Annotated in this window: 90 protein-coding genes and 1 tRNA gene (2 of these 91 cut by a window edge); 34 read left to right on the top strand and 57 right to left on the bottom strand. The window is 39.7% G+C overall.

The features are described from left to right. The 9 genes from BW142_RS00265 to BW142_RS00305 all read right to left on the bottom strand — a co-directional run. Positions 1 to 421: the beginning of a flagellar hook-length control protein FliK gene (locus tag BW142_RS00265; RefSeq protein ID WP_083707532.1), read on the bottom strand. It extends 1676 nt beyond the left edge of the window; 421 of the gene's 2097 nt are visible here — the first part of the coding sequence; the start codon lies at positions 419 to 421; its stop codon lies off the left edge, out of view. A gap of 89 nt (positions 422 to 510) precedes the next feature. Further along, positions 511 to 957 (bottom strand): flagellar export protein FliJ, encoded by a 447-nt coding sequence (gene fliJ, locus BW142_RS00270; RefSeq protein ID WP_010553907.1) that lies wholly within the window; start codon positions 955 to 957, stop codon positions 511 to 513. Continuing rightward, the gene (fliI, locus tag BW142_RS00275) at positions 957 to 2291 is read right to left on the bottom strand and encodes a flagellar protein export ATPase FliI (RefSeq protein ID WP_076923507.1); all 1335 of its coding nucleotides are present in this window, start codon (positions 2289 to 2291) and stop codon (positions 957 to 959) included. The genes fliJ and fliI overlap by 1 nt, the downstream gene beginning before the upstream one ends. 18 nt (positions 2292 to 2309) lie before the next feature. Beyond that, on the bottom strand, positions 2310 to 3116 hold the full coding sequence (gene fliH, locus BW142_RS00280; RefSeq protein ID WP_076923508.1) for a flagellar assembly protein FliH: 807 nt from the start codon (positions 3114 to 3116) through the stop codon (positions 2310 to 2312). Positions 3117 to 3119: 3 nt separating this feature from the next. Beyond that, entirely contained in the window at positions 3120 to 4160 is a 1041-nt protein-coding gene (fliG, locus tag BW142_RS00285; protein WP_007581881.1) for a flagellar motor switch protein FliG, read from the bottom strand. Then, a complete protein-coding gene (gene fliF / locus BW142_RS00290; RefSeq protein ID WP_024606216.1) occupies positions 4153 to 5868 on the bottom strand; it encodes a flagellar basal-body MS-ring/collar protein FliF in 1716 nt (571 codons plus the stop codon). The genes fliG and fliF overlap by 8 nt, the downstream gene beginning before the upstream one ends. A gap of 20 nt (positions 5869 to 5888) precedes the next feature. Further along, positions 5889 to 6221 (bottom strand): flagellar hook-basal body complex protein FliE, encoded by a 333-nt coding sequence (fliE, locus tag BW142_RS00295; protein ID WP_008168784.1) that lies wholly within the window; start codon positions 6219 to 6221, stop codon positions 5889 to 5891. 156 nt (positions 6222 to 6377) lie between these two features. Beyond that, positions 6378 to 7844: a sigma-54 dependent transcriptional regulator gene (locus tag BW142_RS00300; RefSeq protein WP_076923509.1), complete on the bottom strand. Its 1467-nt coding sequence runs from the start codon at positions 7842 to 7844 to the stop codon at positions 6378 to 6380. Beyond that, positions 7841 to 8953, bottom strand: a complete 1113-nt coding sequence (locus BW142_RS00305) for an ATP-binding protein (RefSeq protein WP_008168789.1) — start codon at positions 8951 to 8953, stop codon at positions 7841 to 7843. Before BW142_RS00305 ends, BW142_RS00300 begins: the two co-directional genes overlap by 4 nt. A gap of 132 nt (positions 8954 to 9085) precedes the next feature. On the opposite strand from BW142_RS00305, the gene BW142_RS00310 reads away from it, so the two are divergent. After that, on the top strand, positions 9086 to 9679 hold the full coding sequence (locus BW142_RS00310) for a DNA-3-methyladenine glycosylase I (RefSeq protein WP_076923510.1): 594 nt from the start codon (positions 9086 to 9088) through the stop codon (positions 9677 to 9679). Between the two features lie 337 nt (positions 9680 to 10016). Here the strand turns inward: BW142_RS00310 and BW142_RS00315 are convergent, their stop codons facing one another. Both BW142_RS00315 and BW142_RS00320 read right to left on the bottom strand, forming a co-directional pair. Further along, the gene (locus BW142_RS00315; RefSeq protein WP_076923511.1) at positions 10017 to 11453 is read right to left on the bottom strand and encodes a sigma-54-dependent Fis family transcriptional regulator; all 1437 of its coding nucleotides are present in this window, start codon (positions 11451 to 11453) and stop codon (positions 10017 to 10019) included. A 635-nt stretch (positions 11454 to 12088) separates the two neighbouring features. Further along, the gene (locus tag BW142_RS00320) at positions 12089 to 12877 is read right to left on the bottom strand and encodes an MBL fold metallo-hydrolase (protein ID WP_076923512.1); all 789 of its coding nucleotides are present in this window, start codon (positions 12875 to 12877) and stop codon (positions 12089 to 12091) included. 836 nt (positions 12878 to 13713) lie between these two features. On the opposite strand from BW142_RS00320, the gene pseB reads away from it, so the two are divergent. Genes pseB through BW142_RS00340 form a run of 3 tightly spaced genes read left to right on the top strand, consistent with a single transcriptional unit; the run spans position 13714 to position 17060 of the window. Next, on the top strand, positions 13714 to 14715 hold the full coding sequence (gene pseB, locus BW142_RS00330) for a UDP-N-acetylglucosamine 4,6-dehydratase (inverting) (RefSeq protein ID WP_054203322.1): 1002 nt from the start codon (positions 13714 to 13716) through the stop codon (positions 14713 to 14715). Next, entirely contained in the window at positions 14712 to 15866 is a 1155-nt protein-coding gene (gene pseC, locus BW142_RS00335) for a UDP-4-amino-4,6-dideoxy-N-acetyl-beta-L-altrosamine transaminase (protein ID WP_076923513.1), read from the top strand. The genes pseB and pseC overlap by 4 nt, the downstream gene beginning before the upstream one ends. Positions 15867 to 15923: 57 nt before the next feature. Continuing rightward, on the top strand, positions 15924 to 17060 hold the full coding sequence (locus tag BW142_RS00340; protein ID WP_076923514.1) for a Gfo/Idh/MocA family oxidoreductase: 1137 nt from the start codon (positions 15924 to 15926) through the stop codon (positions 17058 to 17060). A 2-nt stretch (positions 17061 to 17062) separates the two neighbouring features. Here BW142_RS00340 and BW142_RS00345 read toward each other — a convergent pair whose 3' ends face one another. From BW142_RS00345 to pseI, 5 genes are read right to left on the bottom strand one after another with little or no spacing between them, the layout of a single operon-like run. Continuing rightward, entirely contained in the window at positions 17063 to 18589 is a 1527-nt protein-coding gene (locus BW142_RS00345) for a class I adenylate-forming enzyme family protein (RefSeq protein ID WP_076923515.1), read from the bottom strand. Beyond that, positions 18579 to 20162, bottom strand: coding sequence for a hypothetical protein (locus BW142_RS00350; RefSeq protein ID WP_076923516.1), 1584 nt, complete (start codon positions 20160 to 20162; stop codon positions 18579 to 18581). Before BW142_RS00350 ends, BW142_RS00345 begins: the two co-directional genes overlap by 11 nt. 2 nt (positions 20163 to 20164) lie before the next feature. Next, positions 20165 to 20407, bottom strand: a complete 243-nt coding sequence (locus tag BW142_RS00355; RefSeq protein ID WP_076923517.1) for a phosphopantetheine-binding protein — start codon at positions 20405 to 20407, stop codon at positions 20165 to 20167. Beyond that, complete coding sequence (locus tag BW142_RS00360) at positions 20407 to 21495, bottom strand: FkbM family methyltransferase (RefSeq protein WP_076923518.1); 1089 nt, start codon at positions 21493 to 21495, stop codon at positions 20407 to 20409. Before BW142_RS00360 ends, BW142_RS00355 begins: the two co-directional genes overlap by 1 nt. After that, positions 21492 to 22541: a pseudaminic acid synthase gene (pseI, locus tag BW142_RS00365; protein WP_076923519.1), complete on the bottom strand. Its 1050-nt coding sequence runs from the start codon at positions 22539 to 22541 to the stop codon at positions 21492 to 21494. Before pseI ends, BW142_RS00360 begins: the two co-directional genes overlap by 4 nt. A gap of 186 nt (positions 22542 to 22727) precedes the next feature. Between pseI and BW142_RS00370 the strand changes: the two genes are divergently transcribed. The 14 genes from BW142_RS00370 to BW142_RS00435 all read left to right on the top strand — a co-directional run bounded on the left by BW142_RS00370 (position 22728) and on the right by BW142_RS00435 (position 36614). Beyond that, positions 22728 to 23453 (top strand): glycosyltransferase family protein, encoded by a 726-nt coding sequence (locus BW142_RS00370; RefSeq protein WP_076923520.1) that lies wholly within the window; start codon positions 22728 to 22730, stop codon positions 23451 to 23453. 68 nt (positions 23454 to 23521) lie between these two features. Then, positions 23522 to 24469, top strand: coding sequence for an SDR family oxidoreductase (locus BW142_RS00375; protein WP_076923521.1), 948 nt, complete (start codon positions 23522 to 23524; stop codon positions 24467 to 24469). Next, positions 24466 to 25074: an SIS domain-containing protein gene (locus BW142_RS00380; RefSeq protein WP_076923522.1), complete on the top strand. Its 609-nt coding sequence runs from the start codon at positions 24466 to 24468 to the stop codon at positions 25072 to 25074. Before BW142_RS00375 ends, BW142_RS00380 begins: the two co-directional genes overlap by 4 nt. Next, positions 25074 to 26348 (top strand): hypothetical protein, encoded by a 1275-nt coding sequence (locus BW142_RS00385; RefSeq protein WP_076923523.1) that lies wholly within the window; start codon positions 25074 to 25076, stop codon positions 26346 to 26348. The genes BW142_RS00380 and BW142_RS00385 overlap by 1 nt, the downstream gene beginning before the upstream one ends. A 3-nt stretch (positions 26349 to 26351) precedes the next feature. Next, a complete protein-coding gene (locus tag BW142_RS00390; protein WP_076923524.1) occupies positions 26352 to 27347 on the top strand; it encodes a GDP-mannose 4,6-dehydratase in 996 nt (331 codons plus the stop codon). Further along, a complete protein-coding gene (locus BW142_RS00395; protein WP_253188782.1) occupies positions 27325 to 28017 on the top strand; it encodes a class I SAM-dependent methyltransferase in 693 nt (230 codons plus the stop codon). Before BW142_RS00390 ends, BW142_RS00395 begins: the two co-directional genes overlap by 23 nt. After that, positions 28017 to 28973 (top strand): thiamine pyrophosphate-dependent dehydrogenase E1 component subunit alpha, encoded by a 957-nt coding sequence (locus tag BW142_RS00400; RefSeq protein WP_076923525.1) that lies wholly within the window; start codon positions 28017 to 28019, stop codon positions 28971 to 28973. The genes BW142_RS00395 and BW142_RS00400 overlap by 1 nt, the downstream gene beginning before the upstream one ends. Continuing rightward, on the top strand, positions 28963 to 30018 hold the full coding sequence (locus BW142_RS00405; RefSeq protein WP_076923526.1) for a transketolase C-terminal domain-containing protein: 1056 nt from the start codon (positions 28963 to 28965) through the stop codon (positions 30016 to 30018). The genes BW142_RS00400 and BW142_RS00405 overlap by 11 nt, the downstream gene beginning before the upstream one ends. Then, entirely contained in the window at positions 30018 to 30788 is a 771-nt protein-coding gene (locus tag BW142_RS00410; RefSeq protein ID WP_076923527.1) for an SDR family oxidoreductase, read from the top strand. Before BW142_RS00405 ends, BW142_RS00410 begins: the two co-directional genes overlap by 1 nt. After that, positions 30789 to 32567 carry a thiamine pyrophosphate-binding protein gene (locus BW142_RS00415; protein ID WP_076923528.1) on the top strand — a complete coding sequence of 593 codons (1779 nt, stop codon included), beginning with the start codon at positions 30789 to 30791 and terminating at the stop codon, positions 32565 to 32567. Continuing rightward, a complete protein-coding gene (locus BW142_RS00420) occupies positions 32567 to 33415 on the top strand; it encodes an FkbM family methyltransferase (protein WP_076923529.1) in 849 nt (282 codons plus the stop codon). Before BW142_RS00415 ends, BW142_RS00420 begins: the two co-directional genes overlap by 1 nt. Positions 33416 to 33418: 3 nt before the next feature. Beyond that, on the top strand, positions 33419 to 34474 hold the full coding sequence (locus BW142_RS00425; RefSeq protein ID WP_076923530.1) for a zinc-binding dehydrogenase: 1056 nt from the start codon (positions 33419 to 33421) through the stop codon (positions 34472 to 34474). Next, the gene (locus BW142_RS00430; RefSeq protein ID WP_076923531.1) at positions 34471 to 35919 is read left to right on the top strand and encodes a PfkB family carbohydrate kinase; all 1449 of its coding nucleotides are present in this window, start codon (positions 34471 to 34473) and stop codon (positions 35917 to 35919) included. Before BW142_RS00425 ends, BW142_RS00430 begins: the two co-directional genes overlap by 4 nt. Beyond that, entirely contained in the window at positions 35916 to 36614 is a 699-nt protein-coding gene (locus BW142_RS00435) for a nucleotidyltransferase family protein (protein WP_076923532.1), read from the top strand. The genes BW142_RS00430 and BW142_RS00435 overlap by 4 nt, the downstream gene beginning before the upstream one ends. Positions 36615 to 36889: 275 nt before the next feature. Here the strand turns inward: BW142_RS00435 and BW142_RS00440 are convergent, their stop codons facing one another. After that, positions 36890 to 38896, bottom strand: coding sequence for a 6-hydroxymethylpterin diphosphokinase MptE-like protein (locus tag BW142_RS00440; RefSeq protein WP_253188784.1), 2007 nt, complete (start codon positions 38894 to 38896; stop codon positions 36890 to 36892). Between the two features lie 275 nt (positions 38897 to 39171). Between BW142_RS00440 and fliS the strand changes: the two genes are divergently transcribed. Next, complete coding sequence (gene fliS / locus BW142_RS00445; RefSeq protein WP_076923533.1) at positions 39172 to 39573, top strand: flagellar export chaperone FliS; 402 nt, start codon at positions 39172 to 39174, stop codon at positions 39571 to 39573. Positions 39574 to 39580: 7 nt separating this feature from the next. Continuing rightward, a complete protein-coding gene (locus BW142_RS00450; RefSeq protein ID WP_076923534.1) occupies positions 39581 to 39892 on the top strand; it encodes a hypothetical protein in 312 nt (103 codons plus the stop codon). A gap of 113 nt (positions 39893 to 40005) precedes the next feature. On the opposite strand, the gene fliD is transcribed toward BW142_RS00450, so the two are convergent. The 17 genes from fliD to BW142_RS00535 all read right to left on the bottom strand — a co-directional run bounded on the left by fliD (position 40006) and on the right by BW142_RS00535 (position 58481). Beyond that, positions 40006 to 41415, bottom strand: a complete 1410-nt coding sequence (gene fliD, locus BW142_RS00455) for a flagellar filament capping protein FliD (RefSeq protein WP_076923535.1) — start codon at positions 41413 to 41415, stop codon at positions 40006 to 40008. A gap of 60 nt (positions 41416 to 41475) precedes the next feature. Beyond that, the gene (locus tag BW142_RS00460) at positions 41476 to 41892 is read right to left on the bottom strand and encodes a flagellar protein FlaG (RefSeq protein ID WP_143475892.1); all 417 of its coding nucleotides are present in this window, start codon (positions 41890 to 41892) and stop codon (positions 41476 to 41478) included. Positions 41893 to 42049: 157 nt separating this feature from the next. Beyond that, positions 42050 to 43558, bottom strand: coding sequence for a flagellin (locus BW142_RS00465; protein ID WP_216351709.1), 1509 nt, complete (start codon positions 43556 to 43558; stop codon positions 42050 to 42052). A gap of 283 nt (positions 43559 to 43841) precedes the next feature. After that, the gene (locus BW142_RS20900; RefSeq protein ID WP_076923537.1) at positions 43842 to 45317 is read right to left on the bottom strand and encodes a flagellin; all 1476 of its coding nucleotides are present in this window, start codon (positions 45315 to 45317) and stop codon (positions 43842 to 43844) included. A 299-nt stretch (positions 45318 to 45616) separates the two neighbouring features. Continuing rightward, positions 45617 to 46870: a flagellar hook-associated protein FlgL gene (gene flgL, locus BW142_RS00475; protein ID WP_076923538.1), complete on the bottom strand. Its 1254-nt coding sequence runs from the start codon at positions 46868 to 46870 to the stop codon at positions 45617 to 45619. 2 nt (positions 46871 to 46872) lie between these two features. After that, positions 46873 to 48876: a flagellar hook-associated protein FlgK gene (flgK, locus tag BW142_RS00480; protein ID WP_076923539.1), complete on the bottom strand. Its 2004-nt coding sequence runs from the start codon at positions 48874 to 48876 to the stop codon at positions 46873 to 46875. A gap of 1 nt (position 48877) precedes the next feature. Further along, positions 48878 to 49894, bottom strand: a complete 1017-nt coding sequence (flgJ, locus tag BW142_RS00485; protein ID WP_076923540.1) for a flagellar assembly peptidoglycan hydrolase FlgJ — start codon at positions 49892 to 49894, stop codon at positions 48878 to 48880. A 172-nt stretch (positions 49895 to 50066) separates the two neighbouring features. Then, entirely contained in the window at positions 50067 to 51161 is a 1095-nt protein-coding gene (locus tag BW142_RS00490; protein ID WP_076923541.1) for a flagellar basal body P-ring protein FlgI, read from the bottom strand. 11 nt (positions 51162 to 51172) lie between these two features. Continuing rightward, positions 51173 to 51856, bottom strand: coding sequence for a flagellar basal body L-ring protein FlgH (gene flgH / locus BW142_RS00495; RefSeq protein WP_024599232.1), 684 nt, complete (start codon positions 51854 to 51856; stop codon positions 51173 to 51175). Between the two features lie 16 nt (positions 51857 to 51872). After that, positions 51873 to 52661: a flagellar basal-body rod protein FlgG gene (flgG, locus tag BW142_RS00500; protein ID WP_002959420.1), complete on the bottom strand. Its 789-nt coding sequence runs from the start codon at positions 52659 to 52661 to the stop codon at positions 51873 to 51875. A 21-nt stretch (positions 52662 to 52682) separates the two neighbouring features. Then, positions 52683 to 53426 carry a flagellar basal body rod protein FlgF gene (locus BW142_RS00505; protein ID WP_007581863.1) on the bottom strand — a complete coding sequence of 248 codons (744 nt, stop codon included), beginning with the start codon at positions 53424 to 53426 and terminating at the stop codon, positions 52683 to 52685. Positions 53427 to 53583: 157 nt separating this feature from the next. Then, on the bottom strand, positions 53584 to 54954 hold the full coding sequence (gene flgE, locus BW142_RS00510; RefSeq protein WP_007581862.1) for a flagellar hook protein FlgE: 1371 nt from the start codon (positions 54952 to 54954) through the stop codon (positions 53584 to 53586). A 59-nt stretch (positions 54955 to 55013) separates the two neighbouring features. Then, complete coding sequence (locus BW142_RS00515) at positions 55014 to 55694, bottom strand: flagellar hook assembly protein FlgD (protein ID WP_024595787.1); 681 nt, start codon at positions 55692 to 55694, stop codon at positions 55014 to 55016. Between the two features lie 13 nt (positions 55695 to 55707). Further along, entirely contained in the window at positions 55708 to 56139 is a 432-nt protein-coding gene (flgC, locus tag BW142_RS00520; protein ID WP_010553247.1) for a flagellar basal body rod protein FlgC, read from the bottom strand. 5 nt (positions 56140 to 56144) lie between these two features. Beyond that, on the bottom strand, positions 56145 to 56552 hold the full coding sequence (gene flgB / locus BW142_RS00525; protein ID WP_010553246.1) for a flagellar basal body rod protein FlgB: 408 nt from the start codon (positions 56550 to 56552) through the stop codon (positions 56145 to 56147). Positions 56553 to 56697: 145 nt separating this feature from the next. Beyond that, positions 56698 to 57528 carry a protein-glutamate O-methyltransferase CheR gene (locus tag BW142_RS00530; protein WP_024599234.1) on the bottom strand — a complete coding sequence of 277 codons (831 nt, stop codon included), beginning with the start codon at positions 57526 to 57528 and terminating at the stop codon, positions 56698 to 56700. Between the two features lie 20 nt (positions 57529 to 57548). Then, positions 57549 to 58481 carry a chemotaxis protein CheV gene (locus BW142_RS00535; RefSeq protein ID WP_007581858.1) on the bottom strand — a complete coding sequence of 311 codons (933 nt, stop codon included), beginning with the start codon at positions 58479 to 58481 and terminating at the stop codon, positions 57549 to 57551. Between the two features lie 140 nt (positions 58482 to 58621). Here BW142_RS00535 and flgA point away from each other — a divergent pair, with 140 nt between their 5' ends. From flgA to BW142_RS00550, 3 genes are all read left to right on the top strand, one after another. Continuing rightward, entirely contained in the window at positions 58622 to 59329 is a 708-nt protein-coding gene (gene flgA / locus BW142_RS00540) for a flagellar basal body P-ring formation chaperone FlgA (RefSeq protein WP_076923542.1), read from the top strand. Positions 59330 to 59405: 76 nt separating this feature from the next. After that, positions 59406 to 59726, top strand: coding sequence for a flagellar biosynthesis anti-sigma factor FlgM (gene flgM, locus BW142_RS00545; protein WP_007581856.1), 321 nt, complete (start codon positions 59406 to 59408; stop codon positions 59724 to 59726). Beyond that, positions 59719 to 60150, top strand: coding sequence for a flagellar protein FlgN (locus BW142_RS00550; RefSeq protein ID WP_007581855.1), 432 nt, complete (start codon positions 59719 to 59721; stop codon positions 60148 to 60150). The genes flgM and BW142_RS00550 overlap by 8 nt, the downstream gene beginning before the upstream one ends. A gap of 146 nt (positions 60151 to 60296) precedes the next feature. Here BW142_RS00550 and BW142_RS00555 read toward each other — a convergent pair whose 3' ends face one another. After that, positions 60297 to 78821: an Ig-like domain-containing protein gene (locus BW142_RS00555; RefSeq protein WP_076923543.1), complete on the bottom strand. Its 18525-nt coding sequence runs from the start codon at positions 78819 to 78821 to the stop codon at positions 60297 to 60299. A 239-nt stretch (positions 78822 to 79060) separates the two neighbouring features. On the opposite strand from BW142_RS00555, the gene BW142_RS00560 reads away from it, so the two are divergent. From BW142_RS00560 to BW142_RS00575, 4 genes are all read left to right on the top strand, one after another. Beyond that, a complete protein-coding gene (locus tag BW142_RS00560) occupies positions 79061 to 81037 on the top strand; it encodes a TolC family outer membrane protein (protein WP_076923544.1) in 1977 nt (658 codons plus the stop codon). A gap of 282 nt (positions 81038 to 81319) precedes the next feature. Then, on the top strand, positions 81320 to 83458 hold the full coding sequence (locus tag BW142_RS00565; protein WP_076923545.1) for a type I secretion system permease/ATPase: 2139 nt from the start codon (positions 81320 to 81322) through the stop codon (positions 83456 to 83458). Further along, entirely contained in the window at positions 83455 to 84876 is a 1422-nt protein-coding gene (locus BW142_RS00570) for an HlyD family type I secretion periplasmic adaptor subunit (protein WP_076923546.1), read from the top strand. Before BW142_RS00565 ends, BW142_RS00570 begins: the two co-directional genes overlap by 4 nt. A 23-nt stretch (positions 84877 to 84899) precedes the next feature. Beyond that, on the top strand, positions 84900 to 85487 hold the full coding sequence (locus BW142_RS00575) for a response regulator transcription factor (protein ID WP_076923547.1): 588 nt from the start codon (positions 84900 to 84902) through the stop codon (positions 85485 to 85487). 22 nt (positions 85488 to 85509) lie between these two features. Here the strand turns inward: BW142_RS00575 and BW142_RS00580 are convergent, their stop codons facing one another. The 3 genes from BW142_RS00580 to BW142_RS00590 all read right to left on the bottom strand — a co-directional run bounded on the left by BW142_RS00580 (position 85510) and on the right by BW142_RS00590 (position 88764). After that, positions 85510 to 87468: a LapD/MoxY N-terminal periplasmic domain-containing protein gene (locus BW142_RS00580; RefSeq protein WP_076923548.1), complete on the bottom strand. Its 1959-nt coding sequence runs from the start codon at positions 87466 to 87468 to the stop codon at positions 85510 to 85512. Beyond that, a complete protein-coding gene (locus BW142_RS00585; protein WP_024589974.1) occupies positions 87468 to 88175 on the bottom strand; it encodes a transglutaminase-like cysteine peptidase in 708 nt (235 codons plus the stop codon). The genes BW142_RS00580 and BW142_RS00585 overlap by 1 nt, the downstream gene beginning before the upstream one ends. A gap of 130 nt (positions 88176 to 88305) precedes the next feature. After that, positions 88306 to 88764, bottom strand: coding sequence for an LPP20 family lipoprotein (locus BW142_RS00590; RefSeq protein WP_008168853.1), 459 nt, complete (start codon positions 88762 to 88764; stop codon positions 88306 to 88308). 130 nt (positions 88765 to 88894) lie between these two features. On the opposite strand from BW142_RS00590, the gene BW142_RS00595 reads away from it, so the two are divergent. Then, complete coding sequence (locus tag BW142_RS00595) at positions 88895 to 90088, top strand: flagellar assembly protein FlgT (RefSeq protein WP_076923549.1); 1194 nt, start codon at positions 88895 to 88897, stop codon at positions 90086 to 90088. Here BW142_RS00595 and BW142_RS00600 read toward each other — a convergent pair. Next, a complete protein-coding gene (locus tag BW142_RS00600) occupies positions 90085 to 90984 on the bottom strand; it encodes a LysR substrate-binding domain-containing protein (protein ID WP_010553232.1) in 900 nt (299 codons plus the stop codon). The genes BW142_RS00595 and BW142_RS00600 overlap by 4 nt on opposite strands. A 112-nt stretch (positions 90985 to 91096) precedes the next feature. On the opposite strand from BW142_RS00600, the gene BW142_RS00605 reads away from it, so the two are divergent. From BW142_RS00605 to BW142_RS00620, 4 genes are all read left to right on the top strand, one after another. Further along, positions 91097 to 91825 carry a glutathione peroxidase gene (locus tag BW142_RS00605; RefSeq protein ID WP_024598728.1) on the top strand — a complete coding sequence of 243 codons (729 nt, stop codon included), beginning with the start codon at positions 91097 to 91099 and terminating at the stop codon, positions 91823 to 91825. Between the two features lie 82 nt (positions 91826 to 91907). Next, positions 91908 to 93356, top strand: a complete 1449-nt coding sequence (locus BW142_RS00610; RefSeq protein ID WP_024598729.1) for a dihydrolipoyl dehydrogenase — start codon at positions 91908 to 91910, stop codon at positions 93354 to 93356. A gap of 146 nt (positions 93357 to 93502) precedes the next feature. Then, a complete protein-coding gene (locus tag BW142_RS00615) occupies positions 93503 to 94435 on the top strand; it encodes an exopolyphosphatase (protein ID WP_076923550.1) in 933 nt (310 codons plus the stop codon). A 120-nt stretch (positions 94436 to 94555) separates the two neighbouring features. Continuing rightward, the gene (locus BW142_RS00620) at positions 94556 to 95149 is read left to right on the top strand and encodes a DUF4303 domain-containing protein (protein ID WP_024598731.1); all 594 of its coding nucleotides are present in this window, start codon (positions 94556 to 94558) and stop codon (positions 95147 to 95149) included. Between the two features lie 77 nt (positions 95150 to 95226). Here BW142_RS00620 and BW142_RS00625 read toward each other — a convergent pair. The 13 genes from BW142_RS00625 to rppH form a co-directional block, all read right to left on the bottom strand. Beyond that, positions 95227 to 95301: transfer RNA gene (locus BW142_RS00625), tRNA-Arg, on the bottom strand. 72 nt (positions 95302 to 95373) lie between these two features. Then, entirely contained in the window at positions 95374 to 96042 is a 669-nt protein-coding gene (locus BW142_RS00630) for a FlgO family outer membrane protein (RefSeq protein WP_076923551.1), read from the bottom strand. A gap of 7 nt (positions 96043 to 96049) precedes the next feature. Then, a complete protein-coding gene (locus BW142_RS00635) occupies positions 96050 to 96742 on the bottom strand; it encodes a FlgO family outer membrane protein (protein ID WP_024598733.1) in 693 nt (230 codons plus the stop codon). A gap of 13 nt (positions 96743 to 96755) precedes the next feature. Next, positions 96756 to 97349 (bottom strand): FlgO family outer membrane protein, encoded by a 594-nt coding sequence (locus BW142_RS00640; RefSeq protein WP_007583140.1) that lies wholly within the window; start codon positions 97347 to 97349, stop codon positions 96756 to 96758. Positions 97350 to 97397: 48 nt separating this feature from the next. After that, positions 97398 to 97520: a hypothetical protein gene (locus BW142_RS20505; RefSeq protein WP_253188785.1), complete on the bottom strand. Its 123-nt coding sequence runs from the start codon at positions 97518 to 97520 to the stop codon at positions 97398 to 97400. A gap of 41 nt (positions 97521 to 97561) precedes the next feature. Beyond that, the gene (locus tag BW142_RS00645; RefSeq protein WP_076923552.1) at positions 97562 to 97987 is read right to left on the bottom strand and encodes a hypothetical protein; all 426 of its coding nucleotides are present in this window, start codon (positions 97985 to 97987) and stop codon (positions 97562 to 97564) included. 107 nt (positions 97988 to 98094) lie between these two features. Beyond that, complete coding sequence (locus BW142_RS00650; RefSeq protein WP_076923553.1) at positions 98095 to 98778, bottom strand: SPOR domain-containing protein; 684 nt, start codon at positions 98776 to 98778, stop codon at positions 98095 to 98097. Positions 98779 to 99433: 655 nt separating this feature from the next. Continuing rightward, complete coding sequence (gene galU, locus BW142_RS00655; RefSeq protein ID WP_076923554.1) at positions 99434 to 100312, bottom strand: UTP--glucose-1-phosphate uridylyltransferase GalU; 879 nt, start codon at positions 100310 to 100312, stop codon at positions 99434 to 99436. A gap of 23 nt (positions 100313 to 100335) precedes the next feature. Continuing rightward, positions 100336 to 101187, bottom strand: a complete 852-nt coding sequence (locus BW142_RS00660; protein ID WP_076923555.1) for a thymidylate synthase — start codon at positions 101185 to 101187, stop codon at positions 100336 to 100338. A gap of 10 nt (positions 101188 to 101197) precedes the next feature. Next, on the bottom strand, positions 101198 to 102001 hold the full coding sequence (gene lgt, locus BW142_RS00665; RefSeq protein ID WP_024598743.1) for a prolipoprotein diacylglyceryl transferase: 804 nt from the start codon (positions 101999 to 102001) through the stop codon (positions 101198 to 101200). A 13-nt stretch (positions 102002 to 102014) separates the two neighbouring features. Next, positions 102015 to 102824, bottom strand: a complete 810-nt coding sequence (locus BW142_RS00670) for a sulfite exporter TauE/SafE family protein (RefSeq protein WP_024598744.1) — start codon at positions 102822 to 102824, stop codon at positions 102015 to 102017. 90 nt (positions 102825 to 102914) lie between these two features. Next, the gene (gene ptsP / locus BW142_RS00675) at positions 102915 to 105179 is read right to left on the bottom strand and encodes a phosphoenolpyruvate--protein phosphotransferase (protein ID WP_076923556.1); all 2265 of its coding nucleotides are present in this window, start codon (positions 105177 to 105179) and stop codon (positions 102915 to 102917) included. A gap of 30 nt (positions 105180 to 105209) precedes the next feature. Beyond that, complete coding sequence (rppH, locus tag BW142_RS00680; protein WP_002958704.1) at positions 105210 to 105728, bottom strand: RNA pyrophosphohydrolase; 519 nt, start codon at positions 105726 to 105728, stop codon at positions 105210 to 105212. A 530-nt stretch (positions 105729 to 106258) separates the two neighbouring features. Between rppH and mutH the strand changes: the two genes are divergently transcribed. After that, entirely contained in the window at positions 106259 to 106930 is a 672-nt protein-coding gene (gene mutH, locus BW142_RS00685; protein WP_076923557.1) for a DNA mismatch repair endonuclease MutH, read from the top strand. Between the two features lie 276 nt (positions 106931 to 107206). Here the strand turns inward: mutH and eno are convergent, their stop codons facing one another. The 5 genes from eno to rlmD form a co-directional block, all read right to left on the bottom strand. Next, positions 107207 to 108505, bottom strand: coding sequence for a phosphopyruvate hydratase (eno, locus tag BW142_RS00690; RefSeq protein ID WP_076923558.1), 1299 nt, complete (start codon positions 108503 to 108505; stop codon positions 107207 to 107209). A 275-nt stretch (positions 108506 to 108780) separates the two neighbouring features. Continuing rightward, positions 108781 to 110415 (bottom strand): CTP synthase, encoded by a 1635-nt coding sequence (locus tag BW142_RS00695; protein ID WP_076923559.1) that lies wholly within the window; start codon positions 110413 to 110415, stop codon positions 108781 to 108783. A 162-nt stretch (positions 110416 to 110577) separates the two neighbouring features. Beyond that, the gene (gene mazG, locus BW142_RS00700; protein ID WP_076923560.1) at positions 110578 to 111375 is read right to left on the bottom strand and encodes a nucleoside triphosphate pyrophosphohydrolase; all 798 of its coding nucleotides are present in this window, start codon (positions 111373 to 111375) and stop codon (positions 110578 to 110580) included. A gap of 2 nt (positions 111376 to 111377) precedes the next feature. Then, positions 111378 to 113534, bottom strand: coding sequence for a GTP diphosphokinase (gene relA, locus BW142_RS00705; RefSeq protein WP_076923561.1), 2157 nt, complete (start codon positions 113532 to 113534; stop codon positions 111378 to 111380). Positions 113535 to 113542: 8 nt separating this feature from the next. Beyond that, positions 113543 to 114868 carry a 23S rRNA (uracil(1939)-C(5))-methyltransferase RlmD gene (gene rlmD, locus BW142_RS00710; protein WP_076923562.1) on the bottom strand — a complete coding sequence of 442 codons (1326 nt, stop codon included), beginning with the start codon at positions 114866 to 114868 and terminating at the stop codon, positions 113543 to 113545. A gap of 109 nt (positions 114869 to 114977) precedes the next feature. Between rlmD and barA the strand changes: the two genes are divergently transcribed. Further along, positions 114978 to 115343, top strand: the start of a protein-coding gene (barA, locus tag BW142_RS00715; protein WP_076923563.1) for a two-component sensor histidine kinase BarA. The gene runs 2409 nt beyond the window's last position; 366 of the gene's 2775 nt are visible here — the first part of the coding sequence; the start codon lies at positions 114978 to 114980; its stop codon lies beyond the right edge, outside the window.

Consider the following 115343-nt stretch of genomic DNA (forward strand, 5'->3'; position numbering starts at 1 on the left):
ATGTGCTTTTTAATTCTGTATTTTCTGATTCTGTATTTTCTACCTGTGTAGCTTCTAGATCTGTATTTTCAGCTGTCTCAAAAGGCTTATTGACCGAAGTGCTCATTGCTTGTGCTGAATTAATCTGATCAAGCATCTCAACAGACACAAAAGTAACTTCGCCCGTCGCTACTTCATCTAGCTTTACGCTCAGGTTTTCATTTTTTTCTGGCTGTTTATGCTTTGGAATAGCAATCGAATTTTCGGCACCGGGATTTTTATTGCCTTTAAGCAAAGGCTCCATAGAATTATGCGCTTCGTGTAATTGGCTTGAAAACTCCGCACCTAAATCGCCTTCATTATTAGCTAAGCTATTGTCTTTAAAGGCTAACAAAGAGTCTTTTTCAGAAGAAACTAAAAACGAAATGTTATTCATCGCCATAAATCACCTAATACCATTACGGCAATATGCCACCGCATACCGCCAAAAGTTGAATTCCACTAAGTAATAAAGCAATTAGCGTGCCTGAATTACAAAGCTTTACGACGTTGAAAAAACTGATTAGCTGAAAATTCATCTAACATTTTTTGCTCATTTTTAGCCATTAACGCATTTGCTTTAAGTTTTTGATTTTCGATTAATTTGGCGACTGCTTTAGCTTTAATTTGCTGCTTAAGCCATAGCGTTTTACGTTGAGTAACAACTTGCTTAGCGGTATTTACCGTACTTGCTTGTTGGCGAATTGCTTCTTCAATTTTAGCTATAAAGGCATGATACTGCCCAAATCCGGCACTAGATAAACCCGATTTTCCCTTAAGGTGTAACTGCTGAGAGTACTCAAGTCTAAAATTATTTAAACCTTGTAGCTTTTGTTGATTCGATTGCAAGTTTTGATTGGCTTGTAAGTAACTCATGCGCAAACTTTCTTCTTTGTCATTTTCAATTTTGAGCAATAAATCGAGTTTATTTTTAGCCATTATGCTTGTCCTAGTAACTGAGCAAGACCTTGCAGGCCATCATCGTAACTAATGACATCTCGCATACCTTGTTGTAAAAATGCATTTACTCTTGGCATCATATTTATGGCTTGGTCGAGCATTTGATCGGTCCCTTTTTGATAGGCACCTAAAGTAATCATATCTTTGTTTTGTTGATACATTGAATATACTTGTTTAAGCACTCGGGCTTGTTGCATATGCGGCTCAGAAACAACTTGAGGCATAACACGCGAAATCGACTTTTCTATATCTATAGCGGGATAGTGCCCGCTGTCGGCTAAATCACGCGATAGTACAATGTGGCCATCTAATATAGCTCGCGCTGCATCAGCAATAGGGTCTTGCATATCATCGCCTTCACTGAGCACTGTAAAAAAGGCAGTAATTGAACCTTGCCCTTCTCCGCCATTACCGGCGCGTTCTACTAGCGCAGGTAATTTAGCAAACACCGAAGGCGGATAACCTTTGGTTGCCGGCGGTTCGCCTACAGCAAGTGCAATTTCACGTTGTGCCATTGCGTAACGCGTTACCGAATCGAGTAACAATAATACGTTTAAACCCTGATCTCTAAAATACTCTGCAATAGTTACGGCGCTCTCGCAGCCTTTTAAACGCATAAGTGGTGATGAATCAGCGGGTGCTGCGACAACAACTGAGCGTTTGCGTCCTTCTACACCGAGTATTTCTTCAATAAATTCTTTTACTTCGCGGCCACGCTCCCCCACCAAGCCAACAACAATGACATCGGCTTCACTACCTCGGGTCATCATACCCAGTAGTACTGATTTACCCACACCGGAGCCTGCAAACAATCCCATACGTTGGCCTTGCCCTACTGTAATTACCGAGTTAATAGCACGCACACCTACATCCATAGGCTTAGTGATTGGTCTTCTAGAAAGCGGGTTTATAGTATTTTGCGCAAACTTTAAATGATGCTCAGCATTAATTTTACCAAGGCCATCTAGCGGCCGGCCTAAACCATCCACCACGCGGCCTAATAAACTCATCCCTACAGGCAAACCTAAGTTATTAACTTGAGGAATAACACGCGCACCAGGTAGTACACCAGAAATATGGTCGTTAGGCATTAAGTACAAAGTTTGGTCGTTAAAACCGACTATTTCGGCGTCTACAAAGCCGTTCATGGTTTCTATTTTACATTGGCTACCAACGGGTGCACGTAAACCTCTAGCCTCAAGGGTAAGGCCAACAACACGCGTTAAAATACCTGCTACAGCAGGCGCTGGGATTTTAATATGTTGTTGATATTGAGATAAGCGTTCGCTTAAAGGTGCACGTTGAGTTGACATAACACGCCAATAAAATAGTTAGATACCACTATTATGCAAAAAACTATCCAACGTTTCTTTGACACGTGTTTTTAGAGTCATATCGAGTGACGATTGCGCTGTTTTAACTTCACAGCCACCGCGTTCAAGAGTGGGTTCTGCCATTAGTTGCCAGTTATTGTCAATAATGGTTTGTTCGCCGTAGCTCTCTTTTATGAGTTCTAAGTCTTCGGGGTTTAAATGGATTCGTACTTTTTCTTGCTCCGCATTAAGTGAATTAATACTTTGCTTTAACGTGTGTAAAATCACATCTGGCGATGTTTTTACTTCTTGATAAATAACAGCTTCCGCCAACATGCTAGCAAGTTGTACTAATTGCTTCTCGGCTTGTTCGTCCACTTTATCTAGCGGTGCAGTTAGCCCCTCTAAAATGGCTTTTAAACTTGTTAACTGCTCTTCAATTAATGGTTTTACATCTTCAAGGCCTTGTGTTTTACCTTGCTCTAACCCTTCTTTGTAACCTGCTTCTTTACCCTCGCCAACGCCTTTTTCAAAGCCGTCTATGTAGCCTTGCTCATGACCTTGTTTGAGGCCTTCTTCGTACGCATCTTGTCTAATGCGTTCAAGCTCAACCATGGTAAGCGCAGGGAGTTCTGGTTCTTGTGGCTCATCAATTGGCATTTCTTCAGCTAATTCTTTTTTGTACAGCTCACTAAGCGGTGTGCCGTAAGCTGTAGAGCGATTGCCAAAGCTGCTCTCATCTGGTGCTACATCCGGTATAGCCCAGTTTTTTAATAGTTCATCTGCTTCATCAGCGTGAAGTGTGCGGCCTTTGAGTTTGCTCATGGTTTACAGGAACTCCTCGCCACCGCCGCCGCCCAGCTGAATTTCACCTGAGTCAGATAAACGACGCGCTGTTGATAAAATCTCTTTTTGCGCCGCTTCTACTTCACTTATACGCACCGGTGCCATTGCTTCTAAATCATCAGCAAGCATTTCGGCTGCACGTTTAGACATATTGCCCAGTATTTTATCTTTAAGGGCATCGTCGGTGCCCTTGATTGCTTTCATTAATACGTCTTGTTGTACTTCTCGTAGGATTGCTTGAATACCACGGTCTTCAACATCCATTAAGTTTTCAAACACAAACATTAAGTCTTGAATTTGCTGCGACATCTCTTCGTCATGTTCACGAATAGAATCCATTAACTGCCCTTCTACGTTAGTATCTAGGTAGTTCATAATATCTGCAGCAGCTTTTAAGCCGCCCATTTTAGCCGCTTGCGCACCAGCTTGACCGGCAAATTGTTTTTCCATGATTTCGTTTAGCTCTTGCAGTGCTGCTGGCTGAACTTCTTCGAGGTTTGCAATACGCATGGTTAAATCTAAGCGTACTTTTTCAGGGAACTGAGCAATAATCTCAGCTGACTGTTCTGGTTCTAAATACGATAATACAATGGTTTGAATTTGTGGATGCTCATTACGAATAATATTCGCTACTTGCTTAGAGTCCATCCATTTTAATGAATCCAGGCCTTTAGCGCCTGAGCCCATAACAATTTGGTCAATAAGGCTAGCAGCTTTGTCTTCACCAAGAGCGGCTGTAAGCGCTTTTTTAATAAAGTCTTCTGACTGAAAACCAATGGTACTAAAACTTTGAATTTGCTCTATAAACAAGTTGTGTACAGCGCTTATTTTAGCTTGAGATAAATCCTGTAACCCAGCCATCGCCATACCCACTTTTTGCACCTGTTTAGGTTCTAAGTGTTTAAGGATTTGCGCGGCATCTTCTTCTGATAAACTCAAAAGTAATATAGCGGCTTTATCTACCCCATCGAGCTTATCAACATCAAAGGCTGGCGGGAGTTGTTTTTGTTCTTGATCAGTCATCTTCTGTTAACCACGCTTTCACTACTTGTGATGATAGTTCTGGTTCGTTAGCTACAAGGGCACGAATTGCTTTAAGTAGATCTTCGTCGCCATGTAAATCCGGTAACTGCAGTGTACCATCACTTGAGAAACCAACCGAAGCAGAATCAAAGTCTTTATTTAGCATATCAAGAGTATTGTCGCCAATATCTACGCCTGAGCTTAGTGCATCTTCGTCGTATTCTTCTAGTGTATCGTCTGGGTAAATCAAGCGTTTAAGCATTGGTTTTACCACTGCCATTATTAATACAATGATAACTAAGGCGCCCAATACAAGGCGGGCTATTTTCATAAACCAGTCTTGTTCCCACAGTGGCACTTCTATAGCTAAATCTGTTGCTTCACGTACAAACGGCACTGTTACTACTTCAAGTGCATCACCACGTTGCATATCAAAGCCCACACCGCCTTGTAGTAAGCGACGAATATTTGACAATGCTTCAACCGAGCGTGGAGCCATGGTTGTTTCGCCGTTTTCTCCCACTTTAGGAATATAGTCAACAGCAACTGATACGCTTATTCTGCGTATAACACCACTTTGCTGGCGCTTGTGCGAAATGGTTGTATCGAGTTCATAATTACGTGTAGCTTCTTTGTGGCTGCGTGTTGGAGAAGTAGCAGTGCCTGCACCACCTTGCCCCGCAACCTCAGGAATATTAGAATTTAGCGGTGGCTGATTTGTAAGCGCACCTGGAATACCAACGGCTAGGCCGCCAATGTTATTTTCTTCAAATGTGGTTTCGCTTCTAACCGCTGGTAGGTCTGGGTTATAACGCTTTTGAGTTTCCTCAATCGAGCTAAAATCCATACTCAAATCAACTTGAGCTGTATAGTTTGCAAGCCCAACAACCGGTATTAAAATACTGTCTATTTTTTCAAGGTACTCTTGTTCGCGCTTACGCTCTAAATCGTATTCTTTACGAGAGCGTGCTGCTAGTGAGCTTTGCGAACCTGAATTTAATAATCGACCATTTTGATCGGTAACTGTAACACGTGCAGGCTCTAAGCCTTGTACTGCTGAGGCAATCATATCAACAACAGAGTCTACTTCTTCACGGTCAAGTGAGCGCCCACGTTTAAGTGTTAATACAACGGTAGCTGATGGTTTTTTCTCTCTGCGGGCAAATACGTTTTCTTTAGGAATGGCTAACAATACTTTGGCGCGAGTAATGTTGTTAAGCTCTTCAATTGTGCGTGCTAATTGCTGTTCACGACCATGTTTTAGGCGCTCACGCTCCAAGCGTTGGCTTACGCCAAAGCCCATATCTTGCATAATAATGTCAGAGCCTGATGCTGGACCTTGCTCTAACCCTTCACGGGTCATTAGTAGCTTAATGTTTTGGTATTCACTTTCATCAACCGATACAACATTGCCATCGAGTTGATATTCAATTTTTTGTGCATCTAAAAAGTCTAATGTTTGAATAAGCTCTTCAGTTTGCATTTTGCCTAACGGGCGCATATCTGGCTGACGAGCCCAAATAATAATGAAAATCGCGATAGCTAAACAAATCGCTAATGCTATTACCAGTGTTACTTGGCGCAATACATCAACACCACTTAAAGCACTTAAGTAGCCTGACTTTTGTTCTTGTTGATCATCACCACCACTTTGGTCGATACCGCCGCCAGCAAGTGCTAGGTCTGTAGATTGGTTAGATTGCGCCACAATAATTCTCCACTACCTAATTAAACAGGCATGTTCATGATTTCTTTATAAGCTTCAACAAGTTTATTACGAACCTGTACTGTAGCCTCAAAAGCAACTGACGATTTTTGAGAAGCAATCATCGCCTCAGCAAGCGATACACTTCGATCACCCATTTCAACCGCTTTTACTTTTTGACCTGCATCTTGCTGTAGACCGTGCACTGTATTTAGTGCATCACTTAGCATGTCGCCAAACTGGGAAGTAGAAGTAGGCTGAACTTGAGTCGGCAATTTATTTATTTGATTATTACGGCCGGCTTCTAAAGCCATTGATTGCATTTCTTGAAATACAGCACTGTTTTGAATTTTCATAATTTATCTCTGACACGCAGTGAACTCTTACAAGTAATAAAGCACAAAACATGCCAAATAATTAATTGTTAAAATACATACAGTTAGCTTTAAATTATGTGAGTCAGAGTTTTGACAACCCTAAGTTCGCAGCGCAAACTTAGGGTTTATAGGAGGTTATGCAGGAAGTGAAATACCTAAATCGCGCATTTGCGCTAGTTTATAACGTAAAGTTCGTGGGCTTATGCCCAACGTTTCGGCAACGTCTTTACGCTTACCTTGGCAACGTGCAAGGGTTTCTAAAATAATGCGATGCTCTTTGTCTTTAAGCTCATCTTTATAGCTACCGGTATCTGCCGCTAGCAAGCCCTGCTTAGGTTCAGCCTCAACAGGTGCTTTTTCATCATAATATGCAGAGCTTAGCGTGCTTTTATCAACGCCTTTATTTGCGTGAACTAATTCTGTTGGCGATACTGTTTGCGCCGGTGCCAATGATGGCTCCATAACAAAGTTATTAGATGCTAAGTTTTCAATAAAAATAGCATGCTCGTTTATTGTATCGCCACTTCGCAGTATAAGCGCACGCTGTATAACGTTATCAAGCTCGCGCACATTTCCAGGCCACGCGTGAGCCAGTAACTTTTGCTCGGCAGCTTTATCTAAATACGCCATGGGCTCTTTGCTTTTACTTATATGGCGCTCAATTAAATGCTTAGCCAATACGATAATATCGCCAGGGCGTTGGCACAATGGTCGCCACATTAGTGGAAAAACATTAAGCCTATAATATAAATCTTCTCTAAATTGATTTTCAGACACGGCTTCTTTTAAATCACGATTACTGGTAGCCAAAATACGTACATCAAGCTGGATTGTTTTACGACCCCCTAAACGCTCTACTTCACGCTCTTGCAGTACGCGTAAAAGTTTAGCTTGTAGCCCTAAGTCCATCTCAGTAATTTCATCAAGTAAAATAGTCCCACCTTGTGCTTGCTCAAACTTACCCGGACATGCTTGAATCGCCCCCGTAAAAGCCCCTTTTTCATAACCAAATAAAGTGGCTTCGAGCATATTTTCAGGAATAGCCGCGCAGTTAATCGCTACAAAAGGCTCATTACAACGACTCGACTTATCATGAATATAACGCGCAAGTACTTCCTTACCTGAACCACTTGGGCCAAGTACCATTACACTTGCATCAGAGCGTGCTACTTTACTCGCAAGCTCCAATAATTGAATACTAGTTGGGTCAGCAACGATAGGTCCGTCGGTTTCTTTTGCTTTTTCAGGCAAATAACGGCTCACCATATTTAACAGCACTTCAGGTGCAAATGGTTTAGCCATGTAGTCAATTGCACCTAGGCGCATGGCTTCTACCGCATCGTCAATTGTGGCGTACGCCGTCATCATCAATACAGGTAAGTCAGGGTGGTTTAATTTAATACTGCGTAGTAAATCAAGTCCACTCATTACTCCCATTTGCACGTCGCTTACAACAAGCGAAAATTGATCTTTTTTAAGCAGTAACATTGCTTGCTCAGCACTGCTCGCTGCAACACATTCAATACCCGACATTTCAAGGGTATCTATTAAGGCTTCACGGAGCCCAGCGTCATCTTCGACAACTAAAATAGTGTTACTCATAATGAACCCTCTAGTTTAGATGTTGCCTTAATAGGCAGTAACAAGCTAAAGCAGGCACCACCATGCGTATTATTAGTCACATCAACACGGCCTTGGTGTGCACTAGCCACCGAACTCACTACAGCAAGCCCTAAGCCTGTGCCCTGACTTTTTGTAGTAAAAAATGGTTCAAAAATTTTATCGCTTTGGCTTAAATCAACACCTGGGCCATTGTCGCTCACACTAATACGAACCATATCTAAATCTTTTAAATCTCTTTGTGCACTTATTTTTACTTTTGCGCCGCCGCCAATAACTTGAATACTATTGTGCACAAGATTTTGAATAGCACTGGCCAATGCCGTTTTATTACCGACTATTTGTATATCTGGCTCTGGTAAGCTTACATCCAGCTCACTTTCATTTAGTGCGACCATAGCATCAGCGCCCGCTTTAACTTCTGTTAAAAGCTGCTGCATTGAAACTTGCTCAACAACTTGCTGATCGCCACTTTTAGCAAATAACAGCATGTCGTTTACTTGAGTTTCTAAATCCTTTAAACGCGACATTAACTTTGTTTGAAAGTTATCGCGAGAAGCTTCGGGTAAGCGCTTAGACCCTAAATTAGCAGCGTAAAGCATAGCGGCTGAGAGCGGCGTGCGCACTTGATGCGCTAATGACGCAACCATTTTACCCAGCGCGCTTAATCGCTGCATATGTGCAACACGCTTTTGTAAGCGGCGAGTTTCGGTTAAATCCGTCATTAAAATAAGTTGCCCAGGCTCTGGTGCTAAAGCAGTAATATCAAGCTTTATTAGGCGCCCGTCTTTTAAGGACACTTCATGACCATCATCTTGATGCGGCCTAAAAGAGCGCTGAATAACATTAAACCAGCGTTCGCCTTCAAGTGGCTCGCCAAGCATATCAATCGCTATTTGATTCGCTTTTGCAATCAAGCCTTTGCCATCAAGTACAACCACGCCTGCTGGCATGGTATCAACCAAATGTGAAAGCCAACTTGCTTGCTTGCGCAGATCGCTTAATTCACCAATGTACTCCTCTTGAAGTAAACATGGGTTATACTGATTTGCAGAAAAAAACTGTGGTTTTAGCACGCTAGCAAGAGCCATAATCAAATCTCGAATTGATGTAGATATATGTCTAAATGCACGATTTATACCAAAATTTATTTACATACTTATCATTAAGTTACATCAACAATTTGAGCGACATAAAAATGACGCACGCAAAAAGGAATAATAATGAGTGAGCAAATAAAGTGCCGTTGCCCGTGGCTCGACACCACTAAACCCGACTACGTTATTTACCACGATGAAGAATGGGGCGTCCCCCTTTATGATGATACAAAGCTGTTTGAATTTATCACGCTTGAATCAGCACAAGCAGGCTTAAGCTGGTATACAATTTTAAAAAAACGCAGCGGTTATAAAAAAGCATTTGCTAATTTTGATGTAGATAAAGTGGCACAATTCACACAAGATGACGTTGAGAGACTAATGCTTGATGAGTGTATTGTGCGCAACCGCTTAAAAATTGCGGCAACTGTTAACAACGCAAAGCGCTTTATAAAAATACAAGAAGAATTTGGAAGTTTTAGTAACTACCAATGGCAGTTTGTGGGTAACAAGCCGATTATAAGTAATTTAAATAACGCTGAGGACTACCCTGCAATTACAGAGGCATCAACCGCATTTGCTAAAGATTTAAAAAAACGGGGGTTTAAGTTTTTAGGACCAACAACGGTTTACGCTCATATGCAGGCCTGCGGTATGGTTAACGATCACAGTAATGATTGTTTTAGAAAAGAAGAAATTATTAAGGCTTTTAGTGGGTGAGTGATTTATAGCTATAAAAGTGATTTGTTCACAAAGAGGTTAAGAGACGCTGCGCTTTAGAGAAGTAACGCGTAGGTTGACTATGGCTTCTCATTTACCCTCGTTTTTCTCTTTGTGAGATGGCGTTTTATTTAAGTGATTAAAAGTCTCGTTTTTCACGCGTGCAAGTCTAGCGTCTACAACAAAAGTAAAAACCGTGTAGGTGCGAATTTACTTCGCGCTCTTGCTAATATTTTTAAGTAAAGTGCGGTATAAAACCGCACCTACAAAACGAGGGGTTATTTATCTACTGTGTTTGGCCAATTTATAACTAAACACTGACAGCTGCTTTTAAACCTTAATCCCGTGATAGATTATACTTTTTCATTTTCTCAACGAGTGTTGTTCTGCGTACACCTAATATTTCGGCTGCGCGAGCTACAACGTAATCATAGCGCTCTAACGCTTGGGTTATTAAGCTAATTTCAAGCTCTGCTAAATAATCTTTAAGTTCAATACCATCATCAGGCAATAGCCCACTACCCGTTTGGCTAAACTCAGCGTCTGGCTCAGTTTCGTAATCACTAAAGCCTGTACTAAATATGTCGTTAAAGGCGTCTTTTTCCATTAACTCTTCGGGGTATTCTGGCTCGTAGGCTTCAACTTCAATGTAACGATATTTATTAGGTAAATCGGGAATATCGACCACTTTTTCAGGAAACATAATAACCATACGCTCCACTAAGTTAGCAAGCTCACGAATATTACCAGGCCAAGCATGTTCTTTTAAGCTCTCAACTGCGCGCTCGGTAAACTTAGCAGTAGAACCTGTTTGGTCGTTAACACGGCGCATTAACTCCTTTAAAAGCAGCGGAATATCATCAGCTCGCTCACTTAGCGATGGGTTTTCGATAGGAAATACATTTAAGCGGTAATATAAATCTTCCCTAAAACTGCCCTCTTCAATCATTGTTTCTAGGTTACGATGCGTGGCCGCAATAACGCGTACATCAGCCTGAATAGCCTTTGTACCACCAACACGCTCGTAGCTGCGTTCTTGCAATACTCGCAGCAACTTAACTTGCATTTGCAGTGGCATATCGCCTATTTCATCTAAAAATAGTGTCCCGCCTTGAGCTAGTTCAAAGCGCCCTTTACGAGCCGATATAGCACCAGTAAACGCGCCTTTTTCGTGGCCAAATAGTTCACTTTCGAGCAGCTCTGCCGGAATAGCACCACAGTTAACAGGTACAAACGGTCCATTAATACGCTTTGAAAGCAAGTGTACATTACGGGCAACCACTTCTTTACCTGTGCCTGATTCGCCTAAAATTAAAACATTAGCGTCGGTTTTTGCCACTTGTTCAATTAAAAAGCGAACATCTTTTACGGCCTCTGTTTCACCAACAAGTCCGTCAAAAGTTTTATGTGGTTTAGAATGCTTATGCTCATTAGGCAACATGCGCTGATACTGCTGGCAATCGTGAAGTAACTGAGTTGTCACTTCGTGATTAAATGGCTCGCAAATAAGCCCCACTACATTAGCTATACTTAATAGTGGTTTTAGCGTTTCGCCAATTAATAAAAACGGTAGGGTTGGATAGCGTTTAATTAAGCTTTCGTGATCAAGTGATTGCAACGCTCCTAAAATAATCATGCATTCTTGCTGCTGATATTTTTTGCATTCTTGTTCAAAGCAGTCTTCGCTTAATAGTTGAACAGCTTCACCAATAAAGCCAAGTGAAGCATTTAATCCTATTGCGCGGTTGTTATTATTATCTAAAATCAAGATCATATTTAGCGAGCCGTACTTTCACTAATTTGTATAATTAGTTAAATTGTAAGCCAGTTCAGCATGGATGCAAGTGATAGCGGCAGTTTTTTGACATAAACGCCAAAAAACTGCCGTTAAATTAACTATAAGTAATACTTAAGAGTTACCTGTTAACAAATCGAGAGAAAGTTTAAAAATGACTGTGCTTTTGGACTATGAATATTCGGGACTCTACGTACATTACAAAAGCTTGCAACCTCAGCATTATTCCAGTGATAAATACCTGTTAAACAACCAAAAAAATGTCTGTAGTCTACATAATATTCACTTCTTGGTGTTAAATTTTCAGAATGAGGAAGCAAGATTGCAGCACTTGTTTTACGAGTATTAATAACAAGTTTTTCTCTTATTTTGTCATCAGCCATAATATTAAAAACAAAAAAATAATCTACTAAATTTTCGGACTTCCTAAGCGCGTTAACAAGACTACTCTGAACAAGTTTTGAGAATTTTATCTTCTCATATGGGATACATATTTCACTTTCATAATCGAGTAACTCAGCTTGAAGTACTAACTTTCGCGCCTCATAATCTTCTTTCGAATAACACTGTTTTCGTCCCTTTGATAGCTCACCAGTTTGTAAGTCTATCTCGCCCTAACCTTTATCAGCTAAAATAATAGCTTTAGGATCAAATGCTTTTATTTCATATGCATCAGCAACCCCTCTAAAATCATTCAATTTAGCTAGTTTCCCCCCTAACAAATATTTACCAGCAAATGGTAGATGATTTTTAGCTGGAAATAACTTTGTGTAATCCAGGTAACGTTTAAAGAATTGTTGCTTTTTTTGTTCTGCTTTAAATTCTAACTCAGGATCAGCTAAGTCATAATAGGTTTGAGGAAAAGGTCCAGCTCCAGTATACCCAAGAGCTAACAAATCCAACTTTGAGCAGTGCCTTGAAATAATAGAGTGTAGTTTTGCTGTATGCTGTGCCGATTCTATACAATCATTCAAGTTCAAGACATTTACACCATCACAACTTACAAATAAAGCCGAGTCTATGTCTGAAGCAGAACCATGTATATTTGGCACCACATATAAATGCGTATCTCCATATAAACTATGCTCTATTGGAGTTACTTCAATCCCATCGGCCTTTGCTTTATATAATAGATAATTATTCTCAAAAACAGGAATTATCACTGGCTTTTTGCCATATTTAGCAAATATTTTATGCAAAAAAATAGGATCATAATGATCTGGGTGAATATGTGAAATATAGATAATATCCGGCTCATTTATGATTTCGAGTGGATTATCTATTAGAGGAAACTGATGCCAAGCTCCATCATATGCTCCCGGTGTAAACCAAGGATCTGTTAGTATTCTGATATCTTTTGTCTCAATTTCTATACAAGCACTATAAATATAACGAACTTTCATAAAGACTTCTTGCTGATTAAATAACTAAGAAAGAAGTCTACATTATATTATAATAAACCTAAAATTGACTCTGCAGATTGATTCACTTGGCCACGAAATGCATAGATGCTGGCGCTAAAATATCATTAGATACCTTTTGATCTACAGCCTGAGTTAAATGTTAATTGCAGAAAGTGCAGAAGCAAAACTATCACCTGGTGAATTGATAGTTTGCTTTGCATTCGCATCAACTCCAAACTGAAACGACAACGTTTTCCATCACATAATGGCTTTCCACCAAAAGATACATTTTCAAACGTTTCAGAAATTTGGCCTTGCAGCTAAGTAAATTCGTCTTGTAGAGCACCACGGTCACTACCATTAAGTACGCCGCTTACTGCCTAAATAAATAATTCTCGAATACGCAACACCGCATCATTAACCCCTGGTAAATTAGATTCAGTAGTTTGGGAATAAGAAATGCTATCGTAAGGTTAGTAACAGCTTGACCATACCCATTTGGCTGAGACGTTACCCGGGTAATAATTAGTAATGCAGTCGCATCATCTGCTGCATAATTAACCTTTTCCCCCGTAGCAAGCTTATTTCGAGTTCATTGAATTTGATTTAAATAACTAGTCGATGATGATTGAAGTTTCATAAAGTGTTCCGACCCTCAGGTTGATTAAATTATAGCTTAATTTGCCAATTTTTACACTTTGTACCATGTTTAAACTAGGTTAACTTGGCATCACACTTGCTTATAAACTCTGTTACTATGTAAAGTACTGAGAAATTTGTTAAAATTCTCACACTGCGTATTTTTAACGCTAATGATAAATAACTTGGGTAAGACTATGTTCGATAATAAAACAATTTTAATAACCGGTGGTACCGGATCATTCGGTAAGAAATACGTAAAAACCTTGCTCGAGCGATATAACCCTAAAAAGATTATTATTTTCTCTCGTGATGAGCTAAAACAATTTGAAATGCAACAAGAATTTAATCAACCATGCATGCGGTATTTTATCGGCGATGTACGCGATAAAGATCGCTTAAGAAGAGCCATGCGCGGTGTAAATTACGTTATTCATGCAGCAGCTCTTAAGCAAGTTCCCGCCGCTGAATACAACCCAATGGAATGCATAAAAACAAATATCAACGGCGCTGAGAATGTAATTGATGCAGCACTGGACAACGATGTTGAAAAAGTTATTGCTCTATCTACCGATAAAGCAGCTAACCCAATTAACTTATACGGCGCCACTAAATTGGCGTCAGATAAGCTATTTGTTGCCGCCAATAATATTGCTGGCGGAAATCGCACCACATTTTCAGTTGTGCGTTACGGCAATGTTGTTTGTTCTCGCGGCTCTGTTGTCCCAATTTTTCAAAAATTTATTGAGCAAGGCCAAGATCACATTCCCATTACACATGAAGAAATGACGCGCTTTTGGATAAGCCTGCAACAAGGTGTAGATTTTGTTTTAACGAACTTTGAACGCATGTTAGGTGGAGAAATCTTCGTGCCTAAAATACCGTCAATTCGTATTACCGACTTAGCTAAAGCAATGGCACCTGACTTACCCGTTAAAATTATCGGTATTCGCCCCGGTGAAAAATTGCATGAAATTATGTGCCCATCTGATTTATGCTTTGATACCTATGAGTTTGATGATCATTTTGTGATTGCTCCTGGTATTAAATTTAGTAGCCGGTGCAATGATTTCGACACCAACGCATTAAATGAACAAGGTAAGAAAGTCGAGGTTGGGTTTGAATATAACTCTTTAAGTAACCCTCATTTCTTAACGATAGAAGAAATAGATGCTTTTAATATTCAGGCACTTATATGATCCCATACGGTAAACAATTTATCGACCAAACTGATATTGATGCGGTAGTCGATGTTTTAAAGTCAGATTGGCTCACTCAAGGCCCTAAAGTGCCAGCATTTGAAGATGCTGTTGCTAGTTATTGTAAGGCAGAGCATGGTGTAGCTGTTAATAGTGCAACATCAGCATTACACATAGCTTGTTTAGCGCTTGACGTTGATAGTAACGATATAGTGTGGACATCCCCTATTTCATTTGTTGCTTCAGCAAACTGCGCTTTGTATTGCGGAGCTAAAATTGATTTTGTTGATATTGATTTAAATACTGGCAATATGTCAGTTTTTGAGCTTGAAAAAAAATTGCTTCTAGCAAAAAAAAACAATTGCTTACCTAAGGTTGTGATCCCCGTTCATTTAGCGGGTCAATCATGCGATATGCAAGCTATTCATAAACTTGCTCTAAAATATGACTTTAAAATTATTGAAGATGCCTCTCATGCTATAGGTGCTAAGTATTTAGATAAACCCGTAGGCTGTTGTGAGTTTTCAGATATTTGTGTATTTAGCTTTCACCCTGTAAAAATCATCACAAGTGCAGAAGGCGGCATGGCCGTCACCAATAATCAAGAGCTAGCAAAGCGCTTAAGAAGATTAAGAAGCCACGGTATCACATCTGATCCAACCGAAATGACCGAGCCAAGTCATGGCCCTTGGTACTACCAACAAGTAGAGCTTGGTTTTAATTACCGAATGACTGATTTGCATGCCGCATTAGGTATTAGCCAGCTAAGTAAAGTTGATGAGTTTGTTAACCAGCGCCACTTTTTAGCTCAGATATATGATACACACCTAGATCTTAATCTGATCCGCCCATTACATCAAAGTGATACCTGCTATTCCGCTTATCATTTATATATAGTTCAGCTTAAAGATAGCGATATAACTCGACATAAAAACGCTATAACCCAACTTCGGGCTGCCGGGATTATTGGCCATCTGCATTATATCCCAATACATTTACAGCCTTATTATCAAGCTATGGGCTTTAGTGTTGGTGACTTCCCTAATGCTGAAAAGTATTATCAAGGTGCAATCACCCTTCCCTTGCATCCAACGTTGCAAGAACAAGAAGTACATTTTGCACTTAACACCTTACAGCAAATCTTAAATTAAAGTTTTTAACTTTTTTGACGATATAAAACATACCATTTAATGAAACATGAGGCTGCTATGCTACACACTCACCCAACGTTCAAACTCGCTTTTATCGGTGGGGGTAACACGTCTGCGGTTGGATACGTACACTTTTGTGCAGCACACATGGATCATAAGTTTCAAGTTGTTGCTGGTGCTTTTTGTCGTAACCAAGAAAACAACAAAGCGACAGGCATTCATTGGGGTATATCTTCAGATCGTGTCTACGATGATTGGAAATACATGGTCGAAGCTGAAAAAGATCACATTGATGCGTTTGTAGTGCTCACTCCAACACCTCATCATTTAGAAGTTCTACAATACCTATTTGAAAAAAAGCTTCCTGTGATCTGTGAAAAAGCCATGGTTTGCGGCCCGAAAGAAATAGCTGCACTAAGACCATACTATGACCCTGAAAAGCAATTTTTAGCGGTAACCTTTAACTACAGTGGTTATGCTATGGTGCGGGAGTTAAAGCACCTAATTAATTCAGGAAAGTTAGGGGAAATTCAAAAAATTCATTTAGAAATGCCACAAGAAGGCTTTCGCCGACCTCCTGATATTGCCGGTAAAACGTCGCAACCGCAAGCCTGGCGCCTGCAAGACGCTGAAGTGCCAACAATATGTCTAGATTTAGGTGTACACCTTCACCACCTAAGTAGTTTTTTATTAAATGAAGAACCAAGTCACACACTTGCAGAGTTTAGTAACCACTCTCAATATGCTAATTTAGTCGATGACGTACACATGCTCGTAAAATACGCCAGTGGCATTAAAGGTAGCATGTGGATGTCAAAAACAGCTATTGGTCATCGTAATGGGTTACAAGTTAGAATTTATGGCGATATTGGCAGTGCCAAGTGGCTACAATTAAACCCTGATGAATTAGAACTTAACTTTAACGATGGTAGACGAGAAATCCTCGACCGTGCAGGTCAATGTGATTATGCTCATCAATTTAGATATAACCGAATGAAACCAGGACACCCAACTGGCTTTGTTGAAGCGTTTGCCAATTTATATAGCGATATAGCCCAAGATCTCGCGTCTTTTCAACAAGGTCAAACAAGCAGCAACTCATACGTGTTTGGTTTAGAGCATGCCGCTGATGGCTTAAAGCTATTTGCTGCCGCAAAGCGCTCAACACAAACGTTAAGTTGGGAAGATGTGTAATATTACACTTTACACTGAAAGTATTTATGTTTGATACTTGGCTTATGAATTTTACCCATTTCAGTTTTCGGTAAAACTGCCATATCAAACAAAATCCGTGGTTGCTGATAGTCAGTAAGTTCTTTGAATAAATGCATTTGCAACTGCATTTTTGCATTCACTGGCGCAGTATCATTACAAACAAAAGATAATAAAATGACTTCTCCAAATTTATCATCACTTACTCCAAAAGCCGCACACTCAGCAATCCAAGGTAAGTAATTAGTTACCAACTCAATATCGCTCGGGTAAACATTGATCCCGCCCGATTTAATAACTTCTTTTGTTCGACCAACATAATAAAGATAATTATCATCATCCAAATAACCAAGGTCACCAGTAAAAAAATAACCATCACTGTCGTAACTCTGCGCAGTTTGCTCTGGTAAGTTATAATATTGTGCAAACGCAGTTGGTGAGCGACAAGCTATTTCACCGATATTACCATTAGACAAAGTATTACGTTCAGCATCACATATTTTTATTTTCAGATTTGGTAAAGGCTTACCTACACTATTGATCGGTACATTCGGCTCGGTTATATCAAAATCACTGATCACCCCCATTTCTGATACCCCATAACATTCATGAAAACGGCAATTCAAGGCTAATAACAGTGACTTTTTGTCGTCGCTTTCAAGCGTTGCAGAAGATGATACAACACACTTCAAGCTTGTTAACTGCGCTTTTGCTAACTCTGGGATCAAGGCCTTTAGTTGACTTGAAACAGCAAATAAAAAACTAATTTTATGAGTATTGATTGCATCAAGCCAAGCATTAACTGAGAACTTGGGTAAAATAACTACACTTGCGCCCAACATTAGTGGCATCAGTAAAGAGCGCTGTGCAAGTGAATGATATAAAGGTGTTGAAACCAACACAACATCGCTTTTATCTAATTGGTAATACTGAGCCGTCGCATCAAATGCGCGAACAATTTTAGTCGCTTGAGTAAATACTATTGGCTTAGGTTGACCAGTAGAACCTGAAGTCATGGTAAGAATATAAGGTAAATTGATATTTTCTACTGGAAACTCCTCATATTGCGCCGTGGATGCAGACATTACATTGACCAAATCAATCAAGTTATCACTATTGCCACCTATCGTAATTATATTGTCGGTAGCTAAAACATCATTATTAACAAGTTGTTCAGCCACACTTATCCATGCTATAGCATACTCGCAATCAGCTACTTGTAACGCTTTTGATAAAGCCTGTCCTTTAAGAGTTAGTGGTAATGGCGCAAGCGCAATACCCAGTTTAGCCGCAGCTAATAAACAATATGTAAACTCGAGGTTATTTGGACAAAATAACGCAACTTTATGTCCTTGCTTAATTCCTAACTGAGTCAGGCCAGCAGCTAAAGAATCAACCTTATTTATTAGTTGTTGGTAGTTAATTTGGGTCTGTTGATATATACACGCAATTTTCTCAGGTTGAGTAACCGTATGTGATTGAACAAGCTGGTATATATTTTTATTGTGCATTTGGGTCCCACATTACAAAATTAAACTGCTCATCGGCCAAAGGAAATAACTGTTGCGTTACTTTATATTCTTTTGAATGTATTGGTATTGCCACAAATCCCATATAGCTATTTAGCAAATTTACAAATTTGTTGTCTTTGTGGATCACCGCAAGCCAAATAGCATTGGGATGACTCGCTTTACAAAACTCAAGTTGCCATTGTAAGGCGATCATAGCTATGGGCAAGGAAAGATCTTGATTACAAGAAAACCAGCCGCCATATAAATACTTATCTTTATATAAATTATGCCAGATATACAAACTTTGAGATTGTCTACTGCCTTCTCGCTCTGTAATCACAAAGTTAAAACGTGATTGATTAAACCACCATAAATAATGTTCCAATGGCTTAATAGCATTCTGCACAGTCATTCTCACGCTATTGCTAGGTAAGTTTCTAGCCGATAAATAACTATTTATATGGGTATCATCAACTTGGCAAACAACCAAATTATCTGTTAATTCAGACTTTACTTCGCAGTGCTGCTCAGCAATAGCAAAACAATTTGTTGATATCTTCTCACCGACAAGAGATTTAGCTATTCGCCGTGCCCCCTCGCCATCAACCGATACTTTTCTTTTGGCTACCAGCAATTGTAATCTTGTTAATTGACTAAGAGCGATATCAATTAACTCTCCTAATCGCAAAAAATCATCAATAGAAACATCATTAATATGGAGGTAGTGACCTAACCATTCCAAGATATCAATATCATTAGTCTGGTTATCCTCAAGAGAAAAAGTAATCGCTGGTGTTTTAGTCGCAGCACATTCATAAAAAGAGGTGCCTAATGCACCCACAAAAAGTGAGGCTCTTTCATAATACTCTTTCAGGCAAGTTACATTCTCTAAAATATTAATATTTGGAAACTCTTGCCCAATAGCATACATAGTATCTTTATTCGTTGCATAGGGACCTACCACTATATCAAAAAGAACATTTGCTTGAATGGCTCTTGGTAATCCATCAAAGATTCTTTTTAGAATAAAAAGATCACCACCGCCACCTAATGAAAATAAAACTCTAACGGGAAGATCTGACTCCGAAGAGTGCTTTTCAACGGTACGATATGTGGGATCTAAAATACAATAATTCGGGCCTAAAAGACGAACGCAATCAGTCGGTACTAGCGATTCATAACGGCTCTTTGTATTCGGTCCTACCCATTTATAATCAATCAAAAAATCGCAAGTATGTTGCCGCTCGTTATCATCAATAACGGTTAAGGTAAAACCGGATTTCTTTATCAACTGCTCGTATTCGTGCGGTAAAGTATAACTATCAACTATTAAATGCGATAAACTATTCTGATGCATATAATTAATTGTTAAAAGTGCGTCCTCTTCATAATTTTGCCAATGAACATCAGCCACTTTAAAATCTGCATACAGCGTTTGGCTAAACTGACATAAATCATCAAGAATTATGTGGACACCTAATTGATGCTGTTTTAATGCAGAGGCCAAATGTTTCATTCGCATTAAATGACCAATGCCATTGTCTTGCTTATTAGTGATACGAATTGCAAACATAATTATTGCTTTGCCATAACCATATCAACAAATCCACTCACATAATTCGTCTTTGGATCAAGCAATTCCTGAGGTTCAATTTTTATACCGAAAGTCAATTCAATCTGCATTACTAATGTCAGAATCTCAAATGAATCCAAAGCTATATCATCCTTGAATGAAAGCTCTAAAATATTATCAATATCAACAGCGCAACCTCTGTCTGTAAAAAACTGATATAAAAAGTTAATAAGTTGATTTTTCATTAATGAGAACCTTTTGGAATACAATACAAAACGGTGCTTAACCCTAAATGTTCATGTACTCGTAAATACATATCGTAATTAGGCTGCAATTGATCAATAAATTGAGGGAGTTCCCATAAATCTTTCGGTTTATGGTAAACACAAATAGCTAGCACAGGCTGTTGGGTTTGAATTAAACTTTTGGCACCTTCAAGAGCAGCTAATTCGGCCCCCTCTATGTCCATTTTTATATAGTTTATATCCATAGCTTTACAAGTTGAGTCTAAATCAACAACAGATACTGAAGAATCATTTATAACTTCACTTTGTATAATATTGCTGGAGCTTGTTTGCCCTTGATTAAAATTAAGTAAATCAACACATTTCCAAACCCCCGAAGGGAATGCTTGAAAAGAAATTTCAGGATTATTTTTCTTTAGCCTGTTTTGTGTATTTGTAAGTGTTTGATAATTATTTGTATCGGGTTCAAATGAGGAAATATGCTCAAGTGTTATAATATTTTTTTTATGAAGTTCTACAAACGCCTCTACTGTATCCCCAGTATAAGCACCACAATCGATAAAACGAATTGGTGATTGAAAATTGAAAGGTATATCATCTGGGAAGTACTCAATTTTTCTATCCGGTTCAGGGTAGTCATCAATAGAAAGGGATGCCCTAAAAGCACACAATTTATCTAATATATTTTTACTTTTATCATCCCCCAAACGCGCTCGTAACCACTTAATACTTGGTAAATTCAACATATCATGATGACTTGTGCGCATCCATAAATGCTCTAGCTGTGCATATTCCTTAAACACTTCTGGGAACTCTCGTGCAGCCTCAAAAAAGCCAAGAACATTATTATAACCGAGCCCTTGTAGGCGCTCTTTGATTTGCCCTCTATTAGAGTTAACTAACGGCGTTACAGCAACAATGACTGTCATATTACGATCAGCTGTATGCTCATAAAAAATAGGTAAATTATACTTCATCTGGCTAACTAAACGTTGATCGATCCACCCATTAACTTGTAGCTTTTGCTTTACTAAAATTCTATAAAAACATTCTCCAAAATGACCCGCTCCGTAAATTAGATAGTTCATTTAATCGCTCCAACGTGATGCCAAGTCAAAGGCATACCTTTTTTAATCGCTTTCGTTGCGAGTCTGCCCGTTATAAATCCTAAATCCTTTGGCATCAGCTCACCTACACCAGGTCTTAGATTGACCACATTCTCTTTGTTCAAAACTTCACCAGAAGCAATATCCCTCAATGCAAATAGGCAACGCCTTGCTTTACTGGGCTCACTAGGGAAATGTACACTGCCAATAGCCAACTCAACTTGCCTAACTCCTTGAACTAAATCTTCAAGTTCATCTGGTGTCATGGAAAAAAAGCTATCAGCCGTTTCATCTTCTTTACTCATCACAAAATGCTTTTCTATAATTGTCGCCCCCATAGCTACAGAGGCGACAGGTATATGGTTACCTAATGTGTGATCCGATAAGCCTATTGGTACTTTAAAAACATCTGCTAAATGAGGGATTGTTTTTAAATTAATGCTTTGCGGGGGAGCTGGGTAGCTACTTGTACATTTCAATATAGCTAAATCTGTTACTCCTGCTTGGTGAGCAACTTTCACAGCTTCGTCAATCTCAGCAAGCGTTGCTCCACCTGTTGACATAATCACCGGCTTTCCAGTCGCAGCAACTTTTCGAATGAGGTCATGATCGATCAACTCTGGCGAAGCTATTTTATATGCAGGTGAATCAAAAGATTCCAATAAATCGACTGCAGAATCATCAAATGGTGAAGAAAAAATAGTGATACCGATTTCATTCGCCAGCTGAATTAAAGGGGCGTGAAAATCCCATGGCATATATGCCCCTTCGTATAAATCATATAAATATTGTCCTTGCCATGGACCTGTTGCTTCAAAATGCGGTAATTTACAATCCATTGTTAAAGTATCTGCGCGGTAAGTTTGTAACTTTATCGCATCAGCTCCGGCCTCTTTTGCGGCTCTAACTAACGCTTTAGCCTGCTCTAAATTTTGACCATGGTTTGCTGACATTTCGGCAATAATATACACAGGATGACCTGGCCCAATTTTTCTACCATCGATAGTAATTTCAGAATTAAACGCCATTTGCGCCCCTTAAATTGCACTGTCAAAAAATCATTAAATCAAAGCAAATTTCATACCTAATTATCTACAATAGCTTACAATTTGATAAACTATATTGATCCAAAAGGATTTTAACTTTTAAGTTATGTGCAAGAGTGTAATGATTTGCTATATTTATCTCAATAATAATTACGATTACCAGTGACCATGTCTGATGTATTAATAATAATTCAAGCACGTATGACATCAACCAGATTGCCTGCCAAAGTGATGTTGCCGCTGTGTGGCAAACCAGTGTTACAAATTATGCTTGAACGCTTACCAAACTGGCACGATCAAATCATTGTCGCAACAACTAATGATGGCACTGAGCAGCCTATCTTGGATTTATGCACACAGCTGAATATTAAAACCTACCAAGGGGATACACAAGACGTACTAAGCCGCTATTATCTGGCTGCTAAACATTATAATGCTCAATCATCTACAACCATAGTTAGGCTAACGAGTGATTGTCCACTGATTGATGAAGAGCTATGTAACAAAGTGATTAATGAAAGAGTGACTCAAACCTATGACATGGTTAATTTAGGTCCTCATAGTGGTTACCCTAGAGGACTTGACTGCTGCGCATTTTCATTTGATTTACTAGAGAATACCCATCTAAAAGCAACATCACCGGACGATCGTGAGCATGTTACGTTAGGCATGGCAAAATTTAATACTATAACGACTCACACATTCAGTGCGTATGAAGATTATAGCCACTTTCGCCTAACACTTGATGAACCAGACGATTACAAAGCAATTACCGCTGTTTATGAGCATTTTTTGAATAAAGTAGATTTTTCCTATAATGATTTAATAAAAACATTAAAGGAAAACCCTCACATCACCGATATAAATAAACATGTAGAGCAAAAATCTACTTAAGTTAGGCATAATAATTGTATGTCATTGAACATTATATTTATGACTACCAAAGAATTAGAGAATATTAAATGAATCCAAAAACAATATTAGTTACCGGTGCAACTGGCTATAAAGGAACTGTACTGGTTCCAAAACTACTGGCTTTAGGCCATCGCGTAATCGCGTTTGACATCCAATGGTTTGGTAATTTTTTGCCCTCTCATGACAACCTCTCAGTCATTAAAGGTGACGTACGCGACACTGATACGATTAACTTAGACGGTGTGGATTCTATTATTCATCTTGCTTCTATCGCAAACGATCCCTGTGGTGATTTAAACCCTAAATTAACATGGGAAGTGAGTGCGTTAGCAACTATGCGCTTAGCCGATAAAGCAAAGCGCTATGGAATAAAACAGTTTATTTATGCGTCATCGGGTAGCGTATACGGCGTTAAAGATGAAGAGCAAGTAACTGAGGACTTAACGCTTGAGCCTATTTCTGAATACAACAAAACGAAAATGGTTGCAGAGCGTGTACTTCTTAGTTATGCCGACGACATGGCGGTACAAATTGTACGCCCAGCAACTGTATGCGGTTTATCTAAACGAATGCGCTTAGATGTTTCTGTCAATATGCTGACAATGCAAGCTCTAAAAAATGGAAAAATCACAGTGTTTGGCGGCGATCAAGTCAGACCAAATATTCATATTGACGATATTACTGATCTCTATATTTATATGCTGGATAATCCAGAGAAAGTCTCTGGTGTCTTTAATGCAGGGTTTGAAAATATCTCAATTATGGATATAGCAAAAATGGTACAGGCTAAAATAGCATGTGAGATTGAGGTTACTCCTTCAAATGACCCTCGTTGTTACCGTATTAACTCAGATAAATTACTCGCAACTGGTTTTACACCCAATAAAAATGTCGACACAGCCATTACCGAAATTATTACAGCTTACAAACAAGGTTTATTAAAAGATGAAGATCATTTTTACAACCTTAAATGGATGCAAAGAGAAGTTTTATGACTAACAACCAATCTGCAACCACTATAGCCAAGGATTCAGTGAAAAACCTGACAACAAACTATGTGAACACCCTAACGGATGTATTAAAACAGTTAGATAGTGAACAAGTTAAGAGTCTTGTTGATACCTTACTTACTATGAAGGCAAATAACGGCACTTTATATTTATGTGGCAATGGCGGCTCAGCAGCAAATGCAATCCACCTTGCAAATGACTTTACATTTGGTATTAGCCCAGAAGGTAATGCATTAAAAGTTGAAGCATTACCAGCAAACAGCTCTGTTTTAACTTGCCTAGGCAATGACATTGGTTATGAAAATATTTTTGCACATCAGCTAAAAGTTAAAGCAAACAGCAATGATATTTTACTTGTTTTATCTGGTAGCGGTAACTCTGAAAATATAATTAGAGCGACTCAACAAGCACTCGACATTGGCATGAAAACAGTGGGCATTTTAGGATTTTCTGGCGGTAAAGTTAAGCCTATGCTTGACCAAGTTTTCCATTTCGAAGTCCAAGATATGCAGATATCAGAAGATACTCAAGTTATTGTCGGGCATATCTTAATGAAAGCTCTATACAATGCATTACGTGAGGCTAATTAATGACCACCATTGTCTACGGAATTACAGCCTCAACAGAAATGTTTATCCGATCAGAATATAATACTGACAATAATATTTTTGCTTGTACAAACGGTGGCGAATCATACAAAGGCACGCCTGCAAAATCATTAGAAGAATTATCAAAACTAGAAAAAAAACAAACGCTCCAAGTAGTAATTTGTTCTGAATTTGTCTTTGATATCTTACAATCTTTAAATAAAATTGGTATTACCACTAATCAATGTTCTTTTTTTAACCACATGAGCGGTAAGCTCATTCCTTGTATACAAATGCAATTTGATATTGATACTAAATCAACGTTATATGCTTTTTATGATCTCTCTTATAATTTGCCCTGCTTTGATGTAACTACTTTTATCGTTTTAGCTGAAATAGAACGAAAAAAACAAAATAAAAAAAATATTCAATTTGTAATTATCCCTAGCCATAGTGACGATACTCCAGGATTAAATGTATATCACGATAACGTTGATGCTAAATGGCGTATCGAAAAGGTTATTAAACCCATGTTTAATTGTCTTGCCTCATGCATAGGTATTGATCAGCCGATTTCGCAAAGTAGCCTTGTATACTATAAAAGCTTGAACCCTAGCATATATCCAAATAACTACTTTCAAAACCCTAGACAAGCAGCTGGAGATTTTAAATTATTAAAATCTTATGCCGAGCAAAATATTAAATTAAGTAACTTAGCACCTCCACAACAAGCTTATACTATTGTTAATGACTTCATAAGACATAACGTGGGCAAAAAAAAGCTAATAACAATTACATTGAGAGAATATTGGGCAAATTCCGAGCACAGAAATAGCAATACAACGGCATGGCTTGATTTTGCATTATCACTAGACCTCAATGAATACTTTCCGCTAATTATTAGAGATACTTATAAAGTAAGTGAGCCCCTTGAAGAAAAATATCAATCGCTTACAACGTATCCCCTTGCAGCTGTAGATTTAAGTATCAGGCTCGCCTTATACCATGAAGCGTATATAAATATGGGTGTTGACAGTGGTCCTCTTTATCCGATTAGCTATCTTGAAGGGGCTCGCTCAATCATTTTTAGATGGTGTTCGAATGATATTCCAAATCTATCAGACAGAACAAATAGCATGCACGGCTTTGAAGTTGGAAAAAATCATTACTTTAATGATAATGAATTTCAAATAAATGCATGGATGGATGATTCATTTGAAAATATTCAAACTCAATTTTCTCTTCTTGAGAATAAAATAAATAAGGCGGCAATCTAAACTATGAATGACTCATCAATTTTAGTTTTAGGAAGCAATTCATTTTCAGGGGCATCATTTTGTGCGCATATGCTAAAAAATGATCAGCAAATTGTTGCTGTTAGTCGCTCATCAGAACCTAATTCAGCATTACTACCATATAGTTGGCAAAAAAATGCAGATAAATTGCAATTTAGCCAACTGGATATAAATCATCATCTGCAAAAAATTATTGATATTGTTAAACAGAAAAAAATTAAAAAAATTTATAACTTTGCTGCACAAAGCATGGTTGGTCAAAGCTGGCAACATCCTGAACATTGGTTTATGACTAACACTGTTTCAACGATCAAGTTACACAATTCTCTCCGACAATTAGATTTCCTTGAAAAATACATCCATATATCAACTCCCGAAGTTTATGGTAGTTGTAACGGATTAGTACCAGAGCATACTAATTATCAACCCAGTACACCATATGCAGTCTCCCGTGCTGCTGCAGATATGAGTCTACATACATTTGCAGATGTTTATGACTTTCCAGTGGTATTTACACGAGCTGCCAATGTTTATGGTGAAGGCCAACAGCTTTATCGCATAATCCCTCGTACTATTTTATATGCCCTACTAGGCAAAAAATTACAGCTGCATGGCGGAGGGCATTCAACACGATCATTTATACATATTGACGATGTATCTTCAGCGACACAACTTATTGGCGAAAAGGGTAAAAATGGTGATATTTACCATATTTCAACAGAGCAAATGATCTCTATTCGAGTACTCGTTGAAACAATCTGCAATATGCTTAAGCTCCCATTTGAACAAGTGTGCCAATCGACTGAAGATCGATTAGGAAAAGATGCAGCATATTTATTAGACACAAAAAAAATTCGCTCCGAGCTAAATTGGCAAGATTCTATTTCATTAGAAAACGGCTTAGAACGAACAATTTATTGGATGAAGCAAAATTTAGATGTACTCGCCAAGCAAGAACATGACTATATTCACAAACCTTGAGGTAATCATGATAGGACAAGAAATAGATTTACTAAAAAATTACCCTAAGTCTAAGCGTGATCTTTCTGGTAGATTAGAAGCCAAAAGTGAAGCAGTTAGAGCTATAGCGCGCCAATTTGACGAGGAATTCTTTGATGGTGATAGAGAGCACGGCTATGGTGGTTTTAACTATCATTCAAGATTTTGGCAGCCAGTCGTGCCTGACTTTATTACGCACTTTGGCCTGCAAGAAAATAGCAGTTTATTAGACGTAGGCTGTGCAAAAGGATTTATGCTTTATGATATTTTACAACAGCTACCAACAATGACATTAAGTGGAATAGATATATCCCATTACGCATTAGACAATGCCAAACAGGAAGTAAAGCACTTATTACAACAAGGTTGCGCTACTAAATTACCTTTCGAAGACAATAGTTTTGATACTGTAATATCAATTAACACTATTCATAATTTAGATCTTAATAATTGTGCAAAAGCACTGCAAGAAATAGAGCGAGTTTCTAAAGCTAAAGCATTTATTACTGTTGATGCATATAGAAATGAACAAGAAAAAGAACGCATGGAAGCCTGGAATCTAACAGCCAAAACAATGATGCATGTTGATCAGTGGAAAGAGTTTTTCAAAGATACAGGCTACACTGGCGATTTTTATTGGTTTATACCCTAATGAAAAAACTTGATGCATATTTCGAATCATTAAGAATTCGAAAAATAGAAGAAATGATAGCCTTACGCTACCCTGAGCAAGAAATGAGATGCCCAACACATCTGTCAATAGGTCAAGAGCTAGTACCTGTTGTTGTTTCTAATTTTTTATCTAAAGATGATAAGGCTTTCAGTTCACATAGAGCACATGCCCACTATCTAGCCAAAGGCGGATCATTAAAGAAAATGATAGCTGAATTATATGGCAAGGCGACAGGCTGCACAGGTGGCAGAGGTGGCTCTATGCACTTAACAGACTTGGATTGCGGTTTTATAGCTAGCACTGCAATTGTGGGTAATAGTATACCACTGGCGGTTGGCAGTGCGCTAAGTCAAAAACTACAAAATAGCAATTTTTTGACCGTAAGTTATTTTGGTGACGGTGCAACGGAAGAAGGCGCTTTTTACGAGTCGTTAAATTTTGCAGCAGTTAAATCTCTTCCTATATTATTCATATGTGAGAATAACCGCTATTCAGTGTATAGCCCATTAGAAGTTCGCCAGCCGGTTAATAGAAGCATTACGGATTTATCGCAATCAATTGGAGTTGAAAGCTTTCACACTGACGGAAGTCTTTTAATACCACTAACCTATGCCGTTGAGAGTGCTATTGAATATATTAGAAAGAATAATGCCCCAGCACTCTTAGAGCTTGATACATATCGTCACAGAGAGCATTGCGGTCCTAATTTTGATGATGACTTAAACTACAGAGCCGCAGGTGAAGTCAAAACATGGCTTGAAAAAGATCCGTTAAAATTATTATTCGCGGAACTATCAGCAGATCAACATTTCGAGAAAACTCATAACGAAATGATTATCAAAATAAAAAATGAAATAGAAGATGCTTTTCTTTTTGCTGAAAATAGCCCTTTTCCAAATCCACAGTTAAACGAAGAGTTTCTTTATGCAAAATAAAACAACAACATTCGCTGAAGAAATAAACCAAGCACAGCACTGTGCCATGGCTGAAGACGATAGCATGATTTGTATGGGATTAGGTATTAATGATCCAAAAGCTATTTTTGGTACAACTACAGGCTTACAATCAAAGTTTGGCTCAGACCGTGTCTTTGATATGCCAACATCTGAAAATGCAATGACGGGTGTGGGGATTGGCGCAGCTATTACTGGCACACGTGTATTAATGACCCATCAACGAGTCGATTTTTTCTTGCTTGCCATGGACCAACTTGTAAATAATGCCGCTAAGTGGCACTACATGTTTAATGGGCAAATGACTGTACCTTTAACAATACGTTTAATCATAGGTAGGGGTTGGGGTCAAGGACCCACTCATCAACAAAGCTTGCAATCATGGTTTGCACATATCCCTGGACTTAAAGTTGTTACTCCAAGCTTAACTGATAATGTAGGACAGCTACTTTATCAAAGTATAATGGATAATAATCCAACTATTTTCCTTGAACATCGATGGCTGCATAACCAAAACATCGACAAAGAAACGTGCGTCGATTACAACTCAAACATGCAAACAACGAGAGTCATCAAAGAAGGTGAAGATGTCACTATCATCGCTAATAGCTATATGCTCCTAGAAGCCATACACTGCCACAACTTCCTAAAAAAACAAGGTGTTAACTGCGAGGTAATTGAGGTATCTGAACCGACAAATATTGATTGGCAAACTATTTATAACTCGGTCAATAAGACTCAAACCTGCATATGCACTGATATAGGACATAACTCATTTTCTGTCTCTAGTGAAATTTCAGCAAAAATATATGAAGCATGCTTTACTTCCTTAAAAAAACCAATAAAACGAATAGCACTCCCCTCTTACCCTGAACCTACGAGCTTTGGATTAACAAAAAAATACTACAAAACCAGAACTGAGATTACTAAAGCTGTATCTGAACTCCTTGATAGGGAAATATTTATGACCGAAGATGTAGAATTTCCTCACGATGTTCCTGGTAACTGGTTTAAAGGCCCGTTTTAATGAATCGAGTATTAATTACAGGAATAAATAGTGGTATTGGGCAAGCACTTGCTGAGCGCTTAAGCCAAAATACGATTATTCACGGTACTTATCGAGGGCGAAAATCAAACTTAGATTTTGCTGAACTAACAAAAGTTGATTTTAGCTCACAAAAAAACGTTGACGATTGGTGCCATAAAACGAACTTTTCAATATATGATAGTATAATTTTTGTTCATGGCACACTCGAACCAATCGGTTCTCTATCAGATTGCTCTTATGACGATTGGGAAAATGCATATAGAATTAATTACTTATCTATAGTGCAAGTGTTAAGTTCAGCAGTTCTAAAAATGAAATCAAACTGCAAAGTCCTGACCTTTGCTGGCGGAGGCGTCAATAGCGCCCCGACGAAGTTCAACTCTTATATAAATGCGAAAGTAGCATTAATAAAAATGACTGAAGTTTTAGCTGCTGAATATCCCGATTTAATCTTTCTAAATGTTGGTCCTGGCTGGGTAGATACACCTATTCACCAACAAACACTCCACGCAAAAGAAATAGTGCCGGAAGCATATAAGGAAACAGCCAGAAGATATGAGGAAAATGACTTTGTGTCTATGCAACTGGTCATCGACTCCTTAATTTTTCTTCTTGATAATGCAAATAGTAAGTTTAGTGGACGAAACTATAGCATTGCATCCAAAGAAATTTTTCATGAGGATTTTTTGGAGTCTCTTGAAAACCCAAATATCTACAAATTGCGTAGACTCAATAAAGAGCATACATAAATGAAACTAACGGATTATATTGCATCTTACCTTGCTCAATTAGATATTAAGCATGTATTTGTTCTGCAAGGCGGTGCTGCTTTACATTTAATTGACTCAATTGAAAAACACCCTTCGCTTTCAGCTATTGCAATGCAACATGAGCAATCATGTGCGATGGCTGCTGATAGTTATGCAAAAACACACCATGTACTAGGCGTGACTATAGCCACATCAGGCCCAGGCGCTACAAACTTATTAACAGGTATCGCAAGCTCCTACTTTGACTCTGTAGCTACTTTACATATAACTGGAAATGTAGCTTCATTTAGGCAATCGCATAAATTAGGGGTTCGACAATATGGTTTCCAAGAAACCGATATTGTTTCTATGGCAAAGCCAATAACAAAGTACGCAATACAATTAAAAAGACCTAATGACATTATCACTGTATTACCTGAAGCTATAAAAGCAGCATTAAGTGGCCGGCCAGGGCCTGTGTTAATAGATATTCCTGATGACTTTCAGCGAGAGATATTAGATATAAAAAAAATACCATTTGAAGCTTTTAATCAATCAACTGTAAACCATAAAGTAATTCAAGAAAACATATTTAATAACTTCATAGTGTCATTAAAACAAGCGAAAAAACCTTTATTTATTCTTGGTGCTGGGTGCCATAACTCAGCAGAACGGTTAATTTCACTTGCAACAAAACTAAAAATCCCCTTTCTATCGACTTGGCCGCTCAAAGGGATTGCAAATCATGATGACGAGCTAAATCTAGGGAATTTTGGAACTCATTCTTTACGTGGGAATAATATCGTTTTACAAAATTGTGATTTTATAATTTCTATTGGGTGCAGACTAGATTCAAAGGCCACAGCAAAATTAGATACTTTTGCACGTGAAGCTAAAATCGCAATGGTGGATATTGACCATAATGAAATAGAGAAATTTGCCCAATTAGGCAAAGTAATCAACTATCAATTTCCTGTATCTGTTCAAGTTTTTTTAGATGCTTTTTCACTGCATTGTGAAGATTTAATTGAAATATTTAAAAATAACGATGTGTGGCTAAATTATATTACGGATGTCACACAAGAGTTTAACTACATACCTGAATATAACTACGGTGGTGTAAACCCATATTTAGCTGTTGAGTTGTTTAGTGGTGCTTTCTGTGATGACCAAAATATATGTGTGGATACAGGTACTTGCTTACCTTTAACTCTTGTCTACGGTAAAGAGAAAAAAGGCCAGCAGTATATTTCTTCATATAATAATACCCCCATGGGCTATGCTTTACCTGCATCGATTGGTGTTGCCCTAGCAAAAGAAAAAGAAGTATTTTGTATAGTTGGCGATGGTGGTTTGCAAATGAATATCCAAGAACTTTCAACGTTAAATCACTTGAAACTTCCAGTCATTATTATTGTATTTAACAATAGTGGTCATTGTATGATAAAACAAACCCAAGATGATTGGCTAGACTCAAATTATTTTTCTGCTGATTGTAATAATGGCTTGCCTCACATAAATTTTTCTGAAGTTGCTAAAGCTTATGGGATCGACTCTGAAAAAGTTGAAAATAATGAGCAATTAAAATTATTAGTAGAACGTTTACACCTTCGCATGGATCAAGAAGGGCCAAAGCTTATCGAATTAGTAATTAACCCAAACTTTAGATATGAACCGATTATCAAGTATGGCAATCCATTAGAGAATATGAGCCCTGAACTTGCTTACATAAAACAAAAAAAAGCTATGCTTATACCCAGTTTGAAGGAAAATCTATAATGATAAACTTACACCAAGAGCTGGTTATGCTAGCTAGGAATACACAATCACACGTACAATCAAGCAGTGATTACCAGCTTCTTAACAAAAAACTATCAAAAGTAATTGCCAGCGCTTATAACACGACATCAACACCAACATTTTTATTAACGGATAATATTACATTTTCTCTTCCGTATTACGATATGGGCAATATTAATACGACTCATTTGTTTGGTATTGATGAGCTAATCATTTTAAGCTTTTACTTGAAAAATAAAAATAACTATAAGAATGTGTTAGATCTTGGCGCTAATATCGGTCTGCATTCAATAGTGCTGAGCTTATTAGATTACCAAGTTACATGTTTTGAAGCAGACCCTGAAACATTCCGCGTTTTAAAACAAAACCTAGAATTAAATAATTGTAAAAAAATTAAGCCAATAAATGAAGCCGCGGCAAGTTTTGATGGCAAAGCTGAATTTACACGAGTATGTGAAAACTTAACTGGAAGTCATTTGAGCGGCGCAAAAAGTAATCCCTATGGAGAGCTAGATAAATTTGAAGTTAAAGTTAATAACATAGGTAATATAGCTAAAGAATTTGACTTAATTAAAATTGATATTGAAGGTCAAGAAGCAGATGTATTAACTTCAATTTCTTCGGAGGACGCTTTAAAAATTGATTTTATGATGGAAATTAATGGCGAAAAAAATGCAAAAACTATTTTCGACTACAGTTTACAAGTCGGCTTAAATATTTTTCTTCAAAAAAATGATTGGAAAAAAGTGAACTCTCTTGCCGAATTACCCCTAAGTCATAGAGAAGGTAGTGTTTTCCTTTCTAGTAAAAATAAGATGCCTTGGTAAAATATGAATATTCCAACTTATTTTAAAGCAGGTGTATTAATAGATATAGAGCAGCCCCTTCAACTACTCGATTTAAAAATACCGTATTTGAAAGATAATCAAGTTCTGGTGAAAATGCATATGGCTGGCTTGTGTAGAAGCCAGCTGATGGAGAGTAAAGGCCTTAGAGGAGAAGACAAGTATTTGCCCCACTTAATGGGTCATGAAGGTGTAGGTGAAGTAATAGCAGTTGGCAATAGTGTTACCAAGGTTAAACAAGGAAATCGTGTCGTTCTTGGTTGGCTAAAAGGCAGTGGAATCGATTCCGGTGGGACACATCTAATTAGCAAAGAGGGTCAAATTATCAATGCAGGTCCAGTTACGACTTTTTCAGAGTACTCTGTTATATCTGAGAATAGAGTAACCATTTGCCCTGAAGGTATTTCAAATGAGTTAGCTGTTTTACTCGGTTGCGCCCTCCCCACAGGAGCCGGTATGGTTCTAAACCAGATACAACCACACTCTAATAGTAATGTGATATTAATCGGACTAGGTGGTATAGGCATAAGTGCACTATTAATGCTTAAACATTTCAGACCAAAAAAAATCATAGTTGTAGATATTGAACAATCTAAATGTGACTTAGCACTACAACTAGGCGCCGATGAAGCTTATTTATATGAAGAAGTAAGCCTAGCTTTACTCAAAGAGCAACACCCTAACGGCTTTGATTATGCTATTGAGAGTGCTGGACTATGTGAAACCATTGAATTCGCTTTTAATAATATACATAACAGCGGTAAATGCTATTTTGCCTCACATCCAAAAACTGGCGATTTTATAAAGTTAGATCCTCATCAACTAATTTGTGGAAAGCAAATTTTTGGAACTTGGGGAGGTAATTGTAATCCAGACAAAGATTTAAAATCGATTGCAGATATTATTCAAAAACTTGAAATATCTATTAATTCTTTGATAAGCCATCGCTATTCTTTGAATCAAATCAATGAAGCAATATCGGCGCTCGAACGAAGAGAAATTACCAGAGCCATCATTACTTTTGAGAATATTGAAGTATGAATAAGCAAGTCCTTGTCCAAGGTAACTTTGACATTTTACACCCTGGCCATATTCGCTTACTTCGTTTCGCAAAAGAATGTGGTGATGAACTAATTGTTGCTGTTAACAGCGACAAATCTATGGGATTAAAAAGCAGGGTAAACGAACAGCATCGCTTAGAGATGGTTCAATCCCTCGAATGTGTGAATGAAGCATTTTTATCCGATTTAACTCCAGTAGAAACCGTAACGAGCCTTAAGCCTCACATTGTCGTAAAAGGTAAAGAGTTTGAAAGTAGGCACAACCCTGAGCATGCTCTTGTTGAAATTTACGGAGGCAAACTTATTTTTGGTTCTGGTGAGTTCGAATCTAACTCCGAACGGTACATTACAAAAACAATAAGCCATGGTCATAATTTTGATTACAAAAAGTGTTTTAGTTATGCAGCAAGGCATAAGTTTGATTACCAATCCCTAAACTCTGTATTTTCTCAATTTAACGAAAAAAAAGTGGCTGTAATTGGCGAGATAATCGTCGATGAATATATTCAAGGTACTGCTGTAGGTTTATCTCAAGAAGATCCAACTATTGTAATGATACCAGACAGAACAGATACTTTTCTAGGCGGAGCTGCAATTACAGCGGGCCATATAAAAGGGCTTGGAGCAAAAAATGTAAAGCTTTTTTCTGTACTTGGTAAGGATGATAAGGCTGAGTACGTAAAAAGTCATATTAAAAAGTACAATATTGAAACTGTACTTTTAGATGATAGCAGTCGTCCTACACCATTAAAATCGCGGTACAGAGCGGGTAATAAAACGCTCTTACGGGTAAACCAAGTTCGGCAACATAAAATTTCTAAAGAAATTCAAACTGACTTATATCACCAACTTCAAAGTAACATTCAGGGTTTTGATTTGTTGGTATTTTCTGATTTTAATTATGGATTACTGCCTCAAACGCTTGTCGATAAAATTATTCTATTATGTAAAAAAAATAATGTACGTATTGTCGCTGACAGTCAAACATCATCTCAAGTTGGGGATATCGCGCGTTATAAAGACATGATGTTAGTTACACCAACAGAAAAAGAAGTCCGCGTTGCTTTAAATAATATCGATGATGGCTTGCCCGTTCTAGCACAAAAACTCTGCGAAAAAGCGAATCCGATGTCGTTGGTTATTACCCTTGCGGGAGAAGGTATTTTTATCCATCTACCAGATCAAAATGGTCAATGGGAAAATGATATACTTCCTGCGATTAACCGTAATGCGGTTGATCCTGCGGGAGCTGGTGATTGTTTTTTAGCGGCTAGCAGCCTTGCTTTATGTTCAGGTGCTACGCCATGGCAGGCATTTTATATTGCAAGTATTGCAGCTGCTTGCCAAGTAGATACACTAGGAAATCAACCTCTGTCTTTTAACACGCTACAGCAACGCGTACTGGAGTCATTTAAAAATATATGAAAGCGATATTGCTAGCAGCAGGATTAGGCACTCGGTTAAAACCTTTGACTAATACAATTCCAAAATGTTTAGTACCTATATCTGGCCGCCCACTTTTATCTTACTGGTTAGAAAAGTTAGCTAATTTGGGTATAAATGAAATACTTATTAACGTTCACTATCTCGCTGAGCAAGTAGAAAATTACATAAGCCAATCACCCTATAGAGATAAGATAACCATCGTTAAAGAAACCGAATTACTGGGCACTGGCGGAACATTAATAAACAATGCTCAATTTTGGAAAAATGAAGAAGTCATCGTCATTCATGCTGATAATTTTTGCCTCAGTGATTTAAGCGGCCTTATTAATTCACACAATGTTAAACCTGCTCATGTAGATATGTCGCTATTACTATTTACGTCGAATCAACCAGCTCAATGCGGCATTGTCGTTATGGATGCTGATAATGTTATTCATGAATTCCACGAAAAAGTGAGTAATCCACCAGGAAACTTAGCAAGTGGAGCGATGTTTGTTTTTTCTGATTCTGTTTATGAGCGATATTTTAAAGAATTAAAAGAACATACCTTTTACGATTTAAGTAAAGATATAGTGCCTAATATGATTGGAAAAATGCAAGGATGGATCGTAGATGATGAGTATATGGATATCGGCACGTCCGAAAACTATGAGCGTGCCCAAAAGCTGATATAAAAAGATTATACGTTTGGCTCCTATTATTTTTGGGGGATTACCCTTCGAATCCCCCTCCACTCGCAACCTAGGTTAATACTTTAATCTACTTATTGTTAAACTTTGCTTTGAATTGAAAAAAGTCTGAAATAATAAAGTTGTAAAACTATACATTTAGTTGTAAATCTTGTTGATATACTTTTTGATAATTGTCTTTACTCATTTAACTATTGAATTACTTAATTAATATTAAATAACATAGATACATCTATCTAATACTAAGTTCAATAAAATTATTATACTTTCGCTGGTTGGTCATAAGCTACTACAAACTCTTGATAAATATCGGCTAAATGATCATGAAAAACATCAATACAGGCATTCATAAATTCAGCTCGTTTAGCTAAATCATCGTAATAGTATGTATTAGATAAAATATAAGTTTGAAAATACTTAAATGTGCCTTGTATCAGTATATAAACCATTTCATTTTCTTTATGAATTTTTAAAATTAATTTATGCTGTAAAGCGAAGGCTTCGATTAATTGTGCACGAGTTGTAAAATATGGTGTTGTTATGGCTATAAGTTGCTCTAACAGTTGTTTTAACGCGTGTTGGCTTTGTGTGATATAGTGTTCTACATTTACTTCTGAAAGCAGCTCTAAAGATGATGCATCTTGTAATAACGAAGTAACTTTCTTCGATTTATTTGTCAATGTAGAATTAAAGGAAATGTCGTTTATGTTTTTCGGTTGCGTACCACTTATATGAGCGCCATTAGACGTATTGTAAGCCTTTACATGCGGATAATGGGTAAGTAATAGTTCCACATTTGACTTGGCAGAGTCAAATAAATTATTTGTAAATACGCGCTCGGTAAAATTCCCTTTTACAGTCATCTTGGTTTCCATATTTTTTTTCATCCCCTCTTGCCATTTATAGCTTTTATTATAATAAAAACTATGCTTAGAATGATGATGTTCATTAGACAAATAGCCAAAATCTGTACCAATAAGGTACAATTTTGTAAATCCAAGCTCTACTGCTGTCGCTAGTGCAGCATTGGTCACTGTAGGGTTTGTTCCAAGTGGGTATGAGTACATTTGTTTTTTATCTAAATGGCGAATTAACGAACCACCCGCGTCATTAATTTTTGTTAATAAATACGCCTGTTTAAAAAATTTAAAAACTCCATCATAAACTGTGTTTAAAGCAACTATATTTATATCATTTAGCTTTATAGGGTTACTTTCTAGGTTATTAACCGCTTCGATATGAGCATATAAACTTGCCGGTCTTTCCATTTCAATATGAATATCAGGCTTGATATTATTCACCAATAAAGCCCGCATAGCTGTACCACAAGAGACGATAATTATATTATCTTGGTTCTCTTTTAAGAATGCTATGGCTGAATCAAGCGATGGACCATTTGCAACTATAAACAGAGGGAAGTTCTTTAACTTATTTTTATATGAATTTGCGCTCTTGATCACCGGTAATCTATTTTTTAGATTTGTTAAGGTATGAGAAATACCAATTATTTCATCTTCAAAAAAACCCCACCCTCCATGCCATCTATGAGCCACTTCTTTCATTTTATCCATAGATTTTGTCAATAAAGGACTGTCATAGTGTTGAAAAAAATGAATTAAACTCATATTAAAATGACCTTGCTCCATTAATAGCTTTGATATTTCATTACTAATTGTATGCTCATCCCCGCCTACTCTTATTGTAAATACTCCCCCTTGGCTCAAGCACTTATTAAATAACGGCCTCAATTCAATACAATGTAATAAAGCGTAAAAGCTATTAAAATTAGGCTCAAATAGAAAAACATTACGAACTACTTTTTTATTAAGCAGTTCTTCAACTTGATATCCTAAACCACCACCAAGAAAACACACAAATTCAAGCCTATTTTCATTTGTTGGTCTACTCACCTTGTTATTTGTTTCTTTATTTCTCACATTATGAATAGACTTAAGCAATGCAGAGTGCTTAAAAACAATACCTACATCAACAGCATGTTTCATATTATAATGGGAATAGATAGGATTCTTTAAAAATTTATCCACCTGTTTTTTAGCAAACTCACGAGGATTCTCAGCGTAGGCAAATTTACCATTATTAAACAAATTTTCATTACCATCATCATCAATTGCTACACCAGTCCCAGTTGGCTTATAACCTTTGAATGCATCATATACTCGAGGCATTTTTTCTTTTAATAAGGTCAAATTTGCTAATAATGTTGCGTGTAACATCATTTTTTTTAATTCATTGTCTACAGTGTTCAAAATACACTCCCAGAGTTTAGCTAGCCACAACTCATTTTATATGTTTAGTCAAATGCAAATAATTTTAAAGGCTTGAGCAAATGACATTCAAAAAATTTAACATCACAATAATTAGATACAAGTTACATGCCAATATCTATATAGATAAATATGAAATATCATCTATTATCTACTTAAGTATTTTTCTTAAAAGCCGATAATAGTATATTGTCTAAATATTTGGCACTATTATTGCTAAAATCAAATATCTTTCATTACAAATTTAGGACTCATCTATGGCTCATTCTTCATTAAAAAAATATAGTCAAGTACGTGCAAGTAGCATTGCAGAAATGACACCCTATGAACAAATAAATCTTATTTTCAGTAATATTATTGGTCGTTTAGCAGCAACAAAAGGATTTATTGAGCGAAAAGAGATAGCGAAAAAAGGAGAGAATATTTCTGCATGTATTTTATTACTAGGCGCCCTACAAGACGCGCTAAACTTTGACGTGAAAGAAGGTGGAGGTATTTCAGATAATCTATATGCGCTTTACGACTATTGTCAACGCACCTTAACTCAAGCAAACTTAAATAATGATGTTAAAAGGATTATTGAAGTTTCAAATATTATAAAAGAAATTAAAGAAGGCTGGGGTAGCATTCCTATAAGCGTTCGTAACCCCGAGGCTTAATTTATTTATGGACTTACATGCATCGTCACAACAATTAACCAGTTTTTCAGAACGCATACGCACTCTCCTTGATAAAATCGAGTTATCTGTTGACGACAATAATGCTATTGAAGCTCAGTCTAGTTTAAATACTTTAAATATTGAGATAAGAAAATGGTGTGAAAGCAGTGAAGCTCCTAGTACAGAACAATTACAGGTAATTCAACTACAAATAAACACGATTTTAGTTATAGCAAATAACGTAAAAAACGAATCATCTAAAGCGATTATTAATCATAAAAAATCAGGAAGGGCGATTAAAGCTTATAAAGCCACTTAGTCTATCGGCTAAATAAGAGCCTTCTTTCTAAACAAATATATGACTAATAATCCAGAAAATAAAAAACCGCCAAGCTTACGTTTAGCGGTTTTTTTACACTTATTACAAAGCTCTTAATTTGATTGCCTAACTACACCAGGCATATTCTCAAGCTGTGCTTGTACATAAGTACTTGTGTTATTTAGACTAGCAACAAGTAAATCCATTGCGTTATATTGAGAATATAAGCGCGCCGATAAAGATTCCATTTTTGCGGCCAAGCTTTCTCTTTGATCGTCGACATCTTCTAATTGATCCTTTCTGGTATTAATCCTATTTTCAATAATACCATCGGAGTCTGTGTAATAACTTAAAAAATCATCAAATGTAGACGCAAACCCATCACCATCTTCGTCTTTATTTCCAACAAAAAACTCTTCTACTGAATCAATATTATCATCAATTTTCTCATTGAGCGTATCAGTATCTAAACTTAAAACACCGTACCTATCTGTAGACACACCCAATTGGGCTAAACTAAGTGAATTCCCGCCTGAAAGCTCTACTGAGCCTGTGATAGTACTTCGTAATTTAGACATCACACCCCGTAATAACGAATCGCCAGACATGACACCCGCACTTCCATCCGAAGAAGTGCCTAAATCTTTACTCAACTCTAATAGTTCGTTATAGCTTGATATAAAGCTATTAAGTCCACTTTGAATGTTGTTATTATTTTCAGTAACCGATACATCGCTTAAATCATCATCTTCATTGTGTACTTTTTTTGCAGTTAACGTTATACCGTCAATGACTCCTTCAAACTTGTTCGTCGGGCTACTTACCGTAAGTGTTCCATCGATGGTAATGGACGCATCTTTAGCCTCTATAATTTCCTTAGTATTCTGTACTCCTTCATAATCGTAAGCTAGCGCAGACAAACCAATTACATCGGTATTATCCCCATCAGTGTCACTCACTGCGATTGTGATTCTATTTTCTACACCACTATTTTTAGCGGCCAAAACTAAGTGCTGCCCTTCATCGTCAGTAATTATTGTTGCGTTAATACTGCTATTACTACTGCTATCGTTTATTGCATCACGAATTTCTTCAAGGGTTGCTTCATCAGAAACATCGATATTAAAAGTATCATCACCCGATGTTAATGTTAATGTTCCTTCCCCTACTGCTGCACCTTCTTCAAAGGCTTCTGAGAGGATTTTATGTTCAGAGGCTAAATTATTAACATTAACAGTGTATCCGCCTGGTTGAGCGTCATCATCAGCTGTTATTTGCACATAATCGTCACTTCCTGATGCTGTACGCTGTTGATATTTATCACTATCCCCTAAAGAAGCCATTGAATCCTGTACTTTTTCGAGCGCTAGTTTTAACGCTCCTATTGCCGAAATATCAGTAGTTAGCGAGCTTTCGGTCTTTGTTAAACGTGATTCAGCGGGTGTTTTTTCAGCGGAAACTAAGGCATCAACAATATCTGCTACTGCCAGACCTGAGCCTAAGCCATTAAATGTAATAGACATACTTCACCTCTTAAATACTCAAAAATAAACTAACTTAATATTAGTAATTAGAACCGCTCACTAAACCGTTTGATCAATCAAAATTCCAGCAGATTCAGACAATTTAGAAACCAAGCTTAACACTTCCTCCGAAGGGTATTGCTTAATGACTTCGCCGCTGTTTTTATCTAGCACTTTGATTACGTCACGGCCTGAGTCTTCATCAACTTTAAATTGTAAACTGCGGTTCATTTCACCCATAAAGTCCTGCAATTGTTGCGCCATTTCTTCCATCTGTTCGCGCTCTAGCGGCTGAACTTTTTCATCTTGATTGTTATTTTTGTATTGAGTTTGCTGTTGATTTTGTGCATCCACCTGCTTTACATCATCAACTGCTCGCTCAGTTAAAGAGTGAGCAGCTTGCCCTACTTGCCTGTCATCACCAGCAGTAGGAGTCGGTAATGTTGTAATTTCTGCGTTTGAAGTAATTGTATTCATAACAGATTCCTATTTGTACTTAATTAAACCAACAATAGCTTAGTTTATATTCTTAAACCACAAAAGGAGGTAGCTAAAGCCACCTCCTTTTTTTATAAAACTAATACTGACTTTATGTACTAGCTAGCTAACCATTAAGCTATTACTTTAACTTTTATTAGCCTAATAAGCTAAGTGCTGTTTGTGGTAACTGATTCGCTTGCGACAAGATTGAAGTCCCTGCTTGTTGCAGAATTTGGTTTTTCGTCATTTGTGCTGTTTCTGTAGCAAAATCAGTGTCTTGAATACGGCTACGTGATGCTGATACATTTTCTGATATATTTGATAAATTACTAATTGTATGGTCAAAACGATTTTGAACCGCACCTAAACTGGCTCGCTGTGAATCGATACTTGCAATAGCATTGTCAATTACTGCAAGTGCATTTTGCGAACCTTGCTGAGTTGTTATATCAACGTCTTCAACATTCTCAAGAGTACTGACTGTAGCATTTGTATCAGCTGCAAAGGTAGCTTCACCTGTTCCTGTAAATACTTCTGCAGAATTTAATTGAACTGTTCCACCAACAATAACGGAATCTGACGCTGCTGATAGTGTTACTCCCGTCTCTGTTGACACTGCAGAGGCTGCATCGTAAGACATACTTCTTACTGTCATTGTAGCCGCAGTGCTTGCGTCACTTTCAGCAAAATTAGTTATATCTATATCTTCGCCTGTATTATTAGATACAGTCAGTTTGCCATTTTCAACAGTAGCAGTTACACCATGGTCATCCGTTTTTGCATTGATAGCCTCAGCCATCGCTTTTTGGTCGCCTTCAGCAGTTCCCGTGCCAACAAAAGAAATAGTTGGTATATCATCAGCATCTTCGATACCGCTACCGTTTAGGTCAAAACTAATTGATTCACCTTCCTTTGCTGCAACACCCATTGATATTTCAGCAGCTGAACGAGCCTGTGCTGTTACACCCGTAGAGCTACTGTAACTATTAATAGAATCGGATATTTCTTCAGCAGTTGCCCCAGCCGCAATCGATACTGTAGCCTCTTCTCGACCAGAAATAACATAATCACCAGTAGCTACAGCATTTGCACTTGTTGCGCCGCTAGCTGCTTGCCCTAAGCCGGCAGTAGCGCCTCTAAGGTTAATTTGGTTTGAACCCACTTTATCTGCAGCAACACTTGAAAGTGACACATTAATTGTTTCGTTAGCGTTAGAACCCACTTGGAATGATTTCGAACCGAAGTCACCGCTTAACAATTGCTGACCACCGAATGATGTCGTTTCGGCAATACGTGTCATTTCAACTTGTAAAGCTGATACTTCTTTTTGTAGCGCTTCTCGGTCTTCTGTTGAGTTAGAGCCATTAGCTGATTGCAGTGCAAGTTCACGCATACGTTGTAAAATACTGGTTGACTCATCCATCGCGCCTTCAGCAGTTTGCGCCATTGAAATACCATTATTAGCATTACTTTGTGCTACTGATAGACCGTCGATTTGAGACGTTAAACGATTCGAAATTTGCAGGCCTGCAGCATCATCTTTTGCACTGTTGATACGCATACCTGATGATAGACGCTCCATAGAAGTAGCTAGGTCAGAACCTGATTGAGATAAGTTACGCTGAGCGTTTAGTGAAGATACATTTGTATTTACTGAAATCATAATAAAACTCCTGATTACTTTCGTAATATTGCTGTTTAAGTTTAACCAAGAGCTGTCACAAATGTATGCTCAGCTCCTTACTGATTAAGTTAACGGCAGGAGGTTTATTATCTTTAGAAATATTTTAGAAATAAATTGAATTATTTAAAATAAAAAAGTTAACACTTTGTTTTATAATAAAAATAACCACGAACTAATAGGTATTAATTTGCTAATATCAAATAACAAAAACGCACTTCAAAAAAAGTGCGTTTTTATATTCAATTATATCTGGAATCAATAATTAACCGCCTAATAGACTAATTGCGGCTTGAGGTACTTGATTCGCTTGCGATAGTATTGAAGTACCCGCTTGTTGCAAAATTTGGTTTTTCGTCATTTCTGCAGTTTCTGTTGCAAAATCGGTATCTTGGATACGACTACGTGATGACGAGACATTTTCCGATATATTCGCCAAGTTATTAATTGTGTGCTCGAATCTATTTTGCACGGCACCTAAACTCGCACGTTGCGAATCTATATTCGCAATTGCATTATCAATTACTGATAATGCATCTTGAGAACCTTTTTGGCTTGTGACATTAATATCTTCTACATTCACAAGAGTACTAACTTCTGCTGTAATCGCCGTAGCTAATGTATTCACAGAACCTTGTGCGCTAAATACTTCAGCAGAATTTAACTGTACAGTGCCTGATACAAGCAAATCAGTTGAAGCTGCAGAAAATGCAATTGGTGTATCATTAGTATTACCATCGTAAGATACGCCTGTTAATGACATGACCGTCAAAGTAGTGGCATTACTTTCTGCAAAATTAGTCAACCCTAAGTTCGCACCTGTATTATTAGATATACTAAGTTCACCATTTTCTAATGTTGCAGTTACACCATGTTCATCCGTTTTAGAATTAATAGCTTCTGCCATTGCTTGTTTGTCACCGGCAATTGTACCGGTTCCTACAAAAGAAACTTTTTCATTATTTAAGTCAAAGCTAATAGATTCGCCATCATCCGCACCAGTAGTAATGCTGACTTCAGCTTCAGCACGTGCCTGAGCAGTTACACCTGTTGCATTGCTGTAGCTATTTATTGAGTCTGAAATTTCTTCTGCAGTGGCTTTAGCTGCAATACTTACAGTTGCATCTTCACGGCCAGATATTGTATATGTCCCATTACCAACTCCACTACTTGTACCTGCAATAGCTTCACCAAGCCCTACAGTGTCGCCTTGTAGGTTCACTTGATTAGTTCCAATTTTATCAGCCGCGACGCTGGAGAGTGAAACATTAATTGTTTCATTAGCATTAGCGCCAACCTGAAATGCCTTACTACCATAGTCACCATTTAATAATTGCTGGCCACCGAACGATGTAGTTTCAGCAATACGAGTTAACTCCACTTGCAGTGCTGATACTTCTTTTTGTAAAGCTTCACGATCTTCAGTTGAGTTTGAACCGTTTGCTGACTGCAGTGCCAGCTCTCGCATACGTTGAAGTATGCTTGTTGATTCATCCATAGCCCCTTCAGCAGTTTGTGCCATTGAAATACCATCATTAGCATTTCGTTGCGCTACAGCTAAACCATTAATTTGCGAGGTTAACCTGTTTGAAATTTGTAGACCAGCGGCATCATCTTTTGCACTATTAATACGCATACCTGATGATAAACGCTCCATTGAAGTCGCTAAGCCTTCGCCAGATTTAGTTAAGTTACGTTGTGCGTTAAGCGACGACACATTAGTATTTACTGATAAAGCCATTTTACCATCTCCTAGGTTTAAACAGAGTGTGGTTCAACACGATTTAACAGGAACCACTGTTCGATAATTTCTTACAATAAGAAAAGCATTTACTGTGCCAACTTTAATTTATTTTTAAGTGGTTGTTTTTACTTGTAAATCAATGTTTTTTTTAAATTGTAAATAAAGAGTGAAGTTGTTTAGAAAGGAGTGACAATTTTTTGCCGCGATTTTGTAGCCAACTTTTGCCGCAAAGTATTGCCGCTTTAAAGTGGGTAAAGCGGCAAAGTATTTCTACTTATAATCTGCTTATAACTTGCTTATAAGTAATCGAATAACGAAAGGTTAGTTAAACGGCCAAAAGTGGCTTGCGATGCTTGCAGTGCCGTTTCTTGTTTAGTTAGTTCGCTAATAGCTTCTGCCATATCAACTTCAACTAAGTTAGAGCGATTACTTTTATTTTGAATATCGAGTGCTAAGTTTGAATCGCTTACTCTTTCAAGTGCGTTCATACGCCCACCTAAACTTGCTTGGGTAAACACAACTTGCTCACTGGCGTTTTGTAATTGCACTAAGCCATCAGCAAGTACTTGCTGAAAGTCATCACCCTCAAGTGTGCCGTCATTTAAACCTGTAATAAGCGATTGCAACGTATTAAGTACGTTTTCTTTGCCTGGTTTTTCAAGGCTAAAATCGAGTTGACCTGGTGCTGTGCCTTCAAATTCAATTTTCATACCTGCAAAATCGATAGACTCATCAGTAACTTCACCTGTTACTGCGGGGGTTAATGCTGCGCCGTCTCGGTATATTTCGTATGTTTGTGGATCTGTTGCTGTAGCGCCTGCGCTTACTAATACACTATATGTATTTGCAGTTGCTAGAGCTGTTGGGTCTGCGTTGTAATTTGCTTGATGAAACTTGTCAAACTCAGCTTGGCCGTCAACATATACACTTGCCGCTGTAATAGAGCCTGAAACACTTGCCGTGTTAGATTCTACATTTAATCGCGCGTTAGTTTTTTCAAACGTATCAAAGCCGTTATCACTTGCCTTAATTGATACACCTTCAGCTATAGTTATTTGGTGCTGGCCTTGGTCGCCATTATAAGTGTACTCACCCGCTGCAGAATCAAACTGATATGGCTGCGTGCTGTCTTGGTACCCTGAAAATATAAATTTCCCGTCTTCTGATCGGGTGTTCATTAAGTTAGCTAGCGTTTGTTGAATGCCGCTAAGCTCAGATGCAAACGTCTTTAAATCGTCTTTAGTATAAACACCATTACCTGCTTGAATAGTGAGTTCTTGCGCTTGTTGAATATTACTATTTATGCTTTGTAATACGCTTTCTTCTGTTTCTAGGCGGCCATTTAGCTGATCGATATTTTTAGTGTACTGCTCATTAGTTTGTATTTTATTTGAATACAGCATAGCTTGCGAAATAGCAGCTGGCGCTTCTGAGGTGGTTAAATACTTTTCACCTGTTGTTACTCGCTCTTGAGCATTTGCAACACCTTGTTGGTTGTCGAGTATTTTATTTATGTTGTTTTGGTACATTAAATTATTTGATAAACGCATAATTACCTCGCCGCATTTAATAAGGTGTCAAAAATTTCTTGAGCTGCTGCTAAAACTTGAGCTGATGCTGAATATGATTGTTGAAAACGCAGTAAATTTGCGGCCTCTTCATCTAGGTTTACTCCAGATAACGACTCGTACCATGCCTCAGATTGCTGTGCTAGAGCGTCAAATGCAGCCCCACTTGTAATTGCTTGGCCAGTTATAACACCTATATCACTCACTAATCCTGAATAAGCTTGGTTGAACGTTTTATGGTTGTCGGCCGTTGCTGTTGTTTCTACGTTTAAGCGTACTAACTCGCCATTTTGTAAATCAGCTAATTTTAAACCATTACGGTTATCATCAAAGCCGCCTTCGTTAAACTCAAGTGTAAAGGTATCGCCTGTTGCTGGTGTACCTTCTATATCAAAATCGTATCCGTAGGTATCAAATGGAGCACCCGCTTGCGATAACATTCCTTTTGCAGGAGGCGTAATAGTAAAAGTATTCGTTCCGCTATTATCCGTAATTTGATATTCGTTAGCATTACCTGTTTTAACAAGCGTTATTTCGCCATTCGTTAAGCTTGGTGTTGAAGTAAATCCACCGGAGGTAACACTTGTTACTTCTCCCGCTGAAATAGTAGCGGTGCCTATATTATTTAAATCGTTAGCAGTACGGATTGGCGATGCTAGTGCTAAATCTTCTGCGCGCCCTGTTGCAAGTGTAATACTTGAAGCGGCATCTGAATTAAGCTTTATTTGAAACTGATCGCCCTCAACACCTGCCCCAGATACATTTACTTGAAGACCAAATGATTCGCCTGAGGTAATAGTCGATGAATCAATAACACCTGTTGATATATCAGCAAGTGAAGGCTGCCCCAGCGGATCGCCTTTGTTATCTATAGGCTGAATACTTACTTCGTTGGCATTGCCTGTATAGGTAATAATAAAGTCACTAGCAGGAAGTTCACTGCCTTTACCTGGCTCTACCGTAGCAGTCATACCGGCAGTACCCGTGTTAGTTTGATACGCATAAGCGCCAACGGTAGGAATATTAAAAATATTACCACCTAGCTGACCTGTTGCATCCATACCCAATTTGTTTTGTTCGTTAAATGCGTCGGCTATCGCTAAGCCCATTTGACCAATTTGGTTTTGCGCAGGGACTAATATGTCATCTCTAAAAGCAAGTAAGCCGCCAATTTTTCCTTTAAGCTTACTTACATCAACTTCAAGCGGCACAGCTTTGCCACCATTAACGTCAAGCGTGAATTCTTTAAAGTTAGGATCAGGATCTCCTGTCATCGAAAATAAGTTAAATGCGCCATTTTGCATAACAACCGCTTCGCCTGTGCCCATAAAAACGAGTTTTTCGCCATTTGGACCATCAAGCGTTTCTATGTCTATTAGCTCTGATAAGTCGCGTATTGCTTTATCGCGTTCGTTATAGGTAGAGCTCGCATCTGCGGCATTATTAGTGCCATTAACGGCTGCAATATTTTGATTTAGCGTACTAATACTTTGAATGAGTGAGTTTGCTTCATCTGAAAATATTTCGAGCTGCTCGTTCACTATACTTTTTTGATCAAGCACGATGCCAGAAAGCCTATCCATTTGATCAATTAAGCTTTGCGCGTCGGTCATTACTAATGAGCGGGCAACGGTAGATGACGGCTGATTTAGTGCTTCTTGTACATTATTAAATAAAGAGTTAATACCCGTTGATAGATTATTCGACTCTTCAGAAAAAATAGTATCAACTCGATTAGCCTCAGTAATAAACTGATCGAAAAACGATTTATTAGAGGTGTCACGATTTAGCTGTGACTGAGCAAACTCGTTTAATAATCGGTATGTTTCGCCTCGCCCTACTTGGTTATCAACCATAGTAGTAAACTCTGTACGCTCGCGCACATAGCCTTCGGTATTGACATTGGCGATATTTTTACTTGTCGTTTGCAGTAGCTCCGAGCTTGCTCTAACCCCAGAACTGGCAATGTTTAATAAATTAAACGACATGTTACTCTACTCCTTGGCGGATCACGTTTGCCGCAATGTCTTTTAGCTGACTGCTATTGAGCACTTTTTTTATTTTGCTGGCATAATTTGGATCGGTTGCATAACCTGCTTTTTGTAATGAATCTAAAAAGTCATTTGGTTTTGCTGTATTTTGTAATGCTTCTTTGTAGCGTGGGTTTTGCGTTAAAAAATCAACGAAGTCGTTCACGCTATCTTTAATTGAATCGTAGGATCTAAAGCTGGCTTGTTTTTTAACGGGTGTACCTTGCTCAAACTCAAGCGTTACTTTGCTTGCTTTATCGCCTTCCCAGCTTTTATCTGACTTAATATTAAATAAGTTGTTTGAGCTGCCACCGTCACTTTTATTAATAATGTGTTTACCCCAACCGGTTTCAAGTGCCGCTTGTGCAACCATTACCGCAGGATTTAAACCAATTTTTTGCGCTGCAGTTTTAGCGTGTTCCCACACTGAACTTACAAACTCTTCTGCATTTTTAAATGTTGGGCTATCGGTTTTAGACTCTGCCGTATCGACTTTAGGCTCAGCAATATCGACTTTAGTGTTATTAACGATAAGATCGGATTGCTTATTTTTTTGCTCATGAGGAAGAGCAGATCCCACTTGTGTATCGCTAAAAATATCGTTGGTTGTTCTAAGCACCGAGCCTGGCATAAAGTTTTTAGACTCAGGCGATAACTGCTGAACAATTAAATCGGCAAGGCCTAACGAGCCATTTGAAGAAAGCTCTGTTGAAAGTTGCTGGTCGTGCATTTCTTCAAAAAACTTTACGCCACTTGAATTAAATGGACTGTCTTTGTCTTCAAATGCTTCGTTAGCTTTGCGCATTCCTTTGAGCAGCATTTGCGTAAAAATAGCTTCAAATTGTGCGGCCGCTTTTTTGAGCGCAGCTTTGGAAGCATCAGTTGATGCATCGCCACTGGTTAAGGCTTCTTTACGAAGTGAATCTAAGTTGCCTAAATCAAAAAAGTTTTGTTTATCGAGGTGATTAGTTTCCATCGGCTTTTTGACACAAAATGAATAATGCAGTTAAAAATGCAAAAATTGAGCCACTACCGATAAAACGAGGGAGATAAAAATAATAAACTTAAGTTGCTGTAAATAAAAAGCCCTATATCTTGTTTCAAAAATATAGGGCTTAAGTAATACGTTATTTATTGGCTTGAGTTATTTATATAACAACTAACTGTCCGTTAATTGCGCCGGCTTCTTTTAGTGCTTCTAAAATAGCCATTAGATCACCAGGCGCTGCGCCTACTTCGTTAATTGCGCGAACTAAATCGTCAAGGCTTACACCTGGATTAAATACAAAGGCGCGCGAGTCATCTTGATTTACATCAATAATGCTCTGCTGCGTGACAACAGTATCACCGTTTGCTAGCGGGTTTGGTTGTGACACGTTTTGTTGTTCTGCAATTGTTACTGTTAAGCCACCGTGAGTTATAGCGGCAGGCTGAAGCTTAACGTTTTTACCAATGACAATTGTACCAGTGCGCGAGTTAACTATAATTTTAGCGGCCATATCAGCTGGCTTAAATTCTAAGTTTTCGAGTGTCGATAAGTACGATACACGTTGGGATGCATCGCGTGGAGCTATAACACGAATAGAAACAGAATCAATTGCCTGTGCGCTATTTGGGCCAACTAAGTCATTAATTGTTTTTTCTAGGCGTTTTGCCGTTGTAAAGTCTGGGCGGTTTAAATTAAAAGTAATGTAATCGCCTTGCATAAATGGGCTTTCCACGGCGCGCTCAACTGTAGCGCCATTTGGTATACGACCAACTGTAGGGGTGTTAATTACAACTCTACTACCATCAAGGCCTTGTGCGCCTAAGCCACCGACAATTAAACTACCTTGTGCAATTGCGTACACGTTACCGTCTACACCTTTTAAAAAAGTTTGTAGTAAAGTACCGCCACGTAAGCTGCCTGCACTACCAATAGAAGAAACCGTAATATCGATTGCTTGCCCAGGCTTTCTAAATGCAGGTAGTTCTGCATGCACCGCCACAGCGGCAACATTTTTAATTTTAGGACTTTGAGTTGAAGGTAGCGTAATACCAAAGCTGTTCAACATGCCTCTAAAACTTTGTTGTGTATATGAGTTTTGCTCGCCAGTGCCCGGTAAACCAACCACTAAGCCATAACCAACTAGCTGGTTAGAGCGTACGCCTTCAACCATAGACACATCTTTTATGCGCTCAGCACTGGCAGTAAAATGCCAACCTAATAACACAACTAAACATAAAGCTTTAAAGCTATTCATGTTGTTACCCTCTAAAATGGAAACAGCGAACTGCTAAAGAAACGTGTAAGCCAACCAGGACTTTGCGCTTCTTGCGTTTGCCCTTTACCTGAGTATTGAATACGTGCATTAGCAATACGGTTTGATTCCACCGTATTATCGGCACTTACGTCTTGAGGGCGTACGAGCCCTTCTAAACGAATAAACTCTTCGCCGGTATTAAGCGTTAGCCATTTTTCACCGCGTATAACTAAATTACCGTTAGGTAAAACGCGCATTACATTAACCGAAATATCGCCCACTAAGCTGTTTGACTGGTTTGACTTTGAATCGCCTGTAAACGACGAATCGCTGCCAATACCAAACTGAATGCTATCGCCACCTATATTGACAGGTAGGCCACCTAATCCAATAACGGGGTCTAAGCTTGCCTCAGTTTCTTTGTCTGTTTCTGTTTTGGCAGCTTTTGTTGCTTGAGTAGACTCTTGCAACTTAACCGTGATTATATCGCCAGTACGTAGCGCTTTTTTATCAGAATATAAGTCGTTTGATGTATGAGTATTAAACAATGAACCTGTGGCTACCAGCGGCTCTAAAATAGGCTCGGGGTACATAGGAGCGTAGTAAGGGTCGTCCTGCACTACTTCACTATTTTGCGTAGACATACAGCCACTTAAAAATAATGTGCCCGCTGCAAATAAAATAATATTACGCATAATTCCCCCTACTCTATTAAAGCTGTTGATTGATGTAACTCATCATTTCGTCAACGGCCGAAATTACTTTTGAGTTCATTTCGTAAATACGCTGAGTTTCAATTAGATTTACTAGCTCTTCAGTTACATTTACGTTTGAAGTTTCAAGTGAGCCTTGAATAATGCTCCCTAACCCTTCAACACCTGGGTTACCTTGTACCGGTGCACCACTTACAGCGGTTTCGGTATAAAGGTTTTGACCAATTGGCTCAAGGCCTGATGGATTAATAAAGTCACTAATTGTTAGCTGACCAATTACAACGTTATCGGCTTGACCTGCGACACGTACAGATACTTCGCCGTCTTGCGAAACTGTAATTGATTGCGCGTCATCAGGTACATTCATTTCTGGCTGAATAACGTAACCAGCGCCCGATGTTACAATTCGTCCATCGCCATCAGTAGTAAACTGACCATTGCGCGAGTAAGCAATATTGCCATCTGGTTGCAGTACTTCAAAAAAGCCTTCGCCAGAAATCATCCAATCTAGTGAGTTTTCGGTGGTCAACATGTTGCCTTGCGTAAACTCTTTTTGGTTAGCTACAACTTTAGCACCCGCACCTAACATTAAACCCGACGGCATTTCGGTATCTTGCGATGAACGACCACCTGGTTGATTAATATTTTGATAAAGTAAATCTTCAAATATAGCGCGGCTTTTTTTGTAACCTACGGTACTCGCATTCGCTAAGTTATTTGAAATAACCGATATATCGGTTTGTTGAGCGTCTAGCCCAGTTTTACTGATCCACAATGCTGGATTCATAATCGTGTCCTCACTTTAAAGTTAAACTATGCGTAATAACTGATCTTGACGCTCGTCAATTTCTTCAGCTGTTTTCATTAATTTCACTTGTAATTCAAATTGGCGCTGGTGGCTTATCATGTCGACCATTTCATGAACAGGGTTCACATTCGACATTTCAAGCGAACCACTTAAAACTTTTACATTGGCAGAGGTATCTACTGTTACATTTGCTTTTGGTCTAAATAAACCATCGTTACCTTTTTCGAGCTGTGAGCTATTTGCTTCTACCACTCTAAGCGTATCTATTTCTTCTAAAAAGTTAGCGGGAGCACCCTGTGGTCGAACTTGAATAGCGCCATCTTGACTAAACCCTATTTTTTCGACTGGGACGGGTAAAATAACAGGTCCCCCTTCGCCAATAACTTGACGACCGTGGCTGGTTACGAGCATGCCTTGAGCAGTAACGTTTAACGTACCCACTTTTGTGTAAGCTTCATTACCGGAGGCATCTTGCACAGCAAGCCATGCGTTATCGCTCATCGCGATATCTAAGTCGCGCCCGGTTTGAACAATGCCACCCGATACCATGTTAGAACCCGGACGCTCTTGCATTGAAAATACACGGGTAGGCAAACCTTCGCCAAACGCTTGCATAGAACGCGCCTGCGCAAAGTCGGCTTTAAATCCTGTTGTATTTGCATTCGCCAAATTATTGGCTTTAAGCGCAAGCCCTTGTAGGCTTTGCTTAGCGCCAGAGGCCGCAATGTAGACCATTTTGTCCATAGTATCGACTCACATAAAAAATCTCTGAACTTATAAATGCAAAATAGGTGCCAGATTAAATTTGACACAACATTGAGAGGTATTTAGAAGGGCTTACAAAGAGGACTTATAAAAAAGGCTGCAAAAATGCAGCCTAATATATTCAATGGGGTTTAACTTATCGAATCTGCAAAATACTTTGCTGAATTGTTGAGTTAACTTCAAGCGCACGTGAGTTTGCTTGGTAATTACGCTGTGCAGTAATTAAGTCTACAAGCTCATTAGTAAGGTTAGTATTTGATTGCTCAAGTGCTGATGAGTTAATTCCACCAAACGTCCCCGAACCAGCTTCACCTGCTACAGGTTCACCTGAATCAATACTTTGCTTCCAACTTGTATCACCCACTTGTGATAACCCTTGTGAGTTTGGAAAACGTACCATAGCCACTTGGCCTAAAAATGTTGAGTCGCCATTACTGTAAGAGGCGACAATTTTACCATCTGTGCCTATATCAATTCCGGCTAAACGACCAACTGTTGAGCCATCTTGATCGAGTGCTTTTACTTCAAAACCACTTGAATACTGAGTTGGGATACGTCCTGCCGTGTTATTTTCATCGCGCCAGTTAAGCTCAATACCAGTACCTGGGAAAGTTGCACCATTGTCTAGTAATGTTGATAAACCAGCACCAGAACCCGCTGGCAGTAGTATTTCATCAAAAGTAGTTGTATTTGTATTTGCCACACCACCTGTTGTTGATGGCAAACCACTTGAGTTAAAACCTAGGGTAGTCAGTGGTGTATAAGGTGTCGTTGTTTGTTCTCCACCAGTTGTGCCATCAACTACTTTGCCATCGAGTGTTGCGTATACTTCCCAACTGTTATCTGTACCACCTGCTGCGGCATCATCTTCTTTAGCAAAAAAGTATTGTAAAATATGAGGTTCACCTAGTGAATCATATACTGTTGTTGACGTAGATGAGTTATAAGTACCACTAGACGTAGGGTCAAAATCTAGACCTGATGGATCCGCCGTTGCATCTAAGTTAAACGACAAAAATACATTTTCGGTTGCGCGAGGAGAACCAGACGAATCAGGGATTTGAATTGGATCAGTTGTGCTCAAACTTACCGACGTTGTATCACCTGTAGATGAATCAACTGGGAATGCTTGTAAAAAGTTACCTTTTGCGTCAACCATAAAGTTATCTTGGTTAAGCTTAAATGCACCCGCACGTGTATATGTTAAATCTTGCGAAGATAAATCGTCGGTCATCGCAAAATAACCTTCACCAGTGATTGCTAAATCAAGTGAGTTATTTGTAAATTGCAGTGAGCCTTGGTGAAACTGCTGCGCAACCATGGTTGTTTGCACACCGTCACCATTTTTAGTCTTACCAGAGCTAAATACTGATGAAGCGTAAACATCGGCAAACTCAGCGCGTGACTCTTTAAAACCTGTGGTATTAACGTTTGCAATATTATTTGCCGTTACGTCTAAATCTTTTTGCGCGGCAGCAAGGCCGGTTAATGCAATATTGAAGCTCATAATTCACCTCTAACCTGTTAGTCTGTGGCCTGCTAGCAGGCGAAAAATACTAAAATTTATTACGCGATTTCTGCTACATCTGTCAGCCTAACCGCACCTTCTTTAGTGTTAATAATTATGCCACTTGAGCCATTAATATTAACGCTTTCAATGTTTTTAAATGTAGCAATGGGCAAGCTTGAAAATTCACCGTCAGTGCTTCCTTCAGCGGTTACTGAATATTCACCTTCAGGTAAACGCTCACCGGCTTCATTTTTGCCATCCCACGCAAAGCGAACTGCACCTGCTGATTGAGAACCCATATCAATAGTTCTTACTAGCTGACCTGATGCATCTGTCACTTTAATTTTTAAGTTATCAACGGCTTCTTCTGCCACTGCCGAGCCTCTGGCATCACCCGTTTCATTTAAATCTAAGGTGTTTGACTCAAGTAAAGCTTGCTTGCCAACAAGTGTTGATGCTTGCAATGCTGAATTTGATGTCATAGATGACGCTAAGCTATCAAAATTTGAATTTAAATCGCTGATCCCTTGCGCCATTGTAAAGCTCGTCATTTGAGCAATCATTTGATCGTTATCCGCAGGGTTACTGGGATCTTGAAACGATAATTGCTGAGTTAACAAAGAGAAAAAGTCTTCTTGTGTTAACGCATCACTCTCAGTATCACTGGTAGCAACTTGTTGCTCTTGCCAGCGTATAGAGTCTAAATAGGATGAAGATGTACTAATATCGTTACTCATAACCTACCCCCGGTTACCGCTGCCCTAGCAACAGTGTTTTACTTAGCATTTGCTTTGCTGCATCAGCAACTTGCACGTTTGTTTGGTAAGAACGAGAGGCAGAAATCATATTTGCCATCTCCTCTACAACATTAACGTTGGGTTTATAGATATAGCCATTTTCATCCGCACTTGGATGATTTGGGTTATATTCAATTTGTAATGGAGCATCGCTTTCAACAATGCCCAAAACTTTAACACCAACTGCGGAGCCCTGCTGGTTACTTGCTGATGCTGAAGCTTTTGTTAGCTCAGCCGCAAATACAGGTTGGCGCGCTCGGTACGTTTTGTCTTGAGATGAACTAATGGTATTAGCATTAGAAATATTACTAGCTGTGGTATTTAAGCGAACATTTTGTGCGCTCATACCCGAACCTGCAATATCGAAAACATTATATAAACTCATAATTTTTATCCTTGACTACCGAGAGCTTTATTCAGACCTTTGAATCTGCCGCTTAAAAATTGCAAGCTGGCCTGATACTCCATAGCATTCTGTGTATACAAGTTTCGTTCCACTTGTATATCAACCGAGTTACCATCGCCTGTATCTGATTGATTTGGCAAACGAAATGATTCAGAGCTGCCCATACTATGAGTACCTCCACCAATGTGTTTATCATTAGTTCTTACCATAGTATTGCCGCTTTGCTGAGTTGACCTTGCCGCTTTTAAAGCTGAGGCAAAGTCTATATCTTTTGCTTTATAGCCAGGCGTATCAGCGTTAGCTATATTAGTTGCAATTAATTCTGCTCGCTGTGAACGTATCAACATGGCTTGCGGATGCACACCTAATGCTTTATCAAAACTGATAGCCATAACCTTCTCCAAAAAATTGACTTACCCATGAATAAAGCAAAAAATAAGCCATTAATATTAGGAAGTGTTATATTTTTATAAGGTTATGTATCTAAATAGAAAAACGACGCTGAGGGCGTCGTTTTAGGGAAATGGATTAACTTAGTTATTTCTTTTGGTAAATGATACCGGGGTTGCATCTAACCATATCATATTCAGTACTTAGGCCTGTTAGGGACTCTGACGCGCCTAAAAACAAATACCCTTTTGGGTTTAATGCTTGTGCAAACTGATTAATAATTTTAGCTTTTATTTCAGGCGCAAAGTAAATAAGTACATTACGGCAAAAAATAATATCAAACTTGCCCATTAACGCGTAAGAATCAAGCAGATTTAGGTGCCTAAAACTAACTTGTTTTTTTATTGTATCGTTTACTTGTGCCATACCATTGCCGCTGTCTTTAAAAAACTTTTTACGACGCTCTGCAGATAACCCTCTGGCAAGTGCAAGCGCGTCATATTCTGCATTTTTACACATATCAAGCATGGTATTAGATATATCGGTACCAATAATTTGTGCCCCCATACGAAGCACACCTGGTTGCTTGGCGTTAAATTCAGCTACTGACATAGCTATTGAATAGGGTTCTTGTCCTGACGAGCTGGCAGCAGACCAAATTTTTAAAGGCCTCCTTAAGTCTTTAAACTCAGGAAAAAGCTTATTTTGGAGCAACTCAAATGGGTATTGATCTCTAAACCACAACGTTTCGTTTGTGGTCATTGCATCAACTACAGCGGCTCTTAATTGCCGCTCGTGAGGCCCAAGTGTTTTACTAACCAACTCTGACAAAGATCCCACATTAAATCGAGTCATTAACGGAGCAAGTCGGCTTTTAACTAAATACTGTTTATTTTCACCTAAAACAATGCCGCATTGCTGCTCTAAAAATGAACGAAACTGGTCGTATTCACTTTGCTGCAAATCTTTATTATTCAAGTTAGTAGCACCTATTTTTGTTAATCACAATGAACCCACTTTTTAACCGCTGTTGCTAATTCGTCTGGGTTAAATTTAGCAATAAAGTCATCAGCCCCTACTTTTTCAATCATCGCTTGGTTAAAAACACCACTCAGAGAGGTATGCAAAATAACATGCAAAGGTGCAAGTTTGGGATCTGCTTTTATTTCAGCTGTTAAGGTATAGCCGTCCATTTCTGGCATTTCAACGTCTGAGATGAGTAATGCTACCCGCTCAGTAATATCGTTTTTACAATCAAGCTCTGCTATTTCTTTTAATCTTATAAGTGCTTCTTTACCATTTTTGGCAAGCTCTGTTTGCACGCCTAACGGCTCTAGGGCACGTTTAACTTGATTACGCGCAACAGCAGAGTCGTCTGCAATAAATACGATACGTTCGCCTAAATCTTTTTGAATATCGCCACTTTGTGCAACTTCAGCACTTACTTCTGTGTTTACTGGGCAAATTTCGTTGAGAATTTTTTCTACATCGAGAATTTCGACTAATTCATTTTCGATTTCGGTCACTGCCGTTAAATATGAATAACGTCCGGCGCCTGATGGCGGTGGCATTATTTTTTCCCAATTCATATTTACAATACGTTCAACTCCGCCCACTAAAAACCCTTGTACAGAGCGATTGTATTCAGCAATGATTATGAAGCTGTCTTTAATGTTGTCGATTGGGCGCCCACCTACAGCCATCGATAAGTCGATTACTGAAATAGTTTGACCACGAATATGTGCAACACCACGAATATACGGATTAGATTTTGGCATGCTTGTTAGTGGAGGGCATTGCAGCACTTCTCTCACTTTAAATACATTAATACCAAAACGCTGACGCCCTCTGAGCTTAAATAAAAGTAATTCTAGGCGGTTCTGCCCAACCAACTGTGTGCGTTGGTTTACTGAGTCTAAAATGCCTGCCATTCAAATCTCCTAAAGAAAACAAATAATACGGAACGATAATTGCTTTCTATTTATAAAGCTACATAACATCGCGGGTGCGTCTACTTTTTGACGCAAAATATTTATACCCTGTTTGAAACCATAAGCATAGTCGAAACATTATGAGTTTGTTAAAAAAAATCAGAAGATACAGTGTTTTTTATTTTGTTACTAGCTTGTGCTTTGCATTCCCTTTGCACGCTAAAGTGTTTAGTAAAGATTTATTACAAGACATGGCCGTCACTTACATAGGTAAGCAGGTTGGTACATTACAAAATACTAATATTCAATTAAGTGCACTGCCTTTAGATAGTCGCATTCCTGATCGTGTCTGTAATACTGAGCTTGAATTATCAACATCCGATGAGCCACCATTTAACCGCCAAGTAACCTTACAAGCCAAGTGCAATGATGCGCAAACGTGGGCTCAATACGTTCATGTAAGAGTTGTTGAAATGGCTCCAGTTGTTGTTGCTACTGCTAATTTAACCCGCGGTGAAGTAATAACTAAATCGCATTTAAGTATTGAAATGAAACCAACTCACTTTGTACGAATACAGTACTTAGATGACCCCACAATACTAATAGGCAGCAGAAGTAAACGAAATATTAGAAGTGGTATGCCAGTATTACTAAACCAAATTTGTATGGTGTGCAAAGGTGACTCTGTTAATATTTACGCTAATCTCAGAGGCCTTAGAATTAAAACCACAGGTATTGCTTTAGAAGACGGTACTTTGGGCGAACAGATACAAATAAAAAACAAAAAATCAGGTAAAGTTTTAAATGCGCGAGTAGATGGTGTAGAGTCTGTTCAAGTGAATATTTAATTTAGATTTATACTAAAGTATCCCACGTATATGCCGATAACATGGCATAAGTTGGGTAATATACGGGTTTATTATTATGGTTAATCAAGTTAATGGCAGTAATCAACAAGCTAATGCGCTTACAAATGCAAAGCAGCAACAAGTTGATTTAAAAAAAGATAATGCTAATACACAAGCGACGCAGACTCCTTCGCCTAAAGCAGCAAGTGACTCTGTAAGCTTGACGCCGCAAGCGCAGCAATTAAAAACGCTTCAAGATAAAGCACAGCAATCGTCTGGCTTTGATAGCGATAAAGTTGCTGAGCTTAAAAAAGCAATAACCGAAGGTAAATATCAAGTGGACAGTGAAAAGCTTGCTAAAAACTTAGCTGATTTTGAGTTTAACGTGTATGGCTGATCATAATAGTTTAATTAGCGTAAAACTAAACCAACAAGTAAGTTGTTTAGACTCTTTGCACGCGCTATTAAACGACGAGCTTACTGCTATTGCCTCACGACGTGGCGCTGGTTTAAAAGAAATTACCCAACAAAAAATGTCTTTTTTAACTAAGCTAAGCACTCTTGATAAAGAGCTAAGTAAGCTTATTGCCAGTAACGACTCACAAAACCCTGAAATATCTGAGCTAATAAGCCAAGTTAAAACTCAACTTGCGCAATGCCAAAAACAAAATAATGTTAATGCTCATGCTGCCCGCCAAGCGCAACTTAGTGTTAAACAATTAAAAGAGATATTAATTGGCGCACCAACGTCAATGACCTACGATCAAGCCGGTAAATCTGTAAATACCGAGAGTAAATTGGTTCGTAATTTAAAAGCGTAAGCCCAAAATTTTACATTAAAAAAGCCTTATTGATTTATCAATAAGGCTTTTTTAATGTCCTTTGTTCTTAAATTTCGTTATAAATAATATCCATTTTCTTAATAATGTAAGCCCCCTTAAAAATAATTAAGAGGGCTTTATTGCTATTAAATATCCGTTTGATTATTACTACTTTCAATTAAGTGTTTAATCATCTCTTCCGATTGATTTTGCACATCAACCGCAGGTGCTGCTGCATCAATGCTTCCCCCACTTTGAGCTGGAGTATAAGCAATTGCAGAACCTTCGTCCTCAACTAGTGTATTTAGCGCTATAAGCTGCTCTGCATCTTCGTTAATGATCACATCATCAATATTAAGCGGCCCCGCCGAACTCAATTGCACAGTTTGCTCTGATGTTGACAGGCCACTCAAGTTACCTAAATCTATCGTTTCAGTACTTAATACGTTGTTGCTTGAAACTTCATTAGGAATTGTATCGCCTAGAGCCGACTCTTCGCTAAATGATGCAGGGATTGTATCGCCAGAAGCAGCGCTTGCTCCATTATCGTAAATATTTCCCGTACCTTCTATTGCGTTGTCAGTATTTTTGATTAAGTAGTTTCCAACTTCATCTACAGTTACAAAGTAGAATTGCTCTCCTCCACCTATGTTTAGATTGAGTAAATTTAGAAAGCCTCCCCAATCTCCATTGCTATCGGAAGTAAAACTTCCTGCATTATCTAGTACATCTAAATCTAGACCGAGTAAGTTAACACCCAATAATGAAGAGCCAATAATATACACTTCAGTATCTGGTTCTGTTGTTCCTTCAACTGACGGTAATAAAACACCTAATATCCCAGAGTCAAAATCAGTGATTTCAAAATTTATTGGTGTAGTATCAATAACCAATCCAGATAAACTACCGCTTGAAGTTTTATTACCTGATGTATCAGTTGCTACAGCTGTTACTGTGTACACCCCGTCAGCTAAGTTAGTATCAGCTGTTACGCTCCATTCACCCGATGCATCAGCAGTTACTGTTTCAGTTGCCTCTGTAGCGCCACTAAAGGTCACCGTTACTGACTCACCAGGAGCGGCTGTACCTGTTATAACTGGGTTTTGATCTGTAGTTAGTACCAATCCTGAATCAATTGTAATACCTGAGTCAATTGCGCTACTTGATGATTGCGTACCAGTATTACCTGCACCATCAGCAATGCTTACATCTACGCTGTAGTTACCCTCAGAAAGTACTTCTGCTGATGTCACACTCCAAGTTCCATCAGCTCCAACTGTTGTTTCAACACTGTGCGAAGCGCCTGCAGAATCGGTAAACATAACTATTACAGCCGCACCTGCAAAGCTTCCAGTTACAGAACCCGTAATGGTAGGCGTTGTATCTTGCCCTACCAATATTGGATCTATGACTACAGTTGGTGCAGTGTAGTCTGTGTTTGACACCATAGTATCGCTAGCAGAGTTACCCGCTGTATCGCTTATTGATGCTGTTGCATTAAAGCTACCTTCACTAAGCGCGGTGGTAGCTGTTACTGACCATGTGCCATTGCCTGAAACTTGAGCGGTAATAGTTTGTGAATCATTATTAGCATCGGTAATAAGAACACTCACATTTGTACCTGCTGGTGCATCACTTGTACCTGTAATTGTTGGTAACGGGTTATTAGTAACAGGTAACTGGTTAACTTCAACTGTTGGTGGTGTTAAATCAATAATGCCACCTAGGCTTGTAGAACTTGTAAGCCCTAAGTTTTCAACTGTAGCACTTACAGTAAAGGCACCTTCAGCTAATGGTGTTGTAGGTATTAGAGTCCATTCACCGGCAATGGCTGTGGTGTTATATGTCGTTGCTGTACCGCTACTATCGGTAATAACTACCTGTACATCACCTGCTAATACATCCGTGGTACCTGTAATCGTGGGCGTTGTATCGCTTGTATCTACAATTTGATTAATTAACAAACCAGGTAAGGTTGTACTAATAGTGCCTGTTTGGGTTGCTGTTGCTTCATTTCCAGCGCTATCGGTACTTATGGCCTCAACTGTAATTTCTCCTTCAGGTAATAAAGAAGCAATGACAGACCAAGTGCCATCTCCTAAAACAGTAGTAGTAACTGTTTGTACTGCGGCTGTTGAGTCAGTGATATTTACAGTAATTAAACTCCCTACTTCCTCATCGCTAGAGCCTGTAATTGTTGGTGTTAGAGTATTAAGTACTCCGAACGCATCTATTACTAACACTGGTGGAATGGTGTCTATAGTTACTTGTTCAATGGCTGACTGCCCAGTATTACCTGCGGCATCAGTAATACTCGCATACACATCATATACACCATCTGATAAGCTAGTTGTTACTAAAGACCACGTGCCGTCGCTACCAACTACAGCATCAAATACTGTTTCATCACCATTACTACCAATAACAGTTACGTCAATGTCTGTGCCCTCAGGCTCTTCAGAACTGCCTGAAATAGTTAATATATCGGTATCGCTAATAGTCAATGGTAAAATATCAACCACTGGTACTAGTGTATCCACTACAAACTCGAGAGTATCGGTAACTACGTTTCCTGCATCATCAGTAATACTCACATTAGCAACGTGCTGCCCTTCAGATAATGCATCAACTTCAAGTGTAAATATTCCCAAAGCATCAACTGTAGTAGTTAGTACAGTGCCGCCATCTAGTTGTATTTCAACAACACCATTAATTAAATCACTGGTACCTTGGATTATTGGCGTGGAGTCTGATGTTGTGCCAATAACCTGTAAGCCAAGTGTTGGCGATATTGTATCCACCACTGCGGTAAGTAGTTGCGTGGTAGTAATACCGACCTCACTTAACACGTCAACTGTTACGCTAAATGTACCTTCAGCTAATGATTGAGGAACCTGTACAGCCCACGTATTGTCATCTTGTACTATTGCAGTAAGCTCTTGTACTACATTTTCGCTATCTACCACTCTAACTAGCACTTCTGTGCCTGGTGCTTGGTCGGTCGTACCACTAATTATTGGTAAATCGTCCTCTCCAGTTACAAAGTCAACCACCGCATTAAGTACTGGAGTTGAAGCGTCTACATCAGCCGTAGTTATAGTGGTTGTATTACCAGCATCATCAGTTGCAGAAGCTTCAACAACCGATAAGCCAATAACATTAACTGCTAGGCCTAATAGCTCCCAATCACCATTTGCATCTGTGGTTACATCGTATGTTAAATCGAGTAAATCACCTGCAAGCTCTAGAGTAACCGTAACGGTTTTACCTTCGCCCAAATCAGATGTACCAGATAAAGAAACCAACTGACCTAATAGGAAGGAAGGCACAATTGTTAGCTCTGGTCCCACGGTATCAACCTCACCACCGGTTTTATTGTCGACCGAAGTATTGCCCGCAGCATCGCTAATAGTTGCACTAACACTGTAAACACCGTCAGCTAAAATATTATTAGCAGCAACTTGCCAGTCTCCATTCACATCTGTTTGAACTGTTATTTGATGGGAAACTCCAGCAGAATCAGTAAAGGTAACTACAACATTTGTATTCGTCTCATTAGATGTACCCGAGATCAGAGGCGTATTGTCTTGTGTAAGTACTAGTGAGCTTTGATTAATACTAATCTCTGGTGCAATGGTATCTATAGTTGCTGTATTTGTTGCATCCCCGGTATTACCAGCGCTGTCAGTAACAGATGCTTCAACTGAATAATTCCCTTGTGAAAGAGAACTACTTGCCTCTACAGACCATACACCACCAGTTTGAACTGTTGTATTTACAGTATGCTTATTCCCTAGTGCATCGGTAAATACCACAGCAACTGCATCACCTACCATGGCACCTGTCACACCTCCTGAAATACCAGGGGTTAGGTCTGTACTTCCAACAATATTATTAATAGTTACAACTGGCGCAGTTATATCAACTCCCCCTGTAGTACTTGTGTTTACAGGGTTACCGGCAGTATCTGTGGTTGAAGCTGAAACCGTGTAAGCGCCCTCACTCAAGTCTGTACTTGCAGCGACTGACCATGTGCCATTTGCACCAACAGTAGCATTAACCGTTTGCTCTGCACCTAAGCTATCCGTAATTAAAATAATAACTAATGCGCCCTGTGGTGCAGTGGTTGTGCCTGAAATAGTTGGCGTTGTATCATTTAAAGTTACAAGCGGTGTAATACTAAGTGCAGGTGCTGTTAAATCTATAACACCACTGCCCGTTGCATTACTCGTTAAGCTTCCTTCAGTTACACTTGCCGAAACAGTAAATTCACCTTCAGGGAGAATATTTGTAGCATCAATACTCCACACCCCGCCTACCACAGTTGTAGTTACAGTTTGTGAAACGTTATTAACGTCAGTTATGACAACCGTGATTTCTGTATTCTCTGCCGCACTACTTGTGCCCGATATTGCTGGTGTTTGATCGTTCGTATCAACAATTGTATTAATGTTGATTGTTGGCGCATTAGTATTTAGCGTTGCGGTAGCATTTGCTGAAGCACTATTACCTGCGGTATCGACAATAGTTGCAGAAACTATAACTTCACCATCAGTCAGTGCGTCGGTTATATCTACACTCCAAGCACCTCCTGCGCCAACAACAGTTGTGTAAGTCTCGGTACTATCTCCATCGGTCACAGTTACTGTAATACTCGTGTTTTCAGGTTCATTGGATGTGCCTGAAATAGTTGGCGTGCTGTTATTAATTGTACCTAATGCATTTATAGTAATACTTGGTGCTTGAGTATCAACAAAACTCGAACCTGTATCAGAGCCTGTATTACCAGCATCATCGGTAATACTTACCTCTACATCATAATTGCCATCTGGCAAGCTTGGCGCCGTAACTTGCCAATCGCCGCTAGCATCAACTATTGCGGTTAAAGTATGTATATCACCGTTTTTATCTGTAATAACTATATCGACCACCGTATCCTGTGGTTCAGCTGAAGTACCACTTATAATTGGTGTATTAGTGTTAAATACAGTTGTGTCATTAAGTACAATAACAGGTACTTGGGTATCAATTGTTAAATCAATAGTCGTGCTGCTGATATTATTAGCGTCATCGGTAATACTTACTTGCGCCGTATAATCACCATCAACAAGTGCTACGGGGACATCTACTTGCCAATTGCCATCAGTACCCACAGTTGCTGTTAGTGTTTGACCACCAATAATAATGGTAACATCAGCACCTATCTCATTACTTGTGCCTGAAATTGTAGGTGTTGTATCTATTGTCGCGTTAACTTCGTTCACAATTAATGTAGGATCAACACTGTCTATTTCACCTTGAGCCTGCTGCGTTGTTAAGTTACCAACACTGTCTCTAACCTCTGCAACAACGGTATATTGACCTTGCGCTAGCTCTGCAGGTACAGCAACAGACCAGCCGCCACCGGCTTGAACAATCGCCGTAAACTCTTGGCTTTGCCCTGCACTATCGGTAACCGTCATATTAATTACAGTGCCTTGCCCCATATCAGTGGTGCCGCTAATTACTGGGGTACTATCGTTTGAAAGTGCATCAACACTAACGGTTAGTTCTGGCGCTACGTTATCAAAATCTAGTGTATTGATTGTTCTGACATTACCAGCGGCATCACTAGCACTGGCTGTGACATAAGCAAGACTTAGTAAAGGTACTGTTATGTTTGCAAGCCCCCACGTGCCATCAGGATTTGTCGTTGCTGTATAAGTTGCACCAACTAACCCACCAACTAGGTACTCTGTAATAGTGATCACAGAGCCTCCTGGTAAATCAGAATCCCCCGAAAGAGAAACCAAATTTCCTAATAAAAACGATGGAATAATTTCAAGCTCCGGAGCGGTTACATCTAGTTCACCATTATCTGTGCCAGTGCCTGTATTGCCTGCAGCATCAGTGATGCTGGCGCTGACGCTATAATTACCTTCAGCTAATGTACCTGTTGGTGTCGCACTCCAGTTACCATTAACATCGGTTTGTACATCAATGCTTTGGATGGCATTTGCTGCATCTGTAAACGTAACCGTAATCGTGCTGTTAGGTGCATCACTGGTGCCAGTCACGGTTGGCGTGCTGTCGTTTGTTAATACTGGCGCATCCACGGTAATACTTGGTGCAGCGGTGTCTATTGTGCCGTTACCTGTAATGTCCGTGCTGTTACCGGCAACATCGCTGATGCTGGCTTCAATACTATACGGTCCTTCTGCAAGTGCTGTTGGCACTTCGACTGAGAAGGTGCCATCGGCATCAACAGTGGTAGTAAACGTTTGTGGATTGCCTTGATCGTCAACAATGGTGAAGGTTATTTCGGTGCCCTCAACGGCATCGCTTGTGCCACTGAGTGTCGGGGTGATGTCGTTACTTGAACCTGGGCTGGTAAGTACAAGTGTCGGTGCGGTGGTATCTATTTCACCAGTGCCTGTGGCGGTGGCTTCATTACCAGCGGTGTCTTCAACACTCGCGCTAATGGTGTATGCACCTTCTGCAAGTGCTACCGGTAGAGGAATTGACCACGTGCCATTGGCAAGTACGGTGGCGCTAATAGCTTGTTGTGCACCGCCATTGTCTGTCACAGTAATTGTGACTTCACTGCCTTGTGATGCATCGCTTGTGCCCGAAATAGTCGGTGTTGTGTCATTCCCCACACCGTTATCTGTAACAACGAGGCTTGGGGCGGATAAGTCAACTTCACCTGTTTCTGTGGCGCTGCCGATATTACCTAGCCCATCATCTACCTGAGCCGTCACGGTGTATTCACCTTCGGCTAACTCAGTTGGCGCATCGACGCTCCATATGCCACCTGTTACCGTGGTCGTTACGGTGGTGATGTTATTCACACTGTCGGTAAAGCTTAAACTGATAATTGTGCCATCGGCTGCATCACTCGTTCCGCTAATTTCTGGCGTAGTGTCGTTGGTGTCCAATAGCGTATTAATACTAATACTCGGTGCATTGGTATCTAATGTTGCACCTTCACTTAATGTGGTGGTGTTACCTGCACTGTCACTTACGCTTGCTTCAATCGTAAGCGGACCATCTATAAGCGCATTTGGTACATCTGCTGACCAACTGCCATCGGCTTGCACTGTCGCTATGAACGTTTCTGTATTATTTGCATCCGTGACGTTAATCGTTATAACAGTGCCTGCTGGCGCGTTACTACTGCCACTTATGGTTGGCGTGCTGTCATTAGTGGCGCCTACGGTATCTAACGTCAATGTTGGCGCTAAGGTATCAAGGGTGCCTGTTTGTGTGGCGCCGCCGGTGTTGCCTGCGTCATCGGTGATACTGGCTTGTACGGTGTAGCTGCCATCCGGTAATTCTGGGCTGGTTGCTTGCCATTCACCATTTGCATCAACGTTGGCGATAAGTGGATGCTCATCACCATTACTATCAATGATAACAATATTTACAACCGTGCCCTCTGGCTCTGTTGAGGTACCACTAACAACTGGGGTGCTGTCGTTACCTAAGCCCAGTGCATCAACGGTGACGATTGGCGTTACAGTATCAACATTGCCATTGCTATTCGCGGTGCTCTCGTTGCCTGCCGCATCGGTAATGCTGGCAACAACGCTAAAGTCACCTTGTGCAAGGGCTGTTGACACTTCAATAGCCCAATGCCCATCGCTGCCGACTATAGTGTCAATGGTTTGCACTGTGCCTGCGCTGTCGGTGATAATGAGTGTAACGGTGCCACCAATTTCATTACTGGTGCCCTGAAGCTCGGGTGTTAAATCGCTGACATCGCCCACGTTTTGAATGGTGAGTATTGGCGCTTGCGTGTCGATGGTACTGGTGTCACTCACGGTGGTTTCGTTGCCGACACTGTCGCGTACACTTACTTCAATGGTGCTTTGACCTTCACTTAATGGTGTCGCTGGTGTGGCACTCCAGTTGCCATCCGCATCCACAAGCGCGGTGATGGTTTGTGGATTACCATCACTGTCGGTCACTATAATAGTGATTTGCGCGCCTTCCCCCGCATCACTTGTGCCGCTAATAACCGGTGTATTGCTGTCGCTTTGTGCGGCAACCTCAACAGTAAGCATTGGCGGTGTGTTATCAAAGTCAGCTGAGCTAATTGTACGGGTATTACCTGCGGCATCGGTCGCTGTTGCGATCACTGATCCAACATCAAGTAAAGATACATCTAATCCGACTAATGACCAGTTGCCATCCGCATCCGTTGTAGTGGTATATGTTGCACCAATACCACCGCCTACCAGTTGCTCGGTAATGGTAATTTCACTGCCTGCAGGCAAATCAGAGGTGCCGCTTAGAGTAATTAACAAACCAAGTTCAAACGTTGGTGTAAAGGCAAGTGCCGGTGGGGTTACATCTACTTCGCCACTGTCCGTGCCAGTACCTGTGTTGCCTGCGGCATCAGTGATGCTGGCGCTGACGCTGTAATTACCTTCAGCTAATGTACTTGTTGGTGTCGCACTCCAGTTACCATTTGCATCGGTTTGTACATCAATGCTTTGGGTGGCATTTGCTGCATCTGTAAACGTAACCGTAATGGTGCTGTTAGGTGCATCACTGGTGCCAGTCACAGTTGGTGTGGTGTCGTTGGTGAGTACTGGCGCATCCACACTCACACTTGGTGCTGTGGTATCAATGGTGCCAATGTCTGTAATGTTGGTGCTGTTACCTGCCACATCGCTGATGTTGGCGGTGATCGTGTACGGCCCTTCTGCCAGTGCAATCGGTACTTCAACTGAGAAGTTGCCATCAGCACCCACAGTGGTGGTGAAGGTTTGTGTATTGCCTTGATCGTCCACTACGGTGAAGTTAATAACCGTGCCTTCAACGGCATCGCTTGTGCCACTGAGTGTCGGGGTGATGTCGTTACTTGAGCCTGGGCTGGTAAGTACAAGCGTCGGTGCGGTGGTATCTATTTCACCAGTGCCTGTGGCGGTGGTGTCGTTGCCTGCCACATCTTCAACACTCGCGCTAATGGTGTATGCACCTTCTGCAAGTGCTACCGGTACAGGGATTGACCACGTGCCATTGGCAAGTACAGTGGCACTCATAGTTTGCGCTGCGCCGTTGCTGTCGGTGACAACAATGGTTACTTCACTGCCTTGCGGTGCATCGCTGGTACCGGTAATAGTTGGGGTGGTATCGTTGCCTACGCCGTTGTCGGTAATAACAAGGCTCGGGCCAGTAAGGTCTATCTGACCTGTCTCTGTTGCACTCCCTATATTGCCCAGTCCATCATTAACGGTAGCTGTTACGGTGTATTCGCCTTCGGTTAAATCAGTTGGTGCATCAACGCTCCAGACGCCACCCGTTACGGTTGTATCAACAGTCGTAATATTTCCTGCACTGTCTTCAAACGTTAAGCTAATGGTGGTGTCATCTGCCGCATCGCTTGTGCCATTAATGGTTGGCGTGGTGTCGTTGGTGTCAACCAATGCATTGATACTAATGCTTGGCGCAGTGGTGTTGAGTGTTGCTGTTTCACTTAATGTGGTGCTATTACCTGCCACATCTTCAACGCTTGTTTCAATCGTTAATGGACCATCAGTTAGCGCGTTCGGTACATCTGCTGACCAACTGCCACCGGCTTGCACTGTCGCTGTAAACGTTTCTGTATTATCTGCATCCGTGACGTTAATCGTTATAACCGTGCCTGCTGGCGCGTTCGATGTCCCACTAATTGTTGGCGTGCTGTTATTAATTGCACCCACTGTATCCAGTGTTAATGTCGGTGCTAGAGTATCAAGGGTACCTGATTGTGTGGCGCCGCCGGTATTGCCTGCATCATCGGTGATACTGGCTTGTACGCTGTAGCTTCCATCTGGTAATTCAGGGCTGGTTGCTTGCCAATCACCATTTGCATCCACGGTGGCGGTGATTGGGTGTTCATCACCGTTACTGTCGGTAATAACAATGTTTATAACCGTGCCTGCGGGCTCTGTTGATGTGCCGCTAACGGTCGGTGTGCTGTCGTTACCTAAGCCCAATGCATCAACGGTGACGATTGGCGTAATGGTATCAACATTGCCACTGCTGTTGGCTGTGCTCTCGTTGCCTGCCGCATCGGTAATGCTGGCGGTTACAGTAAAGTCACCTTGTGCAAGGGCTGTTGACACTTCAATAGACCAATGCCCATCGCTGCCGACTATAGTGTCAATGGTTTGCACTGTGCCTGCGCTGTCGGTGATGATGAGTGTAACGGTGCCACCAATTTCATTACTGGTGCCCTGAAGCTCGGGTGTTAAATCGCTGACATCGCCCACGTTTTGAATGGTGAGCGTTGGCGCTTGCGTGTCGATGGTACTGGTGTCACTCACGGTGGTTTCGTTGCCGACACTGTCGCGCACACTTACTTCAATGGTGCTTTCACCTTCACTTAATGGTGTGGTTGGAGTGGCGCTCCAATCACCGTTTGCATCCACAAGGGCGGTGATAGTTTGCGGATTGCCTGCGCTATCAGTAACCACGATAGTCACTTGCGCGCCTTCCCCCGCATCGCTTGTGCCGCTAATAACCGGTGTATTGCTGTCGCTTTGTGCGGCAACATCAACAGTGAGTGTCGGTGGCGTATTATCAAAGTCATCTGAGCTAATTGTGCGGGTATTACCTGCTGCATCGGTCGCTGTTGCGATCACTGAACCTAAGTTCAGTAATGAGATGTCGATACCAGTTAATGACCAGTTACCATTGGCATCTGTGGTTGTGGTGTAACTTAGCCCTACGCCACCGCCAACAAGTTGCTCGGTAATGGTAATTTCACTGCCAGCCGGTAAATCAGAGGTGCCATTTAATAACACCAATGAGCCTAATAAGAAGGTAGGTGTAAACGCTAAATCTGGCGGGGTAACATCTACTTCGCCACTGTCTGTACCCGTGCCTGTATTGCCTGCAGCATCAGTAATACTAGCGCTGACACTGTAATTACCTTCAGCTAATATACCTGTTGGTGTCGCGCTCCAGTTACCATTGGTGTCGGTTTGTACATCAATGCTTTGGGTGGCATTTGCTGCATCTGTAAACGTCACCGTGATGGTGCTGTTAGGCGCATCACTGGTGCCAGTAACGGTTGGCGTGCTGTCGTTGGTTAGTAACGGCGCATCTACACTCACACTCGGTGCTGTGGTATCAATGGTGCCGTTGCCGGTAATGTTGGTGCTGTTACCTGCCACATCGCTGATGTTGGCGGTGATCGTGTACGGCCCTTCTGCCAGTGCAATCGGTACTTCAACTGAGAAGTTGCCATCAGCATCCACAGTGGTGGTGAACGTTTGTGAGCTACCTAAATCATCCACTACGGTGAAGTTAATAACCGTGCCTTCAACGCCATCGCTTGTGCCACTGAGTGTCGGGGTGATGTCGTTACTTGAGCCTGGGCTGGTAAGTACAAGTGTCGGTGCTATGGTATCTATTTCACCAGTGCCTGTGGCTGTTGCTTCATTGCCTGCGGCATCGCTCACACTAGCGCTCACGGTGAAGTTACCTTCTGCAAGGGCTATCGTAACAGGGGCTGACCACGCGCCACTTGCGCCAACTGTCGCGGTAATAGTTTGCTGTGCACCGGCACTGTCTGTCACAATAATAGTGACTTCACTGCCTTGTGGCGCATCGCTTGTACCCGAGATAGTCGGTGTCGTGTCATTGCTAACATCATTGTCTGCAATAACAAGGCTTGGTGCGGTTAAGTCAATCTCGCCTGTTTCGGCGGCGCTGCCGATATTACCTAGGCCATCGTCTGCCTCAGCGGTCACCGTGTATTCACCTTCGGCTAAATCAGTTGGTGCATCAATGCTCCATACACCACCCGTTACCGTCGTATCAACAGTCGTAATATTCCCCGCACTGTCTTCAAACGTTAAGCTAATGATTGTGCCATCTGCCGCATCGCTTGTACCATTTATGGTTGGGGTGGTGTCGTTGGTATCAAGCAATGCATTAATACTAATGCTTGGGGCCGTGGTGTTGAGTGTTGCGGTTTCACTTAATGTAGTGGTATTACCGGCGTTATCGCTAACGCTAGCTTCAATGGCGAGCTCACCATCGCTCAGTGCATGCGGTACATCCGCTGACCAACTGCCATCAGCTTGTACTGTCGCGGTGAACGTTTGTGTTGTGGTGCCATCGCTCACGCTGATGCTAATAACCGTACCCGCCGGCGCATTGGTACTTCCGCTGATAGTCGGGGTGCTATCGTTCGTTGCGCCCACGGTATCAAGCACAAGCGTTGGCGCGAGGCTATCAATGGTGCCCGATTGTACGGCACTATCGGTGTTACCTGCGGCATCGGTAATGCTGGCTTGCACACTGTAGCTGCCCTCTGGTAATTCAGGGCTGGTTGCTTGCCAGTTGCCGTTCGCATCGACTGTGGCTGTAATTGGTGTTTCATCGCCGTTACTGTCGGTGATAACAATATTCACAACGGTGCCTTCAGGCTCTGTTGAGGTACCACTAATCACTGGGGTGCTGTCGTTGCCTAAGCCCAATGCATCAACGGTGATAACGGGTGTAATGGTATCTACATTACCACTGCTGTTCGCGGTGGTGTCGTTGCCTGCAGCATCGGTAATACTCGCGGTTACAGTAAAGTCTCCTTGCGCAAGCGCACTTGGAATTTCAATGTCCCAGTGACCATCACTTTCAACGGTGGTGGTAATGGTTTGCACAGCCCCTTCGCTGTCGGTGATGATGAGTGTAACGGTGCCGCCAATTTCATTACTGGTGCCTTGTAATGTCGGTGTTAAGTCGTTTACATCGCCAACAGTTTGGATAGTTAATGTCGGTGCTTGCGTATCTAATGTAATTGTATCTGTAACTGTTGTCGTATTTCCTGCTTCATCAGACACACTCACTTCGATGGTGTTATCACCTTCATTTAAATCTGTTTGTGGAGTTACTTCCCAGTTACCATTTGTATCTACTGTAGTGGTAAGTGTTTGTTCAACCCCGTTTTCATCGGTAATAACAACCGTGATACTGGTACCAACTTCTGCATCACTAGTACCTGAAATGGTAGGTGTTGAGTCGTTAGTTACAGTATCAAAGTCAACTGTTAAGCTAGGCCCTGATGTATCTATGTTGCCTGTAGCCGTATCTAAAGCGCTATTTCCTGCAGCATCAGATACTTCAGCTTCTACAGAGTAATCGCCCGAGGCCAACTCTTGAGAAAGTTCAACACTCCAATTACCTTCTACATTTATTGTAGTGCTAAATGTGCGAACAACCCCTTGAGAATCAGTAACCGTTAAATTTATAACTGTGCCTGCAACTACTTCTGTTGTGTTACCAGAAATAACTGGGGTTGTATCATTACTTGTTTCTAGTTCATTTACTTGTATGGTTGGAGGCGTAATATCAATTACAGCATCAAGTTCTGCACTAGCCGTTCCACCACCTATGTCTGTTACTGTTGCACTAATTAAAATGGTGCCTTCAGCTAAATCTACAGGCGGAGTAACACTCCAAAGACCGTTTTCATCAACAACTGTGGTTAAAGTAATTGTTGCACCCGCTGAGTCAGTGATCTGAACTTCAACCGAGGAGCCAACTTGTGCATTAAAAGTATCACCATTTATTTGAGGTGTTTGATCGTTAGTTTCGCCAATAATATCAATGGTGATAGTCAATGCGCTTGTATCGATTGTACCTAAAGCACTTGCTGTGCCTTCATTACCAGCGCTATCACTGATACTTGCATCTACAGAGTAGGTCCCTTCTGCTAAAGCCGCTGACACTTCTGCAGTCCAACTCCCGTCTGCAATTACTTGTGCTGTAATTGTTTGTACTGCACCATTAGCATCAGTCACAGTTAGAGTAATAGTTGAACCAGCAGTCTCCCCACTAACTGTGCCTGAAATGGTCGGTGTTGTATCACTCGTATCGCCTAGCGCATTAATAGTAACTATTGGCGCTGTGGTATCAACTTCGCCTGTTGTTGTTGCGGTAGTTTCATTGCCCGCTGTATCTGTAACCGATACCTCAACCGTAAATTCGCCTTCACTTAATTCATTGGGTACATCCACACTAAAGGTGCCATCGGCTTGCACTTCAGTGGTAATTATTTGTGGGTTACCAGCGTCATCAGTTACCGTAATAGTAACAACGGTGCCCTCAGGCTCACCCGTTGCGGTGCCTGAAATGGTTGGGGTGGTGTCGTTAATATCACCTACGGGGTCAATAATAACTGTTGGCGCGGCAGTATCAACTTCGCCTGTTGTTGTTGCGGTAGTTTCATTACCTGCAGTATCTGTAACCGATACCTCAACCGTAAATTCGCCTTCGCTTAATTCATTGGGTACATCCACACTAAAGGTGCCATCGGCTTGCACTTCTGTGGTTATGGTTTCCGGATTACCCGCGTCATCAATGACTGTAATTGTAACAACCGTGCCCTCCGGCTCGCCCGTTGCTGTACCTGAAATGGTTGGGGTTGTGTCGTTAGTATCAGCCAGTGCGTCTATCGTGATCACCGGAGCTGAAGTATCAACTTCTCCCGCTGTTGTTGCTGTGGTTTCATTACCTGCGGTATCGGTAACCGATACTTCAACGGTGAATTCGCCTTCGCTTAATTCATTTGGTACATCCACACTAAAGGTGCCATCGGCTTGCACTTCAGTGGTAATTATTTGTGGGTTACCAGCGTCATCAGTTACCGTAATAGTAACAACGGTGCCCTCTGGCTCGCCCGTTGCTGTGCCTGAAATTGTCGGTGTGGTGTCATTGCTATCTGCCAGTGGATCAATCGTAATAGCAGGAGCTGAAGTATCAATAGTACCCGTTGTTACTTCTGTACTTACGTTACCAGCAGTATCAGTGATTGATACGTCTACGCTGTATTCGCCTTCACTTAATTCATCTGGTACATCAACAGTGTAAGTGCCGTCAGCGAGTACTTCTGTAGTGATGGTTTGTGGGTTACCAGCTTCATCAGTCACGGTAATAGTAATAACCGTGCCTTCTGGCTCGCCAGTTGCAGTGCCTGAAATAGTCGGTGTTGTATCGTTGCTATCAGCGAGTGCATCAATCGTAATAGTTGGTGCGGTATTATCGATAGTTCCTTGTGCTGAAGTTTCACTTTGGTTACCTGCTTCATCGCTAACGATGACATTAACGCTAAAGTCACCTTCAACTAACTCATTAATAGCATCAGCTGTCCAGCTACCATCAGCTAGCGTTTGTGTTGTAATTGTTTGTGTATTACCACCAGCATCTGTCAATGTTAACGTAACCGTTGTTCCAGCTGGCACATTTTGTACGGAACCTGAAATTGTTGGAGTAGTATCGGCGCTATCTGGGATTGTATTAATTGCTATAATTGGAGCTGATAAATCAATTGTTCCAGTACCAGTATCGCTTGCTTCATTACCTGCAGCGTCTGTTACTGTTGCCGTAATTGTAAAGTCGCCTTCAGCAACAGCTTGGGTTGCCCCAACTTGCCAAGTTCCATCTTCTGACACAACCGCCGTCAATGTTTGAGATTCACCATTTGCATCAGTAACTAAAACACTAACAAGGCTACCCGGATCTACATCACTCGTTGTTCCGCTAAATGTAGGCGTTGTATCGTTTGAATCAGCAAAGTCATTTACTGCAACTAAAGGAGGGGTGGTATCAACTGAGCCTAATTGTGAATCTTGAGCTGCGTTACCTGCATTATCAGATACATTAGCAGTTACGGTAAAATCCCCCTCACTTAAAGCAGTTGGAACCTCAATACTCCAAGTACCATCAGCATTTATAGTAGTAACTAACTGTTGCTCAGCCCCTAGACTATCGGTAACAATTAAAGTTACTTCACTCCCAGATGCTAAACCTTGGGTAGAGCCGGTAAGAATAGGTGTTGTATCGTTTGTATCTGCAATATTGTTAATAGTCACACTTGGTGCGGTTAAATCGACCGAACCTGTAACGGTTGCCGTACTGCTATTGCCTGCAGTATCGCTAACACTTGCTGTTACTGTGAAATCACCTTCACTGAGATCTGCAATAATATCCGCTGTATATGTACCATCTGTGTTCGTAATTGTTGTAAGTGTTTGTTCATTGCCTTCACTGTCAGTTATTACTAATGTAACTTCGGTCCCTGCAGGTACATCAATTACATTACCGCTTACAGATGGGGTTACATCATTCGTATCCTCAATAGGATTTATCGTGATTGCAGGATCGGTTAAATCAATCTCTCCAGTTTCACTTGCAGAAGCTGTATTACCCGCAGCATCAGTTACAGTTGCAACCACACTAAACTGACCTTCAACCAATTCATTACTTGCCTCAACTGACCAACTTCCGTCAGCACCAGTAACTACTTGCACGGTTTCTGCTACGCCATCGCTTCCTGTAAATGTAACGGTTACTAACGCACCAGGTTCTACGTCTTGTGTAGAGCCGCTAATTGTAGGTGTTGTATCGTTAGTATCAATAATAAAATTAATACTTACAGTTAAATCAACATTACCTACTGCACTTGCTTGCGCTTCATTACCCGAGTCATCTATAACAGCAGCAACTACAGTAAAGTCGCCCTCCGGTAGAGGAGTTGTTACTTGTGCAGTCCACGAACCATCTTCTTGCGTCACTGCAAGTAATGTAAATGTACTCCCATCGCTTGCCGTAATAGTTAAAGTAATGGTTGTACCTGCAGGCACATTACCGGTGTTACCACTTAAAAATGGAGTGGTATCGTTAGTATTAGCAATTGCATCGATTTGAATTGAAATAGGAGCAAACGTTATTTCGCCGTTTGTTTGCGCAGTAGCCTCATTACCTGCTGCATCGGTTACTGACGCAGTTGCTGTAAACTCACCACCTGGCAAGATTTCATTAGCATCAACACTCCATGTACCATCTCCATTTAATAAAGTAGTTAAAGTTTGTACGCTACCGTTTATATCGGTTACTAATACTGTAATTACAGAGCCCGCTGGAGCGTCTTCTACCCTACCTACAAATGTTGGTGTAGTATCGTTAGTATCAGCAATTGCAGTAACGGTAATATCTGGATTTGTTAAATCAACAACACCTTGGTTATTTGCTTGGGCTTGATTACCTGCAGCATCGCTTACACTTGCATCAACCTCAAACTGCCCTTCAGCTAATGGCGTAGTTACATCAATAGACCAATCACCATCAGCGTTAGTTTGGGTTAATAATGTTTGAGCTTGACCATTAAAATCGGTAATAACCACACTAATAATAGAGCCAGCAGGTACATCTTGTGCGTTACCTGTAATCGTTGGCGTGGTGTCTTGAGTGTCGTTAATATTATTAATTTGTACCGTAGGCGCCGTTAAATCAATTACTCCAGAATCACTTGCTAATGCTGAGTTTCCTACACTGTCGCTTACTTGTGCATCAACAGTAAAATCACCTTCAGGTAAAGGAGTCCCAACGTCTACACTCCAGCTTCCATCGGCTTGAGTAACTGCTGTTAAGGTTTGTATTTGCCCTGCACTATTTGTAACAGTAATTGTTACTTGCGTGCCCTCAGGAACCCCATTTGTTGTTCCAACAAGTGGTGGTGTTACGTTATTTGTTTCATCAGTTACATTTACTGTGATTACCGGAGCAGTTAAATCTATATTCGCTAAAGCTTGGTCTATAGCTTGATTTCCAGCGGCATCAATCGCCACTGCACTTACATTAAACTCTCCTTCAGATAAAGGTGAGGTAGTAGTAATAACCCAATTTCCTAGCGCATCTACTTGAGTAACAATTGTTTGTACCGTACCTGCACTATCCGTTAACGTAACTGACACATTATCACCAGTGTTCAACCCAGATACAGTCCCTGTTATTGTCACGGTTTGCGAAGCAGAATCGGCAACAGGATCAATCGCAATAAGCGGAGCTGTTGTATCAATTTCTATAGAAATAGTGTCGTTTATAGGGTTGCCAACAGGATCTGTTGCTTCAACAACAACGGTCACAGGGCCATCAGCAACTGGAGTCGGTAAGGTTATTTCAAAGGTACCATCAGGGCCAATTACAACACTAACTACTTGAGAATTTCCATCAATATCAGTTACCGTTACATTAACTGTTTCGCCAATTAAGTTTTCGCTCGTACCAGTAATTGTTGGTTGTGATGAATTGGTAACACCCAGCTCATTAAGTGAAATAGAAGCCGAAGTTGCATCAGGCACAATACCATCAGAGGTATCTCTTAAATTAAAAGCTTCAGTAGCGCTTTGATCAAAAGATGAATCAAAAGTAACACTACTAGGATCAACGCTTTCAGAAATTCGGGTTAACTGTACAAACGAACTGCCTCCATCTGCACCAGCAGCGTTGCCGCCACCAGCAGCTGTTGCCTCTAAATTATCTAAAATGTCCCCATCACCCTCCAATGCATCTAAAAAGTCTGTTACATCTGAATTAGCTGCTGTTGATGAGTCTTGTTCTGTACCTAAATCTAAGCTTGCGATTGCTTCATCTAAACTTTCATCAAAAACAGTTGTTTCGCTAGCGTCTCTAGCTTCTTTAGCTAATAGGTCTGGTGTTATTTTTACCTTTTGATTTGCGGGTATAGATAAGGTTTCACCTTGCACATCTATTTGTAACGACGACTTAATAGCAGTAACAACTAAATCACCTACAGTAATAATGTCACCCACGTTTAAGGCTCTTACCGATCCATCATCTAACACAACACCCGCCGAACCCTGAATATCAATAACTACAAGTTGATTTGCTTCCATTTAGGTACCCTCAAACTTTTTGAAATAACAATCTAATAAGTTAAAGGTAGAACAAAAAAAGCACATAGATACTGGACTCAAGTACAGGTTTAGAAGAAAAATTCAAAAATAAAAAATCAACAAAAAAGTGGTAGTAATTTTTTTTTATGCTACCCGAAAAGATTACTTGCAAAATAAGTACACCTTTACTAAATATTTAAGAGAGTATTTTTGGTCTTAACAGGATCTAAGAGGAAGAAATGATTATAAAAAACACTTTTAAAAAGCACCAAGGGACTATGTTAATCGGATTAGCGATTACAGCCGTAACTTTATCAAACTACGTGCATGCAAACGAACAATCAGCAATGCCACTTACCTACGTTTCAAGTAAAGCGATTGAAAACAATCCTGAAGTACAAGAAGCATGGCATGCTTTTAAATCTTCTATTTATGGAGTGGATGCTGCCCGTTCAGGTTATTTACCAAGTGTTGATGTATCAGCAAGTGCAGGATATGAAAGAAGAAATTACGGTATTGAAGAAGAATATAACCGTAATACAGCCGAATTAAGCGTTACTCAAATGCTTTATGACGGTTTTAGAACATCTAATACAGTTGACCGTTTTAAACGTATTCAACTTATTAGGTACTTTGAGCTTATTTCTCAAACAGAACAAACAGCACTTGAAGCCTCGATTGCACTACTTGACGTACAAAAATTCAAAGAGTTAGTACAACTTGCAGAAGCTAATTTACAAGAGCACGAGTCTGTATACCAACAAATAGAGCAAAGCGTAGGCGCCGGTGTAGCGCGCGCAGCAGACCTAGAACAAATTAGTGGCCGTTTATCTCTAGCGCAATCTAATGTATTAACGGAGTACTCAAATTTACATGATGTAAGCGCTCGCTACCTAAGGGTTGTAGGTGAGCTGCCTATGAACGATATAAAGCAAGCTGACCTTGATGAAAACAATATACCAATTTCGGTTAACCAAGCGCTAGACGTCGCCTACAAAAACAGCCCTTCATTTTATGCCTCTTTGTATAATATTGAAGCGCAAAAAGCGAACGCCAAAGCACAAAAAGCAGCCTTTCATCCTAACGTAGATTTATCTGCCCGCTACGGTAGCCAAGATAGAGATGAGCTTGGTCAAAATGAAACCAGAACAGAAGCGCGAGTCGGCATAGATATTAGTTATAACTTGTATAACGGTGGTCTTGATAGCGCTAATTTAGAACAAGCTTATCAAGATATAAATATTGCAAAATATCAACGAGATCAAGCCTGTATTGATATTCGTCAAAGCCTGCAAATTGCCTACTACAACGTCACTATTCTAGAGCAAAAGTTACCGGCGCTTAACCAACACCGCGAATCATCAACTAAAGTTAAAATTGCATACAAAGATCAATTTGATATAGGCCAGCGAACTCTGCTAGACGTACTTGATGCCGAAAACGAATCGTTCCAATCAACACGTTCATACATAGTAGCACTATACGACCGCCAATCGGCTATTTTAACTATGCTAAAAGAAATGGGGAAATTATTGCCAGCACTTGACGTAATGTCAGGTAAATACCCTACATTAAAAGAGCTAACTGACGATCCTATAGTGCATAACGCACAAAATATTTGTCCGAGTTACGATGTAGCAACCACCTTTAGCCGAAAAGCATTTCTACAAAAAAAAGCAAAGCAAGATAATGCCTACATGAGTGTAACCGCTATGCCAAGGTACTTAGATATACCCTTGGAAACCGACACTACACCAAGTAACTTTACAGATGATGATGGTGACGGCGTACCAAACGAGCAAGACACTTGCCCAAGCACACCTTTAAGTACAAATGTAGATTTATCTGGTTGTACAATTTACAGCGCATCAACCTCGAATATAGAGATTGGTATCCCTTTTTCTGCTGACTCAAGCGATGTAAGGTCTCAATATATTCAAGAAATTAGTAGGCTTGCAGGTTTTTTAAAAGAAAATCCAAATAAGCAGGTTGAAATACAAGGTCATGCTTCTCTAGATGGAGATCGGAAATATAACCGTAAACTATCTGAAAAACGTGCGTTTGCCGTTGCTGAAATTCTAATTAAGCAATTCGATGTAGAACCTAAACGTGTTAAATCGTTTGGGTACGGTATTGATCAACCTCGAGTAAACGAAATATCAGTAAGAGCTAATGCTGCGAATCGACGTATCGAAGCCGTAATTACTGATAGTTAAGTCAATTGACGTTATGTAAATAACCTAAACTCAGCTTGAAATATTTAGGCTAAATTTATTTCTCGAATTTAGGTTTTGTAGTAATACCAATCTGCTTATATATGGGGTCTATTTAACGTTAAGAAAATTACGCTAGAACTAGGCAAAAATTTTTATATCTAGTTGTTCTAAATAAAAAATTTTTAACGACGTTATAGTGCAATTTAATTCGTTAAATTGATCAAAGATTTATGCAGGTTGGTATAACAACCACATGCAGTTCTACATAACATTGGATGGTTTATGGAATTAAACGATGTACTTGATCATGGTGGCATACTCGTGGACTGCCTAGCAGTTTTATGTCGTCATCATGATAAAGAGTTTTCAAGAGAAGCATTATTAAATGGACTTCCTCTAACTGATGGAAACCTCACTCCATCAGGTTTTTCGCGCGCAGCAAAGCGCATTGGCTTTAAATCAAAAGTTGTTAATAAGCCACTACAAAAAATTAATACAGCACTGCTACCTGCCATCTTAATTTTAAAAGATAACCAAGCCTGTGTTATTAACTCTATTGATTACGATAAGCAACTGGTGAGCGTAATTTACCCAGAACTTACTGAATCAGTTGTCGAACAAAACATTGATGAGTTAGCAGGCAACAGTGCTGGTTTAGTTATTTATGCTCAACCAGAATTTGCATTTGATGAGCGAACACCTGTACTTGAAAAACTATCAAAAGACGGATGGTTTTGGGGAGTAATTAAAGAATGCCGCTCACTTTATAAAGACGTGATCATTTCGGCTATTGCTTTGGGCTTTTTGTCGGTTGCTATGCCTTTATTTGTAATGAACGTATATGACCGCGTTGTGCCCAACCATGCAACAGAAACCTTGTGGGTACTTGCCATTGGTATTTTAATAGCACTCACTGCTGACTTTGTATTGCGTTTAGTAAGAGGCTACTTTGTAGAGCTTGCTGCAAGTAGAATAGATGTAAAAGTATCGGCTGTAATTATGGAGCGGGTATTAGGTATGAAACTAAAAAACCGTCCATCATCAGCGGGCTCCTTTGCTAGCAATATTCAATCATTTGAAGCTGTACGTAACTTTTTTAGCTCCATAACGCTTGTCGCATTAGTCGACTTACCATTCGTAGTTTTATATTTAATTGTTATCGCCATTATTGGCGTACCTCTAAGTTTACCCATTATAGCGGGCGCACTTATATTATTAGCTTACGCTATAGCCGCACACCGCAAACTTGAAGCTCTTTCAGAGCAAACAATGAAAGCAAGCTCAATGCGAAATGCAGTATTAGTAGAAAGTTTAACCAACATTGAAGATGTAAAAAGCTTTCACTCAGAGTGTAAAACACAATCTGTATGGGAAAAGTCGACCATTTACATTGCGCAAGTAAACGCACAAAGCCGACTCGTTTCAAGATCCATATCAAATACAGCATCGTGGATACAGCAATGTGTAGGCGTGATAATAATGATAATAGGCGTACACCTCGTTATTGAAGGTGAGCTAACTCAAGGCGGATTAATTGCAGCCTACTTATTATCATCTCGTGCTATGGGCCCTATTGGGCAGTCAGCCGCCGTATTAGCGCAGTATCATCACGCGGCAATAGCAATGCAATCACTGAACGAAATTATGGAAAAAGAGGTTGAACGCCCGCCGGGTAAGCACTGGCTAAGCCACCCTATTTTAAAAGGTGATATAGAATTTAAAGACGTCTGTTTTAAATACTCTGACGAATCTCATAATGCACTCAACGGCGTTAGTTTTAAAATTAAAGCAGGTGAAAAAGTCGCTATTTTAGGACGTAATGGCTCAGGTAAAAGTACATTAGAAAAGCTTATTTTAGGGCTATACGAACCCTGTTCTGGAGCAATTTTGATGGACAATAACGATATACATCAAATTGACCCTGCAGAGCTTCGCCATAATATTGGTTATGTACCGCAAACCGTTGCCCTCTTTTATGGGACCTTAAAAGACAACCTTACGATAAGCGCTTGGCATGCCAAAGACGAGCAAATTATTGAAGCCTGTGAGCGAAGCCAATTATTTGATTTAATTAATTCGCACCCAGACGGATTTGATCTACAAGTAGGCGAGCAAGGCCGCCAATTATCAGGAGGGCAACGCCAAGCTGTAGGTATGGCAAGAGCCATAATTAACGATCCGCCAATACTATTACTAGATGAGCCAACCTCATCGCTAGATCACAATAGTGAAAGTAAAATTATTAACAATTTAAAAGATTATTCTAAAGATAAAACCCTAATTGTGGTGACTCACCGCTCATCATTACTCGAGCTTGTTGACCGTATTATAGTTTTAGATAACGGAAAGGTGGTTGCTGATGGACCAAAACAAAAAGTAATTGCGGCGTTAAATAATAAAACCGTGGAGCAAGCCTCATGAGTGATAACAAAAAACCACTTGAACAACGCTCTTTTGAATCTGTTAGCAAAGCAATTGAGGCAAGAAAACAAGGTAAGCCATCCGTATTTAATAAACTATTTAAAGGATGGATCTCACCGCCAAATACTCAAGACTGGGTAGTAGATGCACAGTGGGAAAAAATGCAGCAAGAGCCAGCAAGCGCTAGGTTACTGCTTTATTTAATTTGTTTAACGTTTATATGCCTTATTGTGTGGTCTGGCTTTGCTAATTTAGATGAAGTTGCTCGTGGCGAGGGTCGTGTTATTCCCTCTAATAAATTACAACTAATTCAATCTTATGACGGCGGTATGGTCGAAAAAATAAATGTCCGAGAAGGTCAAATAGTAAACGAGGGTGATGTACTTATTAAGATAGACCCTACCCGCTTTATTTCTAGCTTTAGAGAAAACCAATCCAAGGTTGAATCGTTAAGTGCAAAAGTTGCAAGGCTCAGAGCCCTCACTCAAAAAAAGGAGCTCGTATTTAGCGAAGATGTTATAAAAAATGCACCTCAGGTGGTTCAACACGAACGCTCTCTTTATTTAAGTAACAGCCAAGAGCTAGAGCAACAGGTAAGCATTCACAAACGCCAACTAGAACAGCGACACCAAGATTATATTGAAGCAAAAGCGGCACTTCAGCAGCATACCAGTGCGCTACGCTTAACAAACAGGGAGCTTAAAGTGACCCGCCCATTGTTACGCACCGGTGCCATTTCGGATATAGATATTATTCGTTTAGAGCGTCAAATAGTTGATTTAAACGGGGAGATAAACAGAACCAAAGCCGTTATAAATAGGAGTCTTTCGGCCATTAACGAAGCTAAAAATAAGGTAACCGAAGTTGAGCTCGTTATGATTAACCGCTGGAACAATGAACTCTCTGAAGCGCTACTGCGATTAGATTCAATTAAAGAAACCGAATCTGGCTTAGCCGATAAAGTAACTCAAACTGAAATACGCTCTCCTGTTAAAGGCACTGTACAACGATTATTAGTTAATACTGTTGGCGGTATTTTACAGCCCGGTAGTGATGTTATGGAAATTGTGCCGCTTGACGATCAACTTGTTGTAGAGGCAAAAATACCACCTAAAGACATTGCATTTTTACGCCCAGGGCAATCTGCAATGATAAAATTTAGTGCTTATGACTTTGCCGTATATGGTGGCCTAGAAGCCGAAGTATTACATATAAGTGCCGATACAATTACGGATGACCGCGAAAACACCTTTTATTTAGTGCAGCTAAAAACTACCAAAAATAATTTTTCGAAAGAACTAACTATTATTCCAGGAATGACCACTCAAGTGGATATTATTACCGGTAAAAAAACCGTACTTGAATATATTTTAAAACCGGTTCTTAGAGCTACATCGCAAGCAATGACAGAGCGTTAAAACATTTTATAAATGGAGAAGTAATGCGCCAAAGTATTTTTATTACACAGCCTGAATTTGAATCGAAACACTGGCATACAGCGTTTCCTGGTTGCTTGATATGCACAAAAGAACCACACAGAGTCACGGCATCAAGTATTATTTGGGTTTTGGCCGGTACATCTAATTGGCTTGAGCTTGTTAAAAAGTATTCTCAGCAACGTTTACTGGTTATTGTTATGACCAACGAATTAGAAATAAATCAACTAAGAAGTGCGCTTGAAGCAGGAGCTAGGGGCTACATAGAAGCGCTCGCTACTAAAGTAATTATCGAACAAGTACTTGAGACTATTTGTTCTGGCGGAATATGGCTACCGGGGCAATTGCTCTCTAACTTAGTGGGGGCTTTATCAAACACACCGTTTAAATATGCGAGCACATGCGAGCTTGAGTTACTCACAAAACGAGAACGCCAAGTAGTTGATATTGTTGTAACAGGTGCAACTAATAAGCAAGCGGCAGAATCTTTAAATATTACGGAGCGTACAATTAAAGAGCATATGAGCTCTATATTTAATAAGCTAAAAGTACGCGACCGCATTCAATTAATGTTAGTTGTAAAGGGGCATTAACCGTACAGTTAATGCCTGTTACTTACTCTTTAATAACCCCATCAAAACCTAAGTTAATAAGCGTATCTATATCATCTTGACTTGTTACACCTTGAGCCACCACTTTAATGCCAATTGAATGCGCTAACGTGCACACTCCTCGCAGAAATGTTTGGTTATCTTGGCTGTAACTAATATTGTGGCCGTAAACGCTATCAACCTTAATCATTTCAAGACCAAACTCCTGAATTTTATTAATTTTAGTAAATTCAGGGCCCACACGTTTTAATGCTACTTTAGCGCCCATGCACCGTGCCTGCTCACAAAAATCTTTGAATATCTCAATTTCGCTAACGGCAATACTTTCACGAATATCAAAACAAATTTTAGAGGCTAAATCAGGAAACGCTGACAAGTATGTAAGTATCGAAGCAAGCGCAGCATCATCAAGTAATGTCTGTGCAGATAATTCAACCGAAATCAGTTCACTTGGTGGTTCAGCGTTGTACTGGGCAACCAACGCCTTAATTAAACCCCAATCTAAACGCGCTAATAACTTTAGTCGGTTAGCCCACTGGTAATAATAACTTGCACGATATAACTTTCCGCCTAACTCTAAGCTAAGTCCTAATTGACTTTGTATTAATTGCCCTGAAAAGCTCATAACTGGATAGGTATTTATTTCGAGTGTTTGGTTATCTAAGGCTGACTCTATTTCACTTTTCCAGCTATCAGCATCATCAAACAAATTACTTTTTTGTTTATTTTCAACTATTTTAGCTCTTACAACGCCTTGTTTTATATTTCCCGCTTTTAGTAATTCATCAACACGTTTTAGTACGTCAAATCGTGTATCGTCTTTTTGAATATAAGTACAGCTGTGAGGTATGGCTAGCTTAACGTTTTTATACTCTTCAACAAACGATTGATGCATCAATAAAATACGCTCACTGATTGCTTGAATATCATCAATATCACTAAATAAAACTGTAAAATCGCTGTGAGAAATACGTGCAATGTAATTTTCAGAAAAGTGCTCTTGGTTACTCTCTAAAAAGCTAACCAACATCTGTGAAAATCGACGTAGAAAGTTAACCATTTCTACTCGTCCTACTTCCTCACTTACTCGATCGAGGTTAACAACCCTAAATAAAAACAAGGCCCCATGGGCATGATCTTTCGATTTTTGTAAGTGAGCCTCAAGCGTTGCACCAAAGTATTCTCTATTTGCTAAACCAGTTAGCTCATCGTGTTGCGATTTAAATCTAAGCTCTTCTAAACGTTTATTATCTTCTTTAATAATACGGCTAAAACGAGTAGATAACTGGTTCATTGATTGCACTAAACGGGCAAACTCAAAAGTGCGAGGAACGCTCGATTTAATAAAACGTTTTTCACCAAATGCATTAGCCTGATACACAACATCATCTAGTGGTTTTAATATCCTACTTAAAAAGTAAGCACTAACTATACAAGCAAAAAAAGCAACAATTAAAAAACTGAAAAATAGTTTAAGCGCACTTTCCCATAAGGCTTGCTCAGCATATTGACTATGGCTTTCTATAAACAAAGTACCAAACTGCTGCCAGCCATCATTTACTTGCCCAACCCCTGGCTCTACATTTAATGCATACATTGATCTAAACCACTGTGGAGCCGTCGCTTTAAGTTCATCGGTAAACGTGCGTTTAACAATCACCTCACCATTAGGGTCTTGTAGCTCTATTCGCTTATAGTGACCGGTATCAAATGTGGCCGATACTAATAATTCAAGCTCAACGGGGTCTTTGTCTAATTGGCTAATCATTAACGCAAGTGAACTGGCGTTATCTACATTTTTTAAGTACAGCTGGGTCGAAAAATAACTTTTAGCCGAATTAGTGCTAATTAAAACACTACTTATAAAGCCTACAAAAATAACAACTAAAAGAGCAATCCATAGCTCTTGCCTGAGTGTTATTTTTCGTTTTTTAAGGTACTTAGATAAGGAAAATGATGCCATTACCACATAACTCCTTCTTTGGTTGTCTGCTCCAAAATTTTACGCCAGCGTGAAAGTCTTGCTGTTGGGCTGGCTACACTTTTGGTTGAATTATTAGCCCATAAACCTTGACTGTTAAAGCTAAACACTGGGCTTAAATCTACACGTTTTGCAGCAGGTAAAACCTTTGTTATTAAACTGTCTAAAATAAGTGGCTGAGCGTTTGGTGTAGCAAAATAACCTAACACCATATGTGCTTGCGTTTTGTTAGTGCCCGCAATTTTTGCTTTTACATAGATAAGACGTAACTTGTCGTCGCTCACCCCTAGGGCTCTTAAGCTTATATACTTTGCTATTGCGTAATCTTCACAATCACCTAAGCCTCTGCCTAATGTTTCTAAAGGGGTTGCCCAGTAATCGTTTTGTTTCCATAGCAAAATATCAGTTTGATAGCGTAAATTGCGCGCAAAAAAATCATTAACAATAAGAATTTGTTGTTGTTCTGGTTTATTTTGAGTTTGTACCAACATACTTTGCCAGTTACGTGCAACAGCCGCTCGCGCAGGTCCATATTTTTGACCCATCAGCTCAATAAAGGTATTAAATTGAATAGTTAGTCGGCTTGCAAGCACGCCACTAGAGAGTACAAAAAACAGCAATAGGTAGCGCAAATTGGCTTTGCACCATATAAATAATTTAGGATTTAAATGAGTTGGCTTAAACGCCATTTACAGAGCCACTGTTAATATAAGTGGCAATAAAATACATCTGTTGAGCACTACGTAATCTGCTTAAAAATTAATCCTAACAACAGCATAGCACTCAATATAAGAGGATGAGATATTTTGAATAACTTTTTTAGTAGTACGTTACTTTTTTAACTTCGCGTGGTTTTACTTCACCTATGTATAAATCGTGCACACGCTTCATGTTGAGCTCAAGCTCGGTTACATAGGTATCATCAACAGCATACGTTTTTATAATTTGCGCACCTTTAATGAGCCCCTGCACTTTACTTTCTAAGTAATCGTCTTGAGCAATTGAACCTTCCACCGTTGTTCCTGCGGTAATTTTTTGCCCGTATACTTGTTCAGTAAGCTCGCGGTAAGCCTCAAGCTTAGAAGCTTTAATTGCCATAAGTTGCTTTTGCGACGCGTTAGCGCCTTTTTGTAAGCTAATAGGTGCATACCCTATCGCTTTTAAAACTGGGTAATTATTTGGCTCTACATATTTATATTCAACATGCTTATCAAAAACGCTGCTACAACCACCTAAGGTTAAACACCCAAGTGTAATAAGTAATGAAATCGCTCGCATAGCATCTAGCCCTTGTATAGTAATTAGCAGTACATATGCACGTTTAATGCCATTTATAGTATTACCAAATAACATTGGTACAGTCCTTGCTCTACCTAGTTAATAGCTAACGTTTAATTGGAGTAAAAGTATGAAGTCGTTTTTATCATTGGCATTTGCAGGGTTAAGTGCAACGGCATTATTAACGTTCTCCCCTTTTACTAAAGCGCAGTGGTATGAATCAACGGGCCATGCGAACGTTCAAAATGGTGATACGAGCGCTGCCAAATCTGCCGCTATAAAAGATGCGATTACACAAGCGTTAGTGTTCTCTGGCGCACGGGTTAGCTCGGTGCAAACCTTGGTAGATGGCGTGTTAATGCAAGATCAGCTAAAAATTAGCAGCCACGGCGAAATTCAAAAAATTGAACTGGTCAGCGAAAATAAATACGACAATAAATTTACTATTACATTACGACTCGATATTTTTTCTCAAACAGAGCAATGCCCACAAAATAGCTTTAATAAGTTTGTGGCCGTTACACAAAGCCAACTTGTTCATCGTGAACACGCTAAAATGGGTCAAATATTTGACGTAAGTAAAGCGATTAGCAAAAATATTTTTACCTCACTGCAAAAATCAAAAATGAGCGCAGTGCCTATTGCTTACTATAATAATGCAATAAGCGTTGATAAATACTTTTCGCAGCAGCACGACTATTCAAACGCTCAATTAGAAGAAATATCTTCGCGCAGTAACGCTCAATATGTATTGCTTAGCCAAATAACCAGCCTTTCGACTAGCGACAAACTCAATAACGATTATGCATTTTGGCAGGACGAGGCGTATGAGCGCAGTTACAACATTGAGTTTGCACTATTTGATGGCACTACCTATGAGCAGCTTTGGCAAAATAGTTACCATACTCAAGCAATTTGGCCATTTGAAAAAACAACCATAGTGGATGTTAATAGTGATAGGTTTTGGCAATCGCCTTATGGGCAAAGCATAACCGATATCAACCAATCAGTGAGTTATGATATTCAAGCAGCCATGGCATGCCTACCTACACAAGGTAAAATAATGCATATGGAAAATAGCAAAATCGTTATTAACTTGGGTAAAGCTCATGGGTTAAAAAAAGGCCAAATGCTAGGCATTGCGCACCATAACTATTTAACCGACGCGGCAGGTAATGTTATGCCGCACACCATCACCACGCTTAATAAAATTCGCGTAGAGCAGCTTTATCAGCAAACCGCAGTAGCAGTCAGTATTGACAGTAAACCACTACCTGGCGTGCAAATTAACGATGTAGTAGAAATAATCAGCCAAGATCTTTAGAGTTTTTTACTCAATTTAGCTTTTAAATTAGGGTGAGCCGATAACCACTCGCCCAATTGTTCTACACCCGATAAATGCGGATAATGCTTTCTGCATGCAAACACCACATTACGCTGCTGATTAGGGAATATAGGCAAGTAATCGATCCCTACACGGTCGGTACATGCTAACTTTGGTACAAATGTAATACCGTCATCCATAGCCACTAACGCTAATAATGTTTCTAAACTATTACCTTTATACTGGTTAGATACATCGACCCCTGCGGAAAAACAAAACTTTTGGGCTTGATCTTTAAAGCAATGACCATCACTTAACATTAATAGGCTGCATCCTTGAAGATCGCTCAGCGCTACTTTTTTATGCTTAGAAAGCGCGTTATCGTGTGATACCGCCACTAAAAAATCTTCTTTGTATAAAGCAACCGTATGGTAATTAATAAGCTCTGGCACATCAGCTAGAATAGCAAAGTCGAGTTCACCCTTGTTTAAAGCTTCTAAAATTGTTGCTGTTTGCATCTCAATAAACGAAAACTGGCTATCAATAAATGCCGCTTTCATTGATGTTAATAACGCAGGCAACAAGTAAGGCGCAATGGTAGGGATAATACCAATAGTTAATTTACCTTGTAGAGGCTCGTTAGAAGTAGCAGCAAGTTCTTTGAGTATTTGCGTTTGTTCTAAAATAATTTCTATTTGCGTCAACAAACGTTCACCTTTTGCTGTTAAGGTGACTTGCTTGGTTGAGCGATCAAACAAAGTAACGCCAAGCTCATTTTCGAGTTTTTTTACTTGACCACTTAATGTAGGCTGGCTAACAAAACATGCATCGGCAGCTTTGCGAAAATGCTTATATTGCGCTATTGCTTTTACATATTCAAAATCTTTTAAGTTCATATTCAGCTCTACGTGATAGTTTATAACTATCAGTTTAATACAAACAAACGATTGGAACTATATTTAATTATTCACCATAATGGCTATCAACAAATCAAGAGGAACAAAAACTATGTTAAACAATATCGAAGGTCAAACAATCCCAAGTGTTACATTTGCAACTCGCGAAAATAATGATTGGAAATCAGTAACAACAGATGACATTTTTAAAGGTAAAACTGTTGTAGTGTTTTCACTACCAGGTGCATTCACACCGACATGTTCATCAACTCACTTACCACGTTATAACGAATTAGCAGGCGTACTTAAGCAAAACGGCGTTGACGAAATTGTATGTTTATCAGTAAACGATACCTTTGTAATGAACGCATGGGCTGAGCATCAAGAAGCGCAAAACATTACTTTATTACCAGACGGCAACGGCGAATTTACTGACGGCATGGGCATGTTAGTAGACAAAAACGACCTAGGCTTTGGTAAGCGCAGCTGGAGATACTCTATGCTTGTTAAAGATGGCGTGATTGACAAAATGTTCATCGAACCAGATTTACCAGGTGACCCGTTTGAAGTATCTGACGCAGACACAATGCTTGATTACATCAACCCTAAGCAAGCTAAACCAGAACCAGTAAGCATCTTTACTAAACCTGGCTGTCCTTTCTGTAAAAAAGCGAAAGAGCTTCTTGCAGAAAAAGGCTTCGCATATGAAGAAATTGTTATGGGTGCAGGCGCATCACTAACAAGCCTAAAAGCTGTATCTGGTCGTGAAACTGTTCCACAAATATTCATTGGTGGTAAACACATCGGTGGTTCAGACGACTTAGAAAAATACTTTGCTTAATTAATAAGTAAATTAAATGCCTAACGTAAGTAGGTAAAAAATAGGGGCTTTTATGCCCCTATTTATTAGAGGAAAAAATACTATGAAAGAATTGCAAACCGATGTTGTTGTTATAGGCGCAGGCACTGCTGGTTTAAGTGCTTATCGTAATGCTAAACAGTTCACACAGAATGTATTAATGATCGAATCAGGCCCATACGGCACCACATGTGCACGTGTTGGTTGTATGCCAAGCAAGTTATTGATTGCAGCCGCCGAAGCCGCACACGCAATTGAAATGGCACCTGCATTTGGTGTTCATAGCTCAAAGCCAGTTATTGATGGCAAAGCAGTTATGGCACGCGTTAAAAGTGAACGAGATCGTTTTGCAGGATTCGTAGTAGAAGCCGTAGATGAATTACCAGAGGGTGATAAAATTCGTGGTTACGCTAAATTTTTAGACACAAACCGCGTACAAATAGACGACCACACAATTATTACAGCAAAACGCTTTGTAATTGCAACCGGCTCACGCCCTTCATACCCCGGCGTATTTAATAACTTTGGCGACAAACTTATTATAAACGACGACGTATTTGATTGGGATGACCTACCAGAATCAGTCGCTGTATTTGGCCCTGGTGTAATAGGCCTTGAAATTGGCCAAGCACTTAGCCGACTAGGCGTAAATGTAAAACTATTTGGTGTAGGCGGCGCAATTGGCCCACTTACAGACCCTGTAGTAAAAGACTATGCGAATACTGTTTTTGCTGAAGAATTTTTTGTAGATACCGACTCAAACGTATCTGACATGATGCAAGTTGGCGATAAAGCACAGCTAACTTACACCGACAAACAAGGTGAAAAACACACAGAACAGTTTGACTACGTACTTGCAGCCACAGGCCGAGTACCAAACGTAGATAAACTAGGCCTTGAAAACACCGGCATTGAACTTGATGAACGCGGCGTACCGCACGCAGACACACACACAATGCAATGTGGTGAGTCAAACATATTTATAGCAGGCGATGCGAGTAACATGCTCCCATTGTTACACGAGGCATCTGACCAAGGTGCTATTGCAGGTCAAAATGCAGGGCGCTTCCCAGATGTACGAATAGGTCTGCGTAGAGCAAAAATTGCAGCCGTATTTAGCGACCCACAAATAGCAATGGTCGGCGAAAGCTACAAGCAAATTACCGACCGTTTAGGCCCATGCGGTTGTTTTGAAGTAGGCGAAGTCAGCTTTGAAAACCAAGGCCGAAGCAGAGTAATGCTTAAAAACAAAGGTCATATGCGTGTATATGCAGAGCAAGGTACAGGCTTATTTTTAGGTGCTGAGTTTATTGGCCCACAAGCCGAACACATTGCTCACTTACTAGCATGGGCTGTACAAAACAAAATGACCGTACCAGAAATGCTTGATATGCCATTTTACCACCCAGTAATTGAAGAAGGGTTACGCACCGCCCTTCGCGACTTAAACGCCAAACTTAAATTTGGCCCAGACATTGTAAATTCATGTATGGAATGTGGCCCAGGCGCATAGCCTATTTACCACACATACAAACTTGCTAAGCAAAAGCCAAAACTAACGTTTTGGCTTTTTTTTATAATTTTTTTAAGCTGACCTCTCAAAAAAAATTTTAGCTGTTACACTTAATTGATAATTCAATTAAAAAAGATGGAATAGCTATGCCCAATAATAAATTTAGACTAGTCACTCGCAGCGATTTTGATGGCTTAGTTTGTGCCGTATTGCTTAAAGACTTAGACCTAATTGATGATATTTTGTTTGTTCATCCAAAAGACATGCAAGATGGAAAAATAGACATTACCGAAAACGACATTACGACCAACCTCCCCTACGTTGCAGGCTGTCACATAGCATTTGATCATCATCTTAGCGAAACCGTACGTAACTCAAGCGACATAAAAAATCATATTATTGACCCAGAAGCCCCATCAGCAGCTCGCGTAGTTTATGACTATTATGGCGGCGCTGAAAAACTTCCAAATATTTCTGTTGAAATGATGGACGCTGTTGATAAAGGTGATGCTGCTCAGTTTTCAAAAGACGAAATATTAAACCCGACCGACTGGGTATTAATGAACTTTATTATGGATGCGCGAACAGGCCTTGGCCGTTTTCGCGAGTTTAAAATTTCAAATTATCAATTAATGATGAAACTCATTGATGCATGTAAAGATCAGAGCATCGAAGAAATCCTACAAATGGAAGACGTAGCCGAACGTGTTGCTTTATATAACGAGCATAACGAAAAAGCCAAAGAGCAAATTTCTCAATGCGCTACCGTCCATAAAAACTTAGTGATACTTGATTTAACCCAAGAAGAAACAATTTACGCCACAAACCGATTTGTTATTTATGCCATGTACCCCGACTGCAATATCTCGATTCATAAAATGTGGGGCCTTAAAAAACAAAACGTAGTGTATGCCATAGGTAAATCAATCACTAACCGCAGTTCAAACACCAATGTTGGCGAACTGTGCCTTAAATACGGCGGTGGTGGTCATTTAAATGCAGGCACTTGCCAAGTAGAAACAAGTAAAGCAGAAGCTGTACTTAGTGAATTAATTGATACTATTACAAGTGATGGTTAATATTAACTTACAATAACCAGAGTTATATAATAGCTCTGGTTATTTCATTTTAGTAGAGTGAGTTTTAATCGCTCTCTTTTTCATATAAATTTCTGTAATAATAAAAGAAATAATGACCTCATGTTAGATACTAAAAACTTCGAAAAAACACTTTACCAAGATACCAAAAAAGCATTTAAAAACATTATACAAAAATACGGTAACGATCTTTATGTAATGGGCTTTTACCACACAGGTAGCTACTCACTACTGCCAATGTTTAATACCTTATCGGATTTAAAAAAAGTATTTGAAGCAGAGTACAACAACGATGTAAGTAGCTTTTACATGGCTAAATGGAATCCAGAAGACTACCCGATGCTTGAGGATTATTCCGAATACTTTGATGAAACAACTCTAGAGTGCCAAAAACTAGAAGACAGCATTGATTTGTTTCAATCAGATATAGAAGCAATGGATAATTGGCATCAATGGCTTACGACAATGGAAAAAGTGCTCATACAATTAGATGCCGAAGGAATATTTTCAAATGGTATCGAACGCGAAAAAATCACTTTAGCAATACTAGCCTATGATGAAGAAGAAAGCATTCAATTTAAAAGAATCAAACGACTTAACCCACCAACTGTTCTAGCACAAATTCAAGCCGACTTTGAAGCCATGGTTTCAGAGCGTGAAAAATGTGAGCAAGAAGCTTTAAACGCCTTTAATTAAAAAGTGCAGCACTACTACATATACGCTATACACAAAGTATAAGGAAGGGAAGTTAAAATATAACTCATTGATTTAATTGGTAGCCCCTGCAAGAATCGAACTTGCAACTGCCCCTTAGGAGGGGGCCGTTATATCCATTTAACTAAGAGGCCACAAATAAGCTGTGTGCTTAGAGATGTGAATTATAACGGCATCTGGTTTTTTATATCAAGCAACAACTGAACTTAATTGCTTGATAAGTATATATCTTCTTTATTTAGTACATAAATTGGGATTAGTTTTCGACTACTCGCGACGATTTTTTTTGTATGCGCGTTAATTACACGTGTATTTACAACAACAGCATCATTGCGATAAATTAATGTACCCGCTAATACATGGCTCGCCATTTGCTCTTCGCTAAGCTTTTCAATATCGCGCGAAAAAGCAAAATCACCACGGCTATTTACATCTATAGTTTGGGTTGTTTTAAAATCAACCACGCCATAACCAAACTTTTGTAATTGATGAATTAACGTTTCAGAAATTTGATTACCCAATTGATTGCTTTTAGTAAGCGATGAATCAAGATCGACCAAGGTAGTAACGGCAATATTAATATTGGTGTCGGTATCACTTTCAAATTCAAGCGTATCAACCAAATCAAGTGCCATTTGCTCTACATAGTTAGCAAGTGTTTTATGGTGCTGAAGTGGTGTAAATTGATTACCGTTAACATCATCTTGAGTTGATTTTTGCTCGGCTATTTTAAGCATGCTTGCTAGGTCATAATTTACTTGTGTGGTTGAAGGCGTATTAATTTCAGCACTTTCACTATTTTGAGTAAAGGCACAACCTGCTAAGTTAGCTAAAGCAAAAAAAACGATAAAGCGGTTAAATAATTTACTATACATAATTATCTCACTTGCTTGCTTGTTTTAACATTATGCCATCAGTGCGATAACTACTATTAAGCGCATCAACAACCGACTGTGGAATAAACCCTTGTGCAGAACCTACTACGGCCTTACTTTCTAGCCCAACAATACGTGCATTAACAAGTACACCACCTTGATGGTTTACAAGCGTACCGGCAAGTACATATTTAAAGTTTTGATCTTGATTTAGCTCTAAATAGTCGCGACTAAATACAAAGTCGCCTGTTGAGGTAACACGCATATAATCAGTTGTTTTAAAATCAATAACGGGTACACCAAAGCTGTGTAATTCATGCATGAAGCTTTCTGCAATTTGGTTCCCTAGTAAGCTACCATCGTTGTAGTCTTCATCTAAAAAAACAAAACTCGAAACAGCTAACGGTGTTTGTTCACTTACGTACTGTAAGTTTTCAACCATGTCTTGCATTATGCCGCGCACATAATGGTTAATATTTTTGCGCATTGGCGGTGTTGCTTTTGTGTAGTTATCCTGTGGAGCCATTCCTGACTGAAATAAGTTATCGTCAGAAACAGGCGCTGCAACGTCGCGTTGGTTACTCACCAGTTGATTGCTTTGCTCACTTTGTGGTGTTGTGGTGTCTGTATTCATTGTGCCTAGTATTTGAGAGCAACCAAAGCCCAGTGGTAAGCATAATGTAATTAATAGGTTTTTCATTTTGTGCTCCAAATTAGTATTCGCTTCGGTATAAAAGTCCGTCACGCTGCTGAATTTTCTCATTGCCCCACATTACATTAATTGGGATCTCGGTACTTCCCGCAGAGAGCACCTGTTTATTTTCTATATTCACAAGCCGTGCATTAACTATGTATGCATGCTGCTGGCGAGTCACTGTTCCTGTGATAACTAAGTCAATATTTTGGCGATTACGTAATTTACTTAAATCGCGACTTAAAATACTGTCTGAGTTTTCTGATAAAGAGAGGTTATTCCCAAGTCTGTATTCAACGGTGTGATAACCCAGTTGAGTAAATTGTGTAAGTAGACTTTCTTGGATCTGCTGACTTAAGCCTGAGGCCTGCCCTGTCACCAATTTTGTATCTAGTGCATCTGCATAAAAGAAGCTACTAACGCCAACACGTGCATTAGCATTTAATGCTCCGTTTAGGTGGTTAAGTTGCGACGTTAAATTAACTACATAGTCGTTAACTGTAAAAGGAGCCATGGCCGCTTTAGGTGCATCTGTAGGCACACTTGGTTCTGGCGGCGGCACCAAGTTACAAGCAGCTAAATTTAAAAATAATAAAGGCAGTAAAAGGCGCATAATTGCCATCCTCTTCAAAACATACTAAGGACAAAGCAATTTGTATGCCTATATCTTACTTCTGTAAGGTTGTTGAACATAATAGCTAACAAAACATGCTACTTGTTGCTTTATAAGGGCTAAGCAATCACTTTTAGCGTCCGCTGAATTGCTATAAGCACCTAACTTCAATCGATAAAAAGTTGTGTTATTAACACTTACGGTTTCTACATTTATCTCAGTGGGTGAGATAATATTTTGTGGTGTTTTTGTTGGAATTCGCTGAGCTTCTTTTGCAATGCATTTTTATTTTTAAAAGCGGCAATTTGCAAAGCAAACAATGCCGAGTCGGTTTTTAATATACTTTCGTTATTAACTACATCATTTACACGAGTATTTAGAACATCAGACTCATTTAGTTGTTTTAGATTAGTAGCAAGCTGCGTTAATTTATTTTCTAACTTGAGTAGCTGCTCTACTTTTGGTTGAGAGCTTTCCCATTGTGCCGCAGAGCTTTTGAGCTGCTCCAAATCAGACTTTTCAATAAGAATCGGTTGCGGGGTTACTTGAGCCATTTTAACTTGTTGAGATGAGTTACAAGCAGATAAAACAAGTACACCCATTAGCACCATGCATTCTAAGCTCCGTTTTAAAAGCATTTCCTTCCCTAAAATGACGTTGTTTTAGGGGTTTATATATCCCCTAAACGTATTTAATTATGAAGGGTGTATTTTATTGATAAACAGATTTTAAGCAAGTTTCTTAACTACAGCCTTACTGGCTTATCTGTGTAGTTACTTACTATGCAATCGAGTTTATACAGCTTGAATACGGCGCAGTCTGCTTTTGCATTTTTAAAGTTTTGGTAAGAGCCAAGTTTCAGCCTGTAAAACATTTTGTCGTTTATTTTGGCGGTTTCTACGTTAGTCAATATTTTGTCTCTAAACAACGGTGCTGCTTTAGTATTTAGCTCTTGCCATGCTTTAGCCACACCTTGCTCTGAGTCAACCGAAGCGACTTGCAAAGCAAATAGATGCTTAGGCTTATTTAATTTTACAGTTTGTTTTTTATTACTGTAGTTTTGTTTAACTTGTTGGCGTGACTTAACATTGCGTGTGTTTCGTGGTGAACGTACAGACTTGCTGCTATACCCTTGATTAGACTGCGCAATAGCTTTACTGTTTATAATATCAATATGATTTACGAGATAAGTTATTTCTTTTTCTAATCTTAAAATTCGCTCTATGCCTTCACGAGCTTGTTGCCACTGCATTGCGGCATCTTTTAGCTGAGCAAGTTCAAGGGCTGTAATTGATACGTAGTCAGGCGAGTTACTTTGAGGTTGTTCATCAATAGTTTTTATTTCAGGCGTAACGCTGCATGCTGTGCCAAATAAAAGCATTAGCAAGCTGAGTAAAAGCCCAATGTTATTTTTTTTATATATAAACATGTATTTGCTGTCCTGAAAGCAGTGTTTTTTCACTACATTTCAGTTAAACATTCTCACAAGAAAGCGTTTAACTTTATTTAAGCTGTGAGCTATAAAACTTAGCTCTTCGCATGCTTGTCAGTGTTTCGTAAAACACAACGTTGCATACTCCACCCCTTCCTTGAGAGCATTGTTTAATACAAATTCAATGCCAATTAACACAAACTTTACAACATAAATAACAATATGTCTGTAATGACTTAAAAACTTTTATTTTAGAGCTATCCCTTTCCTTATTCTATTCTAGGGCCTGTTGACCTTTCAGGATTAAAATTTGTTCAATCTAGGGGCCATTTAATCGCGGCGCGAGGTTTGTAACCTAGTGGGCTCGATAACTGCTCCTGCGTTATTCTAATGGCTTACATCCATGTAAGAATAAGTAAAAACCGAGTAACAAAGAGTAAATTGCCCCGAGGCAGAACCCTTCGGGCAGCGCATGTTTGGCATTTATGCTACGTTATCGCCTATTTATGGGGAATAACCACACTTCATAGGCTCTGCCTTGACTAAATACCAAACAGTCTGCTGTGAATTTAACCTCGAAAGATAAACAGACTCTAACAAAACTCATAAAAAAGGCGCCGATATAGGCGCCTTTCATGTTTTACGTTAACTGTTAAATCAGTTTTTTAATAAATGATTTTAATTCATCGGCAAATTCATCGCGACGAAGTGCAAACTCAATCGTTGCTTTTAAGTAACCAATTTTACTTCCACAATCGTGGCTACGGCCTTTTATTGCGTATGCATCTACTTTTTCGTGTTCCATTAACATCGCAATTGCGTCAGTTAATTGAATTTCGTCGCCTGCACCTTGCGGAGTTTTTGCAAGTAACGGCCAGATATTTTCGCTTAATACGTATCGACCCACTACAGCTAAGTTTGATGGAGCTTCATCTACTGGCGGCTTTTCTACCATATTAAGAATTGGCGAGCTTTCACCTTGCTTTAAGTCAACATCACCTAAATCAACCACACCAAACTGGTTCACTTGTGCCATTGGTACTGGTTCTACCATAATTTGGCTGTGCTTATTTTTCTCAAAGTTAGCGATCATTTCTGCTAAGTTATCTTTTTTAAGATCGCTCTCTACATCGTCGATAATTACATCTGGTAAAATAACTACAAACGGTTCGTTACCAATAATAGGCGCTGCACAACTAATAGCATGGCCTAAGCCTTTTGCTTCACCTTGGCGTACGTGAATAATGGTTACGTCTTTAGGGCAGATTGCTTGCACTTCGGCAAGTAATTGCCGCTTAACACGCTTTTCTAAAGTAGCTTCTAGTTCAAAGCTCGTATCGAAGTGATTTTCGATTGAATTTTTACTTGAGTGCGTTACTAACACTATTTCTTTAATTCCTGCAGCAACGGCTTCGTTTACTACATATTGAATTAAAGGACGGTCTACCACTGGAAGCATTTCTTTAGGAATTGCTTTAGTGGCTGGTAACATACGAGTACCAAGCCCCGCTACTGGGATCACTGCTTTCATTTTATGTTTTCCTTAATCTTTTATTATACTGAAAATGGATATTGAATCGCTTCATGGCATTGATAGCCTGTTACTTCAAAGTCGTCTCGTGTTACCCACGTTTCTATGTCTTCTAATGATTTAATTTTTGGATTAATTTTTAACTGAGGTGACGCAAATGGCTCACGCGTTAACTGCACATCTCGCATCAGTTCAAGTTGGTTTTCGTAAATATGTGCATTAGCAATTTTATGGTACGCCTTACCCGCTTTGTGGCCGGTAATTTGAGCCACTAACGCAAGCAATACAAAACATTGAATTTGATTGAAATTAAGGCCAAGAGGTACATCACAGCTTCGCTGGTATGACGTTAAATATAGCGTATCGCCAAGTAGTGAAAAAGTGTGTGTGTGCATACACGGGCGCAGGCAACCAAGTTCAAACTCACCTGGATTATAAAACGTGATTATTTCACCACGGTCATCAATGCCATTTTTTAAGTTATTAATAACTTTGGAAAGCTGATCAAGCGTTGAGCCATCTGGTCGTTGCCAACCACGGCCTTGTACGCCATAAACACGTCCCATGTCATCCTCACCTTTACGGTTAGGATTATTAAGCCATGCGTTGTTATCGTTCGCGTTGGCATCCCATGTTTTACAGCCAATTTCTCGAAACTGCTCAGCGCTGTCGTAACCGCGTAAATAACCTAGCAATTCGGCGATAGCTGCTTTGTAGTAACTTTTACGCGTCGTGATCATCGGAAACTTATTATTAGCCACATCGTATTCTAAATCGGCATTAATAACGGTTAAACAACGTGTACCTGTACGTTTGTTTTCGACCCACTGACCTTCGTCAACAATACGCTGACATAATTTTAAATATTGTTTCATGCTTTTCTTATTATGCCTTAGCTGGTGTAACGTGTTGTGGTTGCTTATATGCCCAAATTAATAAGCCTAAACCACCCACTATCATTGGAAGTGAAAGTATTTGTCCCATTGAAATAAAGTCGGCAAATAAACCGAGTTGTGCATCGGGTTGGCGGAAATATTCAATACAGAATCTAAACACGCCGTAACCTAATAAAAATACACCGGCTACACTCCCTGCTGGACGTGGTTTTTTAATAAACCATTGCAGGATTAAAAACAGCACTAAGCCTTCAAAAAATGCTTCGTATAATTGCGATGGGTGACGCGCAAGCGGACCGCCCGTTGGAAATACCATTGCCCATGGCACATCGGTAACTCGGCCCCATAATTCACCGTTTATAAAGTTACCAATACGCCCGGCTAAAAGTCCTACAGGAACGAGTGGTGCAACAAAGTCGCCCACTTGAAGCAGTGACTTTTTACGCGTCCACGAAAAAATTGCGACGGCGGTTATAACGCCAAGTGTGCCACCATGGAACGACATACCGCCCTGATCTATTCTAAATAAATACAGTGGGTTTTCTATAAAATAACTAAACTGGTAAAACAATACGTAGCCAATACGCCCGCCTAGTATTACCCCTAACATGCCGTAAAACAGTAAATCGCTTACTTGGTCTTTAGTCCAACCCGAATTTGGCTTTGACGCTTGACGATTAGCAAACCACATCGCAAATGCAAAACCTATTAAGTACATTAAGCCATACCAACGTACGCTTAGCGGTCCAACAGAAAAAATAATTGGATCAATTTGAGGAAACTCAAGTGCCATAAAAAATAAACCTTTAGCTAAAAACCATTTTAATTGCGATAACTACAAGCAGCACCGCGAAAACTTTCTTAATTGTATTAACAGGTAAATAGTGAGTTGCTTTGGCGCCAATAGGCGCAACAAACCACGAGGTAATAACAATCCCAAATAAAGCAGGTAAGTAAACAAACCCGGCAAAACCATGCTCTAAATCGGTAACATGCCAGCCTGCGCTGATGTAACCAATAGAGCCAAATAATGCAATAACAATTCCGCACGCTGCCGCACAGCCAATTGCTTTTTTTATATCAACCGAAAAATAATTAAGCATAGGTACTATTAAAGCTCCGCCGCCAATCCCTATTAAACCTGATAATCCGCCCATTATTGCAGAAACGCCCCCTAAAATAGGACCTGCCGGCAACGGTTTTTCTGACATCTGTTTATTACGCGCGGAGAGCACCATTCTGGCTGCAATAAATACAACGCTTATAGCAAACACTGTACGTAATATTTGTTCAGGGATTAAACTTGCTGCAAAGCCACTAACAAGTGCGCCTAAAGCCACACCCGACATAACCCATGGTGCAATTGCCCAAGGCACGTTATCATTTTTATGATGAGCCAGCGCTGAAGACGTTGAAGTAAATAAAATAGAAGCGAGTGAGGTTGCAATAGCAATTACTAATACATGATCAGCCGACGTTACATTAAATGAGAGTAGCAGAGTGCTTAGTACTGGAACGATAATTAAACCGCCGCCAATGCCTAGTAATCCAGCTAAAAACCCAACAATACAGCCTAGTAGTGCGCAGCTTGCGACTAACAAACCTAAGTCATACATAGTAATCTCAAATACCTTTTTAAGGTTTATATATTAAAGGATTATAAAACTAATAGCATCTGTGTATTGCAATTAATTAGGCGTACGAGCTTATTTTGGGGTGTAAAACAAATCACCTAATTTATGCTCTAGCATAAAGCTTCGCGTTAAACGTAGTACTTGTTTGGCTGTGGATTGCGCTAAACATTCACTTAATAGTTGTTCCATATCACTGACATTTAAACGCCTAAGTACCCACTTTACTTTATTAAGCGATGATAAGTTCATACTAAGGCGTCTGTAACCCATGGCAATAAGCAAAATAGCCCCTTCAGGATCGCCGCCTAGTTCACCACACAAACTAAATGGCAGTTCATATTGCTCACATTCGTGCGCCACTTTATTTAGTACTCTTAGTACACCTGGGTGATAAGGGTTAAAAAGTTCGGCTACACGTGCGTTAGCTCTGTCTACTGCTAATAAATACTGTGTTAAATCGTTACTGCCTACTGAGCAAAAATCGACTTTTTTTGACCACTCAGGAAGCATAAATACACTTGAAGGTACTTCCAGCATTATACCTATGTCGGGTCTTTCTATGGTTTGCTCTGGGTATTTTTCACTTAATTCAAAATAAGCCTGTTCAAATAACGCAAGTGACTCATCAACTTCTTCAGTGCCACTGATCATAGGGAGCATTATTTTTAAATTACCTAAACCAATATTTGCTTTAAGCATCGCTTTTAGTTGATCTAAAAATAACTCGGGATGATCAAGGCTAATACGAATACCACGCCAACCTAAAAATGGATTCTCTTCGGTAATATTAAAGTAATCAAGTACCTTATCGCCCCCAATATCCAATGTACGCATAACCACAGGATTAGGATGATAGCTAGTTAGTACTTCTCGGTACCAGTTTTCTTGCTCTGATTGCGAAGGAAACTGACCCTTTTGCATAAACCAGGCTTCGGTTCGATAAAGCCCCACACCGTCACAAATATGCGCGCTACTTTGCTCAGTATTAAGCTCAAGGCCTGCGTTTAATAATAAGCTAACATGTTCACCGTCAAGCGTAATTGATTCTGAGTCTTGCTCAGCTAAAAAGCGGTTATTTAGTAGGTTATCTTGATGCTGTAACTCTGTGTATTCGTCCATCAGCATTTGTGAAGGCGATATATATAAACGCCCAGCAAATGCATCTAAAATCATCGGTTTGCCATTAAACTGTAGTAGAGGTAAATCTTCTATACCCCAAATGGCAGGGATCCCCATCGCACGCGTTAATATAGAAGCATGGCTATTTGCAGAGCCATTTACGCTTACAACGCCTGTTAAGTGACCTTTTGGCACTTCAGCAAGCATGGCTGGTGTTAAGGTATTAGCAATTAAAATAGTGTTGGGCGGATAATTTTTAACAGCGTGTTCGGTATTTACAAGATGGTGTAATACACGAAGACCAATGTCTTTAACGTCAACAGCACGCTCTTTTATATAAGGGTCTTGCATGGCATTAAATTGAGATATTAAACGCTCTATTACAATTTTTAGGGCGCTTTTAGCACACCAGCCTTCTTGCAATTGCATTTCAACATTATGCCCTAAACTTTTAGCATCAAGCAGTTGTTGATACACATCAAATACCGCAAGAGCTTCGTGCGGAATAGAATCGCTTAGCGTCATAGATAGGGTGTTAAATTCTTTGCGCGTTGCAGCTACGGCCTGAGTAAACAAACGGCGCTGCTCAGTGACGTCACTGTCTTTTAAAAGCTCAATAGATTTAAAATCAAGTTTTGGTAATACAACAAATGCTTGCCCTATACCTATTCCTGGCGCGCTCGATACACCTTTTAAAACAGACGTTTGATGAGATGACTCATCTTGGCGTAGTATTTCTTTAATTTCAGCATGCGCTAACTGTGACGCAAGTTGAGCAGAAAGCGTTATTAAAAACGACTCTTCGTCTTGGCTAAATACACGTGCCATTTTTTGTTGGACAACAATAACGCCCAGTACTTTTTTTTGATGAACAACGGGCACTGATAAAAAAGCGTTGTAGCCTTCTTCATTTACTTCGGGGGAGAGCTTAAAACGAGGATGCGATTTAGCAAATGCAATATTAATGGGTTCTTCGCGTTGCGCTACTAGGCCAACTAAACCTTCGGTAAAACCAATTCTAAACTTACCTACCGCATCGGGGTTTAGCCCTTCGGTTGCCATAAGTACAAAATTGTCTTGGCTGTAATCTGCAAAATAAATGGAGCAGCACTGGGTTTTCATGGCATCTTTAACCATTTGCACAAAGCACACTAATGCACTGTCTAAATTCGCTTGTCGCGATACAGACTCCGCAATAGATCTCAGTGTAGCCAGCATGTCCTGCTCCTTTATTCTATAGAGAAATTACTACCTTTTACTTCGCCAATGATCTTTATGTTGTTCTCTCTTATTAAAAGGCATGGCGAAAGGAGCAAACTCTTTCATTACACGTCGATAAACATCCCGTTTAAACGATACAACCTGTCTTACAGGATACCAATAACTTACCCAGCGCCAATCATCAAATTCAGGATGATGGGTTTTAAGTAAATTTACATCTTCGTCTTTACAGCGCAATTTTAGTAAAAACCATTTTTGTTTTTGCCCAATACACACCGGACTAGAGTCTCGGCGGATTAATCGTTTGGGTAATTTATAGCGTAACCAATGTTTTGAGCTTGCGACTATTTCTACATCTTCTGGTCGCAACCCTACTTCTTCGTGTAATTCACGGTACATAGTTTGTTCTGCAGTTTCACCATCATCAACACCACCTTGGGGAAATTGCCAAGAGTGTTGACCATAACGTCTGGCCCAAAAAACCTGTCCCTGATTATTGCAAATCACAATTCCGACATTGGCACGAAAACCTTCGGCATCGATCACCTTAGTGCCTCATTTGTAAGTCGATTTTTAATGATTGTTCCACATTAGCCGCAATACGGCAAATACTATTATACCCAACCCGATTAGTAAGCTAAGTTTGAGCTTTTAGTACATTGATAAATTACTGGAGAATAGGTAAATATTTGGAAAATAACTTAACAAGGCTATTGCGGTTCTTGTTTTCCTCTAGTTACTCACAGTTTGTGCATAACTTTTGTAAAACACGCTCATTTTGCAAACAAATCCACAATATTAGATCTTAAAACTTGGCTTCTCCACAGATTCTGTGGATAAACATGTTCATATAGTTGTATTTATCCTTACAACTTTTAAATGGCTTAATCAAAACTGAACGTACAAATTTAAAAAAACCTGCAGCGTCAGTAACTTAAAGTAAAGTAGCTTAATTTCAATATGTGCAAAATTAACACAAACAGAGGAAGGGTAAAAAACGTACAACCCTAAAGATATCCACGGCTTAGCCTATTTGCTATCATGGCTATGGTATTTATACAACCGAAATTAAGAATATGCGACCTACAAAACCACACTCAATAAACGACTTAATGCAACGCGTTAACAATATTGCCGGATTAACGCTAGGACAGCTTGCTAATAAGCATAATTTTAAAACTCCAGATGATTTACTGCGCGAAAAAGGTTGGACCGGTCAGTTAATTGAATACGTACTAGGTGCTACTGCGGGCTCAAAACCACTTCCGGATTTTGAAGATTTAGGAATTGAGCTAAAAACACTCCCTATTTCCTATAAAGGCAGGCCACTGGAAACTACGTTTGTATCGGTTACACCTTTAATGAACGTTACTGGAATGACTTGGCATACCAGCTCTGTGCGTAAAAAACTAAATCATGTTTTATGGCTGCCAATTTTAAGCGAACGTGATATTGCCCCGTTTGATAGAACCATCGGCAGCGGCTTTTTGTGGCAACCCACGCCTGAACAAGACGCTTTATTACAGCGCGACTGGGAAGAGCAAATGGAGCTAATTGCGCTAGGTAGAGTCGACGAAATATCAGGCCATTTAGGCGATGCGATGCAAATACGCCCTAAAGCTGCTCATAGTAAAATAGTGACTGATGCTATTGGTCCAAATGGGCAAATAATTAAAACCCTACCCCGTGGCTTTTACTTAAAAACCAGTTTTACAGGTGATATTTTAAAGCAGCAGTTTCAGCTTTGAGCTGTGCAGAAAATATTATGAGTTAAGCAAATCCTTTTTCGCACTTCGTGCGCGTCAGCGTTCTTAACGCCTACAAGGTATTTCACCTTTTTAATAAAATAGTTTGAGGTTTAAATAAAGAGTTTTCGTTTTTGTTGTTCACCCTTTTCGCACTGCGTGCGCGCGTCAGCAAGCTAAACGCCTACAATAAATTTTCATCTCTTTGAGTAGAAATATTTGGCATAAAAAATCCCCGCCTGAGCGAGGATTTTATAATTTTAAATTAAAGAGCAGTAATTACTGACCTTTAACTTCTTTAAGACCGTTGTACGGTGCTTTATCACCTAATTGCTCTTCAATACGAAGCAATTGGTTGTACTTTGCAACACGGTCAGAACGGCTCAATGAACCTGTTTTAATTTGACCTGCAGCAGTACCAACAGCTAAATCAGCAATTGTTGAATCTTCAGTTTCACCAGAGCGGTGAGAAATAACAACAGTAAAACCAGCATCTTTAGCCATTTTGATTGCAGCTAAAGTTTCTGTCAGTGAACCAATTTGGTTAAACTTAATCAAGATTGAGTTAGCAATACCGTTGTCGATACCACGCTTTAAAATCTTAGTATTTGTTACAAATAAATCATCACCTACTAATTGGATCTTATCACCCATTAGTTTAGTTTGATGTGCAAAGCCATCCCAATCAGACTCATCAAGACCATCTTCAATAGAAACGATTGGGTACTGATTAGTAAGATCTTGTAAGAAGAAGTTAAATTCTTCAGAAGTGAATTTTTTGCCTTCACCCTTAAGGTCGTAGATGTTTGCTTCTTTGTCGTAAAACTCAGATGCAGCACAATCCATCGCTAAAGTAATATCTTTACCTAGCTCGTAACCTGCGTTTGCAACAGCTACTTTAATTGCAGCAAGAGCCGCTTCGTTAGATGCAAGGTTAGGTGCAAAACCACCTTCATCGCCAACCGCTGTTGAATGACCATTAGCTTTAAGTACTTTAGCAAGGCTATGGAATACTTCAGCGCCCATACGTAGGCCTTCGCGGAAGTTTTTAGCGCCAACAGGTTGGATCATGAATTCTTGAATATCTACAGAGTTATCTGCATGTTCACCACCATTGATGATATTCATCATTGGAAGTGGCATAGAGTAAACACCTGGCGTGCCGTTTAAGTCAGCGATATGTTCATAAAGCTCAACTTTTTTAGACTGTGCTGCTGCTTTCGCAGTTGCTAGTGATACAGCTAAGATTGCGTTTGCACCTAATTTTTCTTTATTTTCGGTACCGTCTAAATCTAGCATTACTTTATCTACAGCGCTTTGATCTAATGCACTTTGGCCTTTTAAAGCATCAGCAATTTCGTTATTGATATAACCAACTGCTTTTAATACACCTTTACCTAAGTAACGTGATTTATCACCGTCGCGTAACTCTAATGCTTCACGAGTACCAGTAGATGCGCCTGAAGGTGCTGCTGCACGACCCCAAGAACCATCTGCTAAATGTACGTCTGCTTCTACAGTTGGGTTACCACGCGAGTCCATAATTTCGCGACCGATTACTTTTACGATTTCTGACATCTTGATTCCTCTATATTCCCAAAATGGTGAGTTCAGCTAACTTTACTACGTTTTATATAGTTTATACCAATTGCATTTAATTAGTGAGCTATTATAGCGCTAAGAAAATAGCTCAATAACAAGGCTGAAATTATGACATATAGTTGTTCTATATGAGTAATTTTTAACGCAGTGAGTGAGTTATTTAATGCGATACAATGCTCATGTTTTTAATAAAATTGGTATCAGTCAGCCCTTAAAACAAAAAAGCCGTGCAATATGCACGGCTTTTAAAATTACGAATTCGCTTTTTGGTGGATATGCGCGGCTGCTACAAACCCTTCAAATAACGGATGACCATCACGTGGAGTTGACGTGAATTCCGGGTGGAATTGCGCGGCAATAAACCATGGGTGATCTTTATTTTCGATAATTTCTACCAGTTTTTTATCTTCTGATAAACCAGTAAAGCTTAAGCCTGCTTTTTCAAGTATTTCTACAAAGTTATTATTTACTTCGTAACGATGACGATGACGTTCAACAATTTCGTCGCTGCCATATACTTCATGAACTTTAGAGCCTGGCATTAAATGACATTTTTGTGCGCCTAAACGCATAGTGCCGCCTAAATCAGATTTTTCGCTACGTGTTTCAACATTACCTTCAGCATCTAGCCATTCAGTAATTAAACCAACTACTGGCGCTTCTGATTTTGCATTAAACTCTGTAGAGTTTGCATCCGTTAAACCTGCAACATTACGTGCGTATTCAATTAATGCTACTTGCATGCCTAAACAAATACCTAGGTATGGTACTTTATTTTCGCGTGCGTATTTAGCCGCTAAGATTTTACCCTCAACACCACGTCCGCCAAATCCACCAGGTACTAGAATAGCATCTAAGTGTGAAAGTAATTCAACACCTTTGCTTTCTAAGTCTTGTGAATCTACATATTCAATATTAATTGTTAAACGGTTTTTAAGGCCCGCATGCTTTAATGCTTCGTTAACCGATTTGTACGCATCTGGTAATTCAATATACTTACCAACCATACCAATGGTCACTTCACCCGTTGGGTTAGACTCTTGATAAAGTACTTGTTCCCACTCAGCTAAATCAGCTTCTGGTGGATCTAAGTGAAAACGACGACATACGAAGTTATCTAATTCTTGTGTTTTTAATAACGCAGGAATTTTATAAATGCTGTCTACGTCAGGTAGTGAAATAACCGCTTTTTCTTCTACGTTTGTGAATAATGAGATTTTTGCACGCTCATTATTAGGTAGTTTACGGTCTGAACGACAAATAAGAATATCTGGTTGAATACCTACTGAGCGTAACTCTTTAACAGAGTGCTGTGTTGGTTTCGTTTTAACTTCACCGGCAGGGCCTAAAAATGGCACTAGCGTTAAGTGAATAAATAGCGCGCGTTCGCGGCCAATTTCAGTTCCCATCTGACGAATTGCTTCAATAAACGGTTGTGATTCTATATCACCTACAGTGCCGCCAATTTCTACAATAGCAATATCATAACCTTCAGCACCGTCGTATACACGTTGCTTAATATCGTTAGTGATATGTGGAATAACCTGAATAGTAGCACCTAGGTATTCACCACGGCGCTCACGACGTAATACGTCTTCATATACACGGCCTTGTGTGAAGTTATTACGACTAGTCATTTTGGTACGAATAAAACGCTCGTAGTGACCTAAATCAAGGTCAGTTTCTGCGCCGTCTTCTGTAACGTAAACTTCACCGTGTTGAATTGGGCTCATTGTGCCTGGGTCAACGTTGATGTAAGGATCCAGCTTTAAAATGGTAACATTTAAACCACGGGCTTCTAAAATAGCGGCCAGTGAAGCTGCGGCAATACCTTTACCCAACGAAGAAACAACTCCGCCAGTAACGAAGATAAATTTTGTACTCATGCGAACCCTAGAATATCAGGAATTAAAAGGAATATAACACCCAAAGAAGAGCCTAAGGGTATATCATCAAGACGGGGCGAAATTGTACCAAAACACTGCTTATCAATCCAGCTAAAATTAGCTAATACGCGCACAAAAAATGTGCACTATTTAACATTAAGTCTATTTTACTTTTTTAATCGCATCCCACGCACTATCCATCTCTTCAAAGGTGGCTGTATCTAAGCTTTTGCCTTGCGCGTGCAAATAAGCGTTTACCTTTTCAAAACGCGCTGAAAACTTATCATTAGCGCTACGAAGCAGTTGCTCAGGATCCCGTTTAACATGGCGTACAACATTAACAGTGGCAAAAAGTAAGTCGCCGAGTTCTTCCGCTGTATGATCAGATAACGGGTCTTGTTCAATCGCTTCTTTTACTTCAAGCACTTCTTCGCTCACTTTATCAAGTGCACCATGATACGTTGGCCAGTCAAAACCAAGTGCGGCAACGCGTTGTTGAATTTTTTTAGCTTTACTTAAACTTGGCATATTTGCAGGAATATCTTGCCAAAAAGAAGGTGATTCTGTTTGCGCTCTAGCACTGCGTTCTTGTGTTTTGATTGTTTGCCACTGCTGCGATAGCTGCTCGTCTGTTAGCTCTTTTTTGTCACCAAATACATGCGGGTGACGACGGGTAAGCTTATCGTTTAATTGCTCCACTAGATCATTAAAATCAAATAGATTTTGCTCTTGTGCAAGCTGCGCATAAAAAACAATTTGAAATAACAAATCACCCAATTCGCCTTTAAGCTCACCTAAGTTGCCTGACTCAATACAGTCAGCAACTTCGTACGCTTCTTCTAGTGTGTGCGGCACAATAGATTTAAAATCTTGTTTGAGATCCCACGGGCAACCGCCCTTGGGATCTCGCAGTGTTTTCATTATGCTAAGAAGCTGTGTAAGCGCTGTATTATCATTCATGATTAATGACCACGCTTGGCATCGTGTACACCTTCAATTTGGTGTAACTTAGAAAGAACACGGTTAGTACCCGATAAGTCATGTACTTCTATTTGCATCGTAAATATAGCTAACTGATTATCCTCAACCGTATTTACGTTCATGTTTAAAACATTTACTTTTTCATTAGCAAGTACTGAGCTTATGTCGCGTATTAGCCCTGAACGATCGGTGGCTTCTATTTTAATACTTAGTGCGTACGAGCCGTTGATATCATCAGACCAACTTACTGAAATAACACGTTCTGGATGCTGATTTTTTAAGTTATTAAACGAATCACAGTCTTCCTTATGAACACCTATTCCTCGACCTTGCGTTATATAACCTATTATTTCATCGCCAGGTACAGGACGACAGCATTTGGCTACATGGCTCATTAAGCTACCAACGCCATCAACCACTATGCCGTTTTTGTCACCAGTTACTTTGCTAGGTGCTTTAATACGAATAACCGGCTCATCTTCTGTCCGATCACTTACAAAGTTAAGCATTTGATTGAGGCGTACATCGCCCGCACCAATCGCAACCATTAAGTCATCAAGTTCTTTAAAGTTAAAACGCTTGATGGCTGGCTCTAAATCTTTGTATGTTAAATTAAGCTTTTGTAGTTCACTGTCGAGAATTTCTTTACCCGCACTTAAGTTTTTGTCGCGGTCGAGCTGTTTAAACCAGTGATGAATCTTGGCTCTAGCGCGAGATGACTTGATGTATCCTAATGACGGATTTAACCAATCACGACTTGGATTTGGTTGTTTTTGGGTCAGTATTTCTACCTGATCCCCAGTTGTAAGTTGATGCGTAAACGGCACTATTTTGCCGAATATTTTTGCACCAATACAGCGATGCCCTACATTTGAGTGAATGTAGTAAGCAAAATCGAGCGGTGTAGCGCCAAGTGGTAAATCGATAATATCGCCGCTTGGGGTAAATATGTATACGCGGTCTTCTACTACTTGGTTTTTAAGCTCTTCTGCTAAATCGCCACCATCAACTACTTCTTCTTGCCATTGGAGTAACTTACGCAACCAGCTGATTTTTTGCTCATAACCCGAGCCGCGCCCTGGTAATGCACCTTCTTTGTACATCCAATGTGCAGCCACACCCAACTCAGCATCTTGATGCATATCGCTAGTACGAATTTGTATTTCTACTGTTTTACCTTCAGGCCCAAATACCACGGTATGAATTGACTGATAGCCGTTTTGCTTTGGAGTTGCTACATAGTCGTCAAACTCTTTATTTAGATGACGCCAATTGGTGTGCACAATACCCAGCGCTCCATAACAATCTTGTAGGCGTTCAACAACAATACGCATTGCACGAATATCAAAAAGCTGATCAAACTCGTAGTTTTTTTGCTGCATTTTTTTATAAATGCTGTAAATGTGCTTGGGGCGGCCATAAACTTGGGCCTCTATGCCCGCTTCACTTAAACGGCTTTTTACTTGCTCAACCATATCTTCCATATAGGCTTCGCGCGTAAGGCGTTTGTCGTCAAGTTGTTTGGCTATACTTTTATAGGTGCCTGGGTGCAAATATCTAAACGATAAATCTTCCAGTTCCCATTTTAATTGCCCTATTCCTAATCTGTTTGCCAATGGTGCAAAAATATCAGCCGTTTCTTTAGCGGCAATGACGCGGTCTTCTTCATCCGCATTTTTTACATCACGTAAATGACATACCTGCTCGGCAAGCTTAATGACCACGGCGCGCACATCTTCAACCATGGTTAATAACATTTTTCGAATATTATCAACTTGCATAGTTCCTTTACCTTGATGAGATAAAGTACTAATAGTGGCCATTTGTGCAACCCCAGTTAACAGCATGGCTATATTACTACCAAGCTGCTCTTCTATGGTTTCAAGTGATATTAAATCGTTTAAAAAATACGGGGTTAAATACGCAGTAGCTAACGATTCGGGATCGAGATTTAGCTCAGCTAAAATTTCAACCATTTCGATTGCAGTAGTTTGCCTGCTTTCATTATCACATTTTACGCATAGCGCTTGCGCTTTAGTAAGTAGCTCTGTTTTTTCTTCAGACAAAGCAAGAAATGAAAGCCGAGTGCTAAAATCTGTTGTCTCATCTTGTTGATGTGATTGTCGTGTAGCTACCATAATGCGTTCTACCTCCGTTGAAATAACGCCATAGTTTCAATATGCCCTGTATGAGGGAACATATTCATTAGCCCAATTTTATTAAGTTCAAAGCCAGCTTGTGAAATAATTGCGCTGTCACGGGCTAAAGTAACAGGGTCACAAGAGACATATAAAATAGTTTTAAACTGCTTTAAAGATAATTGCTCTAATACAGCTATTGCACCAGTCCTAGAAGGATCGAGTACAAGCACATCTAAGTTTTTACTAAACCATGGGGCGCTCTGTATGCTTTGCGTTAAATCAAAGCAATGAAACTGCGCATTGGTAATAGAGTTAGTTTGCGCATTTTGAGCAGCCATTGCAACCGCTGAAGTCACACCTTCTACGCCAATTACAGATTTTGCTTGTTTTGCCAACACTAATGAAAAATTACCAATGCCACAAAATAAATCCAATAAATTTTCATCACCTTTTAAATCAAGCCAATTTGCGGCTTGCTTTAACATAGCTTCGTTAACTTGCGCATTTACCTGGATAAAATTACCTAAACCAAATTCAAATTTTAGATCAAACTCTTTAAGATAATAAAACGGCATGGCTAAGTGTGAATGCTCAATTACATCGCTCTCGCTTTGCCATACAACTTCAAACTGTTGGCTTTTTGTTATGTGCTCAACCAAAGCCTTTGTATCATCGTTAATTGCTTTAGTGTGACGAATAACAACAAAGTTTTTATCATCGCTTTGGCATAACTGTAAATGGCTTATACTGTGTAGCGCTTTGTGTTGATTAATTAAACCGTCAAAAAGTGTAAAAACATCCGCAAATACTTCATCAAGTACTGCACATTTATTAATACTCACAATATTTTTTGAACCACTGGCTCTATAACCCACACGCATTTTTTTAGCTGCTTTATCAAACATAACGGCTATGCGGGCGCTGCGCCTGTAATGCACAGACTTACTTAATAATGGAGCTTGCCAGTTTAAGCTGTTTAATTTAGCAAACTTACTAAATAACTGAGTAACTGCAGTTTGTTTTTCTACAACTTGTTGGCTTATTTCTAAATGCTGTAATTGGCAACCACCACACTGATTATAGTGCTCACAAAAAGCGTCTACTCTTGATTCACTCGCTTTAATAACTTTAATTACTTTTGCACTGCTGTATTTAGCTTTATCTTCAACGAGCGTCGCTTTAACTGTTTCATTTGGTAATGCACCGCTTACAAAACATACTTTATTATTATGCTTCGCAATACCACGCCCTTGATGATCCATTCCCGTTATATTTAATTCTAATGTTTGTTGCTTAAGCGGTTTTTTTTTCGCTTTAAAAATTTGCGCCATTAGGCATTACCTTCAGTTTATTTATGAAGCACCTATATTTAGATGCTTTAGAATGCGTGTTGAACCGTATATACTCAAATCATACTAATAACGATAAAACGCTCCCATTATGACCAAATTAGGCTTACGCGATTCTGTTTTAACACTGACCCTGATCCCAACGGTGATCATAGGATTACTACTTGGTGGCTATTTTACAATAAATCGTTACATTGAGCTTGATGAAATTTTATATCAGCAAGGTACTACTATTTCTGAGCCCCTTGCTATTGCGCTTGAGCAGCCCATGCTCGAAAAAAACAAACAGCTATTGAATCGCCTTATAAGCTACACGCATAACAAGCACTCCCCTACAATTAAGTCGATTGCTATTTTTGATAAAAATAATGCGCTATTAATGACCAGTAATTATCACCGCTCATTTGAAAAGTTAATTAATCAAAAAACGCTCATAAATTTAAAAACGACCCGTGTG

The organism is Pseudoalteromonas sp. EB27, assembly GCF_001974875.1.
Taxonomy (GTDB): Bacteria; Pseudomonadota; Gammaproteobacteria; order Enterobacterales; family Alteromonadaceae; genus Pseudoalteromonas.

What these genes read in the sequence shown, in the direction of transcription:
- fliJ (WP_010553907.1), bottom strand. Translation starts at nt 957, where the DNA reads ATGGCTAAAAATAAACTCGATTTATTGCTCAAAATTGAAAATGACAAA.
- fliI (WP_076923507.1), bottom strand. Translation starts at nt 2,291, where the DNA reads ATGTCAACTCAACGTGCACCTTTAAGCGAACGCTTATCTCAATATCAA.
- fliH (WP_076923508.1), bottom strand. Translation starts at nt 3,116, where the DNA reads ATGAGCAAACTCAAAGGCCGCACACTTCACGCTGATGAAGCAGATGAA.
- fliG (WP_007581881.1), bottom strand. Translation starts at nt 4,160, where the DNA reads ATGACTGATCAAGAACAAAAACAACTCCCGCCAGCCTTTGATGTTGAT.
- fliE (WP_008168784.1), bottom strand. Translation starts at nt 6,221, where the DNA reads ATGAAAATTCAAAACAGTGCTGTATTTCAAGAAATGCAATCAATGGCT.
- BW142_RS00300 (WP_076923509.1), bottom strand. Translation starts at nt 7,844, where the DNA reads ATGAGTAACACTATTTTAGTTGTCGAAGATGACGCTGGGCTCCGTGAA.
- BW142_RS00305 (WP_008168789.1), bottom strand. Translation starts at nt 8,953, where the DNA reads ATGGCTCTTGCTAGCGTGCTAAAACCACAGTTTTTTTCTGCAAATCAG.
- BW142_RS00310 (WP_076923510.1), top strand. Translation starts at nt 9,086, where the DNA reads ATGAGTGAGCAAATAAAGTGCCGTTGCCCGTGGCTCGACACCACTAAA.
- BW142_RS00315 (WP_076923511.1), bottom strand. Translation starts at nt 11,453, where the DNA reads ATGATCTTGATTTTAGATAATAATAACAACCGCGCAATAGGATTAAAT.
- BW142_RS00320 (WP_076923512.1), bottom strand. Translation starts at nt 12,877, where the DNA reads ATGAAAGTTCGTTATATTTATAGTGCTTGTATAGAAATTGAGACAAAA.
- pseB (WP_054203322.1), top strand. Translation starts at nt 13,714, where the DNA reads ATGTTCGATAATAAAACAATTTTAATAACCGGTGGTACCGGATCATTC.
- pseC (WP_076923513.1), top strand. Translation starts at nt 14,712, where the DNA reads ATGATCCCATACGGTAAACAATTTATCGACCAAACTGATATTGATGCG.
- BW142_RS00340 (WP_076923514.1), top strand. Translation starts at nt 15,924, where the DNA reads ATGCTACACACTCACCCAACGTTCAAACTCGCTTTTATCGGTGGGGGT.
- BW142_RS00345 (WP_076923515.1), bottom strand. Translation starts at nt 18,589, where the DNA reads ATGCACAATAAAAATATATACCAGCTTGTTCAATCACATACGGTTACT.
- BW142_RS00350 (WP_076923516.1), bottom strand. Translation starts at nt 20,162, where the DNA reads ATGTTTGCAATTCGTATCACTAATAAGCAAGACAATGGCATTGGTCAT.
- BW142_RS00355 (WP_076923517.1), bottom strand. Translation starts at nt 20,407, where the DNA reads ATGAAAAATCAACTTATTAACTTTTTATATCAGTTTTTTACAGACAGA.
- BW142_RS00360 (WP_076923518.1), bottom strand. Translation starts at nt 21,495, where the DNA reads ATGAACTATCTAATTTACGGAGCGGGTCATTTTGGAGAATGTTTTTAT.
- pseI (WP_076923519.1), bottom strand. Translation starts at nt 22,541, where the DNA reads ATGGCGTTTAATTCTGAAATTACTATCGATGGTAGAAAAATTGGGCCA.
- BW142_RS00370 (WP_076923520.1), top strand. Translation starts at nt 22,728, where the DNA reads ATGTCTGATGTATTAATAATAATTCAAGCACGTATGACATCAACCAGA.
- BW142_RS00375 (WP_076923521.1), top strand. Translation starts at nt 23,522, where the DNA reads ATGAATCCAAAAACAATATTAGTTACCGGTGCAACTGGCTATAAAGGA.
- BW142_RS00380 (WP_076923522.1), top strand. Translation starts at nt 24,466, where the DNA reads ATGACTAACAACCAATCTGCAACCACTATAGCCAAGGATTCAGTGAAA.
- BW142_RS00385 (WP_076923523.1), top strand. Translation starts at nt 25,074, where the DNA reads ATGACCACCATTGTCTACGGAATTACAGCCTCAACAGAAATGTTTATC.
- BW142_RS00390 (WP_076923524.1), top strand. Translation starts at nt 26,352, where the DNA reads ATGAATGACTCATCAATTTTAGTTTTAGGAAGCAATTCATTTTCAGGG.
- BW142_RS00395 (WP_253188782.1), top strand. Translation starts at nt 27,325, where the DNA reads ATGACTATATTCACAAACCTTGAGGTAATCATGATAGGACAAGAAATA.
- BW142_RS00400 (WP_076923525.1), top strand. Translation starts at nt 28,017, where the DNA reads ATGAAAAAACTTGATGCATATTTCGAATCATTAAGAATTCGAAAAATA.
- BW142_RS00405 (WP_076923526.1), top strand. Translation starts at nt 28,963, where the DNA reads ATGCAAAATAAAACAACAACATTCGCTGAAGAAATAAACCAAGCACAG.
- BW142_RS00410 (WP_076923527.1), top strand. Translation starts at nt 30,018, where the DNA reads ATGAATCGAGTATTAATTACAGGAATAAATAGTGGTATTGGGCAAGCA.
- BW142_RS00415 (WP_076923528.1), top strand. Translation starts at nt 30,789, where the DNA reads ATGAAACTAACGGATTATATTGCATCTTACCTTGCTCAATTAGATATT.
- BW142_RS00420 (WP_076923529.1), top strand. Translation starts at nt 32,567, where the DNA reads ATGATAAACTTACACCAAGAGCTGGTTATGCTAGCTAGGAATACACAA.
- BW142_RS00425 (WP_076923530.1), top strand. Translation starts at nt 33,419, where the DNA reads ATGAATATTCCAACTTATTTTAAAGCAGGTGTATTAATAGATATAGAG.
- BW142_RS00430 (WP_076923531.1), top strand. Translation starts at nt 34,471, where the DNA reads ATGAATAAGCAAGTCCTTGTCCAAGGTAACTTTGACATTTTACACCCT.
- BW142_RS00435 (WP_076923532.1), top strand. Translation starts at nt 35,916, where the DNA reads ATGAAAGCGATATTGCTAGCAGCAGGATTAGGCACTCGGTTAAAACCT.
- fliS (WP_076923533.1), top strand. Translation starts at nt 39,172, where the DNA reads ATGGCTCATTCTTCATTAAAAAAATATAGTCAAGTACGTGCAAGTAGC.
- BW142_RS00450 (WP_076923534.1), top strand. Translation starts at nt 39,581, where the DNA reads ATGGACTTACATGCATCGTCACAACAATTAACCAGTTTTTCAGAACGC.
- fliD (WP_076923535.1), bottom strand. Translation starts at nt 41,415, where the DNA reads ATGTCTATTACATTTAATGGCTTAGGCTCAGGTCTGGCAGTAGCAGAT.
- BW142_RS00460 (WP_143475892.1), bottom strand. Translation starts at nt 41,892, where the DNA reads ATGAATACAATTACTTCAAACGCAGAAATTACAACATTACCGACTCCT.
- BW142_RS00465 (WP_216351709.1), bottom strand. Translation starts at nt 43,558, where the DNA reads ATGATTTCAGTAAATACAAATGTATCTTCACTAAACGCTCAGCGTAAC.
- BW142_RS20900 (WP_076923537.1), bottom strand. Translation starts at nt 45,317, where the DNA reads ATGGCTTTATCAGTAAATACTAATGTGTCGTCGCTTAACGCACAACGT.
- flgL (WP_076923538.1), bottom strand. Translation starts at nt 46,870, where the DNA reads ATGCGTTTATCAAATAATTTAATGTACCAAAACAACATAAATAAAATA.
- flgK (WP_076923539.1), bottom strand. Translation starts at nt 48,876, where the DNA reads ATGTCGTTTAATTTATTAAACATTGCCAGTTCTGGGGTTAGAGCAAGC.
- flgJ (WP_076923540.1), bottom strand. Translation starts at nt 49,894, where the DNA reads ATGGAAACTAATCACCTCGATAAACAAAACTTTTTTGATTTAGGCAAC.
- BW142_RS00490 (WP_076923541.1), bottom strand. Translation starts at nt 51,161, where the DNA reads ATGAATAGCTTTAAAGCTTTATGTTTAGTTGTGTTATTAGGTTGGCAT.
- flgH (WP_024599232.1), bottom strand. Translation starts at nt 51,856, where the DNA reads ATGCGTAATATTATTTTATTTGCAGCGGGCACATTATTTTTAAGTGGC.
- flgG (WP_002959420.1), bottom strand. Translation starts at nt 52,661, where the DNA reads ATGAATCCAGCATTGTGGATCAGTAAAACTGGGCTAGACGCTCAACAA.
- BW142_RS00505 (WP_007581863.1), bottom strand. Translation starts at nt 53,426, where the DNA reads ATGGACAAAATGGTCTACATTGCGGCCTCTGGCGCTAAGCAAAGCCTA.
- flgE (WP_007581862.1), bottom strand. Translation starts at nt 54,954, where the DNA reads ATGAGCTTCAATATTGCATTAACCGGCCTTGCTGCCGCGCAAAAAGAT.
- BW142_RS00515 (WP_024595787.1), bottom strand. Translation starts at nt 55,694, where the DNA reads ATGAGTAACGATATTAGTACATCTTCATCCTATTTAGACTCTATACGC.
- flgC (WP_010553247.1), bottom strand. Translation starts at nt 56,139, where the DNA reads ATGAGTTTATATAATGTTTTCGATATTGCAGGTTCGGGTATGAGCGCA.
- flgB (WP_010553246.1), bottom strand. Translation starts at nt 56,552, where the DNA reads ATGGCTATCAGTTTTGATAAAGCATTAGGTGTGCATCCGCAAGCCATG.
- BW142_RS00535 (WP_007581858.1), bottom strand. Translation starts at nt 58,481, where the DNA reads ATGGCAGGCATTTTAGACTCAGTAAACCAACGCACACAGTTGGTTGGG.
- flgA (WP_076923542.1), top strand. Translation starts at nt 58,622, where the DNA reads ATGAGTTTGTTAAAAAAAATCAGAAGATACAGTGTTTTTTATTTTGTT.
- flgM (WP_007581856.1), top strand. Translation starts at nt 59,406, where the DNA reads ATGGTTAATCAAGTTAATGGCAGTAATCAACAAGCTAATGCGCTTACA.
- BW142_RS00550 (WP_007581855.1), top strand. Translation starts at nt 59,719, where the DNA reads ATGGCTGATCATAATAGTTTAATTAGCGTAAAACTAAACCAACAAGTA.
- BW142_RS00555 (WP_076923543.1), bottom strand. Translation starts at nt 78,821, where the DNA reads ATGGAAGCAAATCAACTTGTAGTTATTGATATTCAGGGTTCGGCGGGT.
- BW142_RS00560 (WP_076923544.1), top strand. Translation starts at nt 79,061, where the DNA reads ATGATTATAAAAAACACTTTTAAAAAGCACCAAGGGACTATGTTAATC.
- BW142_RS00565 (WP_076923545.1), top strand. Translation starts at nt 81,320, where the DNA reads ATGGAATTAAACGATGTACTTGATCATGGTGGCATACTCGTGGACTGC.
- BW142_RS00570 (WP_076923546.1), top strand. Translation starts at nt 83,455, where the DNA reads ATGAGTGATAACAAAAAACCACTTGAACAACGCTCTTTTGAATCTGTT.
- BW142_RS00575 (WP_076923547.1), top strand. Translation starts at nt 84,900, where the DNA reads ATGCGCCAAAGTATTTTTATTACACAGCCTGAATTTGAATCGAAACAC.
- BW142_RS00580 (WP_076923548.1), bottom strand. Translation starts at nt 87,468, where the DNA reads ATGGCATCATTTTCCTTATCTAAGTACCTTAAAAAACGAAAAATAACA.
- BW142_RS00585 (WP_024589974.1), bottom strand. Translation starts at nt 88,175, where the DNA reads ATGGCGTTTAAGCCAACTCATTTAAATCCTAAATTATTTATATGGTGC.
- BW142_RS00590 (WP_008168853.1), bottom strand. Translation starts at nt 88,764, where the DNA reads ATGCGAGCGATTTCATTACTTATTACACTTGGGTGTTTAACCTTAGGT.
- BW142_RS00595 (WP_076923549.1), top strand. Translation starts at nt 88,895, where the DNA reads ATGAAGTCGTTTTTATCATTGGCATTTGCAGGGTTAAGTGCAACGGCA.
- BW142_RS00600 (WP_010553232.1), bottom strand. Translation starts at nt 90,984, where the DNA reads ATGAACTTAAAAGATTTTGAATATGTAAAAGCAATAGCGCAATATAAG.
- BW142_RS00605 (WP_024598728.1), top strand. Translation starts at nt 91,097, where the DNA reads ATGTTAAACAATATCGAAGGTCAAACAATCCCAAGTGTTACATTTGCA.
- BW142_RS00610 (WP_024598729.1), top strand. Translation starts at nt 91,908, where the DNA reads ATGAAAGAATTGCAAACCGATGTTGTTGTTATAGGCGCAGGCACTGCT.
- BW142_RS00615 (WP_076923550.1), top strand. Translation starts at nt 93,503, where the DNA reads ATGCCCAATAATAAATTTAGACTAGTCACTCGCAGCGATTTTGATGGC.
- BW142_RS00620 (WP_024598731.1), top strand. Translation starts at nt 94,556, where the DNA reads ATGTTAGATACTAAAAACTTCGAAAAAACACTTTACCAAGATACCAAA.
- BW142_RS00630 (WP_076923551.1), bottom strand. Translation starts at nt 96,042, where the DNA reads ATGTATAGTAAATTATTTAACCGCTTTATCGTTTTTTTTGCTTTAGCT.
- BW142_RS00635 (WP_024598733.1), bottom strand. Translation starts at nt 96,742, where the DNA reads ATGAAAAACCTATTAATTACATTATGCTTACCACTGGGCTTTGGTTGC.
- BW142_RS00640 (WP_007583140.1), bottom strand. Translation starts at nt 97,349, where the DNA reads ATGCGCCTTTTACTGCCTTTATTATTTTTAAATTTAGCTGCTTGTAAC.
- BW142_RS00645 (WP_076923552.1), bottom strand. Translation starts at nt 97,987, where the DNA reads ATGCTTTTAAAACGGAGCTTAGAATGCATGGTGCTAATGGGTGTACTT.
- BW142_RS00650 (WP_076923553.1), bottom strand. Translation starts at nt 98,778, where the DNA reads ATGTTTATATATAAAAAAAATAACATTGGGCTTTTACTCAGCTTGCTA.
- galU (WP_076923554.1), bottom strand. Translation starts at nt 100,312, where the DNA reads ATGAAAGCAGTGATCCCAGTAGCGGGGCTTGGTACTCGTATGTTACCA.
- BW142_RS00660 (WP_076923555.1), bottom strand. Translation starts at nt 101,187, where the DNA reads ATGAAACAATATTTAAAATTATGTCAGCGTATTGTTGACGAAGGTCAG.
- lgt (WP_024598743.1), bottom strand. Translation starts at nt 102,001, where the DNA reads ATGGCACTTGAGTTTCCTCAAATTGATCCAATTATTTTTTCTGTTGGA.
- BW142_RS00670 (WP_024598744.1), bottom strand. Translation starts at nt 102,824, where the DNA reads ATGTATGACTTAGGTTTGTTAGTCGCAAGCTGCGCACTACTAGGCTGT.
- ptsP (WP_076923556.1), bottom strand. Translation starts at nt 105,179, where the DNA reads ATGCTGGCTACACTGAGATCTATTGCGGAGTCTGTATCGCGACAAGCG.
- mutH (WP_076923557.1), top strand. Translation starts at nt 106,259, where the DNA reads ATGCGACCTACAAAACCACACTCAATAAACGACTTAATGCAACGCGTT.
- eno (WP_076923558.1), bottom strand. Translation starts at nt 108,505, where the DNA reads ATGTCAGAAATCGTAAAAGTAATCGGTCGCGAAATTATGGACTCGCGT.
- BW142_RS00695 (WP_076923559.1), bottom strand. Translation starts at nt 110,415, where the DNA reads ATGAGTACAAAATTTATCTTCGTTACTGGCGGAGTTGTTTCTTCGTTG.
- mazG (WP_076923560.1), bottom strand. Translation starts at nt 111,375, where the DNA reads ATGAATGATAATACAGCGCTTACACAGCTTCTTAGCATAATGAAAACA.
- relA (WP_076923561.1), bottom strand. Translation starts at nt 113,534, where the DNA reads ATGGTAGCTACACGACAATCACATCAACAAGATGAGACAACAGATTTT.
- rlmD (WP_076923562.1), bottom strand. Translation starts at nt 114,868, where the DNA reads ATGGCGCAAATTTTTAAAGCGAAAAAAAAACCGCTTAAGCAACAAACA.